Annotated in this window: 120 protein-coding genes, 2 tRNA genes, 3 pseudogenes and 1 riboswitch (2 of these 126 only partly in view); of the genes and pseudogenes, 62 read left to right on the forward strand and 63 right to left on the reverse strand. The window is 70.3% G+C overall.

Going from position 1 to position 110,158, the window contains the following annotated elements; genetic code table 11:
• Positions 1–394: the 3' portion of a hypothetical protein gene (locus tag OG417_RS02025; protein WP_329248838.1), read on the forward strand. Its footprint begins 2 nt before the window's first position; only the last 394 of its 396 coding nucleotides appear in the window; only part of the start codon is in view: it crosses the left edge, with 1 base visible at position 1; the stop codon is at positions 392–394.
• Between the two features lie 148 nt (positions 395–542).
• On the opposite strand, the gene OG417_RS02030 is transcribed toward OG417_RS02025, so the two are convergent.
• The 3 genes from OG417_RS02030 to OG417_RS02040 all read right to left on the reverse strand — a co-directional run bounded on the left by OG417_RS02030 (position 543) and on the right by OG417_RS02040 (position 1,804).
• Positions 543–716 carry a hydrophobic protein gene (locus OG417_RS02030; protein WP_285577350.1) on the reverse strand — a complete coding sequence of 58 codons (174 nt, stop codon included), beginning with the start codon at positions 714–716 and terminating at the stop codon, positions 543–545.
• 94 nt (positions 717–810) lie between these two features.
• Positions 811–1,221, reverse strand: coding sequence for a RidA family protein (locus tag OG417_RS02035; RefSeq protein WP_329248841.1), 411 nt, complete (start codon positions 1,219–1,221; stop codon positions 811–813).
• A gap of 58 nt (positions 1,222–1,279) precedes the next feature.
• Positions 1,280–1,804: an XdhC family protein gene (locus OG417_RS02040; RefSeq protein WP_329248845.1), complete on the reverse strand. Its 525-nt coding sequence runs from the start codon at positions 1,802–1,804 to the stop codon at positions 1,280–1,282.
• Between the two features lie 296 nt (positions 1,805–2,100).
• Here OG417_RS02040 and OG417_RS02045 point away from each other — a divergent pair, with 296 nt between their 5' ends.
• On the forward strand, positions 2,101–2,220 hold the full coding sequence (locus OG417_RS02045; RefSeq protein WP_285577356.1) for a DLW-39 family protein: 120 nt from the start codon (positions 2,101–2,103) through the stop codon (positions 2,218–2,220).
• A 40-nt stretch (positions 2,221–2,260) separates the two neighbouring features.
• Positions 2,261–2,974 (forward strand): HAD family hydrolase, encoded by a 714-nt coding sequence (locus tag OG417_RS02050; protein WP_329248847.1) that lies wholly within the window; start codon positions 2,261–2,263, stop codon positions 2,972–2,974.
• Positions 2,975–3,545: 571 nt separating this feature from the next.
• Here OG417_RS02050 and OG417_RS02055 read toward each other — a convergent pair.
• Positions 3,546–3,785 (reverse strand): helix-turn-helix transcriptional regulator, encoded by a 240-nt coding sequence (locus OG417_RS02055; protein WP_329248848.1) that lies wholly within the window; start codon positions 3,783–3,785, stop codon positions 3,546–3,548.
• 132 nt (positions 3,786–3,917) lie between these two features.
• On the opposite strand from OG417_RS02055, the gene OG417_RS02060 reads away from it, so the two are divergent.
• From OG417_RS02060 to OG417_RS02075, 4 genes are all read left to right on the forward strand, one after another.
• A complete protein-coding gene (locus tag OG417_RS02060; protein ID WP_329248850.1) occupies positions 3,918–4,370 on the forward strand; it encodes a helix-turn-helix transcriptional regulator in 453 nt (150 codons plus the stop codon).
• A gap of 170 nt (positions 4,371–4,540) precedes the next feature.
• Positions 4,541–4,616 (forward strand) — tRNA-Ala (locus tag OG417_RS02065).
• A 211-nt stretch (positions 4,617–4,827) separates the two neighbouring features.
• Entirely contained in the window at positions 4,828–5,424 is a 597-nt protein-coding gene (locus OG417_RS02070) for a Tn3 family transposase (protein WP_329248853.1), read from the forward strand.
• 244 nt (positions 5,425–5,668) lie between these two features.
• Entirely contained in the window at positions 5,669–6,019 is a 351-nt protein-coding gene (locus OG417_RS02075) for a hypothetical protein (RefSeq protein ID WP_329248855.1), read from the forward strand.
• A 79-nt stretch (positions 6,020–6,098) separates the two neighbouring features.
• On the opposite strand, the gene OG417_RS02080 is transcribed toward OG417_RS02075, so the two are convergent.
• Positions 6,099–6,689, reverse strand: a complete 591-nt coding sequence (locus OG417_RS02080) for a TetR/AcrR family transcriptional regulator (protein WP_329248857.1) — start codon at positions 6,687–6,689, stop codon at positions 6,099–6,101.
• A gap of 96 nt (positions 6,690–6,785) precedes the next feature.
• Here OG417_RS02080 and OG417_RS02085 point away from each other — a divergent pair, with 96 nt between their 5' ends.
• The gene (locus OG417_RS02085) at positions 6,786–7,535 is read left to right on the forward strand and encodes an SDR family NAD(P)-dependent oxidoreductase (RefSeq protein WP_329248859.1); all 750 of its coding nucleotides are present in this window, start codon (positions 6,786–6,788) and stop codon (positions 7,533–7,535) included.
• Between the two features lie 163 nt (positions 7,536–7,698).
• Positions 7,699–8,247 (forward strand): annotated as a pseudogene (locus tag OG417_RS02090) (mycothiol transferase).
• A 151-nt stretch (positions 8,248–8,398) separates the two neighbouring features.
• Here OG417_RS02090 and OG417_RS02095 read toward each other — a convergent pair.
• Positions 8,399–8,794 (reverse strand): hypothetical protein, encoded by a 396-nt coding sequence (locus tag OG417_RS02095; RefSeq protein WP_329248860.1) that lies wholly within the window; start codon positions 8,792–8,794, stop codon positions 8,399–8,401.
• A gap of 591 nt (positions 8,795–9,385) precedes the next feature.
• A complete protein-coding gene (locus OG417_RS02100) occupies positions 9,386–10,075 on the reverse strand; it encodes a cytidylate kinase family protein (RefSeq protein ID WP_329248863.1) in 690 nt (229 codons plus the stop codon).
• Positions 10,076–10,144: 69 nt separating this feature from the next.
• On the opposite strand from OG417_RS02100, the gene OG417_RS02105 reads away from it, so the two are divergent.
• Entirely contained in the window at positions 10,145–10,429 is a 285-nt protein-coding gene (locus OG417_RS02105; protein WP_329248865.1) for a hypothetical protein, read from the forward strand.
• Positions 10,430–10,554: 125 nt separating this feature from the next.
• On the opposite strand, the gene OG417_RS02110 is transcribed toward OG417_RS02105, so the two are convergent.
• On the reverse strand, positions 10,555–11,565 hold the full coding sequence (locus OG417_RS02110) for an MBL fold metallo-hydrolase (RefSeq protein WP_329248867.1): 1,011 nt from the start codon (positions 11,563–11,565) through the stop codon (positions 10,555–10,557).
• A 446-nt stretch (positions 11,566–12,011) separates the two neighbouring features.
• Between OG417_RS02110 and OG417_RS02115 the strand changes: the two genes are divergently transcribed.
• Positions 12,012–12,839: a carbon-nitrogen hydrolase family protein gene (locus tag OG417_RS02115; RefSeq protein WP_329248870.1), complete on the forward strand. Its 828-nt coding sequence runs from the start codon at positions 12,012–12,014 to the stop codon at positions 12,837–12,839.
• Positions 12,840–13,324: 485 nt separating this feature from the next.
• Here the strand turns inward: OG417_RS02115 and OG417_RS02120 are convergent, their stop codons facing one another.
• Positions 13,325–14,023 carry an SDR family NAD(P)-dependent oxidoreductase gene (locus OG417_RS02120; RefSeq protein ID WP_329248873.1) on the reverse strand — a complete coding sequence of 233 codons (699 nt, stop codon included), beginning with the start codon at positions 14,021–14,023 and terminating at the stop codon, positions 13,325–13,327.
• A gap of 104 nt (positions 14,024–14,127) precedes the next feature.
• Here OG417_RS02120 and OG417_RS02125 point away from each other — a divergent pair, with 104 nt between their 5' ends.
• Positions 14,128–15,012 (forward strand): helix-turn-helix transcriptional regulator, encoded by an 885-nt coding sequence (locus tag OG417_RS02125; protein WP_329248875.1) that lies wholly within the window; start codon positions 14,128–14,130, stop codon positions 15,010–15,012.
• 323 nt (positions 15,013–15,335) lie between these two features.
• Here the strand turns inward: OG417_RS02125 and OG417_RS02130 are convergent, their stop codons facing one another.
• The gene (locus OG417_RS02130) at positions 15,336–15,842 is read right to left on the reverse strand and encodes a cell division protein SepF (protein WP_329262083.1); all 507 of its coding nucleotides are present in this window, start codon (positions 15,840–15,842) and stop codon (positions 15,336–15,338) included.
• Between the two features lie 134 nt (positions 15,843–15,976).
• Here OG417_RS02130 and OG417_RS02135 point away from each other — a divergent pair, with 134 nt between their 5' ends.
• Positions 15,977–16,219 carry a cold-shock protein gene (locus OG417_RS02135; protein ID WP_329248878.1) on the forward strand — a complete coding sequence of 81 codons (243 nt, stop codon included), beginning with the start codon at positions 15,977–15,979 and terminating at the stop codon, positions 16,217–16,219.
• 52 nt (positions 16,220–16,271) lie between these two features.
• Entirely contained in the window at positions 16,272–16,655 is a 384-nt protein-coding gene (locus OG417_RS02140) for a nuclear transport factor 2 family protein (protein ID WP_329248882.1), read from the forward strand.
• A 42-nt stretch (positions 16,656–16,697) separates the two neighbouring features.
• Here OG417_RS02140 and OG417_RS02145 read toward each other — a convergent pair whose 3' ends face one another.
• The 4 genes from OG417_RS02145 to OG417_RS02160 all read right to left on the reverse strand — a co-directional run bounded on the left by OG417_RS02145 (position 16,698) and on the right by OG417_RS02160 (position 18,888).
• Positions 16,698–17,315: a hypothetical protein gene (locus OG417_RS02145; RefSeq protein WP_329248886.1), complete on the reverse strand. Its 618-nt coding sequence runs from the start codon at positions 17,313–17,315 to the stop codon at positions 16,698–16,700.
• Positions 17,315–17,740, reverse strand: coding sequence for a hypothetical protein (locus OG417_RS02150; protein WP_329248889.1), 426 nt, complete (start codon positions 17,738–17,740; stop codon positions 17,315–17,317). Before OG417_RS02150 ends, OG417_RS02145 begins: the two co-directional genes overlap by 1 nt.
• 32 nt (positions 17,741–17,772) lie before the next feature.
• Positions 17,773–18,183, reverse strand: a complete 411-nt coding sequence (locus tag OG417_RS02155; RefSeq protein ID WP_329248892.1) for a YbaB/EbfC family nucleoid-associated protein — start codon at positions 18,181–18,183, stop codon at positions 17,773–17,775.
• A 204-nt stretch (positions 18,184–18,387) separates the two neighbouring features.
• Entirely contained in the window at positions 18,388–18,888 is a 501-nt protein-coding gene (locus OG417_RS02160; RefSeq protein WP_329248895.1) for an FBP domain-containing protein, read from the reverse strand.
• Between the two features lie 177 nt (positions 18,889–19,065).
• Here OG417_RS02160 and OG417_RS02165 point away from each other — a divergent pair, with 177 nt between their 5' ends.
• Genes OG417_RS02165 through OG417_RS02175 form a run of 3 tightly spaced genes read left to right on the forward strand, consistent with a single transcriptional unit; the run spans position 19,066 to position 20,830 of the window.
• Positions 19,066–19,473 (forward strand): YbaB/EbfC family nucleoid-associated protein, encoded by a 408-nt coding sequence (locus OG417_RS02165; protein ID WP_329248898.1) that lies wholly within the window; start codon positions 19,066–19,068, stop codon positions 19,471–19,473.
• 23 nt (positions 19,474–19,496) lie between these two features.
• Complete coding sequence (locus OG417_RS02170) at positions 19,497–19,826, forward strand: hypothetical protein (RefSeq protein ID WP_329248901.1); 330 nt, start codon at positions 19,497–19,499, stop codon at positions 19,824–19,826.
• Positions 19,823–20,830, forward strand: a complete 1,008-nt coding sequence (locus tag OG417_RS02175; RefSeq protein WP_329248903.1) for a hypothetical protein — start codon at positions 19,823–19,825, stop codon at positions 20,828–20,830. The genes OG417_RS02170 and OG417_RS02175 overlap by 4 nt, the downstream gene beginning before the upstream one ends.
• A 65-nt stretch (positions 20,831–20,895) precedes the next feature.
• Here the strand turns inward: OG417_RS02175 and OG417_RS02180 are convergent.
• From OG417_RS02180 to OG417_RS02195, 4 genes and pseudogenes are all read right to left on the reverse strand, one after another.
• Positions 20,896–21,075: pseudogene (locus OG417_RS02180) on the reverse strand (molybdopterin-dependent oxidoreductase); the annotation flags it as partial.
• Positions 21,076–21,543: 468 nt separating this feature from the next.
• Positions 21,544–22,131, reverse strand: coding sequence for a dihydrofolate reductase family protein (locus tag OG417_RS02185; protein WP_329248908.1), 588 nt, complete (start codon positions 22,129–22,131; stop codon positions 21,544–21,546).
• Positions 22,131–22,628 (reverse strand): SRPBCC family protein, encoded by a 498-nt coding sequence (locus OG417_RS02190; protein WP_329248911.1) that lies wholly within the window; start codon positions 22,626–22,628, stop codon positions 22,131–22,133. Before OG417_RS02190 ends, OG417_RS02185 begins: the two co-directional genes overlap by 1 nt.
• Positions 22,625–22,963 (reverse strand): ArsR/SmtB family transcription factor, encoded by a 339-nt coding sequence (locus OG417_RS02195; protein WP_329248913.1) that lies wholly within the window; start codon positions 22,961–22,963, stop codon positions 22,625–22,627. Before OG417_RS02195 ends, OG417_RS02190 begins: the two co-directional genes overlap by 4 nt.
• 108 nt (positions 22,964–23,071) lie before the next feature.
• On the opposite strand from OG417_RS02195, the gene OG417_RS02200 reads away from it, so the two are divergent.
• Both OG417_RS02200 and OG417_RS02205 read left to right on the forward strand, forming a co-directional pair.
• Positions 23,072–23,740: a GNAT family N-acetyltransferase gene (locus tag OG417_RS02200; protein ID WP_329248915.1), complete on the forward strand. Its 669-nt coding sequence runs from the start codon at positions 23,072–23,074 to the stop codon at positions 23,738–23,740.
• A gap of 58 nt (positions 23,741–23,798) precedes the next feature.
• Complete coding sequence (locus OG417_RS02205) at positions 23,799–24,698, forward strand: proteasome assembly chaperone family protein (protein ID WP_329248918.1); 900 nt, start codon at positions 23,799–23,801, stop codon at positions 24,696–24,698.
• Positions 24,699–24,752: 54 nt separating this feature from the next.
• Here OG417_RS02205 and OG417_RS02210 read toward each other — a convergent pair whose 3' ends face one another.
• The gene (locus OG417_RS02210; RefSeq protein WP_329248921.1) at positions 24,753–25,145 is read right to left on the reverse strand and encodes a hypothetical protein; all 393 of its coding nucleotides are present in this window, start codon (positions 25,143–25,145) and stop codon (positions 24,753–24,755) included.
• A gap of 99 nt (positions 25,146–25,244) precedes the next feature.
• A complete protein-coding gene (locus OG417_RS02215; RefSeq protein ID WP_329248924.1) occupies positions 25,245–25,490 on the reverse strand; it encodes a hypothetical protein in 246 nt (81 codons plus the stop codon).
• Between the two features lie 201 nt (positions 25,491–25,691).
• Here OG417_RS02215 and OG417_RS02220 point away from each other — a divergent pair, with 201 nt between their 5' ends.
• Together OG417_RS02220 and OG417_RS02225 are read left to right on the forward strand one after the other, a co-directional pair.
• Entirely contained in the window at positions 25,692–26,534 is an 843-nt protein-coding gene (locus OG417_RS02220) for a DUF5919 domain-containing protein (protein ID WP_329248926.1), read from the forward strand.
• Entirely contained in the window at positions 26,531–27,355 is an 825-nt protein-coding gene (locus tag OG417_RS02225) for an inositol monophosphatase family protein (RefSeq protein ID WP_329248929.1), read from the forward strand. The genes OG417_RS02220 and OG417_RS02225 overlap by 4 nt, the downstream gene beginning before the upstream one ends.
• 35 nt (positions 27,356–27,390) lie before the next feature.
• Here the strand turns inward: OG417_RS02225 and OG417_RS02230 are convergent, their stop codons facing one another.
• Positions 27,391–28,146: a sulfite exporter TauE/SafE family protein gene (locus OG417_RS02230; protein WP_329248931.1), complete on the reverse strand. Its 756-nt coding sequence runs from the start codon at positions 28,144–28,146 to the stop codon at positions 27,391–27,393.
• A gap of 136 nt (positions 28,147–28,282) precedes the next feature.
• Between OG417_RS02230 and OG417_RS02235 the strand changes: the two genes are divergently transcribed.
• Positions 28,283–31,465, forward strand: a complete 3,183-nt coding sequence (locus tag OG417_RS02235) for an ATP-binding protein (RefSeq protein ID WP_329248934.1) — start codon at positions 28,283–28,285, stop codon at positions 31,463–31,465.
• Here the strand turns inward: OG417_RS02235 and OG417_RS02240 are convergent.
• Both OG417_RS02240 and OG417_RS02245 read right to left on the reverse strand, forming a co-directional pair.
• Positions 31,462–32,256: an ABC transporter permease gene (locus OG417_RS02240; protein WP_329248937.1), complete on the reverse strand. Its 795-nt coding sequence runs from the start codon at positions 32,254–32,256 to the stop codon at positions 31,462–31,464. The genes OG417_RS02235 and OG417_RS02240 overlap by 4 nt on opposite strands.
• Positions 32,253–33,209, reverse strand: a complete 957-nt coding sequence (locus OG417_RS02245; protein ID WP_329248940.1) for an ATP-binding cassette domain-containing protein — start codon at positions 33,207–33,209, stop codon at positions 32,253–32,255. The genes OG417_RS02240 and OG417_RS02245 overlap by 4 nt, the downstream gene beginning before the upstream one ends.
• Before the next feature lie 201 nt (positions 33,210–33,410).
• On the opposite strand from OG417_RS02245, the gene OG417_RS02250 reads away from it, so the two are divergent.
• From OG417_RS02250 to OG417_RS02260, 3 genes are all read left to right on the forward strand, one after another.
• Complete coding sequence (locus OG417_RS02250; protein ID WP_329248942.1) at positions 33,411–34,502, forward strand: sensor histidine kinase; 1,092 nt, start codon at positions 33,411–33,413, stop codon at positions 34,500–34,502.
• Positions 34,503–34,508: 6 nt separating this feature from the next.
• The gene (locus OG417_RS02255) at positions 34,509–35,162 is read left to right on the forward strand and encodes a response regulator transcription factor (RefSeq protein WP_329248946.1); all 654 of its coding nucleotides are present in this window, start codon (positions 34,509–34,511) and stop codon (positions 35,160–35,162) included.
• Between the two features lie 99 nt (positions 35,163–35,261).
• Positions 35,262–36,860 carry a carboxylesterase/lipase family protein gene (locus OG417_RS02260; protein WP_329248949.1) on the forward strand — a complete coding sequence of 533 codons (1,599 nt, stop codon included), beginning with the start codon at positions 35,262–35,264 and terminating at the stop codon, positions 36,858–36,860.
• A 21-nt stretch (positions 36,861–36,881) separates the two neighbouring features.
• Here the strand turns inward: OG417_RS02260 and OG417_RS02265 are convergent, their stop codons facing one another.
• Both OG417_RS02265 and OG417_RS02270 read right to left on the reverse strand, forming a co-directional pair.
• Entirely contained in the window at positions 36,882–37,628 is a 747-nt protein-coding gene (locus tag OG417_RS02265; RefSeq protein WP_329248951.1) for an acyltransferase, read from the reverse strand.
• Between the two features lie 85 nt (positions 37,629–37,713).
• The gene (locus tag OG417_RS02270; RefSeq protein WP_329248953.1) at positions 37,714–38,166 is read right to left on the reverse strand and encodes a hypothetical protein; all 453 of its coding nucleotides are present in this window, start codon (positions 38,164–38,166) and stop codon (positions 37,714–37,716) included.
• A gap of 144 nt (positions 38,167–38,310) precedes the next feature.
• Between OG417_RS02270 and OG417_RS02275 the strand changes: the two genes are divergently transcribed.
• On the forward strand, positions 38,311–38,829 hold the full coding sequence (locus OG417_RS02275) for a peptidylprolyl isomerase (protein ID WP_329248956.1): 519 nt from the start codon (positions 38,311–38,313) through the stop codon (positions 38,827–38,829).
• A gap of 32 nt (positions 38,830–38,861) precedes the next feature.
• The gene (locus OG417_RS02280) at positions 38,862–39,752 is read left to right on the forward strand and encodes a rhomboid family intramembrane serine protease (RefSeq protein WP_329248959.1); all 891 of its coding nucleotides are present in this window, start codon (positions 38,862–38,864) and stop codon (positions 39,750–39,752) included.
• A gap of 391 nt (positions 39,753–40,143) precedes the next feature.
• Here the strand turns inward: OG417_RS02280 and OG417_RS02285 are convergent, their stop codons facing one another.
• Positions 40,144–40,401, reverse strand: coding sequence for a cell division protein CrgA (locus OG417_RS02285; RefSeq protein WP_329248961.1), 258 nt, complete (start codon positions 40,399–40,401; stop codon positions 40,144–40,146).
• Positions 40,402–40,521: 120 nt separating this feature from the next.
• On the opposite strand from OG417_RS02285, the gene OG417_RS02290 reads away from it, so the two are divergent.
• Genes OG417_RS02290 through OG417_RS02305 form a run of 4 tightly spaced genes read left to right on the forward strand, consistent with a single transcriptional unit; the run spans position 40,522 to position 42,667 of the window.
• Positions 40,522–41,280: a DUF881 domain-containing protein gene (locus OG417_RS02290; protein WP_329248963.1), complete on the forward strand. Its 759-nt coding sequence runs from the start codon at positions 40,522–40,524 to the stop codon at positions 41,278–41,280.
• The gene (locus OG417_RS02295; protein ID WP_329248965.1) at positions 41,261–41,905 is read left to right on the forward strand and encodes a class E sortase; all 645 of its coding nucleotides are present in this window, start codon (positions 41,261–41,263) and stop codon (positions 41,903–41,905) included. Before OG417_RS02290 ends, OG417_RS02295 begins: the two co-directional genes overlap by 20 nt.
• Before the next feature lies 1 nt (position 41,906).
• Positions 41,907–42,095, forward strand: coding sequence for a hypothetical protein (locus tag OG417_RS02300; protein WP_329248967.1), 189 nt, complete (start codon positions 41,907–41,909; stop codon positions 42,093–42,095).
• Positions 42,095–42,667, forward strand: coding sequence for an anthranilate synthase component II (locus OG417_RS02305; RefSeq protein WP_329248970.1), 573 nt, complete (start codon positions 42,095–42,097; stop codon positions 42,665–42,667). Before OG417_RS02300 ends, OG417_RS02305 begins: the two co-directional genes overlap by 1 nt.
• 213 nt (positions 42,668–42,880) lie before the next feature.
• On the opposite strand, the gene pknB is transcribed toward OG417_RS02305, so the two are convergent.
• The 7 genes from pknB to OG417_RS02340 form a co-directional block, all read right to left on the reverse strand.
• Entirely contained in the window at positions 42,881–44,671 is a 1,791-nt protein-coding gene (gene pknB, locus OG417_RS02310; RefSeq protein ID WP_329248973.1) for a Stk1 family PASTA domain-containing Ser/Thr kinase, read from the reverse strand.
• A 22-nt stretch (positions 44,672–44,693) separates the two neighbouring features.
• On the reverse strand, positions 44,694–46,040 hold the full coding sequence (locus tag OG417_RS02315; protein WP_329248976.1) for a protein kinase domain-containing protein: 1,347 nt from the start codon (positions 46,038–46,040) through the stop codon (positions 44,694–44,696).
• A gap of 72 nt (positions 46,041–46,112) precedes the next feature.
• Positions 46,113–47,555 (reverse strand): peptidoglycan D,D-transpeptidase FtsI family protein, encoded by a 1,443-nt coding sequence (locus tag OG417_RS02320; RefSeq protein ID WP_329248979.1) that lies wholly within the window; start codon positions 47,553–47,555, stop codon positions 46,113–46,115.
• Positions 47,552–49,048: an FtsW/RodA/SpoVE family cell cycle protein gene (locus OG417_RS02325; RefSeq protein WP_329248981.1), complete on the reverse strand. Its 1,497-nt coding sequence runs from the start codon at positions 49,046–49,048 to the stop codon at positions 47,552–47,554. The genes OG417_RS02320 and OG417_RS02325 overlap by 4 nt, the downstream gene beginning before the upstream one ends.
• Entirely contained in the window at positions 49,045–50,613 is a 1,569-nt protein-coding gene (locus tag OG417_RS02330; RefSeq protein WP_329248983.1) for a PP2C family protein-serine/threonine phosphatase, read from the reverse strand. The genes OG417_RS02325 and OG417_RS02330 overlap by 4 nt, the downstream gene beginning before the upstream one ends.
• The gene (locus tag OG417_RS02335; RefSeq protein ID WP_329248986.1) at positions 50,610–51,092 is read right to left on the reverse strand and encodes an FHA domain-containing protein FhaB/FipA; all 483 of its coding nucleotides are present in this window, start codon (positions 51,090–51,092) and stop codon (positions 50,610–50,612) included. Before OG417_RS02335 ends, OG417_RS02330 begins: the two co-directional genes overlap by 4 nt.
• An 11-nt stretch (positions 51,093–51,103) precedes the next feature.
• Positions 51,104–51,844, reverse strand: coding sequence for an FhaA domain-containing protein (locus OG417_RS02340; RefSeq protein ID WP_285629075.1), 741 nt, complete (start codon positions 51,842–51,844; stop codon positions 51,104–51,106).
• A 107-nt stretch (positions 51,845–51,951) separates the two neighbouring features.
• Between OG417_RS02340 and OG417_RS02345 the strand changes: the two genes are divergently transcribed.
• The 8 genes from OG417_RS02345 to OG417_RS02380 all read left to right on the forward strand — a co-directional run bounded on the left by OG417_RS02345 (position 51,952) and on the right by OG417_RS02380 (position 57,894).
• Positions 51,952–52,034: transfer RNA gene (locus tag OG417_RS02345), tRNA-Leu, on the forward strand.
• Positions 52,035–52,381: 347 nt separating this feature from the next.
• On the forward strand, positions 52,382–52,804 hold the full coding sequence (locus OG417_RS02350) for an Hsp20/alpha crystallin family protein (RefSeq protein ID WP_329248989.1): 423 nt from the start codon (positions 52,382–52,384) through the stop codon (positions 52,802–52,804).
• 196 nt (positions 52,805–53,000) lie between these two features.
• Entirely contained in the window at positions 53,001–54,113 is a 1,113-nt protein-coding gene (locus OG417_RS02355; RefSeq protein ID WP_329248993.1) for a 4Fe-4S dicluster domain-containing protein, read from the forward strand.
• On the forward strand, positions 54,106–54,585 hold the full coding sequence (locus tag OG417_RS02360) for a cyclic nucleotide-binding domain-containing protein (RefSeq protein ID WP_329248995.1): 480 nt from the start codon (positions 54,106–54,108) through the stop codon (positions 54,583–54,585). The genes OG417_RS02355 and OG417_RS02360 overlap by 8 nt, the downstream gene beginning before the upstream one ends.
• Positions 54,586–54,590: 5 nt before the next feature.
• Positions 54,591–55,385 (forward strand): FAD/NAD(P)-binding protein, encoded by a 795-nt coding sequence (locus OG417_RS02365; protein WP_329262086.1) that lies wholly within the window; start codon positions 54,591–54,593, stop codon positions 55,383–55,385.
• Between the two features lie 13 nt (positions 55,386–55,398).
• Complete coding sequence (locus OG417_RS02370) at positions 55,399–56,157, forward strand: oxidoreductase (protein ID WP_329248997.1); 759 nt, start codon at positions 55,399–55,401, stop codon at positions 56,155–56,157.
• A complete protein-coding gene (locus OG417_RS02375) occupies positions 56,144–57,436 on the forward strand; it encodes a Ni/Fe hydrogenase subunit alpha (protein WP_329248999.1) in 1,293 nt (430 codons plus the stop codon). The genes OG417_RS02370 and OG417_RS02375 overlap by 14 nt, the downstream gene beginning before the upstream one ends.
• On the forward strand, positions 57,433–57,894 hold the full coding sequence (locus tag OG417_RS02380) for a hydrogenase maturation protease (RefSeq protein WP_329249002.1): 462 nt from the start codon (positions 57,433–57,435) through the stop codon (positions 57,892–57,894). The genes OG417_RS02375 and OG417_RS02380 overlap by 4 nt, the downstream gene beginning before the upstream one ends.
• On the opposite strand, the gene OG417_RS02385 is transcribed toward OG417_RS02380, so the two are convergent.
• The 8 genes from OG417_RS02385 to OG417_RS02420 all read right to left on the reverse strand — a co-directional run bounded on the left by OG417_RS02385 (position 57,889) and on the right by OG417_RS02420 (position 65,182).
• A complete protein-coding gene (locus OG417_RS02385) occupies positions 57,889–58,506 on the reverse strand; it encodes a V-type ATP synthase subunit D (protein ID WP_329249005.1) in 618 nt (205 codons plus the stop codon). The genes OG417_RS02380 and OG417_RS02385 overlap by 6 nt on opposite strands.
• On the reverse strand, positions 58,503–59,873 hold the full coding sequence (locus tag OG417_RS02390) for a V-type ATP synthase subunit B (RefSeq protein WP_329249008.1): 1,371 nt from the start codon (positions 59,871–59,873) through the stop codon (positions 58,503–58,505). Before OG417_RS02390 ends, OG417_RS02385 begins: the two co-directional genes overlap by 4 nt.
• 14 nt (positions 59,874–59,887) lie before the next feature.
• Positions 59,888–61,546, reverse strand: a complete 1,659-nt coding sequence (locus OG417_RS02395) for a V-type ATP synthase subunit A (protein ID WP_329249011.1) — start codon at positions 61,544–61,546, stop codon at positions 59,888–59,890.
• Positions 61,534–62,073, reverse strand: a complete 540-nt coding sequence (locus OG417_RS02400) for a hypothetical protein (RefSeq protein WP_329249014.1) — start codon at positions 62,071–62,073, stop codon at positions 61,534–61,536. The genes OG417_RS02395 and OG417_RS02400 overlap by 13 nt, the downstream gene beginning before the upstream one ends.
• Position 62,074: 1 nt before the next feature.
• Positions 62,075–62,503 carry an ATP synthase subunit C gene (locus OG417_RS02405; protein WP_329249016.1) on the reverse strand — a complete coding sequence of 143 codons (429 nt, stop codon included), beginning with the start codon at positions 62,501–62,503 and terminating at the stop codon, positions 62,075–62,077.
• Complete coding sequence (locus OG417_RS02410) at positions 62,473–63,819, reverse strand: V-type ATPase 116kDa subunit family protein (protein WP_329249019.1); 1,347 nt, start codon at positions 63,817–63,819, stop codon at positions 62,473–62,475. Before OG417_RS02410 ends, OG417_RS02405 begins: the two co-directional genes overlap by 31 nt.
• Positions 63,803–64,690 carry a hypothetical protein gene (locus OG417_RS02415; protein ID WP_329249022.1) on the reverse strand — a complete coding sequence of 296 codons (888 nt, stop codon included), beginning with the start codon at positions 64,688–64,690 and terminating at the stop codon, positions 63,803–63,805. Before OG417_RS02415 ends, OG417_RS02410 begins: the two co-directional genes overlap by 17 nt.
• Positions 64,691–64,756: 66 nt before the next feature.
• Positions 64,757–65,182: a hypothetical protein gene (locus OG417_RS02420; protein WP_329249023.1), complete on the reverse strand. Its 426-nt coding sequence runs from the start codon at positions 65,180–65,182 to the stop codon at positions 64,757–64,759.
• 206 nt (positions 65,183–65,388) lie between these two features.
• Here OG417_RS02420 and OG417_RS02425 point away from each other — a divergent pair, with 206 nt between their 5' ends.
• Both OG417_RS02425 and OG417_RS02430 read left to right on the forward strand, forming a co-directional pair.
• The gene (locus OG417_RS02425) at positions 65,389–66,864 is read left to right on the forward strand and encodes a bifunctional aminoglycoside phosphotransferase/ATP-binding protein (protein WP_329249026.1); all 1,476 of its coding nucleotides are present in this window, start codon (positions 65,389–65,391) and stop codon (positions 66,862–66,864) included.
• A gap of 77 nt (positions 66,865–66,941) precedes the next feature.
• Positions 66,942–67,583, forward strand: a complete 642-nt coding sequence (locus OG417_RS02430) for a CBS domain-containing protein (RefSeq protein WP_329249029.1) — start codon at positions 66,942–66,944, stop codon at positions 67,581–67,583.
• Positions 67,584–67,711: 128 nt separating this feature from the next.
• Here OG417_RS02430 and OG417_RS02435 read toward each other — a convergent pair whose 3' ends face one another.
• Together OG417_RS02435 and OG417_RS02440 are read right to left on the reverse strand one after the other, a co-directional pair.
• On the reverse strand, positions 67,712–68,359 hold the full coding sequence (locus OG417_RS02435) for a CBS domain-containing protein (protein WP_329249032.1): 648 nt from the start codon (positions 68,357–68,359) through the stop codon (positions 67,712–67,714).
• A 196-nt stretch (positions 68,360–68,555) separates the two neighbouring features.
• Entirely contained in the window at positions 68,556–68,879 is a 324-nt protein-coding gene (locus OG417_RS02440) for a hypothetical protein (RefSeq protein WP_329249035.1), read from the reverse strand.
• Positions 68,880–69,127: 248 nt separating this feature from the next.
• Between OG417_RS02440 and OG417_RS02445 the strand changes: the two genes are divergently transcribed.
• Positions 69,128–69,667 carry a hypothetical protein gene (locus OG417_RS02445; protein ID WP_329249038.1) on the forward strand — a complete coding sequence of 180 codons (540 nt, stop codon included), beginning with the start codon at positions 69,128–69,130 and terminating at the stop codon, positions 69,665–69,667.
• 55 nt (positions 69,668–69,722) lie between these two features.
• Complete coding sequence (locus OG417_RS02450) at positions 69,723–70,058, forward strand: YnfA family protein (RefSeq protein ID WP_329249041.1); 336 nt, start codon at positions 69,723–69,725, stop codon at positions 70,056–70,058.
• Between the two features lie 37 nt (positions 70,059–70,095).
• Here OG417_RS02450 and OG417_RS02455 read toward each other — a convergent pair whose 3' ends face one another.
• Together OG417_RS02455 and OG417_RS02460 are read right to left on the reverse strand one after the other, a co-directional pair.
• Entirely contained in the window at positions 70,096–70,980 is an 885-nt protein-coding gene (locus OG417_RS02455; protein ID WP_329249043.1) for a ClpX C4-type zinc finger protein, read from the reverse strand.
• A gap of 116 nt (positions 70,981–71,096) precedes the next feature.
• Positions 71,097–71,708 carry a TetR/AcrR family transcriptional regulator gene (locus OG417_RS02460; protein WP_329249045.1) on the reverse strand — a complete coding sequence of 204 codons (612 nt, stop codon included), beginning with the start codon at positions 71,706–71,708 and terminating at the stop codon, positions 71,097–71,099.
• Positions 71,709–71,835: 127 nt separating this feature from the next.
• On the opposite strand from OG417_RS02460, the gene OG417_RS02465 reads away from it, so the two are divergent.
• The gene (locus tag OG417_RS02465) at positions 71,836–73,263 is read left to right on the forward strand and encodes an MFS transporter (RefSeq protein WP_329249048.1); all 1,428 of its coding nucleotides are present in this window, start codon (positions 71,836–71,838) and stop codon (positions 73,261–73,263) included.
• A gap of 70 nt (positions 73,264–73,333) precedes the next feature.
• On the opposite strand, the gene OG417_RS02470 is transcribed toward OG417_RS02465, so the two are convergent.
• Positions 73,334–74,326: an Acg family FMN-binding oxidoreductase gene (locus OG417_RS02470; protein ID WP_329249051.1), complete on the reverse strand. Its 993-nt coding sequence runs from the start codon at positions 74,324–74,326 to the stop codon at positions 73,334–73,336.
• A 414-nt stretch (positions 74,327–74,740) separates the two neighbouring features.
• Here OG417_RS02470 and OG417_RS02475 point away from each other — a divergent pair, with 414 nt between their 5' ends.
• Positions 74,741–75,727: a rubrerythrin family protein gene (locus OG417_RS02475; protein ID WP_329249054.1), complete on the forward strand. Its 987-nt coding sequence runs from the start codon at positions 74,741–74,743 to the stop codon at positions 75,725–75,727.
• Positions 75,728–75,733: 6 nt separating this feature from the next.
• Here the strand turns inward: OG417_RS02475 and OG417_RS02480 are convergent, their stop codons facing one another.
• The 5 genes from OG417_RS02480 to OG417_RS02500 all read right to left on the reverse strand — a co-directional run bounded on the left by OG417_RS02480 (position 75,734) and on the right by OG417_RS02500 (position 81,370).
• Positions 75,734–77,977, reverse strand: coding sequence for a heavy metal translocating P-type ATPase (locus OG417_RS02480; protein ID WP_329249057.1), 2,244 nt, complete (start codon positions 77,975–77,977; stop codon positions 75,734–75,736).
• Positions 77,978–78,171: 194 nt separating this feature from the next.
• Positions 78,172–78,978 carry an FAD:protein FMN transferase gene (locus tag OG417_RS02485; protein ID WP_329249061.1) on the reverse strand — a complete coding sequence of 269 codons (807 nt, stop codon included), beginning with the start codon at positions 78,976–78,978 and terminating at the stop codon, positions 78,172–78,174.
• The gene (locus OG417_RS02490) at positions 78,975–79,433 is read right to left on the reverse strand and encodes an FMN-binding protein (RefSeq protein ID WP_329249064.1); all 459 of its coding nucleotides are present in this window, start codon (positions 79,431–79,433) and stop codon (positions 78,975–78,977) included. Before OG417_RS02490 ends, OG417_RS02485 begins: the two co-directional genes overlap by 4 nt.
• A gap of 30 nt (positions 79,434–79,463) precedes the next feature.
• Entirely contained in the window at positions 79,464–80,798 is a 1,335-nt protein-coding gene (locus tag OG417_RS02495) for a ferredoxin reductase family protein (RefSeq protein WP_329249066.1), read from the reverse strand.
• A gap of 74 nt (positions 80,799–80,872) precedes the next feature.
• Entirely contained in the window at positions 80,873–81,370 is a 498-nt protein-coding gene (locus OG417_RS02500; RefSeq protein WP_329249070.1) for a DUF2231 domain-containing protein, read from the reverse strand.
• A 116-nt stretch (positions 81,371–81,486) separates the two neighbouring features.
• Here OG417_RS02500 and OG417_RS02505 point away from each other — a divergent pair, with 116 nt between their 5' ends.
• Positions 81,487–82,155, forward strand: coding sequence for a response regulator transcription factor (locus tag OG417_RS02505; protein ID WP_329249072.1), 669 nt, complete (start codon positions 81,487–81,489; stop codon positions 82,153–82,155).
• Positions 82,152–83,492, forward strand: coding sequence for a sensor histidine kinase (locus OG417_RS02510; RefSeq protein ID WP_329249075.1), 1,341 nt, complete (start codon positions 82,152–82,154; stop codon positions 83,490–83,492). Before OG417_RS02505 ends, OG417_RS02510 begins: the two co-directional genes overlap by 4 nt.
• Before the next feature lie 98 nt (positions 83,493–83,590).
• Here the strand turns inward: OG417_RS02510 and OG417_RS02515 are convergent, their stop codons facing one another.
• Positions 83,591–84,445 (reverse strand): universal stress protein, encoded by an 855-nt coding sequence (locus OG417_RS02515; protein ID WP_329249080.1) that lies wholly within the window; start codon positions 84,443–84,445, stop codon positions 83,591–83,593.
• Between the two features lie 293 nt (positions 84,446–84,738).
• On the opposite strand from OG417_RS02515, the gene gdhA reads away from it, so the two are divergent.
• The 3 genes from gdhA to OG417_RS02530 all read left to right on the forward strand — a co-directional run bounded on the left by gdhA (position 84,739) and on the right by OG417_RS02530 (position 88,027).
• Positions 84,739–86,088 (forward strand): NADP-specific glutamate dehydrogenase, encoded by a 1,350-nt coding sequence (gdhA, locus tag OG417_RS02520; RefSeq protein ID WP_329249083.1) that lies wholly within the window; start codon positions 84,739–84,741, stop codon positions 86,086–86,088.
• A 220-nt stretch (positions 86,089–86,308) separates the two neighbouring features.
• Positions 86,309–87,073: an NYN domain-containing protein gene (locus tag OG417_RS02525; protein WP_329249086.1), complete on the forward strand. Its 765-nt coding sequence runs from the start codon at positions 86,309–86,311 to the stop codon at positions 87,071–87,073.
• A 153-nt stretch (positions 87,074–87,226) separates the two neighbouring features.
• Complete coding sequence (locus tag OG417_RS02530) at positions 87,227–88,027, forward strand: hypothetical protein (RefSeq protein ID WP_329249089.1); 801 nt, start codon at positions 87,227–87,229, stop codon at positions 88,025–88,027.
• Between the two features lie 9 nt (positions 88,028–88,036).
• Here the strand turns inward: OG417_RS02530 and OG417_RS02535 are convergent, their stop codons facing one another.
• The gene (locus OG417_RS02535) at positions 88,037–89,836 is read right to left on the reverse strand and encodes a ferritin-like domain-containing protein (RefSeq protein ID WP_329249093.1); all 1,800 of its coding nucleotides are present in this window, start codon (positions 89,834–89,836) and stop codon (positions 88,037–88,039) included.
• 172 nt (positions 89,837–90,008) lie between these two features.
• Between OG417_RS02535 and OG417_RS02540 the strand changes: the two genes are divergently transcribed.
• The 3 genes from OG417_RS02540 to OG417_RS02550 all read left to right on the forward strand — a co-directional run bounded on the left by OG417_RS02540 (position 90,009) and on the right by OG417_RS02550 (position 92,376).
• Positions 90,009–91,274: a low temperature requirement protein A gene (locus tag OG417_RS02540; protein ID WP_329249096.1), complete on the forward strand. Its 1,266-nt coding sequence runs from the start codon at positions 90,009–90,011 to the stop codon at positions 91,272–91,274.
• A complete protein-coding gene (locus tag OG417_RS02545; RefSeq protein ID WP_329249099.1) occupies positions 91,258–91,755 on the forward strand; it encodes a VOC family protein in 498 nt (165 codons plus the stop codon). The genes OG417_RS02540 and OG417_RS02545 overlap by 17 nt, the downstream gene beginning before the upstream one ends.
• A 120-nt stretch (positions 91,756–91,875) precedes the next feature.
• On the forward strand, positions 91,876–92,376 hold the full coding sequence (locus OG417_RS02550; RefSeq protein ID WP_329249101.1) for a pyridoxamine 5'-phosphate oxidase family protein: 501 nt from the start codon (positions 91,876–91,878) through the stop codon (positions 92,374–92,376).
• 8 nt (positions 92,377–92,384) lie between these two features.
• On the opposite strand, the gene OG417_RS02555 is transcribed toward OG417_RS02550, so the two are convergent.
• Positions 92,385–93,356, reverse strand: a complete 972-nt coding sequence (locus tag OG417_RS02555; RefSeq protein WP_329249105.1) for a CapA family protein — start codon at positions 93,354–93,356, stop codon at positions 92,385–92,387.
• A gap of 140 nt (positions 93,357–93,496) precedes the next feature.
• Here OG417_RS02555 and OG417_RS02560 point away from each other — a divergent pair, with 140 nt between their 5' ends.
• The 4 genes from OG417_RS02560 (at position 93,497) to OG417_RS02575 (ending at position 97,074) form a co-directional block, all read left to right on the forward strand.
• Positions 93,497–93,700: a DUF1918 domain-containing protein gene (locus OG417_RS02560; RefSeq protein WP_329249108.1), complete on the forward strand. Its 204-nt coding sequence runs from the start codon at positions 93,497–93,499 to the stop codon at positions 93,698–93,700.
• A 105-nt stretch (positions 93,701–93,805) separates the two neighbouring features.
• Positions 93,806–94,414, forward strand: coding sequence for a TenA family protein (locus tag OG417_RS02565; protein WP_329249111.1), 609 nt, complete (start codon positions 93,806–93,808; stop codon positions 94,412–94,414).
• A 337-nt stretch (positions 94,415–94,751) separates the two neighbouring features.
• Complete coding sequence (locus OG417_RS02570) at positions 94,752–95,612, forward strand: Fpg/Nei family DNA glycosylase (protein ID WP_329249114.1); 861 nt, start codon at positions 94,752–94,754, stop codon at positions 95,610–95,612.
• A gap of 913 nt (positions 95,613–96,525) precedes the next feature.
• Positions 96,526–97,074, forward strand: coding sequence for a hemerythrin domain-containing protein (locus tag OG417_RS02575; protein WP_329249116.1), 549 nt, complete (start codon positions 96,526–96,528; stop codon positions 97,072–97,074).
• A gap of 339 nt (positions 97,075–97,413) precedes the next feature.
• Here the strand turns inward: OG417_RS02575 and OG417_RS02580 are convergent, their stop codons facing one another.
• A complete protein-coding gene (locus OG417_RS02580; protein WP_329249120.1) occupies positions 97,414–97,932 on the reverse strand; it encodes an SSI family serine proteinase inhibitor in 519 nt (172 codons plus the stop codon).
• An 84-nt stretch (positions 97,933–98,016) separates the two neighbouring features.
• Here OG417_RS02580 and OG417_RS02585 point away from each other — a divergent pair, with 84 nt between their 5' ends.
• Positions 98,017–98,355 carry a rhodanese-like domain-containing protein gene (locus OG417_RS02585; RefSeq protein ID WP_329249123.1) on the forward strand — a complete coding sequence of 113 codons (339 nt, stop codon included), beginning with the start codon at positions 98,017–98,019 and terminating at the stop codon, positions 98,353–98,355.
• Between the two features lie 108 nt (positions 98,356–98,463).
• Here OG417_RS02585 and OG417_RS02590 read toward each other — a convergent pair whose 3' ends face one another.
• Positions 98,464–98,958: a GNAT family N-acetyltransferase gene (locus OG417_RS02590; protein ID WP_329249126.1), complete on the reverse strand. Its 495-nt coding sequence runs from the start codon at positions 98,956–98,958 to the stop codon at positions 98,464–98,466.
• Positions 98,959–99,058: 100 nt separating this feature from the next.
• A riboswitch (TPP riboswitch) is annotated at positions 99,059–99,175 on the forward strand.
• Between OG417_RS02590 and OG417_RS02595 the strand changes: the two genes are divergently transcribed.
• From OG417_RS02595 to OG417_RS02610, 4 genes are all read left to right on the forward strand, one after another.
• The gene (locus OG417_RS02595) at positions 99,168–100,517 is read left to right on the forward strand and encodes a purine-cytosine permease family protein (RefSeq protein ID WP_329249129.1); all 1,350 of its coding nucleotides are present in this window, start codon (positions 99,168–99,170) and stop codon (positions 100,515–100,517) included. It overlaps the preceding riboswitch by 8 nt.
• A gap of 2 nt (positions 100,518–100,519) precedes the next feature.
• Positions 100,520–101,152: a DUF6000 family protein gene (locus OG417_RS02600; protein ID WP_329249132.1), complete on the forward strand. Its 633-nt coding sequence runs from the start codon at positions 100,520–100,522 to the stop codon at positions 101,150–101,152.
• A gap of 80 nt (positions 101,153–101,232) precedes the next feature.
• A complete protein-coding gene (locus tag OG417_RS02605; RefSeq protein WP_442875736.1) occupies positions 101,233–103,065 on the forward strand; it encodes a PAS domain S-box protein in 1,833 nt (610 codons plus the stop codon).
• A gap of 187 nt (positions 103,066–103,252) precedes the next feature.
• Positions 103,253–103,705 carry an ATP-binding protein gene (locus tag OG417_RS02610; RefSeq protein WP_329249141.1) on the forward strand — a complete coding sequence of 151 codons (453 nt, stop codon included), beginning with the start codon at positions 103,253–103,255 and terminating at the stop codon, positions 103,703–103,705.
• A gap of 33 nt (positions 103,706–103,738) precedes the next feature.
• Here OG417_RS02610 and OG417_RS02615 read toward each other — a convergent pair whose 3' ends face one another.
• From OG417_RS02615 to OG417_RS02645, 7 genes and pseudogenes are all read right to left on the reverse strand, one after another.
• Positions 103,739–104,932, reverse strand: coding sequence for an arginine deiminase (locus tag OG417_RS02615; RefSeq protein ID WP_329249146.1), 1,194 nt, complete (start codon positions 104,930–104,932; stop codon positions 103,739–103,741).
• Between the two features lie 77 nt (positions 104,933–105,009).
• Positions 105,010–105,693, reverse strand: coding sequence for a ComEA family DNA-binding protein (locus OG417_RS02620; protein WP_329249149.1), 684 nt, complete (start codon positions 105,691–105,693; stop codon positions 105,010–105,012).
• Between the two features lie 28 nt (positions 105,694–105,721).
• Positions 105,722–107,263, reverse strand: a pseudogene (locus OG417_RS02625) (long-chain-fatty-acid--CoA ligase); the annotation flags it as partial.
• A 40-nt stretch (positions 107,264–107,303) separates the two neighbouring features.
• The gene (locus tag OG417_RS02630; RefSeq protein WP_329249151.1) at positions 107,304–107,816 is read right to left on the reverse strand and encodes a hypothetical protein; all 513 of its coding nucleotides are present in this window, start codon (positions 107,814–107,816) and stop codon (positions 107,304–107,306) included.
• A gap of 32 nt (positions 107,817–107,848) precedes the next feature.
• A complete protein-coding gene (locus OG417_RS02635; RefSeq protein WP_329249154.1) occupies positions 107,849–109,006 on the reverse strand; it encodes a molybdopterin-dependent oxidoreductase in 1,158 nt (385 codons plus the stop codon).
• Positions 109,007–109,038: 32 nt separating this feature from the next.
• The gene (locus OG417_RS02640) at positions 109,039–109,653 is read right to left on the reverse strand and encodes an SAM-dependent methyltransferase (RefSeq protein WP_329249158.1); all 615 of its coding nucleotides are present in this window, start codon (positions 109,651–109,653) and stop codon (positions 109,039–109,041) included.
• A protein-coding gene (locus tag OG417_RS02645) for a TIGR04282 family arsenosugar biosynthesis glycosyltransferase (RefSeq protein WP_329249161.1) crosses the window boundary here: on the reverse strand, positions 109,650–110,158 show its 3' portion. 124 nt of this gene lie beyond the right edge of the window; 509 of the gene's 633 nt are visible here — the last part of the coding sequence; the start codon falls outside the window, past its right edge; its stop codon occupies positions 109,650–109,652. Before OG417_RS02645 ends, OG417_RS02640 begins: the two co-directional genes overlap by 4 nt.

Genomic DNA, 110,158 nt, shown 5'->3' on the forward strand with positions numbered 1-110,158 from the left:
GGTGCGGTGGCCGAGCGTGGTGTCGGTCGTGGCGTGGGCGGCGATGCTCGCCGTGGCGCTGGTCTTCGTCGGGGCGCGAGGGAACGCGGGGACGCACGCGTGGATGACCGCGCTCGTCTTCGTCCTGGTGCTCTGTGGCGCCGCGGCGGCCTGGTACCTGGCCTACCGGGCGCTGCCGGGCGGCGGGCCCCCTGAGCGCGTCGTACGGCTGCTCTACGGCGCCGTCCTGGCCGCGTTCCTCCTCTCGGGCCTCCTCGTCATGTCCGGGGCGGCGCTGTTCGCCCTGTGGCTCGCGTACGCGGTGAGCGTCGCTCAGGTCGGCTGGTACACGGGGCATCTGCGAGGCGAGCGCGTGGGCGATGATTTCCGCGGAAATTCCGAAGCGATAGATTGATGTGACCTTGGAGGCGGTCCCCGTATCCAATGCGACAGGCGGGAATTTAATACCGGGCGATGTCGCATTTACCTTTGGAAAACGGGCGAACGCGCCGCCATCGCTTGGGTCGCGGCGGCGACGCGTTCTCGTGTTGATTTCGCCGGCGCTACCAGCGGTACCAGCGGCTGCGCGGTCCGCCGGCCGTACCCGGTCCGCGGAAGACGAAGCCGAGCAGCCAGAGCACCAGGACGGCGAGGGCGATCCACCACAGGACGTGTACCGCGAAACCCACGCCGCCGAGGATGAGGGCGAGCAGGAGAACCGCAATAACGATACCCATTTGACGTCTCCCTTCCGTACTAATTCATCCCCGCAGGTAGAGAAACAAACCCATGCGTGGTCGAAGGGGGTGATCGTTCCCGCTCGCCGGTTGATTACCGTACGGCCGAATTAGGGCGTAGGGCCACCGCCTCCAGTTCGACGAGTTGATCGGTGTACCCGAGGACGGTCACGCCCAGCAGAGTGCTGGGCACGTCGTGCTCGCCGAACGCCGTACGGATCTCCTCCCAGGCGGCGACGAGGTCCGTACGGCGCGCCGACGCCACGTACACGGTCGTCTTGAGCACATCCCCCAGGCCCGCGCCCGCGGCGGCCAGAGCGGCCCTGAGGTTGGCGACGCACGCACGCGCCTGGGCCCGTACGTCGCCGGGGCCGATCGTCGCCCCGCTCTCGTCCAACGGGCATGCGCCCGCGGCGAAGATCAACGCGCCCGGCGGGGCGACGGCGGCGTAGGCGTACTCGACTCCGCCGTAGAGATCGGCGGTACGGATGAGTTGGACGGTCATGGCCGCAGCGTACGGGCGGCGTGCACGGGCGCGCGGGGTCGCCGAGCGGGAACGGCGGTCAGAACTCGAAGCCTCCGGGGCGTCCGTTGCGGTCCGCGACCAGGCCGGCGAGCGTCGCGAGGGCGATCTCCGGAGGCGTACGCGAGCCGATGTTCAGGCCCACCGGCCGGTGCACACGGGCGATCTCCTCCTCGGGCACGCCGAGGTCGGCGAGCGCCTGGACGTGCGGGCCGGGGTGGCGGGGGTTGCCCATCACGCCGATCCAGCGGACCGGGTGGGCGAGCAGGTCGCGGAGCACGGGGCCGAGCTCCGGGCGGTGGTGGTCGGTGACGACGACGTCGGTGGTGCCGTCGAGACCGTCCGGCGGCGCGGTGACGACGGGGACGTCCTGCGCCGCACCGGCCGCGCGGTCCGCGGCGGGCTCCAGGAGGACGCCGCGGTATCCCAGGTCGGCGCCGTACCGCAGGAGGAACTCGGCGACCGGAGAGGCGAACACGGCGACGAGCGTACGGTCAGCGGTCTCGAACGGTGCCTCGCCATGGGCGACCGCGCACGATGGGTCATGTTCGTGGATCTGGGCCATGCCGCCAGTGTTTCATCGCCTGGGTAGGGCGGAGCGGTTATCCACAGGCTTGTGGACAACCGTGTGGGGAGGCACGGAACGCCCGGCGCGGCCGTGGCCAGGCGGCCGAGAGTTATCCACAGGTGTGGACGAGCGAGTGCTCGTGCCGCCCCTGCCCCTGCGACTCATGTGCCGCCCTACGTTGGACAACGCCGACAATCTCATGATCGATAGCGTGCGGGGGGAAGCCGCCCGGCACACGTGAACGGTTGCTAGGCTGCGAGACGCACTGTCAGTCAGTTTGAAGGGGTCCCACCGTGAAGAAACTCATCGTTCTCGCGCTGGTCGCCCTCGGTGGTTTCGCGGTTTGGCGCCGGCTGCAGCAGGACCGGGCCGAGCTCGACCTGTGGACCGAGGCGACGTCGGCGGACAACTGAGACACGACTTTGATACCGGCGGGGAGCATGGAGGGCGTGCGTGGACCACGGAGCACGGATCACGCTCGCCTGCCTTGACCTCGCCGGTACGAGTGTGGCGGACGGCGGCGTGGTCGAAAAGGCCTTCGCCGAGGCGCTCGCCACACAGGGAGTCGTCCCCGGCACCGGGGCGTACACCGGGTCGATGGCCCGCGTGCGCGAGGCACGTGGGCAGTCGAAGCTAGCCGTTTTCCGGAAGATCTTCTCCGACGAAGATCGCGCCCGGGCGGCCAACCACGCGTTCGAGCATGCGTACGACTCGGTCATCGACCGCATCGGCCTCGCGCCGATCCCCGGTGCCGAGGCGGCCATGGACAAACTCGCCGACGCCGGCGTCCGCGTCTGCCTGATGACCGGCTTCGGCCGCTCCACGCTGGGCCGCGTCATCGACACGCTCGGCTGGTGGAAGCGCGCCGACCTGCTGATCTGCCCGGACGACGCCGGCGGCCGCGGCCGCCCGTACCCGGACATGATCCTCACCGCGGCACTCCGCCTCCAGGTCGAGGACGTCCGTCACATCGCGGTCTGCGGCGACACGGCGAACGACATTCTGAGCGGCCACCGCGCCGGCGCGTCGATCGTCGCCGGCGTCCTCACCGGCGCCCACGACCGCACCCGCCTCGACCAGGCGGGCGCCACTCATGTCCTGGAGAGCGTCACCGACCTCCCGGACGTCATCTTCCGTACGACCGCCGCGATCCCGGCACCGAGGTAGCCCAGGGCAACGGCGTCGCAAGACTTGCCGGCCTGCCGACCGGCGGTTTTCCCCGGATTGCACTGGTCACGTCCCGGGCATGCCGAGTTTTCGCTACGGTCGTGCAGCAGCATCTCCCATCTTCCGGCCGGTTCGGCACCGGCCGACCGGAAAGGATGGCCGGCCGGCCGATCTCGCGCGGGATCGGACGTCCACTCCCGCCGTAGCGCGGGTCGCCTGTGATGGGGAGGCTGCGATGGCCGGTAAACACCGGCGCTCAAAGCCGTACGACTGGTGGCTCTTCTTCCAGCTGACACGACTGCTGGTGGAGTCACTGATCACGTTGTACGGCCAGGGTCCTGGCCCCCGCTCCTGAGGGAACGCGGACCAGGACACCGAGACGGCCCTCGCGTCATGCCTGGCAGCCCGGCGCGGGGGCCTTTTCGTACGGTCGAGCCGTTACGAATGCGACGTTCCAGTCAATTCCGGGTTCGTCGAATCAACGTGAGCCCACGGTACCGTGCGTGCTCCGTGGGCACCACGAAAGCGAAGGATGAGGTCCGGGGGCAGGTACGCGGCTCCGTCGCCGGCCTCAGGTCGATCTGGCTTCGCCCTTGGGAACCTCCCTCAGGCCATCGGTGATGTCTTCGATCTCGCAGCCGAGGACCCGCGCGGCGGCGCGGATGAACTTCGGACCGCCGTTCGCCTTGCCGACTTCGATCAGGTGAACGCTGTTCATCGCATAGCCCACCTGCTGGGCGAACTCGGTGAGCGTGAGCGCCTTCCGCTCGCGCAACTCCCGAATCTTCGCGCCGTCCGTCTTCAGAGGCATGAGGGGAAGCGTAGCAGGACTTCTAGAGATTCTAGAGAAATAAGTGAGGAAGGGGAGCGGCCGGCGGCCTTTTTAGAAGATTTCTAGAGAGTTGCTAGACTCTAGTAGGTTCGTAAGAGACGATGTACAGCGATGAGCGACGACGCCACTTCCCCGGCAGTCGTAGGGCGCCAACTCGCCCGACGCCGTGAGGATCTCGACTACACCCAGGACGACCTGGCCAACCGCATCGGCGTGAGCGGTCGCACCGTCAGCGCGATCGAACGCGGTGTGAACTCCATCCAGCGCAAGAACCGACCGGCGTGGGAGACGGCCCTCGGCCTAGCCTCCGGAACGATCAACCGCGCGTACCGAGACGGCACGCCCATCGAGGTTCGCGAGCGACCGGCCACGGAACCCCGAACGGCTGCTCCCCACGATGACGTGGTGGCCACCTTGCTGGCCCGAGTGGCGCGCTTGGAGACCGCGGTGGACGTGGAGCGGCGCGCCCGAGAGGAGCTGGAGCGGAGGATGATCGATCTCGGCATCATCCCGGCCGCCGCGGCTGAGGAACGGGAGAACGAGCAGCTCCCACGCACCACCTGATCGAAGACCAAGCCGCGCCGGGCACGCGGCAGCCGTGAGGCGCCGCCATCGGGTGCGGACACCGCGCCGGGCCTCCGGGAGGTCGTCGTCACCCCGACCGCCGGTACCGCCATACTGACGGGGTCGGCACGGCACACCGAGTTCCCGGTAGGCTGTAGCACGTTTCGTGAGGGGCCTTAGCTCAGTTGGCAGAGCGCCTGCTTTGCAAGCAGGAAGTCAGGGGTTCAAATCCCCTAGGCTCCACCAGCCAGAACGCCCCCGTTCCGATCATGGACGAGGGCGTTCGGGCCATTAACGGGCCATTAGGCCGGGACGAGCGCATCGTGTATGGCATGTTCGCGATCTGCGAGTACCAGTTCGCGCCGCGGATCGCCGACATCTCCGACACGCAGCTGTGGTGGATCGATACCGCGATGCTGGAGGGCACCTTGACCCGTGGCGGCAAGGCCACCAATGGGTGGGCGCGTTCAACACCCTCGGCCTGCGGCGGGTGTCGCGGCCGGCGATCGTGCAGCACTGGGATGACATGGCGCGGATGGCCGGGTCGCTGTCCACCAACCGGGTGCGCGCCCACGATCTGATCCGCATGATGACCTCCAGTGGCCGCCTCACCGGACTGGGCAACGCGTTCGCCCACTACGGCCGCATCTTCAAGACGCTCCATCTGCTGCAGGTCCTGCACGTGGAGGAGTATCGGCGGATGATGGGTGCCCAGCTCAACATCGGCGAGTCGCGCCACAACCTGGCCCGCCGCGTGTTCTTCGGCAACCTGGGCCGCCTGCAGCGAGGATATGAACGCGGGATGGAGGACCAGCTCGGTGCGCTCGGCCTCGGGCTGAATGCCATCACCTGGTGGAACTCGCTGTACATCGACGCGGCGGTCAAGAAGCTGGAGGCCGGCGGGCTGGGCATCAGCCCCGAGATCCGTGCCCGCTTGTCACCGCTGCTGTTCGAGCACATCAACTTCCACGGGTTCCACCCGTTCCACCGTCCTGACCTGGGCGGAGGGATCCGCGAGCTCCGCGACCCCGCCGACCACGAAGAAGAGGAGTAGCCGTAGTGGGCGAGGTACGCGAGGGCTTAGGCGAGATGGCATCTCCTGTCGAGCTGGGCCAGGGCCTGGCCGCGATCGGACTGTTCGCACAGGCCCGGGGCGAGGCCGATCTGGCCGGCGAGCGCAGGCGGCTGGGCAGTATCGAGCTGCTGCGGCTAGAGATGACCCACTGGCTGGCGGGTGCCGCCGCCATGCAGGTTCTGATGCCCGAGAACGCCGCCGTCGACGCCGGCGTGGAGCCCCGGTGCATATCACGCGGACCGCCGAGCGGCTGCTGTCGGGCGCGGGCTGCGAGGCTGAGGACCTGGCAAAGGTCGCCCTCGCACTGATCGTGGCCAAGCAGCTGGAGGCGCTGCTGATGGTGCTGGTTGCCGACGCGGTCAAGGGCCGCGCCGACATGCCGCTGGTCATCCAGCCCGCGATGCTCGTAGCCAGCCACCTGGCCGCCCTGCTGCGGGCCGGCACCGAGATCGCCGGCGGAACGCCGGCCAGCTCGACCGCCGATCGCGTGCGCGAGGCCGCAGAAGGACTCAAGGGCGCCGCCGAGGTACTGGAGGAACTGGCCGGCAAGGCTAAAGACGCCCGAACGCGTTGAGCTGTCGACCGCTGCCTCCGGACTCGCGGCGCGATGGCCTCCGCCCAACCGGAGCCGGGGAGCGTGCGGGATATACGAGTCAGCCCGTCGGCAACAGGGCCAGAGCGGTCTCGACGATGGCGTGCAGTTTCCTCTCGTCCTGGCCCGCCTTACCGAGCGCCTCGACACCACGTAGCACGGCCAGCAACAGTGCCGCGAGGTTGCGGGAGTCCACCTCGTCGCTGATGTCACCGTTACGCTGGCAGGCTTCGATCTCCGCCGCGAGGAGCTCTTCGAGAGCGTTGACGGTCCGCAGGGAACACGCCGCGACGACCGGGTCGTGTTCGGCCAGCTCGGCCGCGCCCTTGGCGAGCAGGCATCCCCGGTGAACGGTATCGGCCGCCGTGGCGGCGGCGATCGCCCGCAGGTGCGCCGCCAGCCGGGCGAAGGCTTCGTCATCCGGCCCGTCCAGGGCGCGCCGCAGACCCGACACGGCCTGCGCGCAGTACTCGTCGAACACCCGGTGGAACAGCTCACGCTTGCCGCCGAAGGCACCGTACAGGCTGCCCTTGCCCAGGCCCGTCACCTCGGCGATGTTGTCCATGCTGGTGCCCGCGTAGCCGGTGGACCAGAACTGGTCGCGGGCAGCGCGCAGCACGCTGTCCTCGTCGAACTTCCGTGGCCTGGCCATGCCTCTGAGCGTAGCCGATTATTGACTGAGTCGTCCATAACCACGTACGTTATGGACGACTCAGTCAATAATTCGACCCTGAGACGGGAGACAAGCGTGTCTGATGCACTGGCCGGCAAGGTCGCCGTAATCACCGGAGGCAGCAGCGGAATCGGGTTGGCCATCGCCCGGCGGTTCACCGCCGAAGGCGCCCGCGTGTTCATCACCGGCCGCCGGCAGGCGCAGCTCGACGCGGCCATCGCCGACCTCGGGCCGAAGGTCACCGCCGTACGCTGCGACGTCGGAGACCTGGCCGACCTCGACGCCCTCTACGCCGTCGTCGAAGAACAGGCGGGCCGGATCGACGTGCTCGTCGCCAACGCCGGCGGAGGAGTGATCGCCCCGCTCGGGCAGATCACCGAAGAACAGTTCGACACCACGTTCGCCACCAACGTCAAAGGCGTACTGTTCAGCCTCCAGAAGGCACTGCCCCTGCTCTCTCCCGGCGCGTCGGTGATCGTCACCGGCTCGACGACGTCTACTCGGCCCGATCCCGGCCTCGAGGTCTACGGCGCCACCAAAGCCGCCGTGCGCAACCTCGTACGCAGTTGGACGCTCAGCTCCAAGGCCCGGAACTTCCGCGTCAACGTCCTGAGCCCCGGCCCCACCGAGACCCCCGGCCTGCTCGGCCTCGCACCGGACGGCGGGCAGTCGGCCCTGCTGGACCACCTCGCCGACGGCGTGCCGCTGGGCCGGGTCGGCCACCCCGACGAGATCGCCGCCGCGGCGGTCTTCCTGGCGTCCGACGCTGCCAGCTTCGTCAACGGAGCCGAACTGTTCGCCGACGGCGGCTACGCCCAAGTCTGATCCGACCAAGCGCAGCGCAGGAGTCGCGCGCAGCCGATGCCAGCCAGCGGCAGGGGCGGTACGGGGGAGCGCCCAACGGGGGGACGTACGGGCGATCCCCTGCGCCGCCGCGGTCGCGGTCAGAGGCCGGGCGTGACCGCTACCGAATTCACCGCTGATGACGATGTGCGGGCTGATCAGCCATCTGCGGTGGGTCGAGTACCACTGGGTCCAGGTGATGTTCCTGGGCGAGGAGCCCGCGGGATCGCTCACAGAGGCGACCGACGATGACCCCGACCCTGAGATGCGGACGGCGGTCGACATCCCGTTGCCCCGACTTCTCACCGAGTACTAGGAACAGAGTGCCCGCTATCGCCACCTGGTGGCCGACCATGACCTGAACGCAAGGGCGAGGCGGCCCATCAGTGACGGCCGTCACGTGGACCTCCGCTGGGTCGTCCTCCATCTCATCGAGGAGATCTCCCGCCATAACGGCCACCTCGACATCGTGCGTGCGAAGCGCCGTGCAATTAGCGTGCAATTAGCCACGGTGATCAAGGGGCAACAGCGGTCACTCGCGGACACATGCCTGTGCAGGTCAGGCCCGGTATCGGCGATGATCAGCATAATTCGCAAGCAGGAAGTCAGGGGTTCAAATCACCTAGGCTCCACCAGCGAAGACGCCCCCGTTTCGATCATGGAGGGGGCGTTCGGGCCATTAACGGGCCATTAGCCCCGGACGAGAGCACCCGTGGCATCGTCGTCGTCATCGTTGTCCGGCCGTTCGGCCTGTACCAGCGCGTCAAGGCGGCGGCGCAAGCGCCGCCGCTGCCGACCATGCCGGCGCCGCAACAGCTCCATGGAGCTACCGCCACGCCACGCGGTCAGTCGCCAGTGACTCCAAAGAATGCGATCTCGTCAGGCGTGTCTTCACGGTAGAGAACCACGTAGCAGCCGTAACCACGATCCTGGATGACATCCCACTTCGCATCGGCCGCGCGGTCATAGTCCGCACGGGTAGGGCGCTCGGACCCGAACACCTCGCGCGTGACCTCTGGACTCAGTGGGGCGGTCTGAAGAACGTCCGGCTCCTCACCGGCCCGCGAGACACCGTTCATGTCCAGGACCGAGTGAGTCATCAGCTCCTGAATCACAGGATCTTCCCAGAGCTCATCAACCGATTCAGGCCGTGGACGCTCGGGAAAGCCCCACCTCCCGTCATAAGCCCAGTAGTACCTACCCTTACGGAATGCGTCCGCCTGCGCCATGCTCAGCGCCACTGAGGCATCCTCGTGGTATCGCACCACGTAGTCCCATGCGGACCCACCCATAGCGAACCCTCCCAGAAGCACTCATCACCCAGCCCGAGTGAAGCTAGCGGTGACGTGAGACAGTTCGGCCTCCGGCGCCAGAAACAGCCTCCGGCGGGGCGCTCCGGCTCGGGGACGGCCCGCCCGCATGCGTCACATGGCTGTCACTGGTTGAGGTGGAAGCCGGGTCATCCTGCGGATGGAGCTGTCTGCGCGTCGCAGAAGACCCGCCACGACGCTTCGCGGAATGACTCCCGCGCCACGGGCTGCCCCACTCCGATCGCCGAGCAGGTCAGGCCGGCTCTAGACCCGAAATGCGATACCGCCCTCCGGAGTCGGGTGCGCACGCCGCCTTGGGCCATTAGCGGGCCATTAGCCACGGTGATCAAGGGTCAACAGCGGTCACTCGCGCCGGGACGAGAGCGCCGGTCAGGCCATCGTCGTCGTCCGGTCGCTCCGCTTTGACCTGTGCGTCAAGGCTGCGGCGCCGGTCCCTCCGGCCGCGCCGGTCGGGCGACCTACCGTGCGACCGCCGAGCAATGGTCAAATCCTGTGTACCGATCAGTGTGGAGATCTGACCTCCCAGGTTGGCCGTTGGAGTTCGTCGTTGTAGACGATGATGTCGGCGTGATCGGTTGGGCGGGCTGTGGCGAGGTAGAGCTGTTGGGATGGGATGTAGCGGTTGCGCCAGGACCGTTCGACTTCGGCGGCGTCGGCGGTGGATCCGGCCAGGGCGGTGTTGCGGTTCCGAGCGCGTTCCACGGTCTGCTCGAACGGGACGGACACGAAGATGCGCAGGTCCCATCGATCGAGCAGTTCCGGGCGTAGGAGGAAGACGCCGTCGAAGAGCAGTATGGCGTCTGCGGGGGCAGTCGTGACCGGCGGTGACAGTCGGGTGTCGGTACCTCTGTCGTAGACCGCGTGTTGAAATCTTCGGTCTCCGCCCGGGCCCAGCGGATCGAGCACGACCCGGCACAGCGAGGCGTGGTCGTGGGCGTCGAAGTAGCAGCCTTCGGCCGAGTACTGGCCTCGCCGGTAGCGCTGTGCACGGGGGAAGAGGAAGTCGTCGATGGTCGCGCGGATGACGTCGCGGCCCTGCGCGCGCAAGACGATGGCGAGCTCGTCGGCCAGCGTGGTCTTGCCGGCGGCGGGCGGCCCGTCTATGGCGACCCGCAGCGGGTGCGCGGTCGTGACGGACCTGATCGCCTCGGTCAGCCGACCAATGAGCTCGTCGCGGGTGCCTTGGTCCATTGCTGCCTCTCTCACGGTGTCTGTGTGTAGCGCGTGTCAGAGCGGGGGCCCTGGTTACACGGTGAGCTGGTGAGCGCGCTCTGGGAGGGAAAACGGGTGGTCTCGACGCTGAACGAGCTGACCGGCCCACCCGAGGAGAGGTGGGAGGAACTCGGCTTCGACCCTGCCCGTTTGCCGACCGTGCGGGCCGCCGCGCTCGGGCTGCCGGTACGCGAGGCCGAACCGGTCCCCGAGTTCGCCGTTCACACGTACTTGCCGGCTGTAGTGCTCTTCGAGCGGCTCACCGGACACAGGTACGACGGCAACGACCCGTTGCACGATGCGACGTTCAGCGTGCTGTCACCGGTGGGCTGAGCCCGCCACGGACGCCCGTTCGTCGGACCTACCCGTGGACGGGGACGCCTGGCCCGGGGTTCCGATCGTCGGAGGCCAGCCGTACCGGGACCCTGTCGAAGCCCCGGCGCGCTCTATCGCGGGTGTCAGCAGCAGGCGTGGCCCGATTGCGCGGGCGCGGGTGTCCCGCCCGCCGACGCGGTGGCCGCCTCCTGGTCCGAGGCGATGCGGCCGCGCACCATCGTCTCCATGACCTTCATGAAGCGCTGCGTTCTGGCCTCGCCGATGACGAACGGGTTCTTTGATCCGGTGGATCCGCTACGCAGCTCTTCCATGCGTGCCAAGCCGTTGTCGCAGGCGCCGTGGTTGTTCAGTTCGACGTCTATGCCCGCCCGCCGCATCCGAGAGGAGAAGGTGAGCGCGGAGGCGAGGTAGGTCCGCTTGTCCGAGGTCGCGGCGGGCAGGCTGGTTCCGCCCCACAGCATCGCGGTGTGCCGATGTCCGTTCCATCGCACGGGGAAAATCGGCGAGACCGTGCCCGGTGTGTGCCCGGGCGTGAGGTGCAACTCCACGGTCGTGTCGCCGAGCGTCAGCCGCTGCCCGTTGGTGATCACCAGGTCGGGCGCAGGCGCGTTGGCCGGGCGATCGGTGGCAAGGAGGTCCCAATCGTCCTGGCTCATCATGACCCGGGCACCGTACCGGTCGGCGAGGTACTGCGCTCCGCCGAAATGGTCGTAGTGAGCGTGGGTGACCACGACGTACTTGATATTCGCCGGATCCATTCCCACCGCTCGCAGCCCAGAGACGAGGACCTTTTCGGCCTCGTCCGGCGAACTCAGCGCGTCGATCAGGATGACGCCCTGAGGCGTGGTGATCGCGGTCGCCGAAACGAAGCCCGTGCTCACGACCGCGACGTCGTCGAAGATCCTCAAGGGGTCGGGAGCCTTCACGGGTGGCGGTACGGCTCCCGGAGAGAGCGCATTGACGATGTGCTGCAGAACCGGATCCTTTCCGGCCAGCCTCGCCGCGCGATCGTAGTATCGGCGTGCGCTCGTGGCCGTCGCGGCCGACGCCTCACTCGTGCCGCGCGCCAGGGGCAGGACGGCAGCGGCGAAAAGCACCGCACGGCGGGACGGACCGGACTGCTCGAACAGCATTCGGGGCCACCTGCATTTCGGTTGACGCGATCGCGGATCTCAACGACGTCGCCAAGCAGACCAGAACCGATTATGCGCTGTCCAATATGGATATCGGCGATAAGTTCATCATGAATCCGATATGGATGCTGGTGGGAGCATGCCACCGGACGGATATCCCCGAGCAGGCCGTGCAGGTTCGCACCCCGACGCCGATCGGAGGCCGCCCTGCCGTTCGGGCGACGACGGCGCCGCCATACCGGCGCCGGTCGCGGCGGAGGGGGCGGGACCTGTCGTCGGCGGCGGACGAGCCCGTAGGGCCCGCACTGTCGCTGACGCCCCCCTCCGCCTCCGCCCCAAGGCAAGCCGAACAGGCCGGGCCCTACAGGGAGCGCACCCAGTGTCGGTCGCGGGAAGGGCCGCGAACCGTGTTCGACACGACCAGCTTGCGCAGCACAATGAGTCGCGTGACAAGACTTCGAATCGCGCTCGCCAACCTCGAAATCCCCGAGAGTCCAGAAGACTCTGTGGTGCGCGCCGAGCGCGCGGTCAGAGCCGCTGCTGCTGCCGACGCGCGTATCGTGTGCTTCCCGGAAGCGTACGTGCCGGGCTACCCATGGCCGCCGCACTCGCGTAAGGCCGTGCCCGCCAACTTCTTGGAAGCTGCGCACGAGCGCATCGCCCTGGCCGCGCGTGAGAGCCACATCTACGTGGTGCTCGGTACGGAGCGGTACGTTTCCGACAAGCCACGTCTGACCATGCTCGTACTTCGACCCGACGGCGATCGAGCGGGTTATCAGGACAAGGTGCAACTCGACCCGGAAGAAGATTCCACATACGAAGCGGGCAGTGATCGTCGGATATTCGACGTCGACGGCGTCCGCTTCGGAATCGTTATTTGCCACGAGGGCTTTCGCTATCCGGAGACGGTACGCTGGGCAGTTCGCAACGGCGCCCAGTTGGTCTTCCACCCGCATTATAGCGAAGCGGAGCCCGGCGCGTTTCAGCCGACTGACTTCGCCGACCCGAGAAACTCCTTCCACGAGAAGGCGTTTCTATGTCGCGCCGCCGAGAACAATTGCTACGTCGCCGCCGTCAACTGCGCGAGCCCGGGGTCGCCCACGACATCCGCCGTAGTGCGGCCGGACGGCACGCTGCTCAGCCATCAGCCTTACGGAAAGCCGGGGCTGTTGGTCTGCGACATCGATCCCGCCGAAGCCACCCCACTGCTCCCGCAACGCCTGAGAACATGCGAGACCGCCGTAGTGCAGGAGATCCCGAGCCGGTCGACGTAAAGCGACTACTCAGCGGAAAGGTCACTTGGGCGTCGGCGAGGTGGATCCCGCGACGGCGGATTCGTCCAGGGCCAAGAGAAAGGCCGGCCCTGGTTTCGACGGTTGCCATCCATTCTCCAGGCCGAGGGTGATGGCGCTCGCCACGGTCCGAGGGAGAACCGGGGCGCTCGGTAGGCCCAGCCAGTTGCTCGGGTGAGCGCAGGGCAGTGAGACCACGAGCCGTGACCCTGACGGACGCACCTGCTCCACTACGAAAGTCAGCGCAGACCAACCCATGCCCTGGTCGTACGTCGGTCGGCCTCGGACCTTCCACCGGTACTCGACCGAGCCAACGGTGATCTGACGGCTTCCCTTTCTCGCCAGCGTCATGGGGCACCACCGTCCCGTCGGTTCTCGCGAGCAGCGTACGCCCGCCGGGCAATGAGCGCCCCGATCAGCCGGAGTCGATGCTCATGGCCGTCCGATGAGCGCCTGATCTTCCGGGCTCACGACCAGGCGATTTCGCCGGTTCGGTCGACGAAGCGTCCCGAGCCCGCGCCGGGCTTCTCGGTGGCCAGGCCGACGATCGCGTCCGTGCCCTCGGTGACGGTCTGGGGGCCGCTGTGGCCGTTGAGGTCGGTCGCCGTGTAGCCCGGGTCGGCGGCGTTGACGCGGATGTCCGGCAGTGCCTTGGCGTATTGGGTGGTCAGCATCGTGAGCGCCGCCTTCGAGGCGGCATAGAGCGGCGCGATCACCGATGACTCGGCCCGCGACGGGTCGTGGGTGTGTGCGAGCGAGCCCATTCCGCTGCTGACGTTGATGATGACCGGGTCCGGCGATCGGCGCAGCAGCGGCAGGAACGCCGTGGTCGTACGGACCACGCCGGCGATATTGACGTCGAACACGCTGAGGGCGTCGGCGCCGGTCAGGGCGGTGGGGTCGCCGAAGGGGCCGTGGATGCCGGCGTTGTTGACCAGAACATCGATCGAGCCCTCGTGATCGGCGACGTCCGCGGCCGCGGCGGCGACGGACGCCTCGTCGGTCACGTCGATGTGGACGAACCGCGCGCCGAGCGCGGCGGCGGCCCGGGCGCCCTTCTCCGGGTCGCGTGCTCCGACGAGCACGGTGTGGCCGAGTTCGATGAGGCGGCGGGCGGTCTCGTGGCCGAGTCCCTTGTTGGCTCCGGTGATGAAAGTGATCGTCATGTGGTCATTGTTCGGTCGACCTGCGCGGACCGGCCAGGGACGCTTCGACGGTAGGAACAGCAGTACCACCATCGACACCACCGGAGTGCACGAGTATGGGGGTTATGACCACGACACCCGGGGCCGGGCTCGGCGCGATGATCCGTACCTGGCGGGATCGGTTGCCCCCATCGGCCGCGGCGCTGCCGGTCGGCCGGGGGCGCCGGGCGGTCGGGCTGCGCCGGGAGGAGCTCGCCGAGCTGGCCGGTGTGTCGGTCGACTACGTCGTACGTCTGGAGCAGGGACGGGCCACGACGCCCTCGGCGCAGGTGGTCGCGTCCCTCGCGCGCGCCCTGCAGCTGACCGACACCGAACGGGATCATCTCTACCGGCTGGCGCATCTCGTACCGCCGGCGGACGGTGCGGTCTCCGACCACATCCCACCTGGCGTTCACCGCGTGCTCACCCGGCTCGGGGACGCCGCGGTCGCGGTGTTCGCGGCGGACTGGCAGCTGATCTGGTGGAACCGCGGCTGGGCCGCGCTGCTGGGCGATCCCTCGTCGACGCCGCCGCGCCTGCGCAATTTCGCTCGTGGCAGGTTCCCGGTGGACGGGAGTCCCGCTCGCCTCGCACAGTGGCCGGTGACCGAGCGGGACAGGGAGACCACCGATGTCGCCGTCGTGTCCGACCTGCGCCGCGCCACGGGCCGGTTCCCCCAAGACGCTCGCCTGGCAGAGCTGATCCGCGACCTGTGTACGGGCAACCAGCGGTTCGCCGAACTATGGGCGCTCGGTACGGTGGCGGCTCATCGTGAGGACCACAAGACGATCGAGCACCCCTCGGTGGGACCGGTCACGGTGGACTGCGATGTGCTGACCGACGGCGACTCCGAACGCAAGATCGTGATCATGACGACCGCGCCCGGTAGCGCGGACGAGGACAAGCTCCGGCTCGCCGCGGTCGCCGGCCCGCCGGTCCCCCATGCACAGCGCGTGCATACGGACCGGTGAGATCACGTGGGGCGTTCGGCGGTGCACGGGCAAGAGCCGTCGAGGTGCTTGTAGTCGTAGTAGCGGGGATGACCGCAATAGCACACGCTCGTCCCCATGCTTCCGGGGTCAGAGGACTGCTCCGGGCCCGCACCACACGCCGGACAAGGGGAAGGCGCGCCTGTCTCCCACGCCTTCCGCAAGCCGTCCTCGTCCACGTCCGCATCGTAAGGCGACGGTGCCGGAGAGACCGACCGCATGGACTCGTGGCGAGTCCGACGCGGGCACGCCCTCCGTACGGGACGGCTCTGTCGTCGCCGTGAAGTGCCGGCTCGCCCGTACGCTCAGGTGAATTCCGGGGCGGCCTCTTCGGCTCCGTCTCCGGCGGTGCTCGGCCTGGCCAGCCCGGACGGAACCAGCATGAAGACCTTGGGGCTGAGGCGTTCCATGTCTCCGCCGCGTGCGCAGATGAGGCCCGCGGCGAAGTCGACGAGTTGCCTGGCCTCGTCGTCCGTCAAGGCCGTCAGGTCCATCACGACCGGAACGCCCTCGCGGAAGTAGTGCCCGACGTACAGCACCTCGTTGTAGTCGCGCGGCCGCAACCGCTTGATGATGCCCGTCGTGGTGCTCGGTGTGGCCGGCTCCGAGGGAACGAGCATGAAGACCTTGGGGCTGAGGCGTTCCATGTCTCCGCCGCGTGCGCAGATGAGGCCCGCGGCGAAGTCGACGAGTTGCCTGGCCTCGTCGTCCGCCATGGCCGTCAGGTCCATCACGACGAGTACGCCCTTGCAGAAGTAGTGCCCCACATGCCGGACGTCGTTGTAGTCGCGGGGACGTACTCTCTCGACCATCACGTCGTCAGTCTTCCTCAGCCGACCGGAGCATCAAAGAGATCCACGGCAGATGTCCCCGAACGGGCCGGCCAGGAGCCCGGCCTGATCTCCGCGGAACAAGGAAACGGCCGGGCGGGCGTTATCCTGCGAACGTGCCCACCAGCGAGCACCGTACCGGTGAGACAGATGCGCTCGTCCGCGAATGGCGGTCCGAGGAGGGGTGGGGCGTGCTCGATTCCGCCGAGACCCCGGGCGGCTGCTGGGCGCATTTCAGCAACATCGCCGCGTCCGGCTACCGCGAGCTGAACGCCGGGCAGCGTGTCCACCTTGAATGGGAGTCTCCGGGACAGGACGGCTATGACTTCCGGGCCATCCGCGTCGTCCCTCGGCGATGACGGGCGGCAGGCCCCGTCAGTAGCCCCGGCCGGGCCGGACATAATCGCGGTCATGGATTCTGTTTCGGCGCGGAAGTTCGCAGCTGACTGGGAGGCGGCGTGGAACGCCCATGACCTGGACGCCCTGCTGGCCCACTTCGCGGACGAGGTGACGTTCCGGTCGCCGGTCGCGGCGCAGCTCGTCGGTGGCGACGGGGTCATCCGTGGCAAGGAGGCGTTGCGCGCGTACTGGTCGGAGGGGTTGCGACGTATCCCCGACCTGCGGTTCGAGGTCGTGGGCACGTACGTCGGTGTCGACTGCGTGGTCATCAACTACCGCAACCAGAAGGGCGGCCTGGTCAACGAGGTGCTGATCTTCGACGGCCCGCTGGTGGTCGAGGGGTACGGCGCCTACCTCGGCGACGACGCGAACCCCGCCGGCGCCACATCCGACTGACCCGAACCGCGCCGTCGCCGGAGCCACCCCGCAGGGCTCTCCCTATTCGTCGGTCAGCTTGTCGCCCGTCTTCGCGGCATCGGGGGTGAAGCGCTTGACGATGTCGTCGTAGAGCTTGGCCTCCTGTTTGATGGTCGCGATGCTGTTGGCCATGGTCGTGCGGAACTTCACCAGGTTGGTCTGGTCGGCCAGGTCGAAAACGCCGATCATCGCCACCGCGCGTTTGTGGATGGCACCGTCGTCGGACCAGGGCAGCCACGCCCATTTCTGGTTGTCGTCGAGGTACTTCTTCAGCTCCGAGAGGTTCTTGATCGAGGTGTTCTTGTACGCGATGAGGGCCGCGTTCATGGCGAGGAGCGCCACCGACACCCGTTTGAACGACCGGGTGAGGTCGGTGACGTTGCGGGCAGGGACATCGCGCCAGTACTTCGCGAACGCGTCGATCGCAGGTCCCTCGTTCTTCTGGAGCGCCGCCTTGATCGCGTCTTCGGGGTTGAGCCGGTTGAGCTCCTGCTCGACCTCGCGATCGCCCCAGGACTCACCGCTGACCTTGAAGTTGATCTCGTCGTCGGTCGGCCAGCGGAACTTCATCGCGCCGTCCGACGTCCAGCGCTTGACCAGGTCCGCCAGGTCACCTGGCAAGGTGATGGTCTCCGTCATCAGCCACCTCGATTCTGGGTCTTGTCGAGTGCGTTGAAGACGGCGGTGATGTTCTTGTCTTCGACGGCCTTGGCGTTCAGCGCCATCCGGTCCAGGCCATGGCCGCCATAGCCGGCCTGCTGAGAGGTGGCGTCGACCGCCTTTTCGGCGGCCTCGTACACCGTCTTGAACGTGGTGAAGAAGTCCTTCGTCAGGAAGACCTGCCACGACTCCGGCTTGAAGTCGTCGAGGGTCTGGTACGTGAGCGTGTCGGGGTTCGTCAGCAGCAGCAACGACATGCGTTCGTGGGCCGGCCGCGTCGTCGATGCCGGCCACGAACCGTACTGACTCCCACCTGCCGGGTTGTAATGCTCATGGGTGTCGTCGGTAGCGGAGCTTATGCTCTGCGCCGCCTCCGCCAGCGAACTCTCGTCGTATTTCGGCATCTGAATACGGACCTCTCTCGCCGGACCGTCGACTACCGGCTGCTCATCAGGCCGGCTATCAGGCGATTGATCTCTTCCATGCGAAGGGAGTACTCCGCGTTGATCTCTTCCAGCTTCGCGCGCAGCTGGTCCTCCGAGGCCACCGCCGGGTCGTGCTCGCCCAGCCGGCCGAACCAGTCGCGCTGCGCTTCGCGTACCGCCTCACGGGTCAGTTCCTCAAGGGCCTGCGCGCCCTTCCGGAGCGCCCGCGGATTGATCGCCACGGTGTCGACAAGACCGTCGGTGCCGATGGTGACCTTCACGCTCTCGTCCTCCGACGCCCCGTGCCCGGTAGGGGGCGAAGCAGGAGCGACCGGCCCGCCCGGCCAGGCCCTACCGCTCGATTCGGGCGTGGCACCTCGTCTGGGGGGACGACTGCGTGTGTCATCCATGAACGGCACCATCCTCCTCGTACGGGGTGGCTCATTCAGCGTGCGATTCGGCGTGGCTGAAAAACGGTTAGAGGTTAACAGAAATGTCGGTAATCACATGGCATCTCGTGATAACTCCGGCGCACCGATGATTCCCCTCGGACGAGCGGGCGGACCCCGCACGGAATCCGCCCGTTGATCGCTTCGCGGCCGGGCCGACGGCCGTCCGCCCGGAGGTCAGGAGTCCAGCACCCGATCGACGAAGGAGGCGAGATTGACCAGGGTGCGATCGATCTTCGCCTGGAGGGGGAGGTCCTCCTCGAACCGGGCGCCGAGGCCGGTCTCCTTCTTGCCGCGTACGTACAGCGAGCAGGCCAGGTCGGCGCACATGTAGGCGCCCACGGTGTTGCCCTGCCGTCCAGCCGCACCCGCGCGCGGCGCGGCCAGCAGGGACACTCCCGTGCCCGGGTGGGTGGTGACGCACAGCGAGCACACCGTGGTCTTGGTGAAGCTGCGGCGGACACCCTGGGGAGCGCGCAGCGTGACACCGACCAGGCGGCCGCCGTGCTCGACCACGATGTATCCGCGGTCGGGCGCACCGGGGTCGCGCCAGCCCAGGAAGTCGAGGTCGGCCCAGGGCTGGTCGGACAGCGGCTTGGGCAGGTTGATGCGCTTCGTCTCGCTCTTGGAGCAGTTGACGAAGGAAGCGCGGATGTCGGTTTCGTCGAGCGTTTCCATGATGGCCGCAAGCTAACAGCAGGTGAGAGCGCACGTCGCCCGAATATTTGCTGCTCAGCCCCGCTCCGACGCACAGACGCCGGCGCGCGGAGTGGCGTAACGGGAACTTAACGCGCCGGCCCCTCCGGGAGAAACAGGCCGTGAATAACGTGCCGGCAGCGATCACCAGGAGGGCGAATGGACGACGCGGTGGATGCCGGATCGCGGCTTCACGACATGGTCGCGACGATCACCCGCCAGAACACCGCACTGCGCGAGGCGCAGGCACGGATGAGCGAGCTGCGCGGCACCGGCCGGGCCGCCGGCGATCGGGTGACGGTCGAGGTCGACCGGTTCGGCGCGCTCACCGGGCTGCGGATCGACCCGCGGGCGCTGCGCCTCAGCACCGAGGCGCTCGCCGAGGCGATCCTCGACGCGGCGCGGCAGGGCGTACGGGACGTACGGGCGCGGGCCGACGAGATGATGCGGCCACTCGTCACCGGGTCGGCGGGCGCGAACGCCGTCGCCGATGCCGACCTCGGCGGGCACGACCTCGACGACATCCTCGCCGCGCTCCGCGACGTACGGCACGACCTGCGCATGTGACCCGGCAGCCGAGTGGAGAGCCGATGCACATCGACCACACCGAACTCGAACACGCGGCACGGGCCTTCGTGGCCGAGGATCGCGACCTCGCGTCCCTGGTGAACCGCCTCCTCGGGAAGATCGACGATCTGGGAGACATCTACGGCGACGACGACGCCGGCCGAGCGGCCAAGGCGGGGTTCGCCACGGCACGCGAGAAGACCGCCGAGTACTCCGGCGCGCTGTGCGCCGCCTACGGCGCGGTCGGCGTCAACCTCGCCCTCATGAGCACGGACGTGGGCCGGGCGGACTGGGACGGCATCGCCGCCCTGCCCCGGGTCGATCGGACGAGCGTGCCGCGGTTCACCTCATGACGCCGGAGGACGTCCTGCTGTGGGTCGCGGGTGTGCGGATGCCCAAGGCCGACAGCCAGGGAGCGCGGACGATGGCCGGCTACTACCGGAGCATCGCGGACGCCGTCGACCGGAGCGGTACGGCCATGGAGAAGGTCGCCGGCCAGGTGAAGAGCCACAACGACGGTGACGGACCCGCCGCGTTCCAGCGGTACTGGGACGGGCCCGCGCCCACCGGAGCGGTCCCTCCGTCGGCCTGTCCGGCCGCCGTCTCCGGGTACGCGCGCGAGGTCGCCGAGCAGCTCGAGCGGTTCGCCAAGGTCAACGACGAGATACGCGCGGCGCTGTGGGTGCTGGCGATCCAGATGTACGCCAACATCATCTTCACCATCTGCTACGGCTGGCTGACCGGCGCTCTGGAGGCCCGGTTGCTGATGCTGGTCGGGCAGGCCCGCTGGTACGGCAGGATCCGCAACGGCCTCGTCCAGCTGCTCGTCAAGCGGGTGATCTACGCCCTGGCCGACAGCGTCGCGTACGCGGGCGGGCAGCAGGCCCTCCAGCTCGGCATCTACGGCACCAGCCTGGCCGCCGGCGTCGACCACGAGACGCTGACGAAGACGGCCGGCTACGACCCGCTGTCGGTCCGGGCGAACGCCGTGCAGCTCGCCGACGGGTTCGCCGGCAACCTGGCCTACGACGCCGTCGCCGACGCGCTGCCCGGGCTGAACCCCGCGTCGAGGTACCGGCAGACGTTCGGCCGGTACTTCCTGCGCCGGCCGGGCGTCGCGGGCGCGGTCGGCGGCCTGACGACGCGCCTGGCGGCCTCGAACACCTATACGTACGCGAGCAACGTCACCGACTCCTACCTGGAGGGCGACGGCGACGGATGGACGAAGCCGCCCACACTCCGGCAGGAGGCCGCCAAGCTCTTCATACACGTGCCACGGATCTTCGTGAAGTACCCACTGCGCTGGAAGAACCGACCGGACGTCGGAGCCCGGACGGCCGGCCCCGGCACGCCCTGAGCCGTCCGGCCCCCTCAGGAGGTGGTCTCCCAGCCGCGGCGGGGTGGGCGGTTGCCGAGGCCCGTGAAGAACTCCCGCAGGATCACGTGCCCCATGGCGAGCGCGAGCGCCCCGTCGGTGCCGGGCTGGGCGGCCAGCCACTCGTCGGCGAACTTCACGTTGTCGGCGTAGTCGGGCGAGACTGCCACGACCTTCTGGCCCCGGTAGCGCGCCTCGGCCATCCAGTGCGCGTCCGGCGTACGCGTCCGGGCGAATCCGTGCTGCCCGGCTCGCCCGTCCGGGGCTCGGCACGCTCCAACGATCCGCCCATCGCTCGGAATCCTCCGGGCACCTCATGTCGCAGGGCACATGACCGATGCCTGTTCCCGGTCTGCGGCGGTGCATTCATGATCGACCGCCCTGGCCGAACCAACTCTGGCCGACACGATCGGCCGGCGACAGGGACCTTGGTCCTGCTAGAGGCGGGCCCGACTTCCCCCGCTGGGACACAGAGTTCGAAAGCCGAGGTGGTCGCCGGCCCCCGGGCATGTCGTCGCCGGATCGACACGCGAGGCGGATCGATCCGGCGAGATCGGAGAGGGCGAAGCGGCGGGTGGGTCCAGCCCCCCTCTGCTGCGAAACCCGCTCAGCCAGTCGGTTGCACGATCCGCTGACTCGTACGCCCGCTCTCACCTGCGGCTCGGCTTGCCCCCTTCATCCGTTATCTGCCCATTTCAGCGCTCGACTCGATAGCGCAGATGAGTGACCTTGGCCCCGTTGATGATCGTGGGATCGGAGAGCCGGACCTCGTTGACATCGTCGAGGTAGCGGATGCCCTCGCCCAGGAGCACCGGCACGAGATCCATCCAGACCTCGTCCAGCAGCCCTGCCCGCAGGCACTGCTGGGCGAGGTTCGCGCCCGACACGCTGACGATCCCCTCGCCCGCGACCGCGGTGGCCTTCGCGACGGCGCTCTCCAGGTCGCCGACGAAGGTGTACGGCGCCTCGGTACGCGCGGGCCAGTCCTCAGGCGGCGGCCGGTGGCTGACCACGAACGTCGGCACGCCCAGCGGCGGGCGGCCACCCCAGCCACGGGTGTGGTCGAACAGCCGGCGGCCGCACACGAAGGCGCCCCGGCGTTCGATCATCTCCCGCCAGTGCCGCGCGCTCGCCTCGGAGACGCGCAGCGTCAGCGGGTAGCCGGGCGGGCGCACCTCCACGTCACCGGAGTGATGCCAGTCGAAGAGCGGGCCGACCGAATCGTCGGGCCGGGCGACGAAGCCGTCGAGGGACGTGCAGAAGCTGGAGATGACCGTGGCCATCACTCGCCGCCCTGAGAAGCACGCGGTAGGTCCCCGCCGGTCACCTCGTCCAGGCGATCCATCGACTCGACGATGCCGTGCTCCATGCCGCTGGCGAGGGCGGCGTCGCGCGCCTCCACGGAGGGGAAGACGGTGTGGGTGTGCAACCGGGTGCGGCCGCCGAGGTCCTCGTAGGTGGTGCAGTCGACACTGACGACGTCCGGCGCGCCCGCGTACTCGAACGTCTGGACGATCCGCTCTTCCGGGACGACGGTGTGGAACACGCCGCGGAAGGCGTACTCGTTGCCCGCCGCGTCGCGGTGCACGTAGCCGTAGGATCCGCCGGTGCGCGCGTCGTAGGAGTGCAGGTCCATCTCCAGCTCGCGCGGTCCGAGCCAGCGTGCGACCAGCTCCGGGTCGGTGGACGCACGGAACACCTTGGTGCGGCTCGCCTCGAACTCGCGTACGACGTCGATGAACGGCGTGCCCGGGGGCGCGGTGATGGTCGTGGGGTTCATTGGTCCTCCATCTCCTCCAGTACGGCGTCGAGCCGGCGGTGACGCCGTTCGACCTCCAGCCGATAGGTGTCGATCCAGCTCGTGAGCGCCTCCAGCGCCGCCGGGTCGAGGTGGCAGGGACGCCGCTGGCCGTCGCGGCTGCGCGTGATCAGCCCGGCCGCCTCCAGCACCTGGATGTGGCGTGAGATCGCCTGCTTGGTGATGGAGAAGGGCTCGGCCAGCTCGTTCACCGTCGCGTCGCCGCGCGACAGGCGCGCGACCAGAGCACGGCGTACCGGATCGGCCAGTGCGGCGAACGCGCGGTCGAGGCGCCCCTCAGCTTCGTCAACGGTCATCTTTATCAACCAAACTGTTTATCAACGAACAGGTTGACTATAAGCCGTGAGGTCGAGGGTCGTCAAGGCGTGTGAAGCCGCGAGCGAGGAGTGGAGAATTAGGCGACGATGTCCCCAGCGTCATCGTCGGCTCCCGCTCGTTGGATCCTTGAGGACAAGCCGGTACGAGCGTGTTTCGCCCATGACGGGACCGGTGAGGTCCATATCGAGGAGGAGAGACCGCTGGCGAGCATCGCCATTGAGTTGCACGACGTCGACGGCGACGAGGCCGCGCGGCGCATCGACGAATACCACGATCTTTACGCCGAGATCTATGCCGGAGAGCCGTACTCCTGGGGGCCGGAGTACGCCGAGCTGTTCCAGCGGCGTTTCGACACGCACCGGCAGCAGGCCGGGTTCGCGCTGGTGGAGGCCAGGACCACGGGCACCCTCATCGGGCTCGGTTACGGCATCTCGCTGTCACCGGCGATCCCGTGGTGGCAGAACCTCATCACGCCCATCCCGCCCGAGGTCACCGACGAGCCGCCCGGCCGCACCTGGGCGCTGACCGAGCTCATGATCGGCGAGCGGTGGCGGCGGCTGCACCTCGCCGAGGCCGTGCACGACCGCCTGCTCGGCGGCCGTACGGAGGAGCGGGCCACCACGACCGTGCTGCCCGCCGCCACGGCCGCACAGGCCGCCGTGCTCAAGTGGGGCTGGGAGAAGGTCGGCCGGAAGCGCAACCCGCTGCCCGGAGCACCGGTCTTCGACGTGCTGGTGAAGACGCTCGAACGGTAATGGAATTCACCTTGCTCGTCACGCGTTCGTACATGCGTAACCGGGCTAGGGAGGACTCGTGACGGACCAGACGCGGCTGTACACGCTGGCCGAGGAGATTCCCGAGCTGGAACGGCCGGTGCTGCTCTACTTCCTGGACGGTTTCATGGACGCGGGCGCCGCGGGCCGTCTCGCCGCCGACCACCTGCTGAGCTCCATGGATCCCCGGACGGTGGCCACCTTCGACATCGACTCGTTGCTGGACTACCGCTCCCGGCGACCGCCCATGGTCTTCGACACCAATCGCTGGGTCGACTACAAGGCGCCCGAGCTGAGCCTTCGGGCCTGTGAGGACGCGGTCGGCGTGCCGTTCCTCGTGCTGTCCGGGCCCGAGCCCGACCGGTCGTGGGAGGCGTTCAGCGCGGCCGTGGTCGAGCTGGTCCGGCGGCTCGACGTGAGCCTGTCGGTCGGCCTGCACGGCATCCCGATGGCGGTGCCGCACACCCGCGAGACCGAGCTGACGCCGCACGGCAACCGGCCCGACCTGCTCGGCGAGAGCACGTCGTGGATCACGCGGGTCGAGGTGCCGGGCAGCGCCGGCGCGCTGATCGAGTACCGCCTCGACGAGGCGGGACACGACGCGATCGGCTTCACCGCGCACGTGCCGCACTACCTCTCGCAGGCGGAGTACCCCTCCGCCGCGATCGCCCTGCTGAACGGCGTCACCGCCGCCACCGGCCTGGCCTTCCGCACGGCCGAGCTGGAAGAGGCCGCCGCGCGGGCCAGGAAGCAGATCGACGACCAGGTCGCCGCCTCCGAGGAGATCGCCGAAGCGGTCCGGGGGCTGGAGGCGCGGTTCGACGCCGTGGCGGCGGCGAGCGACAACAGCCTCCCGATGGCCGGCCCGAACGCGCGCATGCCGGACGCCGAAGAGATCGCGGCCGAGTTCGAGCGGTTCCTGGCCGAGCAGGAGGAGTAAGAGCCCGCTCCAAGGGCCCGACGCCCGCGGCATCGGGCCCCGTCGATGACCCCGTCAGCCGCCGCAGGCCGCCTTGAGATGGACGCCGGCGGTGGTCAGCGGTGCCGTGTCGGGCATCTGGGGGGTTCCTCCGCTGCCCAGCGCCTTCATCTGCTGGCCGAGGCTGTCCATCGCGGACGCGGCCTCGTTGGCCGCCTTCTCGACGTCGTCGTCGCCGGAGTCCTTGCCCTGCTCGCGCATCTGCTGGGCACCGCTGGAGTACGTCTCGGCAAGGGCGCTCGGATTGTTGATCTGGGTCATGCCCGTCTTGCTGACGTTTCCGATGGTCTGCTGAAGCTTGTCGCAGGCGGACTTCTTCTGCTCGCTGCCGCCGCACGCGGTCGCGGAAAGCGCCAGGGCGGCGGTGACGACGCTGACCACGGTGATCCGCACGCCTGAAGTGCGCACTGAAATCGACTCCTCGCTGTCGGGGGTGGGGCCGGCCGTACGGGTGGCTCGGCCGGACCCTCCCTTCGACACCTCAGGGGTCACATCGGTTCCGTCTTTTCACTCGCGATCTGCCGCGGCACGCCGGACTTCGGTCGCGATCCGCCGTGCCGCCCCCGCCGGGTCGTCCGCCGCGTGCCGGCGGCCGTCGCGAGGGCACCACTTGAAGAAGCCGTCGCGTACGTCGATCGAGATCCACAGGCGGGGGTTGCGGCGGCTCTGACGCACGGACACCGCCGGCTTGGCGTCGCTCATGCCCACGTCGAGCCCCAGCAGCGCGAGCTCCCGGCACAGTGCCGCGAGCAACCGGAGTTGGTCGCTGTGCTCGATGCTGATCGCCCCCGTGCGCTCGCCGGGCCACCAGCATCGCGCCGCCGGGCGTCGCGTGGCGAGCGTGTCGCGGCGGCGTTTTCGACGTCATTGTCTACTCTCCGTCTCGACTTCGTCTCCCTAGGTAATGGAATGCCGTTATCCTGTGCCGCGGATCCGACGAGAAAGGGGCGGACGGTGTCCGGTCGGCCGATCCTGCTCCAAATCCTGCTGCGGCAGCGGCAGTGGCATCGCTACGGGCTCTTCCGCGCCGCCTACGACGAAGCCGCACGCCGGATCGACCCCGACCTCGTGGGCACGGCGCCGAGCCGGGCGCAGCTGCATCGCTGGACCTCCGGCGAGCTGAAACGCCTTCCCTACACCGACCACTGCCGGGTGCTCGAGCACATGTTCCCCGGCTGGACGGCCGATCAGCTGTTCGGTCCGTGCCCGGACGACGTCCTGACCCCGCCGCCCTCCGCGGACGCCCGTGCCGACGGGCCGATGGCCGACGTCGCCGCCGTCTTCCCCACCCGGGCCGACTTCACCGGCGCGGTTCCGCCGTACGCCCTGTTCGACGCCGCCGCCGACATCAGGGCCGTCGGCCTGTCGCTCAACCTCATCTGCCAGCAGTACCCCGACCAGCGCCTGCACGGCCTCATCGAGAAGGGCACGACGCTGCGCTGCCTCTTCCTCGACCCCGACGGCGAGGCCATCCGGGCACGCGAGCGCGAAGAGGGCTACACCGACCATCACCTGATCACGCTCACCAGGCTCAACATCGAGGTGCTCTCCCGGCTGCGCGCGCGGCTGCCGGACGCCGCACGCGACCGGCTGTCCATCGCCGTCTACGACGAGACCATCCGGTTCGGCATCGTGCTGGTCGACGACACGACGTGCGTCGTGCAGCCCTACCTGCCGCAGGCCCGTGGCGTCGACTCGCCGACCTTCCTGCTGCGCAGGTCGTCCGAACAGCCGGGCCTTTACAACACATTTGAGCGGATTTATACCGAGTTATGGGAACGGAGTCGGCCGGTATGACGGCGTCCCCCGGAGCGCTGGTGCCCGTCGCTCTGGAGGCGGTCGCCCTCGCCGGCGACCTCATCCGGTCGCGGCGGCCCGGCACGCTCACCGCCAAGGGCGACCGCGACATGGCGAGCGAGCTGGACTTCGCGGTCGAACGCGCCGTCCGTGCCCGTCTGCGGCTCCGCACGCCCGAGGTGGCCGTCCTCGGCGAGGAGGAGGGAGTCACCGGACGCTACGACGGCGATCTGCTGTGGGCGCTCGACCCGATCGACGGCACCGCCAACTTCGTGCACGGCATGCCGCTGACCGGCGTCTCCCTGGGCCTGCTGCGCGGTGACCGCCCGGTGCTGGGCGTGATCGACCTGCCGTTCCTCGGCGCGCGCTACTGGGCGGTGGAGCACGCCGGCGCCTACGAGGGCGACCGGCGGATCTCCGCGAGCCGTACGGGCGGCCTCCGCGAGGCGATCGTGGCGATCGGCGACTACGCCGTCGGCGCGGGCGCCGAAGAGCAGAACGCCCTGCGCCTCGCGCTCACCGAGCGGCTGGCCGGCCGGGTCCAGCGCGTGCGCATGCTCGGCTCGGCCGCCATCGACCTCGCGTGGGTCGCGGAGGGCAAGCTCGACGCGTGCGTCGCCCTGTCGAACAACCCCTGGGACACCGCGGCCGGCGTCGTCATCGCCCGTGAGGCCGGCGCCGTCGTGATCGACCTGGACGGCTCCGACCACACCGCCGCCTCGACCGCCACGATCGCCGTCGCCCCGCGTGTGGCCGGCGAACTCCTCGACCTCGTCCAGTCCTGGCGGCAGGTGGCCCCGCCGCACGCCCGCGGCGCCTGATCGGGCGGTGGTCATCCCCTGCCGAGACTCACCGGTCAGCGGTAGGCGTCGTAGCCGAGCTTGACCGCGACCGCCAGGCCGCAGACCACCACGACCACCCGCAGCGCCTCGCCCGGGAGCCGGCGTACGAGGGAGGGGCCGAGCCAGCCGCCGGCCAGGAAGCCGGCCGCCAGCGGCAGCACGGCGACCCACCGCACCGGGCCGAAGGCGGCGAAGCCCAGCGCGGCGACCCCGTTGCTCAGCCCGGCCACGACGTTCTTGACCGCGTTGACCCGGATCAGCGGGAGTTCGAGCATCGCGCCGAGCACCGCGAGCATCAAGATGCCGCCGGCCGCGCCGAAGTAGCCGGTGTAGATCGACACGGCGAACACCGCGAACCGCAGCGGCGCGCTGTGCTCGCCCCCCACGGCGGTCGCGACGGCGGTGATGCGCCGCTGCGCGAGCAGCACGAGGCAGGCCGCCGCGACCAGCACCGGCGCGACGTACTCGAACGCGCCGGCCGGTGTGAGGAGCAGCAGCGCCGCCCCGGTGGCGCCGCCGAGCGCGGTCAGCGCGCCGATGCGTACGACCCGGCCGGACTGACCGGCCAGCTCCCGCTGCGAACCGGCCGCGGCCCCGACCGCGGTGAAGAGCAGGGCGACGGTGTTCGTCACGTTCGCGCTCAGCGGCGGGATGCCGAGGGCCAGCAGCGCCGGATAGGAGACGATCGACGCGAGGCTGACCACCGTGCTGACGACTCCGGCGACGATCCCCACACCAAGCAGAATCAGGACATCGGTGACGATCACCATGCAACCCAAGCACAGAGGACATCCGGCCCCGGCCTCGCCCCGTCCGCCGCCCGGCCGGTCCGGCGGTTCGGGCGGCATCGCGGCGGTAAGAGTGGCATGACCCGCCACGGGGCGATTGGTTGCGACAATGGGCGACGTGCGCATCGGCATCCTGGGCCCGCTGGACGTGCGGGACGAGGCCGCGCGGCCCATCGAGGTCAGTGGCCCGCGGCTGCGCGCCCTGCTGATGCGGCTGGCCGTCGACGCCGGGCGCACCGTGCCGGCCGACCGGCTGATCGACGACCTGTGGGGCGACGCGCCTCCGGCCGCCGCCGCCAACGCGCTCCAGGCACTGGTCTCCCGCCTGCGCGGCGTGATCGGCCACGACACCGTCGAGTCACGGCCGGGCGGCTACCGCCTCAGCGTCGCGCCGGACCAGGTGGACGCGGTCGTGTTCGAACGCCTGGTGGCCACCGCCCTCGCGACGGACGATCCGGCCACGCGGGCCGAGGAGCTGCGCCGCGCGCTCGGCCTGTGGCGCGGGCCCGCGCTCGCCGACGTCTCCAGGGCTGCCTTCGCCGCCGCGCCGATCGCCCGGCTGGAAGAACTGCGTGTCGAGGCCGCCGAGGAGCGGTTCGAGGCCGACATCGCGCTCGGCCACGCCGCGCGCCTCGTGCCCGAGCTCGAGGAGCTCACCACGCTCCACCCGCTGCGTGAGCGGCTGCGCGGGCAGCTCATGCGGGCGCTGTACGCCGCGGGCCGCCAGGCCGACGCCCTCACCGTCTATGAGGACGCTCGCCATGCCCTCGCCGACGGCCTCGGCGTGGACCCCTCACCGGAGCTGGCCGCGGTGCACCTGTCGATCCTGCGCGGCGCGCCGGCGGCGCGCCCGGCGGCGCCCCCGCCCACGCGCGAGCCGGAGCGGCGGACCAACCTGCCCGCCCGGCTCACCAGCTTCGTCGGCCGTACCGAGGAGATCGAACGGATCGGCGAGCTGCTCATCACCCACCGGCTCGTCACGCTCACCGGCCCGGGCGGTACCGGCAAGACCCGGCTCGCGGGCGAGGCGGCGGGCCGGATGGCGGCCACGTCGCCCGACGGCGTGTGGTTCGTGCCGCTGGCGCCCGTACGCGGAGCGCTCGACGTGCCGCAGGCCGTGCTCGTCGCCATCGGCATCCCCGAGACGGTCCGTCTGCTGGAGGCCCGGGAGATCACCCACCCGCTCGACCGGCTCGCCGACGCGCTGGCCACCAAGCGGCTGGTCCTCGTGCTGGACAACTGCGAGCACCTGCTCGACGCGGTCGCGACGCTGGCCGATCGGCTGCTGTCCGCCGCGCCGGGCGTACGGATCCTCGCCACCAGCCGCGAGCCGCTCGGCATCACCGGCGAGGCGCTGTGCCCGGTGCCCTCGCTGGCGCTGCCCCCCGAGGACGCCGGTGCGCACGACGCCCAGGCGTACGACGCGGTGCGGCTGTTCATCGACCGGGCCAGCGCGGTACGCCCGGGGTTCGCGCTGGACGCGGCCACGGTCGAGCCGGTCGTCCGCATCTGCCGGGCGCTGGACGGCGCGCCGCTCGCGATCGAGCTGGCCGCCGCGCGGCTGCGCGCGCTCACGCCGGTGCAGGTCGCCGACCGGCTCGTTGACCGGTTCCGGCTGCTCAACGTCGGCAGCCGCACCGCCCTGCCCCGCCACCAGACGCTGCGCGCGGTCGTCGACTGGAGCTGGGACCTGCTCGACGACGCCGAGCGCCGGGTGCTGCGCCGCCTGTCGGTGTTCGACGGCGGTGCGACGGTGGAGAGCGCCGAGGAGGTGCTCGGCGAGGACGTCATCGACCTGATCGCCTCGCTGGTCGACAAGTCGCTGGTCATGGCCACGGGCGAGAGCGACGTGCGCTACCGGCTGCTGGAGACCGTGCGAGCGTACGCGGCCGAGCGGCTGACCGAGGCCGGAGAGGACGAGCGCCTGCGCGACGCCCACGCCGCGTACTTTCTCCGCCTCGCCGAGCGGGCCGAGCCGGAGCTGCGCGGACGCGACCAGCTGCGCTGGCTCGACCGGCTGAACACCGAGCGCGACAACTGCAACAACGCGCTGCGCCACGCGATCGAGACCCGCGACGTGGAGACCGCCGTACGCCTCATCGGGGCGCTGGCGTGGTTCTGGATCCTGTGCGACTACGAGGCCGAGGCCGGGCAGTGGGCGGTCGAGGTCTGGAGCCTCGTCGACGGCGACCCGCCGCCGGGTGCCGAGGACGCGTACACCATCTGCGGCTTCACGGCGGCGCTGGTCCAGGAGATGTCCCGGGAGGGCGGCCCCGATCCGGAGAGCCTGCGCGAGCAGATGGAGAAGATCGTCGCGCTGCGTGCGGAGCCCTCCACGCATCCGATCCTGGCCATGGTCCGTCCCCTCGCCGCGATCTTCTCCGGCGACATCGACCTCGCCCTGCACGAACTCGACCTCATCGGTGACCATCACGATCCGTGGACGAGGGCGGCTCGCCATGTGTTCATCGCGTTCCTGACCGGGAGTGGAGGCGACATCGACCGGTCGGCCCGCGCCGCGGCCGAGGCACAGGCGGGGTTCCGGGAGATCGGTGACCGCTGGGGGCTCGTCAGCGCGCTGTCGGGCATCGCGGAGGTGCGTCTCGTACGCGGCCGGCCCGAGGAGGCGATCCGCGCGCTGGAGGAGGCCTACGGCTACACCGTCTCCGGCATCAGCCCCGACCAGGCCGCGACCCTCCGGATCCAGCTCGGCCGGGCACGCGCCATCGCGGGCGACTTCGCGGGGGCGCGCGTCGACCTGGAGGCCGGCGCGCGGAACGCCGAGCGGATCGCCGAGCACGCCGACGCGGCCCGGGGATGGCTGTTGCTCGGCGAACTCGCCCGGTGGGAGAACGATCTGGAGCGGGCGCGCGAACTCATCGACCGTGCGATCGCCCTCATCGAGAGCAGAGCGGCGCGGCTGGACTTCGGCACCACCGCGGCGATGGTCTTCAGCAAGCGCGGCAGCCTCGCCGAGCAGGAGGGCGACCTCGCCGCCGCGGCGCGATGGCACGACCGGGCGATGCGGGCGATCAACGAGATCGCCCTCATGCCGATCGACCGCCTCATCGGCTCGCTCGTGCAGGGGCTGGCGGCGCTGGCCGCCTGCCGGGGCGAGCACGTGCGCGCCGCCGAACTGCTCGGCGCCGCGCACACCCTCCAGGGCGAACCCGACCCGTGGAACCTGGAGATCGAACGCGCCACGACCGCGGCCCTCGCCGCACTCGGCCGGACGGCCTTCGACGAGGCGTACGCCCGTGGCCGCGAGACCACCCGCGACCAGGCCATCGCCCTTCTTTAGACCTTCCGGCCGTACATCCATACGGCGACGGGGAAGGTCGCGATCACCATCCCGGCCGCCCACGCGAGCGTGTACCAGGCGTGGTCGCCGACCGGTCCGCCGACCATCAGCGCGCGCGTCGCGTCCGCCAGGTGGGTCACCGGGTTGACCTTCACCCATGCCTGAAGCCAGCCGGGCATCGTCCCGGTGTCGGCCAGCAGGACGCTGCTGCCGAAGGTCAGCGGCATCGCCCAGATGAACCCGAGGCCCTGCACGGTCTCCGGTGACGGCGCCACCAGTCCGACCAGCACCGAGACCCAGCAGACCGCGAAGTACAACGCGTAGGCCAGGCCGAACGCCGCGAGCACCGACAGCGGGTTCGTGTGGAAGCGGAACCCGAGCAGCGATCCGAACGCCGTCAGCACCACCATCGACACACAGAACCGGACCGCGTCGCCGATCACCGCGCCGATGAGCGGCGCGGACCGGGCGATCGGCAGGCTGCGGAACCGGTCGAACACCCCCTTGCGGATGTCCTCGCACAACGACGTGCCCAGGCCCATCGAGGCGAACATCCCCATCTGCGCGACCAGGCCGGGCAGCAGCTGCTGCAGGTACGCGTGGGTGCTGCCCGCGACCACACCGCCGAAGACGTATAGGAACAGCAGGAGGAACACCACCGGCATCAGCGTGACGTCGATGAGCTTCTCCGGCGAGTGCTTGAGCTGCGTGACGTTGCGCCAGGCGAGCGTCAGCCCGTTGCCCAGCGTCCGTGACGGGCCGATCCTCTTGCCGGCGGTGATCGCGGTCATTCGTCGTCTCCTTCGGGTTCGGCGTGGTGGCCGGTCAGGCTGAGGAAGACCTCGTCCAGGCTGGGCCGGCGCAATGCCAGGTCGGACGCGACGACGCCGGCCTCGTCGAGGCCGCGCACCACCGCCGTCAGCGCCGCCGGGTCGTCCAGCGGCGCGGTGACCAGGCCGGTGTCCTCATCGGTCTCGGGCCGCGCGCCCGTGACCCGGGCGACGACGCCGACGATCTCCGGCATGCGCGCCCGGTCCCGCGCCCGTACGGCGAGAGTCTGGCCGCCGACCTTCTCCTTCAGCTCCTCGGAGGTGCCGTCGGCGACCACCCGGCCGTGGTCGAAGACCACGATCCGGTCGGCGAGCGCCTCGGCCTCGTCCAGCTGCTGTGTGGTGAGCAGTACGGTGGCGCCGTCGCGCACCAGTTGCCGCACGGTGTCCCAGACGGCGTTGCGCGCCCGCGGGTCCAAGCCGGTGGTCGGCTCGTCCAGGTAGATCACCTGCGGATCGTTGACGAGCCCGGCCGCGAGGTCGAGCCGACGCCGCATGCCGCCGGAGTAGGTCTTGGCGGCCCGGTCGCCCGCCTCGGACAGGCTGAACCGGTCGAGCAGGTCCCGTGCCCGCCGCCGCGACTCGCCACGGCCGTGGCCGACGAGCCGGGCGATCATGATGAGGTTCTCCACGCCGGTCAGCTCCTCGTCGACCGAGGCGTACTGGCCGGTCAGGCTGATCAGCCGACGCACCTGCGCGGCGTCCTTGACGACGTCGAAGCCGCAGACCTCGGCTCTCCCCTCATCCGGCTTGATCAGGGTGGCCAGCGTCCGTACGGCGGTGGTCTTGCCGGCACCGTTCGGCCCCAGCACGCCGAGCACGGTCCCGCGGCGCGCGAGGATGTCGACGCCGGCCAGCGCCTGGGTCTCTCCGAAGCGTTTCTTCAGGCCTTCGGCCCGTATCACGTGTTCCATGCCGAGTCTTCCGCTAGTTCGTCTCGTGCGTGACCCACGGTGCGCCGGGCGGCTGACGCGACGCGGACATCGCGGGCACGGGCGCTGACACGCCGCTGATACGCCTCCGCCTGGAGAGTGAGCGGTGACCGGGCCGCGCGAGGGAGGCGGTGGCCGGAACCCGGCCGTACGCTGGACGGTCCCCGAGCCGGAAGGGCGGCCGTGAAGTCTCTGCGAGTGCCGCGCGTGGACCTCGCGGTCGGTGCCGTCGTCACCGTCGCGATGGTCGTGCCCGCGTTCGTGCCGTACGTGCAGCCGTGGTGGGTGGTGGCGCTCTCCGTCCTGGGGTCGGTGCCGGTGACCTGGCGCCGCACGCTCCTCATCCCCGTGGGCCTGGTGACGGGCGGCGCGGTCACCGTGCTCGCGCTCGCGCACCAGAGCCTCGTGCACCAGCTGCCGTGGCTGATGCCGTACGGGCCGCTGGTGTGGACCTACACGTTCGCCGAACTGGCCAAGCCGGTCTGGCGTGCGGCCGGCAGCGTGGTGCTGGTGGCGGGGGTGGTCTTCTCCCTGGCCCTGCCGCACGAGAGCTTCGACACCTTCGGCTACGTCATCACCTCCTACGTCGCCGCGTACGCCCTGGGCGTGGGCGCCCGGGCCCACCGCGCGCAGCGCGAGGCCATGGACGAACGCGCGCGGAGGCTGGAGGAGGAGCGCGCCGTCGCCGTCGCCGAAGAACGCACGCGGATCGCCCGCGACATGCACGACATCGTCACCCACTCCGTCGGGCTCATGGTGGTGCAGGCCGAGGCAGGACCGCTGGTCGTGCGCTCCGACCCGGCACGAGCCGAAGCGGCCTTCGAGGCGATCGCCGACACCGGGCGGGAGGCGATCGGCCAGCTCCGCCAGATCCTCGGCGCGCTGCGGGGCACGGCCGAACGCGAGCCGCAGCCGGGCCTCGGCGCGGCGCCCGGCCTGCTCGACCGCGCCCGCCGGGCCGGGATCGAGGTCCACCTCCAAGAGCGCGGGACGCGGCGGCCGATCCCGGCGGCCGTCGACGTCGCGGCGTACCGGATCATCCAGGAGTGCCTGACCAACACGCTGCGCCACGCGGCCGCCCGCTCGGTGCGGCTGTGCCTCGCCTGGTCGGACCGGGCCCTGACGATCGAGGTCGCCGACGACGGCGGGGGCACGCCCGACGTACGCGAGGGCCACGGCATCGTCGGCATGCGCGAACGCGCGGGCGCCTGCGGAGGCACACTCGTCATCGACCCGCGCGGTTTCACCGTCACCGCCACCCTGCCGATCGGATAACCGGACATGCGTGTGCTCGTCGCCGACGACCAGGACCTGTTCCGCGGCGGTTTCGCCATGATCTTGAACGCCCACGAGGACATCTCGGTGGTCGGTGAGGCCGCCGACGGCGCCGAGGCGATCGCCAAGGCGGTCGAGCTGGCGCCCGACCTCGTGCTCATGGACATCCGGATGCCGAACGTCGACGGGGTCGCGGCCACGGCCGAGATCTGCCGGCGCACGTCGGCGAAGGTGCTGGTCCTGACCATGTACGACGTCGACGACCACGTCTATGACGCCCTGCGGGCCGGTGCCAGCGGCTTCCTGCTCAAGGACGTCCGGCGCGACGACCTCGTCCGCGCGGTGCGACTCGTCGCCGCGGGCGAGTCGCTGCTCGCGCCGTCGGTCACCCGGCGGCTGATCGAGGACGTCGTCCGCCGCGGCAGCCCGCGTCCCGCTCTCCGGAGACGCCTCGCCGAGCTGACCGACCGCGAGCTCGACACCCTGCGGGGGCTCGCCCGCGGCCGGTCCAACAGCGAGATCGCCGCCGAGCTCGTCGTCAGCGAGCACACCGTGAAGACGCACGTGAGCAACGTGCTGACCAAGCTGCACCTGCGCGACCGGGCGCAGGCCGTGGTGTTCGCCTACGAGTCCGGCCTGGTCGTCGCGGGCACGGACTGACCTCACCCGTACGGGTGGCCCCGGGTTCACCCGTACCGGCGATCCGCCGGAGCGGTCGTCTCGCGTTGGCTCGGTGCGGTCGACACGAGAGGAGACCTCATGTTCCGCCGTATCCGGATCGCCGGGTTCGCGGCCGCGCTCGTCGCGGCGGCGGCCTGCGGCGCGCCGTCCGCCTCGGCGCACCCGCGTCCGGGCTGCACGACCAGGACCTCGCTCGGCCTCGTCGCCGGCACCGCGCGGGCCGGGATCTGCGCCTTCCGCGGCATCCCGTACGCCGCGCCGCCGGTCGGCGACCGCAGGTTCCGCCCGCCCCAGCCCGTACGACCCTGGCACGAGACGCTGACGGCCGACGACGACACGCGCGTGTGCCCGCAGGAGCGCGACGAGATGTCGGAGGACTATCCCGACCAGCGGCAGATCTACGCCGACGAGGACTGCCTCTACCTCAACGTCTGGACGCCGCGCCCCGACCGCGCCAAGCGTCCCGTGATCGTGTTCATCCACGGCGGTGCCGCGCGCTTCGGCACCGCCGACGAACCCCGCTATGACGGGACGAGACTCGCCACGAACGGAGACGCCGTGGTGGTCTCCCTGAACTACCGCCTCGGCGTGTTCGGCTGGACCGAGCTCGGCGGCGTGGACCCGTCCTACCGGGGGTCGGGGAACAACGGGCTGCGCGACCAGATCGCGGCGCTGACCTGGGTGCGGCAGCACATCGCCGACTTCGGCGGCGACCCGTCCCAGGTCACGGCCGTCGGCGAGTCGGAGGGGGCGTTCTCGCTCAGCGCGATGCTCGCCACCGACCACCCCGAACGGCTGGTCCGCCGCGTCATCCTGGAGAGCGGCAACGGGTCGCTGGTGCACTCCGCGGCGATGGAGCGCAAGCTGGCCGCATCGTTCCCGGTCAGGAGCATCGCCCGGCTCAAGGCGATGTCCACCACGGAGCTGATCGACCTGGGGAACAAGGCGGCCGCGTCCCTGCCCGGCTCCGCCGGTGGCGCGCTGTACTTCGGTCCGTACGTCGACGGCACGCTGGTCCGTGGCTCGGTGACCAGGCGCGTGGCGGCCGGCAACGCGCGCGGCGTCGACCTGCTCATCGGCACGAACAAGGACGAGATGAACTTCTTCGGCCAGTACGATCCGCAGGGGCTGGACCGGCTCGCCGCCGAGTACGACGGCTTCTTCCCGCCCGAGCTCGCCGCGCGCCGCCCGCGGATGACCGCGGTCTACCGTAAGGGACGTACGGCGCGGGACGCGGCACTGGCGATGTTCACCGACCAGGGTCTCCGGGTGCCGGCGACCCGGCTCGCGGAGGCGCAGAGCCGGTGGCGGCCGACCTACGTGTACGAGTTCGACTGGCGTCCCCCGAAGGGCGTGGGCGCGGTGCACACGATCGAGCTGCCGTTCGTGTTCGGCACGCTCCGCTTCACCGGGATCGAGGGCGGCGCCGAGGCGCTGAAGACGGGCCGGGCCCGGCTGACCCGCCTGTCGGACCAGATGGTCGACGCCTGGACGTCCTTCGCCCGCACCGGCGACCCGAACGCCCGCCGTACCGTCGCGCGGCCCTCGTGGCCCGCCTACCAGGTGCCCCGGCGCACCACGATGATGTGGAACCTCCGGCCGGGGACCGCCGAGGACCCGCGCGGCGCCGAACGCGCATTGTGGGACGGCTACCCGTTCGACGCCTTCGACCGGTGAGCGCCGGCGGCGGGTCCCCGCTCAGCTCGCGCGTTCGCCGGGCTCGGGGACCTGCGCCGGCTTCCGGTCGCCGGTCAGCTCGGCGATCTGGGCGAGAGTCTCCTCGTCCAGGGGCACCTCCGGCTGCGGGGGGAGCCAGCCGGCCTCCGGGTCGTAGCTGCGGACGACCTTCGCCGGCACACCGGCGATCACGCTGTGGTCGGGGAACTCGCCGCGGACGACGGCGCCTCCGGCCACCACGACGTTCCGGCCCAGGCGGGTGCCCGGCAGGATGATCGCGCCGGTGCCGAGCCAGCAGCCGGAGCCGATGACGACGGCGTCGTTGACCGGCCACTGCCGTCCGATGGGGGTGTCGGGGTCGGTGTAGCCGTGGTTCTGGTCGGTGATGTAGACGTACGGGCCGGTGAAGACGTCGTCGCCGATCTCGATCGACTTGTGCCCGACGATGTGGCTGCCCCGGCCGATGGAGCAGGCCTTCCCGATCGTCACGATCGGGTCCGGCCCGAGGTCGAGGCCGGGCACGAACCCGGCCGAGAGCGTGACGTGCACGCCGATGAGGGTGTGGTCGCCGATGCGGATCCACGGCTCGCCGTAGATCGCGCCGGTGGGGAAGCCGATGCACGCGCCTTCGCCGAGATAGCCGAACCGCCGGCCGGCCGGCGTGCTCGGTGAGATCTCGGCGTGGGCGCGCAGCCACTCCCAGACCCGGTGCAGCACCACCGCGATGACCCTGCGGCTCGCGGCACTGAGCGAGGATCTAAGCGACATGGGACAGACGGTACAGGGCGGTTCCGGAACGTCGAGGGGCCCGGCCAGTGTGTCTGGCCGGGCCCCTCGACGGTGAGGTCCGCGATCAGCTGTTGCTGTGCGCACGGTCGGAGTCGGAGTTGTCCGACGCCGACGAGAGGTGCTCGGGGGAGGTCGTCTCCTCGCCCGGCCGCGACGTCGCGCGGCGTGTCGCGATCGCGCCGGCGGCACCCACGGCACCCCCGACGACGAGGAGAGCCGCGGCGATGCCACGGCGACGCTTCGGAGTACCCGGCTCGACCCGGTCGGCCGTACGGTGCAGGAGCGCGCCGACACGCGGCCCGACCTCCTGCTCGATGTAGTGCCCGGCCTGGTCGATGCGTGGCGCACTCCAATGACGCGCGTTCTTCATCTGCTTCGCGGCCATCTTCTGCCCCTGACGAGTGGTGGGGCCCACCCGCTGCGCCGCCTGACGGGCACCCTCGGCAACCCTCTCCTGAACGTCCTGCAGACGCGCGCTGTCGATGTTCACCTGCGGCATCTTCTTTCGTAGGGACATGCTGCCCTCCGTCATATGCGGTCTCGTCGGACTCTGTTCCCACGACAAGCGATGTCAATCGCCGATCTGACAGGATGCGTTCACGTGGGGGTACAGGCACCTGTGTCCCTGTGAACATCGGATTCGATACGAGAAGGAGTCTTCGTGGCTGAAGACCTCACCGCGACGCTGCGCACGACGATGGGCACCATCGTGCTGCGTCTCTTCCCCGACCGCGCGCCCAAGACGGTGCAGAACTTCGTGGGTCTGGCCGAGGGCACGATCGAGTGGACCGACCCGCGCACGGGCCGGCGCACGAGCGACCCGCTGTACAACGGCACGATCTTCCACCGCGTGATCGACAAGTTCATGCTCCAGGGCGGCGACCCGCTGGGCAACGGCCGGGGCGGCCCGGGCTATGAGTTCGAAGACGAGGTCCACGCGGACCTGCGCTTCGACCGCCCGCACCTGCTCGCGATGGCCAACGCGGGGCCGGGCACCAACGGCTCGCAGTTCTTCATCACCGTCGTGCCGACGCCGCACCTGAACGGCCGGCACACGATCTTCGGTGAGGTGATCGAGGGCGCCGACGTCGTCGACGCGATCGCCAAGACCGAGACCGACCGCAGCGACCGGCCCGTCAAGGACGTCGTTGTGGAATCGGTGACCATCGACCGTCGTTAGACAGGTACCGATAGACGCAGAGGAAGACGACGATGAGCAGCGACACGCCGCACGCTCCTCAGGCTCCGCAGGTTCCGACGTGCTACCGGCACCCGGGCCGGGAGACGTACGTCAGCTGCACGCGCTGCGAACGTCCGATATGCCCGGACTGCATGCGCGACGCCGCTGTAGGCCACCAGTGCCCGGAATGCGTGCGGGACGGCAACCGTACGGTGCGCCAGGCGCGTACGGTCTTCGGCGGGCGTGTCGCCACCCGGCCGACCGTGACCCTGACGCTGATCGCGATCAACATCATCGCCTACGTCGGTGAGCTGACCTCACCGAGCTTCGTCGGCCGGTTCGAGATGCTGGGCGTGTGGAAGCAGTTCGGCCAGGTCGTTCCGGGCTACGGCGTCGCCGAGGGCGAGTGGTACCGCCTGATCACCGCGGCGTTCTTGCACGTCCCGCTTAGCCAGGGCACTTTCGGCATCACCCACATCCTGTTCAACATGTGGGCGCTGTGGGTACTGGGGCCGCAGCTGGAGCAGGTGCTCGGCCGGCTGCGCTTCTCAGTGCTCTACCTGCTGTCGGCACTGGGCGGCAACGTCCTGCTCTTCCTGGTCGACCCGAGTCAGCCCGCACTGGGCGCCTCGGGCGCCATCTTCGGCCTGTTCGCGGCGTTCTTCGTGGTCGGACGCCGCTTGGGGGTGGACACCAGGGGCATCGTCTTCCTCATCGTGATCAACCTGATGCTGACGTTCACCGTCTCGGACATCTCCTGGGAAGGGCACGTCGGCGGGCTGATCACCGGTGCGGTGCTGGCCGCGGCGTTCGCGTACGCACCCCGGGGGCGGCAGCAGGCCGTCCAGGTGGCGGCGTCCGCGATCGTCGCGGCGGTCCTGGTCGTCCTGACCGTCGTCCAGACCACCGCGTTGACCGCCTGACGCACGAACGACGAAGGCCCCGCCGGTTCGGTCGGGGCCTTCTCGGTTTCAGGGTCAGGGAAGGCGGGGCGCGAAGGCAGGCCTCATCCACAGGGTCATCCACAGCATGTGGAAAACCCTTGTTGGGTGGCAGCGGTGCTGCTGGGGAACTTCTGGCTTTCGCTCTGGCGGGGTACACGATCTGCGGGCGCCTCGTTGCGCCGTGCGCCGTCGCCGAATATGGGGGTCAGCGCGCGTGTGTTGTCGAGCATAGCGATGCTTTGTCCTGGCCGCAGGGAGATCGGCGAGATATCCCGCACGATCCGATGCGCCCCCAGGGGCAGCGGCCCGCACGCCGGCCACTACCCCGCTCCGTCTCAGCGGACCTGTGGATAACGCTGTGGAGAACCTGTCAACGCCAGCGCGTTGAGAGGATCACGCCGATGACGATCACCCCGAAGCCGATCAGCAGGTTCCAGTTGCTGAGCGAGGTGATGACCGGAATAGTCGCGCTGACGCTCGCCGTGATGTAGTAGACGGCGATCCAGGCCAGGCCCAGCAGCCAGCAGCCCACCATGGTCGGCACCAGCCACCGCGGGCTGACGGCGACCTTCTGGGAGCGCTGCGGCGGAGTGTAGACGGCCTTCTTGCGTACCTTCGACTTGGGCACGGTGGGTCTCTCCTCGGGGCGGGCATGGCCTGATGCCGACCCGCGCATGGGTCAGTTTGTCGGTTAGCGTAGTCGCTGGTGAGCAGCGTACGACCATAACAGTGGCAGTGGGGGACACCGATGGGAGTAAAACCCCGGTCTAGGGCTCTGACCTGGCGTCATGCCATTCCGGCCCTCACGCTTTTCGCCGGCACTCTCTTCGCCGCCAGCGCCAGCACGGCGCACGGCACCGATCTTCGCGGCGGCGACCGTACGCGCGTCACCGAGCTGATCGCCCAGGAGCAGCGCGGCTACCAGCGGGCCCAGGGCACCTACCGGCGTCTCCACCGGCAGGTCGACCAGCTCGGCCGGGAGGCCGGGCGGCGCGACGCCGGTGTGCGCACCGCGCAGCAGGAGGCCGACCGGCTCGCCGCGCTGTCGGGGTTCACTCCCGTGAGCGGACGGGCCGTCCGCGTGTCGCTGAACGACGCTCCGCACGACCGCCGGGTGCCCGGCGACCCGAGCCCCGACGATCTCGTCGTCCACCAGCAGGACGTACAGGCCGTGGTCAACGCGCTGTGGGCCGGCGGCGCCACGGCCATGCAAATAATGGACCAACGGCTGATCTCCACCAGCGCCGTCCGCTGCGTAGGCAATACGCTCATCCTGCAGGGAGTCGTCTACTCGCCGCCCTTCCGCATCACCGCCACCGGCGTCCCCGAGCGGTTGCGCGCGGCACTCGACGCCTCGCCGGAGATACAGATCTACCGACAGTACGTCGACGAATACGGACTCGGGTACACGGTGAAGACCCTCCAGAAGACGACGTTGCCCGCCTACAGCGGCAACGCGACGCCGAAATACGCCACGGAGACCGACGGTGCGGATACTCATCCGTAGCATCGGCGAGCTGTGCATCACGGCCGGCCTCGTGGTGCTGCTCTTCGTCGCGTACGAGCTGTGGGGCACCGGCGCCTACACCCAGGCGGAGCAGAACAAGCTGGGCGACGAGCTCACCCGCTCGTGGAACGCCGGGGCCGGCGCCGGCAAGGTCACCACCGAGCGCGTACGCCTCGGGCACGGCCTCGCGCTCATCCGCATCCCGCGCCTCGGCAAGAGCTTCCACTACGTCATCGTCGAGGGCGTCTCGGTCGCCGACCTGCGCAAGGGTCCCGGCCACTACCCCGGCACCGCGATGCCGGGCCAGGTCGGCAACTTCGTGGTCTCCGGCCACCGCACGACCTACCTCGCGCCCTTCAACAAGCTCGGTGAGCTGCACGCCGGTGACAAGATCCTCATCGACACCCGCGCCGGCCAGTACGTCTACGAGGTCACCTCGACCAAGGTCGTGCGGCCCAGCGACATCTCCGTGGCCGCGCCGGTGCCCGAGCACCCGAAGGCCAACCCGACCAAGCGGCTCATCACGCTGACCACCTGCAACCCGAAGTACTCCGCGGCCCAGCGGCTCATCATCTTCGGCCGGCTCGTCTCGTCGAAGCCGCGGGTGAAGGAGGCGAGTTCCTGAGATGTACGCCTGGATCTGGCGGCACCTGCCCGGCGACCGGCTCCAGCGGACCGGCCTCGTCCTGGCCGCGCTGGTCGTCGTCGGCGTACTGCTGTGGTACTTCGTCTTTCCCTGGGTCGAGCCGAAACTCCAGTTCGACCACGGCACGGTCGGGGGTGGCGCCTCGGCTCCGGCGAGCCCGGGTCCGTGATGTCCGCCGCACGCCGGGTGCTCGTCGTGGACAACCAGGACAGCTTCGTCCACACGATCGTGTCCTACCTGCGCGAGCTGGGCGCCGACTGCGTCGTACACGACCGGTCCGAGGTGGCGCCCGGCGACGTCGAGGCCTTCGACGGCGTGCTGCTCAGCCCCGGCCCCGGACGCCCGGAGGACACCGGGGTCTGCCTGGACATCGCCGCGGAGGCCCGGCGCCCCGTGCTCGGCGTCTGCCTCGGCCACCAGGTGATCGCCACGGTCAACGGCGGTACGGTACGGCGCGCGCCGGAGCTCGTGCACGGCTACACCAGCGACGTCCACCACGACGGGGCCGGGGTGTTCCGTGGGCTGCCGGATCCGCTGACCGTCACGCGTTACCACTCGCTGGCGCTGGACCCCGCGACCGTGCCGGACGACCTCGTCGTCAGCGCCCGTACGCTCGACGGCGTGATCATGGGGATCCGCCACCGGAGCGCGCCGGTGGAGGGGGTCCAGTTCCACCCCGAGTCGGTGCTCAGCGCGGCCGGTCACGATCTTTTCGCGAATTGGATCGTGCACGCTCTGTGAGACCCGCAGGTCGCCGGTGCGCGATGAAAAGACGGGTAAAAGAATGCTCCCGGCGGGTGTAACACCAAGGATGGTAAGCCTGATTCCACCAATGAGGGCTTCCGCCGTTGCCCCCGAGCGGCGGAGGCCCTCCCTTTATGCCCGGGCACGCATGTCCCCCGACGTGGCAGGACCCCCGCACGCGATGCGTGCGGGGGTCCTGTCGTCGCGCCCCTAGTTGTCGCCGCCGCCCCACGGCGGAGTCGGCATCCCGGACCCCGGCGGACTCGGCTCGTCCTGCTGCGCCCGGCTGACGGTCAGCGTGACCGTGCTGCCGCGGTTGGCCGTCTCGCCCTCGCTCGGCGTCTGCTGCATGACCCGGCCGTCGGCCTGGCCCGCCGGAACGTCGACGTAGTGGATGGAGTAGCGGAAGCCGTGGCTGCGCAGATCGGACTTCGCCTCGTCGACCGACTTGCCGACCTCGTTGGGCACCAGCGTCTTGCCCGGACCGCTGGAGATGTACAGCGTCACCTCGGTGCCCTTCTCCACCTTGGAGCCGGATTCCGGGTCCGACTTCACGACGCTGCCCTTGGGCACCGTGGTGGAGGAGATCGTCTGGGTCGACCCCTCCTTGAGGCCGACGCCCTCCAGCGCGGACTTGGCGTCGTCCTCGCTCATGTTCTTGACCGGCGGAACCGTGACCTTCGGCTTGCCCAGCGAGACGGTGAGGGTGACCTGTGTGGTCACCAGCTTCGCCTTGTCGATCTTCGTCTGCGGCGCGGGGTCGACGTCGAGCACCTGGTTCTTCTCGGCGTTGTCGTCGGTCTTGTGCTTGACGTGGATGTTGCTCGACACGAAGCCCAGCCCGACCAGCTCCTGCTTGGCGCTCGTCTGGTCGCTGCCGACGATGTCGCTCGGCATGGCGATCTGGTTGCTGTTGCCTGAGTTGGTGCCACCGCCACTGAAGATCATGTAGAGCGCGACGATCGCTCCGACGGCGAGCACGCCCACGAGCGCCCACACCGCGACCTTCTTGCCCCTGCCCTCCTCGGGCTCCGGCTCGGCGTAGCGCGCCGGGGGCAGGTCGTACCCCATCGTCGACGAGGGGCCCATCGCCTGCGTGCGCGGGCCGCCCTGCATGACCTGCGTGCCGGCGTTCATCGCCATCGTCGGCGCGGCGACGGGCATGCCCTGCGACGCTCGCTGGATGTCGGCCCGCATCTCCGCCGCGCTCTGGTAGCGGTAGTTCGCGTCCTTCGTGAGCGCCTTCAAGACGATCGCTTCGGCGTACTGCGGGATCGACGGGTCGAGCTGCGACGGCGGGATCGGTTCTTCCCGTACGTGCTGGTAGGCGATGGCCACCGGGGAGTCGCCCTGGAACGGCGGACGGCCGGTCATCAGCTCGTACAGCACGCAGCCCGTGGAGTAGATGTCGCTGCGGGCGTCGACCCGCTCACCGCGGGCCTGCTCCGGCGAGAGGTACTGGGCGGTGCCGATGACCTGTGCGGTGGCGGTCATCGTGGCCGCGGAGTCGGCGAGCGCACGCGCGATGCCGAAGTCCATGACCTTGACCTCGCCGCTGGTGGTCAGCATGACGTTCGCGGGCTTGATGTCGCGGTGCACGATGCCGCCGCGGTGGGAGTAGTCGAGGGCGCGCAGGATGCCGTCGGTCATCTGCAGGGCTCGGTCCGGCGCGATCCGGTGCTCCTCCTGGAGGACGTCGCGCAGGGTGCGGCCCTCGACGTACTCCATCACGATGTACGGCACCGGGTTGCCGTCGAGCATGTCCTCGCCGGTGTCGTACACGGCGATGACGGACGGGTGGTTCAGCGACGCCGCCGACTGGGCCTCGCGGCGGAACCGGGCCTGGAACGTCGGGTCGCGGGCAAGGTCAGACCGAAGTGTCTTGATCGCCACCACGCGGTCGAGGCGAAGGTCGCGAGCTCGGTAGACCTCGGCCATACCGCCACGCCCGATGACGCCATCGAGTTCGTAGCGGCCACCGAGTAGCCGAGGCTGAGTCATATCTGGCACTTTCCCTAGTCGTCTACGCCCTGCCCTCAGAACCTAGCGCGCCCTCGGGACTGCTGGGCGGCGTCGGGTCCGGAGAACTCGGCGACGATGGTGTCACCGGCGGTGTGGGCGTCCGCTTTGGGGGCTTAGGTGTCGGGGTCGGGGTGGTGGACGGTGCCGATGTCGAGGAACTCGGCGATGGGAAGGGGTATGAGTCCGTAGGAGCGGGGGCGGACGGCTCGGGCCGCTGAGACGGGACGACGGTGTCCGGCTCACTGCTGAACTGCCCGGTCGGCGCGGGGCTGTCCGCGGGTGCGACCCGGTTGCCGTCCACGAGTTTAGTGTGGCCGGAACTCTTCCACAGGGCGCTCGCCGCGAACACCCCCGTGGCCACGAGGATCACCGCGCACGCGATCGCCGCGACGAGCAGGTTGGTGCGGCGGCGCCTGGGGGCCTCGCCCGGCACGGCCCGCGTCTCGGCGAGGGACGCGGTCTCCTGCATGGGGACGTGCACGTCGTCGGCCGGTACGAATTCGGTGTCGGCTCCCGCGTCCGCGCCGAGGGCGCCGCCGCCCGACAGCCGCAGCCGGTGCGCCTGCTCGGCCACCTCGTGCGCGCCGGCCGGACGGTCGTCGGGCTCCTTGGCCAACATCGCGCTGACCAGGCCGCGTACGGCCGGGGGCACGTCGGCGGGCAGCGGCGGCGGGTCCTCGCGGACGTGCATGAGGGCCAGCGCGATCGGGGTGTCGGCGGCGAACGGCGGCATGCCCGCCAGGCACTCGTACGCCACGACGCCCAGGGAGTACAGGTCGGACGCCGGGGTGATCCGGCGGCCCGTCGCCTGCTCGGGCGAGACGTACTGCGCGGTCCCCATCACCTGGCCGGTCTGGGTCATCGTGGCCGAGCCGCCGCCCCGGGCGATGCCGAAGTCGGTGATCTTCACGACGCCGTCGCCGGTGACCATGAGGTTCGCCGGCTTGATGTCGCGGTGGATGATGCCGGTGCTGTGGGCGATGTGCAGGGCGCGCGCCGCCTGACCGATGATGTCGAGCGTGGTGTCCGGGCTGAGACGGCCCTCGACGGACAGGATCCGCGACAGCGTCTCGCCGTTGACCAGCTCCATCACCAGATAGGCCAGCTCGTCCTGCTCGCCATAGTCGTACACCTGCGCGATGCCGCTGTGCTGAAGCGACGCGGCGAACCGCGCCTCGGCGCGGAACCGGTCGCGGAAGCTCTCGTCGGAGAAGTACATCTCCTTGAGGAGCTTGACCGCGACCGGGCGGCCGAGCAGCTCGTCGGTGGCCTTCCAGACCTCACCCATGCCGCCGGAGGCGAGGCGTTCATCGAGGCGGTAGCGATGATTGAGGACGAGGGGGGTCATGAGCCCTCCTCCACCCGGCAGAGCGACCGCCGTGGCGCGTCTCTGATTCCCTCGCTGCGCTCGGTCATGGGGTTAGAGCACCGCCTGGACGATTCTCAACGCGGTCGGCGCGGAGTTCTGCGCACCGCTGGACTGCTCGCTGCCCTCGGTGACGACCGCGAAGGCGACCTTCGGGTTGTGCTGCGGAGCGAAGCCGACGAACCAGTCGTCGTAGTAGCCGTTGCCGGTCTCGGCGGTGCCGGTCTTGCCGGCGATGTCCTGCCCGCCGAGCACGGACGCCGCGGTGCCGGTCAGAACGACCTGCCGCATCATCTCCTGCAGCTGGCTCGCGGTGTTCGCGCTGATCGGCTGGCCCAGCACCTGCTCCTGCGCGGTGGCCAGCTCGGACTGGTCCGGTGCGGTGACCCGCTTGACCAGGTAGGGCTTCATCTCCTTGCCGTTGTTGGCGACCGCCTGGGCCACCATGGCCATCTGCAGCGGCGTCGCGGTCACGTCGCCCTGACCGATGCCGGAGCGGGCGAGGTCGTCGCCGCCGATCTTCTTGGCCGGGTAGTTCGCGCTCGCGCTGTCCATGCCCGGCTCGACCTGGACCGGCTTGTCGAAGCCGAACTTTCGGGCCTGCTCGAGGAGCTTGCTCTGGCCGAGGGTGCCGGCCAGGCGGCCGAACGTGGAGTTGCAGGACGCCGCGAAGGACGCGATAAGCGGCGGGGAGCCGTTGCACTTGGTCTCGTCGCCGTCGGAGTTGTGCAGCGTCGTGCCCGACTCGGGCAGCCGGAGCTCGCTGGCGTCGAACGGGGAGTCCTTGGTCATCCCGCCGCTCTCCAACGCCGTCGCCGAATCGATGATCTTGAACGAGGAGCCCGGGGGGAACACCTCGTTCATGGCCTTGTTGAGCATCGGGTTGCCCTTCTGCTCCTGCAGCCGGTTGGACGCCTTGGACGCCTTGGCGCTGTCGTGGGTGGCCAGGTCGTTGGTGTCGTACGACGGGTAGGAGGCCATCGCGAGGATGGCCCCGGTCTTGACGTCGATGGCGACCGCGGCGCCGCGCCTGCCGCTGAGGGTGGCCTGACGGATGCCGTCGTAGGCCGCCTGCTGCGCCTTCGGAACGATCGAGGTCTGCACCGTCGCGCCCGCGGCCTTCTTGCCGACCAGCATGTCGAACCAGTTGCGCACGGTCAGCCGCTTGTCGGTGCCGTCGAGCAGCCCGTTGTAGCCGCCCTCGATGCCGGTGCGGTTGAACGGGCTCATGAAGCCGGTGATCGGGGAGTACAGCTCACCCTGCTTGTAGATGCGCTGGTACTCCTTCTTGTTGATCTTCTTCGAGGAGGCCAGCGTCACGCCGCCCGCCGTGATCGGGCCGCGGTTGTGCTGCCACTGCGCGGTGAACTGCCGGGCGTTCAGCGGGTCGCTCTTGAGCTTGTCCGCCTGCGAGCCCTGGATGTAGTTCACGTTGATCATCAAGATGACGAGCAACGTCAGCGCTGCGATCGCCACCCGGCGAAGAGGCTTGTTCACGCGGTGTTCACCACCTGGGTCATTCCCTCGTCCTGGATGGGCTGCGGTGCCGGCCGCCGTGCGGAGTCACTGATGCGGATCAAGATGGCGATCAGGATCCAGTTGGCGAGGAGCGACGAACCTCCCTGGGCGAGGAACGGCGTGGTGAGACCGGTCAGCGGGATGAGCCGCGTGACGCCGCCGACGATCACGAAGACCTGCAGGGCGAACACGAACGAAACACCGCCGGCGAACAGCTTGGCGAAGTTGTCCTTGGTGGCGATCGCCGCCTTCATACCGCGCTGCACGATCAGCGCGTACGCCAGCAGGATCACCATGAGGCCGGTGAGCCCGAGCTCCTCACCGAAGGACGTGAAGATGAAGTCGCTGTAGGACAGCGGTGTGCGCCACGGCTCACCCTGCCCCAGGCCCGTGCCGAGCACGCCGCCCTGACCCATCGAGAACAGGCCGCGCATGAGCTGACCGCTGTCGGCGATGTACTGGCCGCCGTGGGCGGCGCAGCCCTGGGCCATCTGGTTGTGGATGACACCGTTGATCTTGCAGCCGCCGTCGAAGTACGGCTTGGGGTCCAGCCAGGTGTCGATCCGCTGCGACACGTGCGGGATCATCGGCGCCACCAGGCAGGCGCCGGCGAGCAGCACCGCGCCGATCCCCACCCACTCGAAGCGCTCGGTGGCGATGTAGAGCATGCTCACGAACAGGCCGAAGAACAGGATCGCGGTACCGAAGTCGTTCTCCAGCGCCAGCACACCGAGGCAGATCACCCAGATGACCAGGATCGGGCCGAGGTCACGGGCGCGCGGCAACTTGATCGGCCCGAACTCCTTGCCCACGGTCGACATCGCCTGGCGCTTGTTCACCAGGTAGCCGGCGAAGAACGCCACCAGCGCGAGCTTGGAGAACTCACCCGGCTGGATCGACATCGAGCCGATCCGGATCCAGATCTTCGCGCCCATCGCGCCGCTGATGGAGGAGGGCAGGAAGCCCGGCAGCGCCAGGAAGAACAGGCCGAGCGCGCCGATCGTGTAGATGTAGCGCTGCACGATCTTGATGTCGCGTAGGAAGAGCAGCGTGACGGCGAAGAAGATGATGCCGAGCGCGGTCCACTCGAGCTGGGCGTTGGTCGAGGGGCCGAAGTAGGACACCTTCTTGCCGGCCTCGATGGCGGCCTTCATGTCCGCGCTGGTGTTGAGGTCCAGCCGGTAGATCATGGCCAGGCCGATGCCGTTGAGGAACACCGCGAGCGGCAGCAGCAGCGGATCGGCGTACGGGGCGAAGCGCGCCACCACGATGTAGCTACCGGCGGCGAGGATGCCCAGGCCGATCCCGTAGCCGTACATGCCGGCGGGCAGCGATCCGTCACGCGCCAGCCCGACCTGAGCGAATCCGGCGACCGTGATGATCATCGCGAAGATGAGCATCCCGAGCTGGGCGCTGCGCCGGGGGCGCGTCGCGACTGGTATGCCTGCTTCGTTGGTCGTTATGACGCTCATGAGTGTTTATCCGGCTGCGGGCAACCCTGCAGCGTGGTGGGGTGGCGGGTGCACTGGGACGCCTCGTCGCGCAGCTGCTGGACCTTGTCCTGCGCGTGCGGCAGGTCGGGCAGCGTGATCCCCTTGTGGACCTCCTGCTTGGACTTGGAGGTCAGGGTGTTGGTGTGCACCTTGGGGTCGGAGGTCTCGATCACCTTGTTGGCGCAGCCCTCGCCCTGCTGGCCGCGGCCCTTCCAGATGGCGACCACGCCCTTGCCGTCCTCGGCGACCGAGGTGCGGCAGACCTTGCCGCGCAGGTTGTCGATGGTCTTGCGGGCGCTCGCCAGGCTGCCGAGGTTGTCGATGGTCTTGCGCACCGAGGACTGGGCGTCGGGGGTGAGGTCGGCGACCTTGAGGTCCGAACGCTCCTTCAGGTGGGACAGCTTCTGCCCGAGGACCTTGTCGTTCATGCCCTGGAAAATCACCACTTGGCCGTTGTCGGCGGCGACGTAGTACTGCCCCTGCACGCTGCTCCAGGCGACGTACGACCCGCCCGCCACCAGCAGGACCAGCACGACCGCGATCCCGATCAGCCAGGGCCACCGGCGGCGCGGGCGCATCGAGGTCAGCTGCAGGGCGTCGTCGGCCTGCGGCGGCACCGCCTGTATGTCGGCGACGGTCACCGCCGCGCCGGACTGCTGCGGCTCCCCGCGCAGCGCCGCGGCGCGGTGGGCCGGGGACTCACCGGCCATCGCGCCGCCAGGGGCGCCGCCGCCCGGGTTGTCCGCCTCGCCGCGGGTGCGGGTGGCGTTGTGCGCCGCGCCGGCCACGATCGGCTTCGGCGGCGGCCCGGGTGGCTGCTGCTCCAGCTCCACGACGTCGGCGACGACACAGGTGATGTTGTCCGGCCCGCCGCCGCGGTTGGCCAGGTCGATGAGCTGGCGCACCGCCTGCTCCGGCTCGGCGACCGAGCTCAGCGCGTGGTGGATCGTCTCCGCGGTCACCACCGAGCACAGCCCGTCGGAGCACAGGAGGTAACGGTCGCCGAGCTGCGCCTCACGCAGCGACACGTCGGGCTCGACCTCGCCGCGGCCGTCGAGGGCGCGCAGCAGCAGGGAACGCTGGGGGTGGGAGGCCGCCTCGTCGAGGCTGATCCGGCCCTCGTCGACCAGCGACTGCACGAGCGTATGGTCGTGCGTGATCTGGAACAGCTCGCCGTTGCGGAGGAGGTACGCCCGTGAGTCGCCGATGTGGACGAGGGCCATCTGCCGGCCGTTCCAGAGCATCGCGGTGAGCGTCGTGCCCATGCCCTGCAGGGACGGGTCGCCCTCCACGATGCTGTGCAGCGTCTCGTTCGCGCGGTGGACGGCCTGTTCGAGCACGCCGACGATCTCGTTCGCCGGGATGTCGATGTCGAGTGGCTTCAGGGTCTCGATCGCCGCGGCACTCGCGATCTCGCCGCCGACGTGACCCCCCATCCCGTCGGCAACGGCCAAAAGCCGCGCACCGGCGTACGCGGAGTCCTCGTTGCCCTCCCGGAGGAGGCCGACGTCCGATCGTGCGGCGAAGCGTATTCCGATTGTCATTTGCGCAGCTCTATGACGGTTTTCCCGATACGAATCGGTACGCCGACGGGAACGGGCTCCGGCCGGCTCACCTTGGCGCGCCCGAGGAAGGTGCCGTTGGTGGAACCGAGATCCTCCACGAACCACTGACCGTTCTGTGAGAAGAGCCGAGCGTGCCGTCCCGAAGAGTAGTCGTCCCCAAGAGGCAGCGTGACGTCATTGCCACGACCCATGACGATCTCTGTACCGGCGAGATCCAAGGTCGTGCCCGCCCGCGCACCCTGAGTGATGACCAGCTTCGTCGGCTCCGAGCGCCTCGAACGGGGCGCCGCGGCCTTCGGCGGCCGGGCGGGCTGGGCCTCCTTGCGGGACCGCAGCGCCTTCGCGGCGGCCTTGGACCCCCACAAGTCGGCCCGGATCACGCCCACGGCCGCAATGACGAACAGCCACAGAACGGCCAGGAACGCCACCTTCATGAGGGTCAAAGTCAGTTGGTTCATCGGAGTCGGAGCTACTCCCTGTCGCGACGGAACACGAGGGTTGTACGGCCCAGAGTGACACGCGCGCCATCACGCAACGTCACGCGCCGGATCGGTTGACCGTTGACGAAAGTGCCGTTGGTCGACCCTAGGTCGACCGCGACCACCTCCGGACCCTCGACTCTGATCTCGGCATGGTGCCGGGAAACTCCCGGGTCGACAAGCCGAAGATCACAATCGGTGCCGCGACCCAGCAAAGTCACCGGTGTGGTGAGGTCGTACGTGTGGCTCTCCTGACCCTCGGTGCTGACGAGAAGCCGCGGCCGACCACCGGAGAACCCGCGCGCCGGCGGCGGCATGTCGCTCATCGGCTGGCGGATCTCACCACCCTCCACCGTCGAACCGCGGATGACGCCGGAACGAATACGGAACATGCCGGTGCGTAGATCATCGGCGTTCTCGAATCGCACGCGTACCGGCCCTACGAAGGAGTAACCCTGCTCCTTCGCGTGCTCACGCGCGAGATTGGAGAGTTCCTGGCTCAGACTGTCGGCGTACACCGCGAGCCGCTCACCGTCGGGATGCGAGATCTCGACGACGAAGTCGTTCGGCACCAGCGTGCGACCCTGCGCGACGATGGCGGCGCGCTCGTCCATCTCACGCTGGATGGCGCTGGCGACCTCCACTGGCTGCAGCTCCGACTTGAAAGCCCGAGCGAAGGCACCCTCCACCATGCCTTCGAGTCGACGCTCGAAGCGCTGTAGGACACCCACGTGCACCTCCCTTCTCCACTGCTAGACGATCGTATCCGGGCGTTGGTTCGCATGGAGCAATCAAGTTCCGACCAGTCCGGGAGGGGTGCTAATCTCTGAGTCGCCACGGGCGAGTGGCGGAACGGCAGACGCGCACGGTTCAGGTCCGTGTGTCCGAGAGGATGTGAGGGTTCAAATCCCTCCTCGCCCACGCGAGACTGGGCCATCGTGGTCGCCCCCTTCGGGGGCTTCCCCGGTGGTCCGTGTCATTTTTCCGGGGGGACGACTCCCCGAGCTCCCCGATGTGGGGCTGCCGCCCCCCACGCCCCCCTTCGGGCTGGGGTTGGTGGGTGGGGCAGAGGTTGGTGGGTGGCGACGGGTGCCTCATCCGGTCGGTGGTGCTGTTGGAGACCGGTTCGTACGCAGCTCGCCGTCGTACCGTCCGTGAGCAGCGCGCCTCTGGGACAGAAGTCCTCTCAGCGTCGGGAAGACCGCCTCTACGCCGCGCGCCGGTCATCGGGCGGAATGGGAAGTGGCAGGCGAGCTGAGGAGGAGACGATGAGTGTGCCGGCCCGCAGAGAGACCAGGGGGATGTTCCCTGACCTGTTCGACCTGTTCGAAATGCCGCTCGCGGCCCTGCGGCCGTTGGCCGGCCAGACCGGTCAGGTCATCCGGGTGGAGGACGCCGTCGAGGGCGACCGGTACGTCGTCCGAGCCGAGATGCCCGGCATCGACCCGGAGAAGGATCTGGAGATCAGTGTGTCGCGCGGCGTGTTGACGCTTCGTGCCGAACGCCAGGAGTCGCGGGAGGGGCGGCGCCATTCCGAGTTCCGGTACGGCTCCTATGAGCGGCATGTCCGGCTGCCGGAGAACATCAGGGAAGACGAGATCAAGGCCACCTACGACAAGGGCATCGTGACCATCACGATGCCGTTCGAGGAGCAGAAGGAGACCACCCGGCGCGTGCCCATCGAGCATTGACCGGCCTTCCCGCAGGGCGCGGGCGTCGTTCCGGTCCACGATGACCTTCGCGTCCACGCGCGCACGCCCGGTTCACATACGCATCACTCCCTCCTGTCGCGGCCTGGTCGTGAGTGTCGAACGGCCTCGGGCCACGGGACCTTTGCCCCGTTCGGGACACCGGTCGCGCCGGTCACGCTGATCAGGGGGGATGGCCATGCCGTGGATCCTGGACGGGCTCGCCGATCTGCACCGTGCGCTGCGCGCCGACGGTTACACCGTGATCGGCCCCACCCATCGCGACGGGGCGATCGTCCTGGCCGAGCTCGCGTCCGCTGACGATCTCCCCTACGGCTGGGGCGTCACACTCGAGCCGGGCGGTTACCGGACTCGCCGCCGCGACGATGACGCGGCGTTCGCCCACTCCGCGGGGCCCCAGTCGTGGAAACCGTTCTTGCACCCGCCGCGGGTGAAGCTGTGGGAGGGCCGGCGCACCGGAGACGGCGGCTTCTCGATCCAGGAGGCCGAGGACACGCCGCCGCGGTATGCCTTTCTCGGCGTCCGCCCCTGCGACCTGCGGGCGATCGGTGTGCTGGACCACGTCATGACCGGCGGCGCGCACCCCGACGAGGCGTACGGCGCGCGCCGTACGGGCGCGTTCATCATCGCGGTCAACTGCACCGAGCCCGGCGAGACCTGCTTCTGCGCGTCCATGGGCACCGGTCCGCGCGCCGACGCGGGCTATGATCTCGCGCTCACCGAGGTGATCGGTGAAGGACGGTTCCTCGTCGAGGTCGGTACCAGCGCGGGCACGGCGATGCTGGAGCGGATCCCCCACGAAGAGGCGGACGAAACCACGACGGAGCGGGCACTGGCCGAGGTCGCCGCGGCCGCCGACCGCATGGGACGCCAGATGCCCGAGCCCGAGGGGCTGCGGGACCTGCTGGCCGGCAGCCTGGACGCGGCCCGCTGGGACGACGTCGCCTCCCGCTGCCTGACCTGCGGCAACTGCACGATGGTCTGCCCGACCTGCTTCTGCACGACCGTCGAGGACGTCACCGACCTGACCGGCGAGCACGCCGAACGCTGGCAGCGCTGGGACTCCTGCTTCGACCTGGACTTCTCCCACCTGCCCGGCGGCAGCGTGCGCACCTCGGGCAAGAGCCGCTACCGCCAGTGGCTGACGCACAAGCTGGGCACCTGGCACGACCAGTTCGGCTCCTCCGGCTGTGTCGGATGTGGCCGCTGCATCGTGTGGTGCCCCGTCGGCATCGACCTGACCGAGGAGGTCGCCGCCCTGCGGGAGGAGCGGGAGGAACGACGTGACTGAGCGTCCGTCCGGATCTCTTCTCGCCGCCAACGGATTCTTCCGGGGCATGCCGGCCCACTACCTGGACGGGCTGGCGGCCGTGGCCCGCACCGAGGGCCTACGTGCCGGTCACCGTCTCTTCGACGAGGGCGGTCCGGCGGACCGGTTCTGGCTGATCCGGTCCGGTCGCGTCGTGCTCGATCTCCATGCGCCCGCCCGCGGCGACTTGATCATCGAGTCGCTCGGACCCGGGTCGGTGCTGGGCTGGTCGTGGCTGTTCCCACCCTACGAATGGAGGTTCGGGGCCGTCGCGGCGGAGCCGGTCAACGCCATCGCGTTCGACGCCGCGGCGGTACGGGTCCGGTGCGCCGCCGATCCCGCGCTCGGGTACGAGCTGACCCGCCGGTTCGCCGCGGTCATGCTCGACCGGCTGCAGAACACCCGCATGCGTCTCCTCGACCTGTACGGCGCGCCGGCCGGAGGTGCCTGGTGACCGCGATGGCGCCGACGCCGTACCGGGTGATGTCCCGGCGTGTGGAGACCCACGATGTGGCGACTCTCACTCTCGAACCGTGCGGCGCGGCGATCGCGCCGGTCCGGCCCGGGCAGTTCACCATGCTGTACGCCTTCGGCGTCGGGGAGGCGCCGATCTCGGTGAGCCGCGCCGGGTCCCTCCTCGAACAGACCATCCGCGACGTTGGCGCGGTCAGCCACGCCCTGCACGAGGCCGGGCCTGGACAGATGGTCGGCGTCCGCGGTCCCCTCGGGGTCGGCTGGGGCGTCGAGGAGGTGGCCGGCCGCGACGTCGTCTTCGCCGCGGGCGGGATCGGGCTGGCCCCGTTGCGGTCCGCGCTGCTGTACGCCTTGGAGCACCGTGACTCCTACGGCGACATCGCGCTCCTCATCGGTGCCCGTACGCCGGGGGACCTGCTGTACGCCGCCGAGATCGCGGACTGGCGCAGGCGAGGGGTCCGGGTCGAGGTGACCGTCGATCGGGCGTACTCGGGCTGGGACGGGCACGTCGGCCTGATCACCACGCTCGTCGGCCGGCTTGACGTCGCGCCGGCGAACGCCGTGGCGTTCGTCTGCGGACCGGAGATCATGATGCGCCTCACCGCACGCGAGCTCCTCGCCCGGGGGATCGATGACATTCGGATCTCCCTGGAGCGCAACATGCGCTGTGGAATCGGCTGGTGCGGGCACTGCCAGCTCGGCCCGTGGCTGCTCTGCCGCGACGGACCGGTCGTGTCCTACCGCGACGCCGCGCCGCTGCTGAGTGTCAAGGAACTCTAGAAAGGAGCCGGCGGTGTCTCCGAAGCTCGCCGTGTGGAAGTTCGCCTCGTGCGACGGCTGCCAGCTCAGCCTCCTCGACTGCGAGGACGAGCTGCTGACGCTCGCCGGCGAAGTGGAGATCTCCCACTTCCTGGAGGCCTCCGCCATGACCGCGCCCGGACCGTACGACGTGTCGCTGGTGGAAGGATCGATCTCCACGCCCGCCGACGCCGAACGCATCAAGCACGTCCGGCGCGTGTCCCGGAGACTGGTGACGATCGGAGCGTGCGCCACCGCGGGTGGCATCCAGGCGCTGCGAAACTACGCCGACACCGAGGAGTACCGCTCGGTCGTCTACGCCAAGCCGGAGTACGTCGCCACTCTTGCCGGCTCCACGCCGATCTCCGCGCACGTCCCGGTCGACTTCGAGCTGCGCGGCTGCCCCATCGATCGAAGTCAGCTGCTGGAGGTGATCTCGGCCTACCTCGCCGGCCGCAAGCCCGGTATCCCCTCCCACCCGGTCTGCTTCGAGTGCAAGATGCGTGGCACCGTCTGCGTGATGGTCGCCCACGGCACGCCGTGCCTCGGCCCGGTGACCCACACCGGCTGCGGCGCCATCTGCCCGGCGTACGGGCGCGGCTGCTATGGCTGCTTCGGCCCCGCGACCAGGCCGAACATGGGTTCGTTGAAGACGTGGCTGGGCAATATCGGCATGTCACGCCCAGAGGTGGACCGGGTGTTCTCCACCTTCAACGTCGCCGCGTTCGAGGAGCAGACCGATGACCCACCGTGAGCGCACCTTACGGGTGGGCGCCCTGGCCCGGGTCGAGGGACAGGGCGCGATGTACGTACGGGCTCGCGACGGCCGGGTCGAGGAGGTCCGGCTCGACATCTACGAGCCGCCCCGGTTCTTCGAGGCCTTCCTGCGTGGCCGCGCCCACACCGAACCGCCCGACATCACCGCCCGGATCTGCGGGATCTGCCCGGTCGCGTACCAGATGAGCGCGTGCCGGGCCATCGAGGCCGCCTGCGGCGTCACCGTGAGCGAACCCCTGGAGGCACTGCGGCGCCTGCTGTACTGCGGTGAGTGGATCGAGAGCCACACCCTGCACATCTACCTGCTCCACGCCCCGGACTTCCTCGGCTACCCCGGCGCCGTGGAGATGGCACGGGACCACCGGCAGATCCTCGAACGCGGCCTGACCCTGAAGAAGGCCGGAAACACGATCATGGAGCTGATCGGCGGCCGGCCCATCCATCCGATCAACGTCCGGGTCGGCGGCTTCTACCGCGCGCCCACCCGAGCCGAACTCACCGCGCTGACCGAGCCCCTGCGCCGTGCCCTCGACCACGCCCTCGCCACGGTCGAGTGGGTGGCCGGCTTCGCCATGCCCGAAGACCGGCTCGAGCATGAGTTCCTCGCCCTGACCGCCGACGTCTACCCGATCGAAGGCGGCCTCCCGCGCACCACCGGCGGGCGAACGTTCGAGGTCGCCGACTTCGAAGACCACATCATCGAGGAACAGGTGCCCCACTCGACGGCCCTGCACGCCCGCCTCGCCGGAGGCGGTCGTTACCTGACCGGCCCGCTGGCGCGTTACGCGCTCAACCGAGACCGGCTGTCGCCGCTCGCCCGTGACGCCGCACGCACGGCGGGCCTCGGACAGGTGTGCCGCAATCCGTTCCAGAGCATCGTCGTACGCGCCGTCGAGGTCGTCTACGCGGTCGAGGAGGCGCTACGGCTCATCGAGGCGTACCGGCCGCCGCCCGGACCGTTCGTCGCCGTACCACCGCGCGCGGGCATCGGGCACGGGGCGACGGAGGCTCCGCGAGGCGTGCTGTTCCACCGCTACGAACTCGACCCCGCCGGCGTGATCGGCTCGGCGCGCATCGTCCCGCCGACCTCGCAGAACCAGGCGGCGATCGAAGACGACATGCGCGCCGTGGTCCAGGCGCGCCTCGAACTGGACGACGATGCGCTGACCGCGGTGTGCGAACGGGCGATCCGCAACTACGACCCCTGCATCTCGTGCGCGACGCACTTCCTCGACCTGACCGTGGAGCGCTCGTGATCGTCATCGGAGTCGGCAACGAACTCCGCCGCGACGACGGCGCCGGTCCGGCCGTCGTCGACGAGCTGCGGAGCCGGCCGGTGGAGGGGGCGACCCTTGCGGTCTCCGACGGAGAGCCGAGCCGCCTCCTCGATCTGTGGGCCGGGGCGGACCTCGCCGTCGTGGTCGACGCCGTTCCGTCCACCGACGAGCCCGGCCGTGTCCGCGAACTCGACGCCGTGGGCGGTGCCGTGTCGGACACGAGCAGCCACGCTCTGGGCCTCGGCGTCGCGACACGGCTGGGGGAGGCCCTCGGCCGGATGCCCGCCACGATGCGGATCTACCTCATCGAGGGCACCGATTTCGGCTTCGGACCCGGCCTGAGCCCGCCGGTCGTCCGGGCCGTATCCGAGGTCGCCGACCGCATCACGGCGCTCAGCCGCGAAACTCGTCTCAAGCAGCAAAAACGCCCGCTATGAGTCGTTCTGCCGTTCGATCGACAGCCGGCCGATCCGTAGGAGACGGGCGGCGTCGGCGCGCTCGGCCTCCTCGATCGCCAGGTCGATCTGCCTGAGGGCGGCGGTCAGGCGCGGAATCCAGCGATCTTGAAGCGCGCGGATCCGTTGCCGGATGACGGTGATCTGCTGGGAGACCCGGCGCTCGGCCTCCCGGGCCACCGCGTGATCGACGGCGGCCTGAAGCGCGGTCCATGCGGCCTTCCGCGTCTCGCTGAGCGCGGCCGAGGCGGCCATCGGTGTTGGGTCCTCGGCCGGCGTGCAGGTCGCGTCCACCGGAAAGCGCAGGCCCATGGTCTCCTCCCAGCGCACCGTCACGTGGGCCGGTGGTGCCGGCCGCAGGACCCGGCGTCCGTCTGCCAGGCAGGCGCGGAGCGCCCACATATCGGCTTCCGCGCAGGCCGCCGTCCACGTCTGAGCGGTTCGCTCGGCCACGGATGCGAGCCGGTGGTGCTCTCGCACGAGGACGCGGAGTTCGCGTTGGAGGAGATCGACACCGCGCCGGGCGACCTTCAGACGCCGACGGAGCCACAAGCGGCCGGCCCGGCCCGGTGGGACACGTGCGAGCGTGGTCATCGCGTCCCACCGCGGTGATCGTCGTCCGGAAGACGCGCCTCCAGCTCGGCCGGCTCGATCATGGTCAGTTCGTGCCGTGGGAGCGTGCTCAACGCCTGCCACGCCCGTTCCATGGTCTCCTCGAGCTCGCGGTTCTCGTCCGGCTGCTGGGCCAGAAGGCGGTGGCGGAAGCTCCGTTCGAACTCGATGAAGCACCGGTCGGTCTCGCTGAGCGCGGAGGCTCCGATCAGTTCGGCGAGCTCGCGTGCCTGGCGTGCGCGGGCGAGGGCGGCGAGGATCTGTGCGGCCAGGTCCATGTGGGCGGATGTCACGGCCGCGCGCATCAGCCGGGACAGCGACGCCAGGACGTCGATCGGCGGGCGGACGCCGATCTCGGGGGTCAGCACGATCTGGCCCTCAGTGATATATCCGGTGAGGTCCGGCACCGGATGCGTCATGTCTCCGGCCGGCATGGTGAGGACCGGCAGCACGGTGATCGAGCCAGGCGTGTCGCGGATCCGCCCGCACCGCTCGTACAGAGACGCCAGGTCGCTGTAGAGGTAGCCGGGGTAGGCGCGCCGGGCGGGGATCTCGCCACGTGCCACCGACACCTCGCGCAGCGCCTCGCAGTAGCTGGTCATGTCCGCCAGGACGACGAGGACGTGCCGTCCTCCGGCGAACGCCAGGTTCTCGGCGATGGTGAGGGCCAGCCGCGGGGTGAGGACACGCTCGATGACAGGGTCGTCCGCCAGGTTGAGCAGGAGCGTCAGCTCCCCCGCCGCGGAGCGCTCCTCCAGGGTGTCGCGTACGGTCGCGGCGTCGGCGTGGGTGAGGCCCATGGCGGCGAAGACGACGCAGAACGGCTCGCCGCCGGTGCCGGCCTGGGCGCCGATCTGGGCGGCGAGTTCCAGGTGTGGAAGTCCCGGCGCGGAGAAGATCGCGATCTTCTGCCCCCGTACGAGGGTGGTCAGGGCGTCGATCGCCGAGATGCCGGTGAGCACCGGTTCGGCGGGAGGGCTACGCCGCGTCGGGTTGAGCGGTGCTCCGCCGACCGGTGCTTCGGTGGCGCCGAACACGGGAGGTCCGCCGTCTCTGGGTTGTCCGCGGCCGTCGCAGACCCGGCCGAGCCAGCCGTCGCCGACTGGGATCTTGAGCGGGCTGCCGGTGAAGGCCACCCGTACGCTCTGGCGGGTCATCGCGTCGGTGCCTTCGAAGACCTGCACGACGGCCAGGTCCCGGTTCACCTCCAGGACGAGCCCGCTGCGCTCCTCGCCGGTGTCGAGCCGGACGTGGGCGTACTCGTCCCAGCCCACGCCGGAGGTGCCCCGTACGACGATCAGTGGGCCGCGCAGGTCGGTGATGTCGGTGTACTCCGGCTCGGGCCACATCGATGAGCACCGCCTCAGCCCGGCCCGACGGCATCGGGCACGGCCGGTTGTTCCTTGGCCCGCAGCAGAGAGGAGAAGTCGCGCCCCTCGATCTCCTTGGCCGAGACCCCGCGGGCCGCCATGTCCTCGCATTCGGCGATGGCGGTGAGGATCCCGTCGGTGAGGGCGACGGTGCGCTCGGGTGTGCAGAAGGCGTCGACGGCGCTCAGCGCGCTCTGTTGCAGCACTCCCTCTCGCAGCATCCGGCCGGCCAGGAGCGCCACGCGCTCGTGCGCGGGCAGGGACTCGGCTCCGACGAGTTCGGCGAGCAGGCCGAGCCGGTCGGCTTCGGCGAGTATGGACGCCACCTGCCGGCGGCGCTCGCCCCAGCCCGGGATGCCGTGCCGGGCGTACCAGCCGGCGATGGCGTCCGCGTCCCGGGCGAACGAGGACGCCCATGAGACGGCGGGATAGTGCCGGGAGTAGGCCAGGTCGCGGTCCAGGCTCCACAGGGAGCGGACGAAGCGCTGCGTGAGCGTGGTCACCGGCTCGGTCATGTCGCCGCCCGGTGGGGAGACCGCGCCGATCACGGTCACGGAACCGATCCGGCCGCCGAGTGTGGTGACCCGGGCGGCGCGCTCGTAGAACGCCGCCAGCGCCGACGCGAGGTCCGCGGGATAGCCCTCTTCGGCGGGCAGTTCCCCGTGCCGCGACGCGAACTCCCGGCGGGCCTCCGCCCAGCGGGAGGTGGAGTCGGCGATGACGACGACGTCATAGCCCATGTCGCGGAAGTGTTCGGCCACGGTCATGGCGGTGTGCACACCGGCCTCGCGCGCCATCATCGGCATGTTGGAGGTGTTGGCGATGACGACCGTACGGTCGGCGAGGCGGCCGCCGGTCCGCGGATCGGTCAGCTCGGCGAGTTCGGCCACCACGTCGGCCATCTCGTTGCCGCGTTCGCCGCACCCGACATAGACGACGACGTCGGCGTCGCACCACTTGGCGATCTGCTGGAGGAGCACGGTCTTGCCGGTGCCGAAGCCGCCGGGGACGGCGGCCGCACCACCGCGCGGTACCGGCAGTAGCAGGTCGACGACCCGTTGCCCGGTGACCAGGGGGACGAGTTCCTCCAGACGTTCCCGGTACGGTGCGGGGCGGCGCACCGGCCGCCTGCGGGACAGCGTGATGTCGTGGTCGCCGACGGACGCCACCGCTACGTCCGGCCCATGAAGACCGGGTGGGCGTATCGCGGTGACCCGTCCCGCCACAGGGGTCAGGACGGCATAGGGCACGGCGCCCGCTCCTTCGACGGTGCCGACCGGCTCTCCCTCGCCGAGGTGAACGCCCTGCGGGACGGCCGGGGTGAACCGCCACTCCTTCTGGCGCGGTGCGCTCCGTATGGCCGTCAGCCAGATGCCCGCGTCCGCCAGCGGGCGTAGGAGCCCGTCGAACACGCCGCCCAGCAGGTGGGGCCCGAGGCGTGCGGACAGTGGCTCACCGTACGTCTCGACGGGGTCGCCGGGTGCCAGGCCCCCCGTGTACTCGTACGCCTGGACGGTCGCTCTGTCGCCGCGGATCGCGACGACCTCTCCCGGGATGGCGGCCCTGCCGAGACCGACGAGCGTGAACATGCCCGCCTCCGGCAGGTCGCTCACCTCCACGAGCGGGCCGTTGACCCGGGTCAGGACTCCCACAGTCGCTCCACCTCCGCGCCGAGAAGGTCCACGGCGTGATCGGCGAGGGCGGACACCGAGCAGTCCACACGGCGCCCGGGAGCGACGGCGATGACGCCGCCGCCCGGGGCGGTGGCGATCCGCGCGTCGGCTCCGGCGCGGTCACGGGCCAGTGTTCGCAGCCGGTCCGCGGCCACCGGGTTCTCCGCGTACAGCGACGCCACCGCGGAACGGACTCGGTGCCGCAGTTCCTCGTACGCCTCCCGGCGAGCGGCGAGGACGATCGCCCTCGCCCTCCGCCGTGCTCGTACGCCTTCCGCACGCGCCGAGGCGGTGGCCTCCGACCGGCCGGCGGCGCGCGCCTCGTCGAGGATCTGAGCCGCCTCGGCGTGGGCCCGGCCGAGCAGGGCGTCCGCGGCGGCGCGCGCCTCCGTACGGATCCGCGCGGCGTCTCGCCGCGCCTTCCGCCGCAGTGAGCCCACGACGGGATCGAGGGCGGCCGGAACCGGCGGGCCCTCGCGTCCCTCTCCGTACCGGGGTTCGGCCATGTCACGCCTTCCCGAGGAGCAGGATGCCGACGACCAGTCCGTAGATCGCGATGCCCTCGGACAGGCCGACGATCACCAGCACCCGCCCGAACAGCTCCGGGCGCTCGCTCATGGCGGCCACCGCCGCCGCTCCCGTGTAGGCCACCGCGATCCCGGCGCCGATGGTGGAACCGGCGACGGCGATTCCGGCGCCGAGCAGGGCCGCCCAGTTCCCCGTCGTCCTCGCGCCGGCGTTCACCGCGGCGGTCACGTGCGACGCCGACGACGGCTCCGCGGTCAACGCGATCGCCAGGACGGCGAGGGCGGCCACCGCCAGCGCACCGTCGGCGAGCAGGAGCAGCCGGACCGCACGTTCACCGCGACGGCGCAGGAGCCGCGAGACGACGAGCGCGGCGACGATCAGTGGGAGGCAGGCGAGCCACGTGGCCATGGGGCGACCTCCTCTGTGACGACGGGCAGTCGCCAGGGCCGGAACGGCCGCCCCTGGGACTGGAAGACACGGGAGAACAGCTCGTAGTACTCCAGGCGGAGCGCCTGGATGGCCACCACCAGGCCTTCCAACGCGAAGGCGAGCAGATTCCCGGCGACGAAGACGGCGGCCGCCCCGGCCACGCCGGTCGTTCCCCGCGGCCAGAGGGCACGGGTGCCCTCCCAGACGATCCAGCCCAGTGCCGTGTGCGTGAGCCCGAACGCCGCGAGCCGCGTGAACGAGGCCACGTTCGAACCGAGGCCGAGGACGGTGTCGAACAGTTCGACACAGGCTTCGAAGACGCCGCCTTCGCCGGTGAAGCCGACGAAGATCAGCACCATTCCCAGCGACGCCAGCACCGCGCCCAGGACGACCGGCAGCACCAGGCCCGCGTACCCGCCGGCCACGACGACCGCCAGGCCGACGAGCAGCGCGACACCGGCGATCCCCGACGAGGCGTACAGCGCGGCCCTCCAGCCCGCCTCGCGGACGCGGTTGACGGTGCCGAGCGTCTGCGCACCGGCCAGCAGCACCGCACCCACGAAGACCGCCGCCACCATCAGCGCCACCGGGCGTTCCATCGGCCGCAGCCACAGCGCCGGCAGCACACCGGTCGGGCCGAAGAACTCCCCGTAGAGCGCGCCGAAGACCATTCCGGCCAGGCCCGCGCCCGCGGCGAACGGCCAGGCGCGCCGGAACCGCCTCAGGCGGGGCCAGAACGCCAGTGCGGCCGCGATCAGCAACAGGAGCGCCCCGTGGCCGACGTCCCCGAACATCATTCCGAACATCAGCAGGAACGCCGCCGCGGCGAGAGGCGTCGGATCCACGTCCCGGTACGGGACCGTGCCGTACGTCTCGACGAGCGATTTGAGCGATCCGCGTACGCCGCCGGCCCGCAGCATCGACGGAACCTCCACTCCGCGGGGACGGGGCAGGACGACGACCGCCCCGTCCACACACGCGAGGTCTCCGGACAGGCTCCTGACCCTGTCGGCCGGGGCCCAGCCGGCGATCGCGCTCACCCCGTCGCGGGAGGTCGACGCCCGCGAGCGTGCCCGCAGCGCCTCCTCTCCCGCGAGGAGTTCGGGCCGGCCCGTGGCGGGCGGAGGCAGGGCCGACAGGACCGCCTCCGGCGCGGGGCTCGGCGCCGGGCCGTCGAACTCGACCACTCCGGCTGCGGCCAGCCGTACGAGGACGGCTCTCATCCGATCCGCCGGGACGACCACGGCGATCCGGTCCATCCGCACCGGCCGCAGGGACTCACGCCAGGACCGCATCGAACGCCTCCAGAGGATGACCGCCGCGCGAAGCCAGCTCCAGCGCGGCCCGCACACGGCGGACGTCGACCGCGAGTACCGCGACCGCGCCGAGCACCGGCCCCAGGTCCAGGCGTGCGCCCGACAGCAGCGCGCGCCCGTCGCGCTCCAGCCGGGACCACCAGCGCGTCTCGGCGGCCCACAGGCACGCCGGGGTCTCGGTTCCTCGGAGCGCCCAGGCCGCATGGTCGGGAAGACGGCGGCCGAACTCGGTGAGGTCACCCGCTCCCGCGGTTCGCCTTCCGATGAGGTCGGAGGGAGGTTCCGGCAGCGGTCGCTCTTCGGCGAAGCGTTCGCGGGCGATGAGCAGTGCGAGGGCGCCGGCGGACCAAAACCGGGTGTCCGGCGATATCGCGGCGACGCGGCGGGCCCAGCGCATCCGCATGCCCAGCTGGATGCTCCGCGCGTCGTCCCCGCCGGGGTCACCCCAGGGCGAGGCGGAGAGCGCGCGGCGCAGGTCGGGTGCGTTCCGCAGGTCCGACCACGCGGTGGCCATCGTGCCCAGCTCGAAGAACGGGCCGCCGGACAGCAGCGCGTCGACGTTCGCGATCTCGAACCAGCCCGCCAGCGCGCGCAGGGCGGCGGTGCCGGTGCCGGGCTGCCAGCCGGCGAGCACCCGGATCTGCCAGAGCAGCGTGCCGACGAGCGCGTGCTGGGCCTCGAGGAGGGGCTGACCGGGCCGGACGCCGCGCCGATACGGTGTCGCATCGAGCCGGGCGAGTGCTCCTTCCAAGGTGGGCGAGGACGCGACCTCGCGCGCGACGTCGGGCCCGGCGCACCGCCGGGCGAGAGACCTCGCTCGTGTGGTTCCCGCCACCCAGGCGGCCGTCACGACATCCCGCCGATCCTCACGGCCCGGCTCGGGCTCCGGTGGCGTTCGCGTACGGGCGCCGGCTCCTCACCGCAGCTCCCGGTCGAGGAGCTCCACGGCCCGGCCGACCATCTCGGGCATTCGCTTCGCGGCGAGGCGGCGGATGTGACCGGCCTGCCGCTCGGCGTCGGCGATGATCGCCGCGTTCTCCGCCGCGCTGTGTTCCTGGGCCTCCGCCATGGCCTCGCGCCGCCGGGAGGGAGCAGACACCCGCGCCTCGGCGACGATCGCGTCGGCCTGTTCCCGCGCCCGCGCGGTCTCGCGGCTCGCGTCGCGCCTCGCTGCGTCACCGATTGCCCGGCACTCGGAGTGGACCGGTTCGAGCGCGCGGAAGACGGCCATGAGCTCCTCCTCGGGGCCGGCCGGTCGATCGGCCGGAACGCCGGTGCGCGCGGCGGCGCCGGGAGCGGCCGCCGGGCGCCATCGCCGCAGGAAGTCGCGCAAGGTCGGCATGCCCACATGTTCGCCAGCGTGCGGCCCGGCGGGCAGGGGCGCATGGACGCTGGTCAGAGGACCTTCGACCCGGTTCGGCGATCACGGTCGTTCTGCCCCACCGGCAGGGACGGACGGCCCTGGATGCCGGGGCTCCCAGGAGCCAGATTGGGAGAGCACGGGAGGAGCGAGACCATGCCAGCGATCTCCATCGGAGGACCGGGCCAATGAGTGCCGCCGGGGTCGCGGAGACCCATGCGGGGGTGGTCTTCTTCGTCGGCGACCGCGCGTTCAAGCTGAAGAAGCCGGTGAACCTCGGCTTTCTCGACTTCTCGACGCGGGAGCGACGGGAACGCGCCTGTCACCGTGAGGTCGAGCTCAACCGGCGCTTCTCCCCCGACGTCTATCTCGGTGTCGCCGACGTGGCCCTGGCGTCCGGCCTGCCCTGCGATCACCTCGTCATCATGCGCCGGATGCCCGCCGAACGCCGGCTCTCCCACCTCGTGGAGACGGGCGTTTCGGTGGACGACGCCCTGCGGGCGGTCGCTCGCCTGCTCGCTCGCGTGCACGCGAGTGCCCCGCGGGGGGAGCAGATCTCCGCGGAGGCCACCCGCGATGCCGTACTGCGGCGCTGGACCGACAGTTTCGACCAGGTCCGGCCGTTTCACGGACGGGCGATCGACGCCCGGGAGGCCAACGAGATCGAACGGCGGGCGCTGCGCTTCCTGGACGGGCGAGAGCGCCTGTTCGACGCCAGGCTCGGCGAAGGCCGCGCCGTCGACGGGCACGGCGACCTGATGGCCGATGACATCTTCTGCCTCGACGACGGCCCGCGAGTGCTGGACTGCCTGGACTTCGACGACCGGCTGCGCTGGCTGGACGGCCTGGATGACGCGGCGTTCCTCTGCATGGACCTCGAGCGACTCAACGCGCCGCGGCTCGGCGAGCACTTCCTCGCCTGGTACTCCGAGTACGCCGACGATCCCGCGCCGCCCTCACTACGCCACCACTACATCGCCTACCGGGCGTTCGTCCGGGCCAAGGTGTCCTGCCTCCGCTGGGGCCAGGGCGAGGCCGGGGCGGCGGCCGCGGCCGGGCGGTACGCCGAGATCGCCCTGCGCCATCTGAACGCCGGCGCCGTACGCGTCGTCCTCGTCGGTGGGTTGCCCGGCACCGGCAAGTCGGCGCTCAGCGAGGCCCTCGGCGACCGGCTCGGCTTCACCGTCCTGGGCAGCGACCTGATTCGCAAGGAACTCGCCGACATCTCCCCCGACGTCTCGGCCGCGGCGGCGTTCGGCGCCGGCATCTACACGGCCTCCTGGAACCGGCGGACCTATGCCGAGATGTTGAAGCGCGCCAGGAGGCTTCTCGCCTACGGCGAATCGGTCATCCTCGACGCCTCCTGGACCTCCGCCCAGTTCCGGGCGGACGCCGCCGCGCTGGCCGAGCATGCCGAGCTGACCGCGCTGAACTGCCATACGCACCTCGCTGAGGAGCGTCTGCTCACGCGTACCGGCGGCGTGTCCGACGCCGACCCGGCGATCGCGGCCCGCATGGCCGAGACGGCGGCCCCCTGGCCGGACGCCGTCCCCATCGACACATCCGGGCCCGTCGAAGAATCCGTCGAGCTCGCCCTGCGCGCCATCCGGCCACCCGGGGCCGCTCGCGTCTGGCATCGCCGCCCGCAACTGGCACCCGGCTGAGGCACTGGGGACGACGCGGGCACATCCGGTTGGAGTGAAGGGAGGACCGTATGAGGCGGCGGACGGTGGAGGACGTGATGACGAGATCCGTTGTGAGCGCGTACCCGGACGCCCCGTTCCAGGAGATCGTCCACGTCATGATCGAACGGGGCATCACGGCCCTGCCCGTGGTCGATGAGGACCATCATGTGATGGGGTTCGTCTCCGAGTCCGACCTGCTCGCCAAAGAGGCGTTCGAGCCGAAACCGAGACGGCGCCTGCTGCGCAGAAGCCGCAACAGACAACCGGCGACAGCCGCGGATGTGATGACCGCACCGGCCGTGAGCGTGCGGCCGGAGACGACGGTCGTGCAGGCGGCACAGCTCCTCGACCGGCGCCGGATCAAGCGCCTGCCGGTGGTCGACGACGAGAACCGTCTCGTCGGAATCGTCAGCCGCCGCGACCTGCTCCACGTCTTCGCCCGCACCGACCAGGAGATCCGCGAGGAGATCATCCAGCAGATCTTCGCCCGTCTGCTGCTGACCGACCCCGCCCAGGTCTCGGTCCGTGTCCGGGACGGCGTCGTGACCCTGTCCGGGACACTGCCGCACGAGAACCTCATCTCGATCGCGGTCCGGCTCACGGCCGCGGTCGACGGCGTCGTCAGTGTGATCGACGAGATGGGCCACGCCGAGGAACAACGGGCGAGCGCGACGCGCCCGCCGTCCGGGGAAAGGTGATCGGCATGCTGGTCCGTGAGGTGATGACCACCCCGGTGGTGACCCTCCCGGCGGAACAGACGGCTCTGCGGGACCTGTCGGCCGAGACGATCACCACGGTGAAGGTTCTGGCTCGGCGCCCGCGGAGGTTATGGCTCGGCGCCCGCCATGTCGCGGTTCAGTTCGTCGATCACGCCGACGACCCCATCCGTGGCGGCGGCCAGCCGTACGACGATCGGGATCAGATCTTTTTGCCGCATCGTGCCGCCAAGGGTGACCACGCCGTGACGGACGTAGACCGAGACCTGTGTGGGGTCGGCCAGGGCGAAGACCTCGTGCCGGACCTCGTCGCGGATCTCCTCGTCGGTACGGGTGAAGACGCTCAGCAGGTCGCGGCGGCTGACGATCCCGACGAGACGGTTCTGATCGTCGGTCACGGGCATGCGTTTGATCCGGTGGGCGTCCAGCAGCCGAGCCGCCTCCACGATCGTCGCCTCGGGATGGACAGTGATCGCCGGTGAGCTCATCAGGTCTTCGGCGGTCAACGCCTGAGCCTTCGCCCACGACCGGTCACGGCGTCGGCCGAGCCGGCGCCGCTTCCCGCCGTTCTTGTGTTCCTCCTTGGCGAGCAGATCGGACTCGGAGACGACACCGGCCACGCGATGGCCCTCATCGATCACCGGCATCGCCGTGATACCGCGTTTGATCATGACCTGGACGATGTCCTTGAAGCACGCGCCTCGGTACGCGCTCACGACCGCCTTGGTCATCACGTCCTTCACGGTTCGGCGCCTCATATGGGTTCCCTCCTAGGCACTCAACCGGACGATAGGCGGCCGTCGCGCCGCCGGGCATGAGGCCGAAGTCCTGTCCGGAAGGACCGACAGCGCATCCCGGCCGTGGCCGAAGGTCCCGGCGCCGCCCGATCGGGGCATATCGGTCTCGTGGCCGAGGAACTCACTCTCATAGGGGCCGGGGCCCCGATCGGCGGTGTCAGGCGCCGATGGCGCTGTAGAGCATGCCGAGGGCCTGGTCGAGTTCGGGAGCCCAGTTGCCGGACCACTGGTGGTGGCCGCCGGGGACAGGCTGGTAGGTAAAGCCGATGCCGGCGCGGCGGAGAGCGTCCAGCATCGCCTGGGTCTCCCGGCAGGTGCCCTCCTCGATCAGGTCCGTGCCAGTGCAGGTGGACGGGAAGGTGCCGGAGGGGTCCTTGGGGTCGACGCCGGAGGAGAAGAACAGCCGCACGCCGGCCAGTTTCTGGGTGTTCAGGGCTGGGTCGTGCTGGTTCCACAGGCTTCCTCCCGGCGTCCCCCACACGTCCTCCTCGTTGAGGGTGCAGGGCAGGCCGGGCTGATCGCGGTCTCCCGGCGTGGTAATGCGCGCGTAGTACCGCGTCGACGTCCTGGGTGAGGTAGGTCTCCCAGCGCGGTCCGCTGACCCAGTCGGAGTACTCCGAACACCAGGAGGTGTCGGGCATCACCACGATGGCCTGGTGATTCAGCGATCTGGCGACGATGTCCGTGTTACCGGGGTCGGCCCAGGAGGTGTAGTCGTCGTGTGCGGAGGTGAAGGCCGACCTACGGCCGCGCATCGCCGCTCGGATCGCCGATGCCGAGGCGCGCGCCGCGGAGCTGTCCGCCTTCACCGCCGCCTTGCACCAGGCCCTGGAGCGTTTGGACGCGCTGCCCGATCGGCCCGCCCCGTGCGCTCCCGAGTGCGGGTCCGTCATCTCCGGCTCCCCGGCCGACGCGCCCTTCACGCCCGGGCGCAGGCCTCTCGGCGGCGAGCCCGCCGGCCGCGCGGCTGAGCGGTGGCAGGGCGCTCCGGTGGCCTGTTCATTGGACGGTGACGGTATTGGTGAACGCACCGCCCAGTGGCGGAGACTGATGAGTGATGCCGTGATCCAGGAGGCCGATAACGGGGTCCGGCTCACCGTGCCCGCCGAACGTGCCACCGACGTCACGGCGCTTGCCGTGGCCGAGCAGCAGTGCTGCCCGTTCTTCGACTTCCGGCTGCACCTCGACGGTCCGGTGCTGCACCTGGAGGTACGCGCGCCCGATGAGGGCGCTCCGCTACTCGCCGAGCTGTTCGGCCCGGAAACCTGACCCGCCGCCCCGAGCCCTTGTCCGCGTACACCGTCCAGAAAGGCCGTCGCCGTTCATGCTCGTCGCCCGCTCTGTCGCGCTGTTCATCATCGCCGCGCTGTGCGAGATCGGCGGCGCCTGGCTGGTCTGGCAAGGTGTCCGCGAACACCGCGGCTGGCCGTGGATCGGCGCGGGCGTCATCGCCCTGGGTTTGTACGGCTTCGTCGCCACCTTCCAGCCCGATGCCCACTTCGGGCGCATCCTGGCTGCTTACGGCGGGATATTCGTGGCCGGCTCGATCGCCTGGGGCGTGATCTTCGATGGCTACCGCCCTGACCGCTTCGACATCATCGGCGCCCTCATCTGCCTGTTCGGGATGGCCGTGATCATGTACGCGCCGCGCGGACACTGATCCTGGCCTCCCGGCCCGTTTCCTGGGCCGAGCATGGCTATCCGGCGCGCAGGCCGCGCGGCTCGGCGCGGAGGATCTCGATCGCGGCTTGTGCGCAACTGCCGCAGATCCACACGCCGGGGCCGGCGACGAGAGGACCGAGGTCTTTGCAGCCGCAGAAGGAACAAGCCCGGTTGGTGCCTTTCGCCTTGCCGATACGGCGGTGGCGGCGCTGGACCGGGGCGATCCACTCCTGAAGCTCCTTCCCGATGCGGGCCACCTCGACGTCGAGTTCGCCCAAGACGCGGTAGGCGGCGGAACCTGAGTCCGAGGCCAGGCAGAACAGCAGGTGTTCGGTGCGGAACTGGGACTGGCCACGGCGCGCGGCCAGCCGCCGCGCGCTGGTGAGGGCCTGTTCGGCTTCGCCATCACCGACCACACGCCGCTGCTGCCCGTTCTCATCGGCGATCAGCGCGGGCTCGAACAGGCGGGCGTTGGCCTGGCGGACCTTCTCGCGGGTCACGCCGAGCCTGTCCAGGACGCCGGCGGCGCCGCCGACGTGCAGCAGCCCGAGCAGCAGATGCTGGGTACCGGGCACGCTGTCGTCGGCGTCCGCGGCGGCTTTGGCCGCCTGTAGACACGCCGACAGCCGTGGGGCCATGACCATCGCCTCGGCCGCATCACCGATGACGTCACTGACCTCAAGGCGGTGCGCGAACTTTTGCCGCGCAGCCTGCTTGGAGACCCCCAGCCGCTCGCCGATCAGTGTCCAGGACACGTTCGCCGCACGGGCGGCGCCGACGTAATGCTCGATCAGATCCTCGGCGGCGCCACGCGTCTCTGCGGCCACAACGATCGCGGTCTCCAGCAGGACGAGCGGGTCGTCGCCGGCTGCCCGTTCCTGCACGATCTCGACCAGCATCGCTACGTTCATTTCCTCCATGCGACAACCGTAGATTGTCGAACTTGAAACGACAAGCACTGATTGTCGCCTGTGGCTGGAGCAGAACCGGGTGTCAGCAGCCGGTGACCGGTCGCCCTGGCCCTTCGGGCCGGGGCTCAGCGGTAGAGGCCGCTGATCGCGGTGTGCAGGCGGTCGCGGGCGGCGTCGGCGGGGTAGACGCCGATGAGGACGTAGTAGGCCAGCCCCTCGGCGAGGGCGACCAGCGTCACGGCCTCCTGGTCGGGCTCGACTCCCGGGCGGAGGCGCCCGGCGGCCTGGTCCTGCCGGAGCAGCTCGGCGAGCCGGGTGTGAAGACGGGCGTAGTCGTCGCGCAGCCGGTCGGCGATGGCGTCGTCGGCGAGCGCGGCGGCGGTGAAGGACTGTCGCACCCGCAGGTGGGCGCGTGTGACGGCGTCGTACGGGATGAGCTCGGTGAGCACCACGGTCAGCACCCCGCGCGGGCCGGCGTCGGTGCCGTTGGCAGTGGTCTTGGTGGCGATGCGGGTGCTGGACAGGGCGTTGCCGCGTTCGAACGCGGCCTCGATCAGCTTCTGCTTGGCCGGGAAGTAGTGCTGGACGCGGCCCGGGGACACCCCGGCCTGGGCGGCGACCGCGGTCTGTGACACCGCGGCCAGGCCCCGGTCGGCGACGATCGCCAGCACCGCATCGGCGATCTCGTTGCGCCGCTGCTCGTGCTGGGCGCCCGGGCCGCGGGTTCGGTGTGCCATCGTCCTCCTTCGCCTCGTACGACTTCTCCGATGTGGCTGCATCGGTTTGACCGGGTCCCAAGCGGGCGGCTACCGTCCGAAGCGTAGCAAAGCAATGCGATCGCATCGATTTGCATAGGGGTCGTTCATGGTCCGGGACCACGGCGCGCTGCGACCGGGGAGCGGAGGATCGGCGGCGGGGATCGTGCTGGCGCTGGCGTGTGCGGCGCAGTTCATGGTGGTCCTGGACGTGTCGGTGATCAACGTGGCGTTGCCGTCGATCCAGCACGGTCTGGGATTCGATCCGGCGGGGCTGCAGTGGGTGGCGGGCGCTTACGCGCTGGTGTTCGGCGGGTCCTTGCTGCTGGGCGGGCGGCTGGCCGACCTGTACGGGCACAGGCGCGTGTTCGCGGCAGGACTGGGACTGTTCACGGTCGCGAGCCTGGCCGGGGGCCTGGCGACCACGGCGGGCCTGCTGGTGGCCGGACGGGCGGTGCAGGGGCTGGGCGCCGCGGTGCTGGCCCCGGCCACGCTGACGCTGTTGACCGCGACCTTCGCCGAAGGCGCCCGCCGCACCCGGGCACTGGCCGTCTGGACCGCGGTCAGCCTGGCCGGAGGCGCGGCCGGGAACCTGCTCGGCGGCGCGCTGACCCAGTACCTGACGTGGCGATCGACGCTGCTGATCAACGTGCCGATCGGCGTGATCGCGCTGGGCCTGGCCGCCACCTCCCTGCCCGTCGACCGCGCTCGTACACGGGCGGGAGGCGGCCGCCTGGACGTGGCCGGGGCCATCCTGGCCACCGCGGGCCTGACCGCCGTGACGTACGGGATCACGACGGCGCAGACCCGCGGCTGGGGTGACGTGGTCACCGCCGTGGCGCTGGCGACCGGGCCGGCGGCCCTTGCGGCGTTCATCGTGGTCGAGGCGCGGATGGCGCGACGGCCGCTGGTGCCGCCACGGCTGGTGCGCCGCCGCGCGATCTGGCTGGGCAACGTGGTGATGCTGCTGTCCGGGGCGGTGTTTCAGGTGCCGATGTGGTACTTCCTCACTCTGTACATGCAAGACGTGCTCGGCTTCGGCCCGCTCGCCACGGGGTTCGGTTTTCTCCCGCACACGCTGGTGATGTCGCTGGTCGGGCTGCGAGTGACCCCGTGGCTGATGCGGCGGGTGCCACACCGCGCGCTGATCGTCGCCGGGGCGCTGGTCGCCGCTGCCGGGTTCGCCTGGCAGAGCGGCATCACCGCGGGCAGCACGTACACCTCCGCGGTGCTCGGACCCGCCGTCCTGCTGTCGGTCGGCGGCGGGCTGTTCAACACACCACTGACGGCGACCGTCACCTCCGGTGTCCCGCCCGCCGACGCCGGCGCCGCCTCCGGGCTGATGAACACCGCCAAGCAGGCCGGCGGCGGGCTCGGCCTGGCCGCCCTGATCGCCGTCACCACCACCCCCGCCCACACCCCGCAGGCCCTGGCCACCGCGTACGGCCACGCGTTCGCGATCAGCGCGGGGGCACTGGTCGCGGTCGCGGTTCTCGCCTTCGCGCTCCCGGCCCGCCGCGACGATGCCGCGCCCTAATCTGTTCCCGAACCGGGGAGGCTTGTCCGGCTAGGCGTTACGTGCGTAGGCCACCGGTGCACCGCCCGGTTCACGGCTCGGGTCGGATGAGTTCCTCGGGAGATCGCCGTACGCTCCGGGACTCCCGGTCGGCCAGGCCCAGCCGGATGATCATCTGTGGATGTCCGCCGTCGCAGAAGTGCGTGCGGAGGAAGTCGCGCAGCTCCGGGATCTCCAGCGCCTGGGTGTGGAAGGCGGCGGAGACGTCGCTCCCGGCGGCGTGCAGCAGTACGCGTTGCAGCGCCTGTCCGGCCTGGAGCCACGCGGCGCGCTCGTCGGTCTTCGTGGTCAGCAGGGCGACCACGCCCGGTGCGCCGTGGCGTTCGTCGCTGGTGAGGCCCCAGCCGTGGCCGCGGGCGAAGTCGCGCTGCGCGAAGTGGGGATCGGTGCGTTCGGGGTCGCGCGGGTAGGCGTCCTCGTGTACGCCGTCCCGCCGGCCGCTGCCGGGACGCGGCGCCCAGCGGGCCATCTCGAGGCAGTAGTCCGGCTTCTGGCGCAGCATCTGCTCGGCGACCTCGGTGAGGGCACCGAGCGCGATGCGCGCCCTCGGGTCCGCGACGACGCGGAGGGCGGCGTTCTCGTCGAGGGCACAGGTACGCAGCGCCTGCAACAGCCCGGCCGGCAGGCCTTCGGGACGGAAGCCGCCGCGGTGGGTGCGGCGGCGCCGGATCTGGTCATACATCCGGTTCTCATCCTCGCTGGGGGGCTGAGCCGGTTCCAGCGTGACGTCGGCGATCAGGCCGGGGCGTTCCGGGTCGGAGGCCATCCGTATCCGCGGGGTGAGGCCGAGGCGGCGGGCGGCGAGGCGGAGCGTACAGAGCGCCGCGCCGCAGCTGATCAGCATCTCCCGGCCGTCGGGGTCGGCCACGTTCAGCCGGCGGTCGGGGTCGGCGTGCAGGGTCACCGTGGAGCCTCGCGTGCCGAACCACCAGGGCTGGGTGTTGTGCACCGACGGCGCCCACGCGGCGGCGTCGACGAGAAAGTGCGCGGTGTCCTGTGCGGACGTGGCGTCGGTGATGTTCACGACTCCTCCTGCCGAGGATACGGACGGGCACCCCATTCGCAACCCTCGCCCCGGCCGCGGCCCGGTCGTGAGTGGCGAACGGCCTCGGGCCACGGGACCTTCGCCCCGTCCGGGACAGCGGTCACGCCGGGGGATGCCCATGCCCTACGGCGCGGGCGCCGTCGAACCGGACATCGCCCCCGAGATCACCCGCGTACGGGCACGGCTGCCCGATGACGGCACCCGGTTACCCTCCGTCACAGTATGGGCGTCGTGCGTGATCGGCCGGAAGTCATCTGGTGCCGGGACCTTTCGCCCCCGTTGTTGGGAGATGTGACTTCTATCCCTGGCGTATCACCGAGGTCAGGTTGGGAGGTGACAGCGGAGGGAGACGCCCAGGTCATGAGGCCGGGCGTGGCATTGCGAGGAGGCACCATGACGAGCCTGCCGACGCGGTTCCTGCTGGGCAGTACGGTGGCCGCCGCACTGAGTGTCCCGCTTTACGGGGCCTTCGCCGCGGCCGCAACGGGCAGCGCGAGCGCTGCTGTGGTCACCCGTACGCCGAGCCCGCAGACACGCGCCGATCTGGCGAAGGCCATGCGGGGCGAGGCTTTCGCGAACGCCTCGTACCGGCTGTACGCCGACCAGGCCCGGCGGGAGGGACTGGGGTCGGTGGCCGACCTGTTCGAGCGGACGGCCGCGACCGAGCGGGACGAGCACTTCGCCGAGAGCGCGGCGATGGCCGGTCTGGTCGGGACCGACGCGGCGAACCTGCGGGCCGCCATCTCCGGCGAGCACTACGAGGCCAACACGATGTATCCCAAGTTCGCCCGGCAGGCCACCGAAGACGGTGACGCCAACGCCGCGGACCGCTTCTCCGAGGTGGCTCGCGACGAGGGCCGGCACGAGGCCGCGTTCCGCACCGCCCTGGGCGTCGTCGAGACCGGACGAGGAACCGTCCCGGCGGCACCCGACGTGACCGCTCACCAGGTGCCGGCGGGCCCGGCCAAGGTCCACGCGGATCGGACGAAGACCAACCTCGACACCGCCATGCACGGCGAGGCGGAGGCGTACGCGAAGTACCACCTGTGGGGTGAACACGCCACCGACAAGGGCGATCCGGACGTCGGACGTCTGTTCAAGGGCACCGGCGAGGTGGAGCGCCAGGAGCACTTCGCCGAGCACGCGGAGCTGGCCGGACTGGTCGGCAGCACACGCGACAACCTGAGCAAGGCCATCGCCGGCGAGCGGTACGAATCCACGACGATGTACCCCACCTTCGCCCACCGGGCCGAGAAGGCCGGTGACACCGACGCCGCCCGCATGTTCTCCGGCACCGCCACGGACGAGGGAGAGCACGCTCGCGCCTTCGAACAGGCTCGGGACCGCCTCGACCAGGACACCGCCGCCTCGTCCTCCTGAGCCGGGTCAGAGGGCGTGGACCCCGGAGGAGAGGGAGAAGTACGCCTCTTCCTCTTGGGCGAAATGCAAGGTCAGTACGGCATGGAGGCCGTAGAGGCACGCCTTGAGATCGTCGAGTTGGTCGGGCCGGAGACCGTCGTGTGCGGCGAGGTCGAGGTGATGGCCCAGACGGCGGACGAGACGCTCGATCTCGGCGTGCCCGCGGCTCATCGTGGTCGTCGCCTCCGTACCGCCGAGCGCCCGCGCCACGGCGGGATACAGCCGGGTCTCCTCGGCGCGTTCGTGCGGCAGGAGGGTCTGGACGAGAAACCGGTGCACGTCGCGGAGACGCTCCAGGGCCTCGGGTGTCGCCGAGAGTGAGTCGGCGACCGCCCGGATGTTCGCCAGTGACGGCCGGAGGAAGGCGTGCTCCCGGCCGAAGCGGCGCAACAGCGCGTCCGTCGAGATGTCGAGCGGGACGCGGGTGCCCCGGCCCTCGCGCAGGGCCCGCAGGGCGTTGAGGATCACCGCGGCGTCGATGCCCTCCTGCAACAGCGCGCCGGCCGCGGGCGGGATCAGGCCGATGGCCGCCCCGGCCATCGCCGCCAGCGACAGCAGCATGCCGGCGCCCGCGCTCTGCACGGCGATCCGTCGTGCCCGGCGCGCGACGTCCATCGCGTCGGCCAGCCGGCCGAGCCGGTCGGTGGTGATGACGATGTCGGCGGCCTGCGAGGACGCGGCGGCGCCGCGAGCGCCCATGGCGACGCCGACGTCGGCGGCGGCCAGCGCCGGGCCGTCGTTGATGCCGTCCCCGACCATCGCGCTGACGTCCGGCTCGGCGCGGACCGCCCGTACCTTCTCCCCCGGCGAGCACTCGGCCTGAACCTGGTCGATCCCGAGCACGGTCGCCACACTCTCGGCGACGTCGGCGCGGTCACCCGTCAGCATGACGATCCGCCGGACACCCGAGGAACGCAGCCGCCGGAGCGTTCGGGGTGCGTCGGGACGTACGGTGTCGCGGAGCAGGACCACCCCTCGCGTCCGCCCGTCGACGGTCACCCACACGGTCATGGCGCCGTCCAGCGCCGCGCGGGCCCGTACGCCGGACATCCAGGCGGCCTTCGAGACCGCCTTGCCGACGGCGACGCATCGGCCGTCGACACGGCCCTGGGCGCCGCGACCGGCGATTTCCCGTACCTCATGCGGCCGGGGCAGGCTCAGGCCGCGTTCGTGAGCGGCCCGGACGACGGCTTCGGCGAGCGCGTGTGAGGACATCTGGTCGACGGCGGCGGCCAGCCGCAGCAGCTCGACTGGATCCGCCTCCGCGTCGGTGGCCACGTCGGTGACCTCGGGGCGGCCGGTGGTCAGCGTGCCGGTCTTGTCGAGGATGAGGGTACGGGCGTGCCCGAGGGTCTCCAGGGCCGCGCCGCCTTTGACGACGACACCGTGACGGGCCGTACGCGAGATGCCGGCGACGATGGCGGCCGGCGCGGCCAGCAGCAGCGGGCAGGGCGTCGCGACGACGAGTACGGCGACCGCGCGGACGAGCTGCCCGGACGCCGCCCATGCCCCGCCCGCCACGGCCAGGCTCAACGGGAGGAAGAGCACGGCGAAGCGATCGGCGAGACGGACGACCGGTGCGCTCTCGGCCTGTGCCTCTCGCGCCAGGCGAACGACGCCCGCGTACGTGCTCTCCTCGGCCGTCGCGGTGGCGCGCAGGTCGAACGGATCGCCCGCGTTGAGCGTCCCGCTGCGCACCGCCGCGCCCACGTCGTGTTCCACCGGCAGCGCCTCGCCGGTGAGCGCGGACTCGTCCAGGACCGCGGCGTCGCGCTCCACCACGCCGTCCACCGGCACGACCGAACCCGCGGGCACGAGCAGGCGGTCCCCGCGTACGACGTCCTCCACCGGGACGTCCCGTACGGCACCGTCCTCATAGCGCCGCGCCTCTCGCGGAGTGCGCTCCAGCAGGGCCCGCAGGTCCCGTCGTGCCCGGCGGCTCGCGTAGTCCTCCAGCGACCGCCCCGTCGCCAGCATGACCGCGATCAGCGCGCCGGCGAGATACTCGCGGACGAGCAGGGAGCCCAGGAGCGCGAGCACCGCGATCAGGTCCACGCCGAGTCGCCGCTGGCGGAGGGCGGCCAGAACCCACCACACCGCCGGGACCAGCGCGAAGAGCGTCGCCGCGGCCCACAGAACGTCCGCTGGACCGGTGAGCCCGAGGACACGGCAGAGCCCGCCGGCCGCCAGCGGTCCGGCGGTGCCGGTCATCAGGGCAACGCGACGTGCACCGGATGGGGTCATCCTCGTTCGTCCTCGAGCCGGAGCGACCGTCCTGCCGCCAGATCGGTGGCGGGTCCGTCTGCCGTCCTATGCGTCTCCCCAACCTCGCCGATCGCCAGAGTCGCAGCCAGGGGCTTCGGTCCTGGCACGGCCGCCCGAAGGGCCCAGGCCGGTGCCCCCGGTCATCCGGCCGAAGCGAGCGCCGGAACGTGTTTCGGCATGCCAGGGGTCCACCGGACGCCGGTCCGACGGTCGACGACGAGTGCGTCGTAGGCGGTCCGCTCGGCGAGGGCGCCGAGCCAGTCGAACGCCTGCGCGCCGAGCGCCATCGCCGCGGTCGCGTACCCGTCGGCCCAGGTCAGGCTGGGGCCGATGACGGTTACCTGGCTCAGGTACGAGGCCGGTCGGCCGGCCTTCGGATCCCAGATGTGCGCGCCGCGCTCGGCGGTGCCCGAGGTCGCGACGGCGCCGTCGCGTAGCTCGGCGACGGCGAGAAGGCGGCCCGGCCGGTGCGGGTCGGTGATGCCCACCCGCCACGGCCGGTCGCCGCAGCCGCCACGGACCCGTACGTCGCCGCCCGCTCCGAGCGAGTGTCGCGTCACGCCGTGTGCGGAGAGGGCCGCGCCGGCCTGCTCGGCGGCCCAGCCCTTGACCGCGCCGCATGGGTCGAAGGCCGGCGGATCGCCGACCGCCCAGGCGTCGAACGCGCCTCCGCTCTGGGCCTTCAAGGCCGAGCAGATGTCGAGGACCGCACGAATCCACGCGGCGTCCGGGTGCTCGGCAAGATCAGCGAGGGGCAGCCGGCCGTCCCTGATCCGGCTGACGGGGCTGGCCGCTTTGAAGGGAGAGAAGACATCGTCAGCATGGCGCAGGCACGTGAACGCCGCCTGGGCGGCCGCCGAGAACGTCTCAGGATCGGTGTCCGCGGGGGCGGCGATGGACATGACGGTACCCATGCTCGTGGCGGTCGCGGTGCGCCGGCCGGTCATATACCGGCCTTGTCCAGCGCGGACTGCAAGGACCTGGCGTAACCCCTCGACGTGTAGGTCGCCCCGGACACCACGTCGATGTCCGCGCCGTGTGCGGAGAGCGCCTCGGACCGCAGGACCGGAAGCGAGGACGCGTCGATCTGGGCGCTGCGGCCACCGACGTCCGTATGCCGCAGCACCTTGACGTTCGTGAGCTTGCCGGCCTTGATGACGGCTGCCACCTGCATCGTGCCGTACGGGGTGTCGATCGGGTCTCCGGCGAAGACGCCGCTCCGGCCGGCGGGGCGCTTCATGGACCTCGTACGGGAAGGGGACGCGGTGCCGTGCGGGCTGCGCGTCCCGGCCGTCGCTCCGGAGAGCGCGGACCTTGGCGGGCCGGCCGAGTGTGACTTGAAGGACAGCAGCAGTACCAGGCCGATGGCCGTGGACACCAGCGACATGACGACCTTGATCATGCGGACATCTCCCTCTCGTTCCACGGAGCGCTACAGGTCGAAGGCTTCGACATGGATACGGCTCCTGGGCACACCCGCCTTCCTCAGGTGTCCGGTGGCTCCCTTCACCAGGCCTGGAGGCCCGCACAGGTAGACGTCGCGCTGGGCCACGTCGGGTACGAGTCTGAGGAGCGCCGACGCGTCGAGCGGATCTCGGCTCTTTCTCAGGTGCCCGCCGACGATCGGATGGAGACCGAAGCCCCGATGGCGGGCGATGTCCACCAGTTCCCGCCAGAAGACCAGGTCCTCGTTGCGCGACGCCCGGTACAGCAGGATCACGTCCGGGCCTGATCCGGGGAGGGTCTCGTACAGCGCGCGGATCGGCGTGATCCCCACGCCGCCCGCGATCAGCAGGCTCCGTGACCGCCCGCCGCGGCCCGCGGTGAACGCCCCGTACGGTCCCTCGAACCAGACCCGGGTGCCGGGGCGCACCTGGCGAAGCCGCCCGCTGCCGTCGCCGAGATCTTTCACGGTGATGCGGATCGTCCGGTCGGTGGGTGGTGCCGACAGGGAGTACGGGTGCGACTCCCACCACAGCCCGCGGTCGAGGAACCGCCATCGCAGGAACTGCCCGGCCTCGGCTTTCAAGCGGTTCAGGTCGCGACCGGTCATGTAGACGGACACGACGCCGGGCCCTTCGGTCACGACCTCCGCGACGCGCAGCGAGTGCCTGACCGACCGCCACACGGGCACGAGCAGCCGGAACACCACCAGCGTGGCGAACACACCGATGTGAACGGCGGACCACAGCACCCGGTTGCGCAGCGACCCGGAGAAGTCGGCGCCGTTGGCGAATTCGTGCGCGAATGCCAGAGCCATCGCCAGATAGACGTACAGGTGCGTGAAATGCCAGCTTCCGTAGGCGAGCCTGGGCCGTACGGCACGCGCCGACACCACCCCGACCATGACCAGCAGACCCAGCGCGGCGGTGGACATCAGCACGTCGGGATACGACACCTCGACGGTGACGGTCTCGGCGACCGGACCGGTGCCGTCCTGCAGGCCGTAGCCGACGACGAGCAGAATCGCATGGGCGACCAGCAGGATCACCGTGTACTCGCCGAGCGCCCGGTGGTAGCGGGCGATCACGTCGGAGCCCACCCGCTTGTCCAGCCACGGCATCCGGGACATCAGCGTCACCAGGACCAGCAGCAGGTAGGCGCCGAGCATCCCGGAGACGCGTCCCGCCGCGACCAGGTAGTCACCGATGCCGCGCAGCGAACCCGCGGGCGTGTCCTGCCACCAGACCCCGAACACCGGAACCGCCCCGGCGATCATCACGATGACGAGCACCCGCTTCCACAGGCGTCCGGGTCCGGGAAGCATTCCGCCGCCGGGCACCGCTCGAACGGGGCCCGCAGGGCGCCTCATGGCATTCGTCGTGGGCATCGGCGTACCGGTCAGTGATGCGGTCCGGAAACCTGGCCCGACGTGGTGGCGACGCCGTGCCACGCGGCCCGGGCGCCGCTGTCGCCGATCCGTGCGACCTGAACGCCGCTGGCGACCGCGCCGATCACGGCGACGACCGCTGCTCCACCGGCGACGTACCGGGTCCAGCTCACTCCTCGTGTGGCGCCCAGCCGGCGTGCCGCGACCAGCACGGCCAGCGCCAGCCAGAGCAGGCCCACGAAGGGCAGCAGACCGTCGGCCATCGAGGTGTGCCGCTCCACGAAGGCCGAGGGGTGAACGTGGCGCTCCAGCTGTTCGCCGGTGTGCGTGGCGAGCGGGACCGAGATCAGCGCGAGCGTCGCGAGGAGCAGCGCCGCGGGCGCGTAGCGGTCGCGAGCCGCCGGCCACACCGCGACGACCAGTGCCGACAGGGCGGCGAGCGGCACGAGGACGACGACCGCGTGCACGACCAGCGGGTGCGTGGGCAGACCGAAGATGGTGGAGAACATCGGTGTCCTTCTCGACGGGAGCGGGGCCCTCCACCCTTCCGGGTGACCTGCCAGGACCGGGTTAGGGAAATGTTCGGAACTCGTTCAGATCCCCGGAATGCCCATACGGTGAGACCGTGACCAGCGCTTCCGCACGTGTACTGATCGTGGAGGATGATTCCGGCATCGCCGATTCACTCGTCCGCGGGCTGACACGTGCGGGTTACGCCGCCCGGACCGTGTCCACCGCCGAGGAGGCACGGGCGGCCGATCCCCACGACGTCGTCCTGCTCGACCTGGGTCTGCCCGACGGCGATGGGATCGAGTTGTGCACCGAGCTACGTTCGCGGTCGGACGCGGCGATCCTGGTGATCACCGCGCGCGGAGAAGAGCCCGATCGCGTCGCGGCGCTGGACGCGGGAGCCGACGACTACATCGTCAAGCCGTTCGGATTCGCCGAGTTGACCGCCCGGATCCGTGCCGTACTGCGCCGCAGCCGCATCACCGGCCCCGACGCGCTCACCCACGGCCGATTGAGGATCGACACGCGTACCCGCCAGGTGCACTGCGGCGATCAGGAGATCGCCCTCACACCGACCGAGTTCGACATCCTCGAGTGTCTCGCCACGGATCCAGGCCGGGTGGTGGCGCGGCAGGAGATCATCGAGCGGGTGTGGAACACCCAGTGGTACGGGCCGACCCGCGTGCTCGACGTGCACATCGCGGCACTGCGCCGAAAGCTCGGTGATCCATCGGCGATCCTGACCGTCTACGCTCGTGGCTTCCGGCTCGGTGACCCACGGTGACCAGCCGGATCCTCGCCGCTCTGCTGGCCCTCACCGGCGGCCTCGTGCTCGGCGGGCTCCTCCCGCTGGGCTTCGCGATGGAGAACCAGCACGAACGCGACTACCGCACCGGCACCCTCACCATCGCCCACACGCTCGCGGCGGCCTCTGAAGAACGACTCGCCGACCATGAGGAGTCCGCCGCCCTGCCGCGGACACTGCGCGCACTGCGCGCCGAGAACGACGGCGGTGCGGGCATGGCCGTCACCGTGGTCGACGACGACGGACACACCGTGATCGGTGCCGGCACCGGCCTGTACACCCCGGCACGGGCGACACCCGCACTGGCCGGCCGGACCCGCCTCACCCAGGACGGTGACCGGCTCATCGCCGCCGTACCGGTGAGTGGACACGCCGAAGCCGTGGCGGGCGCGGTACTGCTGTCCCGGCCGCTCGGCCCGCTGAACGACCGCGTCATGCGATTGTGGGGCCGCCTCGCGACGGTCGCGGTCGTCGCGGTGGCCGCGGCCGTCGTACTCGCCGTGTCGCTCGCCCGCTGGGTCGGCCGGCCCCTGCGCGCTCTCGAAACGGCCGCGGAGTCACTCGGCACGGGCGACCTGACCGCGCGCGCCGCCCCGCCCCGCCGGCCCGTCGAGGTCCGGCGGCTCGCCGAACGCTTCAACGTCATGGCCACCCGTCTGGAAGGCCTCGTCCACGACCACCGGACCATGATCGCCGACGTCTCCCACCAGCTCCGTACGCCGCTGGCCGCACTTCGGCTGCGCATGGAACTCCTCGCCACCGAGGCAAGCGACGGCGCGGAGTTCGACGGCGCACTCGACGAACTGGCCCGTCTCTCGCGGATGGTCGACGGGCTGCTCGCCGTCGCACGGGCCGAGAACGTCACCGAGACGCCGGAACACGTCGCCGTATCGCGCATGCTGGACGAACGGGTCGAGGCATGGCGACCCGTCGCCGCGGAGCGCGGCGTGCGTCTTTCCGTCGAGACCAACCGTCCGGTCGCCGCCCAGGCCGTACCCGCTCATCTCGAGCAGGTGATCGACAACCTCATCGACAACGCTCTGACCGCCACTCCACCAGAGGGACACGTACGGCTCGGAGCGCGTCGCTCCGGCCGCCGGACCTGCGTCACCGTCATCGACGACGGCCCCGGGATGAGCGCGGAGGCCATGGCAGTGGCGTTCCGCCGATTCCGCACCGACAGCCCGGCGGGCACCGGCCTCGGCCTGGCGATCGCCCACCGCCTCATCACCGCCGACGGCGGAACCATAGAACTGTCCGAGACACCCGGAGGTGGCCTCACCGCCACCATCGACCTTCCGGCAGGAAGCCGATAGGAGGGTCCAGGCCCGCGAGGTTCCGCTAATCGAGCTGTTCCGCCCGATCTCGCTTCGACCGGGTCGGTCACCGCCAACCGCCCCACACCCTCGGCGGCTCAGCCGGCCTCCGTGCCGGGCGGTACGACCGCCACGGGGCAGCGGGCGTGGTGGAGCAGGCCGTGGCTGACCGAGCCGAGCCGCAGGCCGCTGTGCCCGCGCGCCGTGACGACGACGAGGTCCGCGTCGGCCGAGGCCGTCACGAGCGCCTTGACGGGATGCTCACGGGGAGAGTCCTCCGTCACCGCGATCCCCGGATACCGTTCGCGCCAGGGCGCCACGATTCGATGCGCCTCCCGGTGGGCGGCCTCGGCCAACTCCCCGACGTCGAGGACCGCGTACCGTCCCTCCGGCGGGCACCAGGCGTAGACCACGCGCACCACCGCCTCGCGTACGGCCGCCGCGTCGAACGCGTACCGTAGCGCGGCGGCGGAGTGCCGCGACAGGTCGATGCCGACGACGATCTTCCGTTGCTCGGGGCGGTCGCCGTCGCGTACCACCACGACCGGGGCGTTCGCGTAGCCCGCGGTGCGCAGGCTCACCGAGCCGAGCAGCAGGCTCGCGAAGCCGCCGCGGCCCCGGTGCCCGACGACGACCTCGTAGGCCTCCTCGGCCTGCCCGCGCAGCGCCACGGACGCCGGCTCGGCGAGGAGGGCCGTGGTCACCGCCGGTCGGGGCTCCCGGCCGCGCACGTCACCGACGGCCTGTTCGAGGATCGCTCCGCCGACCTGTTGAAGTATCTCCGTCGTCATGGCGACCGGGTAGAAGGGCGCCTCGGCCCACGGATCCAACGCGTGCACGATCCGCAGCGGGCGGCCACGCCGTACGGCCTCCTCGGCCGCCCACCGCAGCGCGACGCGCGACGGCTCCGACCCATCGACGCCGACGACCACCGGCGACAGTTCCTCGGCCACCAAATCCTCCAGGGAGCGGCTCACGGCAGAGCCGGCACACCCTGAAGGCGTCCCACCCACGCCTTCATGTAACTCCCCGGCTTCGGACATCGTTGTCCAAGCGCCACCGGAAACGACGCGCCATTGGTTCCGCTGCGCCCCATACGTCACAGGCGGCCGATGAGCGGAAGGTCAGGCATGTCTCCCTATGTCATACCTGTCCGTTCTCGTGAGACGGTATCGATGGTGCCGACGGCGCCGATGGACGACACGGCCGAGGACGACAGACGAGAACGACAGAGAGGAACGACGGCGTGCCTGGTCTGGACGAGAAGCTGCACGACATCTACGACGAGGTGCTACGACGCAATCCCGGCGAGACCGAGTTCCACCAGGCGGCGCACGAGGTTCTGACCAGTCTCGGTCCGGTGGTCGCCAAGCATCCCGCGTACGCCGACGCGGCCGTGATCAGCCGTCTGTGCGAGCCCGAACGCCAGATCATCTTCCGGGTCCCCTGGGTCGACGACGCCGGCACCGTGCGGATCAACCGGGGCTTCCGGGTGGAGTTCAACTCCGCGCTCGGCCCGTACAAGGGTGGCCTGCGCTTCCACCCCAGCGTCTACCTGGGCATCATCAAGTTCCTCGGCTTCGAGCAGATCTTCAAGAACGCCCTCACGGGCATGCCGATCGGCGGCGGCAAGGGAGGCTCGGACTTCGACCCCAAGGGCCACTCCGACGGCGAGATCATGCGGTTCTGCCAGGCCTTCATGACCGAGCTCTACCGGCACATCGGCGAGTACACCGATGTGCCCGCGGGTGACATCGGGGTCGGCGGCCGCGAGATCGGGTACCTGTTCGGCCAGTACAAGCGGATCACCAACCGCTACGAGTCCGGCGTCCTGACCGGCAAGGGCCTGACCTGGGGCGGTTCGCAGGTGCGCACCGAGGCCACGGGCTATGGCACCGTCTTCTTCGTCGATGAGATCCTCAAGACCCGCCGCGACTCCTTCGACGGCAAGAAGGTCGTGGTGTCGGGTTCGGGCAACGTCGCCATCTACGCGATCGAAAAGGTCCAGCAGCTCGGCGGCACCGTGATCGCCTGCTCCGACTCCGGCGGCTACGTCGTCGACGAGAAGGGCATCGACGTCGAGCTGCTCAAGGACCTCAAGGAGGTCCGCCGCGCCCGTATCTCCGCGTACGCCGATGCCAGGAGCGACGTGGCCCGGTACGTCGAAGGCGGCTCGGTGTGGGAGGTGCCCTGCGACATCGCCCTGCCCTGCGCCACCCAGAACGAGCTCAACGGCGCGGACGCCGCGACACTGATCCGGAACGGATGCACGATCGTCGCGGAGGGCGCGAACATGCCCTGCACCCCCGAGGCCGTCCAGCTCATGGCCGAATCCGGAGTGGTCTTCGCGCCGGGCAAGGCCGCCAACGCCGGGGGCGTGGCGACCAGCGCACTGGAGATGCAGCAGAACGCCTCCCGGGACTCCTGGAGCTTCGACCACACCGAGGAACGCCTCGCCGACATCATGCGCGGCATCCACGACCGCTGCCTGGAGACGGCCGATGAGTACGGCCGTCCCGGCGACTACGTCGCCGGAGCCAACATCGCCGGCTTCACCCAGGTCGCCGACGCCATGCTCGCCCTCGGCATCATCTGAACGAAACCCGGCACCGAGCGGTCGGTCATCCGGTCCGTCTGCTCGGCTCGAGGAACCGCTGGACGTCCGATCTTCAGATGGCGACACTTGCTCCACTACCGGGCGAAACCAGCGTGTACGAGGGAACGGGTGTTACCGGAGCAGAAGCGAGCGCGGCCGGCCGGCAGGCCGGCCGCCGTGACCGGCTGACCTTCGTGGCCCGCTCGTGAGGAGAAGCACCATGGTCAGGGAGAACGCCGCGAGGCTCGCTGTGCTCATCGACGCGGACAACACGCGGCCCGGCGTCACCGACGGGCTGTTGGCCGAGGTCGCCAAGTACGGAACCGCGCACGTCAAGCGGGCCTACGGCGACTGGACGGGGACGAGCCTGCGGGGCTGGAAGGACCAGCTGCTGGCCCAGTCGATCCAGCCGATCCAGCAGTTCGCCTACACGACCGGCAAGAACGCGACGGACGCGGCCATGGTGATCGACGCCATGGACCTGCTGTACACCGGGCGCTTCGACGGCTTCTGCATCGTCTCCAGCGACAGCGACTTCACCCGTCTCTCCTCGCGGATCCGCGAGTCGGGACTCACGGTTTACGGCTTCGGCGAACGCAAGACCCCCAAGCCGTTCGTCTCGGCATGTGACAAGTTCGTCTACATCGAGAACCTGCCCTACTCCCGCAACATCGCCTCACCCGCCCACGCGCTGCCCGAGCCCACCGCGGCGTCACTGGCGGTGTCTCTCGAGGCGGACACCGAACTGCTGGGCCAGCTCGTCAACGCGGTCGACGCGGCCTCCGACGAGGACGGCTGGGCGAACCTCGCCAACGTCGGCTACATCGTCACCAAGCAGCGCCCGGACTTCGACTCCCGCAACTACGGCTACCCCAAGCTCAGCGAACTCATGGCCGCGATCGGGCAGTTCGCCCTGGACCGCCGCAGCCCCGGCGACGGCAAGCCGGCGGTCGTCTACGCCCGCAACAAGCGCGAGCAGCCCTGAGCGACCGCCGCCTCCGACCCGGCTCTCGCGACCGCGGTCTTTGATTCCCAGGCCGGTACGGGCCTCGACCGGCGAAATTCGCACCGGTTCCGGCGCATCCGGCTTTATGATCTTCGTCGCCGTCGGGGGCGGGAACGATTGACGGGAATCTCAGTGACGCCACCTCCGGACGAGCAGCGGATCGCGTATCGAAGCCACGCCGTTTGGTTCTGGCCGGTGTTCTGGCCGGTCGCCATCGCGCTCAGGTGGTTTCTCGGCTGGGACGCCGGCGGGCCGATGGTCCTGTGGATCCCCGGCGTCGCGCTCCTGGAGGTGAACGCCGTCCTGACCGCCCTGCGCGCCAGGCGCGGCCTGACCCTCACCGCGTACGGGATCACCTGGCACAAGTACGAGATGCGCCTTACGTGGTCCAACGTGACGGCGGTGGAGCAGAGCGGCAGCCGAGGTGCGACGCGGCTGGTCGTACGCGTGGGTGAATCCGGCCAGGCGCTGGAGGACGTGCCGGTCCCGGCCCGCCTGGAGGTCCGCGCGAATCTGTGGCGATTCGGCGCCCCGATCGCGTTGCGTGCCGGACGCCTCGCACGCCCTGCGGCGGAGGTCATCGAGATCGCCGACCGGCTGCGGCGGGAGTACGCGCCGCCCGCGGGGCTCAAGGGGTTCATGACCCGTGACACCCCGCCGGCGGCGGAGCGGGCCCGGCGGTCCGCTCGCTGGTGGATCAGGCCGGCGAGCACCGGCCTCGGGCTGGTGCTGTTCGGAACCGTCATCGTCAACATCGCACCGTCGAAACTGCACGCGCGCCGCTTGCTGGGCACCCGGTTCACCGAACCCTTGCAGGACTTCGACGTTCGACGAGGCCGGGTGCCGGTGACCGGGACGGTGCGGGAACTCGCGAGAAGCTGCGGAAGCGTCAAGGTCTACTACTCCCGGCCGGCGCCCCCGGTCAGCGCGTAGGCCGCGCGCTCACGCCGTCCTTTTCTTCTCCGCTTCGTTCTCGTCGCCGACCGGGCCGGGTTCCTCGCGAAAGTCGATCTCCCGGTGGGTTCCGTCGCACAGCGGCTTGCCGGCCGAGTGCCCGCAGCGGCACAACGTCATCCTGTTGCGGGTCTCCAGCGGCTGCCCGTCCGCGCGTTGGACGGGCACGCCGCCGGTGACCCACAGCGAGCCGGCCAGGCCGTTCTCCTCCTCGATGACCGAGATGGCCTTCGGGAGGTCGGGCTCGATGGACTCGCCTCCGCGTCGCAGGGCGTAGCTGTACGACCCGGAGGGGCAGTGCTCGATCCGTCCCATGACGTCGGAGCGCACGTCGCTGTCGTCGGTGTCGGCGAGCATCGAGGCGATCGGTCTGGTGCGCCCGATGCAGAACGCGGCGTGGACGCAGAGTTCGCCGACGCGCTGAGCCGAGATGCCCACGCCGTCGTGCACGTGCTGCCGTTCCTCGTACGGCCGCACGTCGGCGGACTCGGTGCCGTCGAACCCGACCCGGGCGTGGGTCCCGTCGCAGAACGGCTTCGCGCCCGATCGGCCGCAGCGGCACAGCGCATAAGTGGGCTCGGTGGCCAACGTCTCGCCGGTCTGCCAGGTCAGCGCGGCGTTGTTCTCGGCAGCGACGATCTTGCGTTTGCGCTTCAGCGGAACTCCGCCGTACACGAGGTACGGGCCGTCGGGGAGCACGGCGATCCGCTGCGGGTCGTCGACGCTCCACGGACGCTGCTCGGGCGGGACGTACTCGAAGGTGGGGCCGGCCGTCGTGCCTTCGCCGTCGGGCATCCGCATCAGCGCCTGGGCCTGCGTCTTCAGCTTGTACATGGTGGCGGTGGCGACCGCGAGCAGCCGCGGGCTGCCGTTGAACGCCTCTTCCAGCAGATGCAGAAGGGTGCAGTAGGTCCGGTCGAACTCCTCTTGGGCCGTACGGATCGCGCTGCCCGGAGCGTGGTCGGCGAGTCGCGGGTTGGGCCTCATCGGGAGGACGCCGAGGAGGTCCACAGTGATCGTCTCGCCGGTGGGGCCGGATCGTGGAGTGTCGCCGCGCCGGTAGCGCCGGCCGGCCCTGAGCTCCTGGAAGCGGTAGTAGTGGGCGACCTCGTCCCGGTCGGGATGGTGGACGTCCGGGTCGCCATCCCAGACCGCGCCGCGCGACGTGCCCTCGCCCTCTTCGACGATCTCCTCCAGCGCGGCCAGCGCCGAGGTCAGGTCGGTGACGGCGATCATCCGTCCGCCGGTGTGCCGGAAGTGTCCGGCGTGCACCTGGCGAGCCGGATCGCCGCGGAAGACCTCCCGCTCGCCGAGCCGGTCGCACAGGTGGCGCAGCCCGTCCTCGATCGCCGCGTAGAACTGCCCGATCGTCTCGTAGCGGTCGCCCTCCGCCGGGGCGCCGGGCGGCGCCGGCCGTTCGAGCCGGAGGAACATGTCGAGTGCCTCGTCGCCGAACGGGAGCAGCGAGAGCTCCAGGGAGGCGTCGCCGTGCGGCAGCCGCCGGGGGTGAGGCGGCAACATCCGCGGCGAGTCCAGCCGCGGGTGTCCGCCGACGGCGTTGAGCAGGTTCGCGGCCAAGGTCAGGTGGAGCATCTCTTCGATGAAGACTCCGGCCACCACCTCGACGGCTTCGGAATTGCGCTCCGGGTCGAGCGAGTAGAGCGCGCACAGGTACGGCGGCAGGGTCGCGTGTTCGAGTTCGACCGCCCACTGCAGGTGCTCGCGGAGATCGTCCATCGTGGCGATCCGCGCGGGGGCGGCGTGCCGCCGTGGTGTCGGGTGATTCATCGTGTCTCGCTTCTGCCGTCTTCCCGGGCATCGGTTGCCGCCCGGCCGTCAGCTAAGACCGGGAACCCCGCGGGGCTGTGACAGCCGCCGGCGGGAGATCGGGTGTCACAGGTGTGGCCACTGCCTGGTCTCTTTCAGCAGGACGGACGTCGGGAGTGACGGGAGCGAGACCGTGCCGCCAGCGCAAATCAGGTACCGGATCCGGGTCCGGATGGCCGCGCGTGCGATCGACGAGCCGCACCGTGTCTCCAGCCAGCTGGAGCTGTTGTTCGATCTGACCTTCGTGGTGGCGGTCGCGGCCGTCACCGCGCAGTTCGCGCACCACATCGCCGACGGCCACGCCCTGGCCGGGCTCGTTCCCTTCCTGCAGGTCTTCTTCGCGGTGTGGTGGGCGTGGATGAACTCCACCTGGTTCGCGTCGTCGTACGACACCGACGACGTCCCGTACCGGCTGCTGACCATGCTGCAGATGGCCGGCGTGCTCGTCCTCGCCGCGGGCGTGCCCGCCGCGGCCGACAGTTCCGACTACCGCGCGGTCGCGATCGGCTACCTCGTCATGCGGGCCGCGCTCGTCGCGCAGTGGCTGCGGGCCGGCGCCGAGGACCCGGCCGGCCGTCGTACGGCGCTGCGGTACGCCCTCGGCATCGCCGTCGCTCAGGCGGGCTGGATCGCCTGGCTCGTTCTGGCGGAGACCGGCACCCTGCCGTCGTCGGCCCAGGTGCCGTGTTTCGTCGGCCTGGCCGCCCTGGAACTCGCGGTGCCACGGTGGGCGGAACGGCCCGGCCCCACCAACTGGCACCCGCACCACATCGCCGAGCGCTACGGCCTGTTCACGATCATCCTTTTCGGCGAGAGCGTCCTCGCCGCGTCGAACGGCGTCGGGGCGGCGCTCGACGGCGGTGAGATCAACCGTCCGCTCATCATCATCGCCGCCTCCGGGCTCGTGCTGCTGTTCGCCCTCTGGTGGCTCTACTTCCTCGCCCCGGCCGGCGAAGGGCTCAACGACCGCCGCCACCTCTCGTACCGGTGGGGGTACGGCCATTACGGCATCTTCGTCAGCCTCGCGGCGCTCGGCGCCGGGCTCGAGGTGGCGGTCGGGCAGACCGGGCACGACCTCCGCGCGTCACCCCTGGCGATCTGCTACGCCGTGGCGATCCCGACCGCGCTGTTCGTGACGTTGCTCTGGATGGTCCACACGCCCCTCCTGGCCGAGCCCGTCCTTCGCCCCACCGTGGTGGTGTGCGGCGTCACCGCCATCCTGCTCCTGCCGCCGGCGGCCTCGCGGACCGGAGTGGTCACGGTCGTCGCGGCGATCGCCGCCGTCTGCATCCTGATGACCATGGTCACCATCGCCGCGCGTCACCGCCCGGCCGTCCCGGAACCGGGCGCTCCCCTCCCATCAACGCAAGGAATGACCAACGATGACCTCTCACGGTGACCTTCCCACGCCCGAGTACGGCCTCCTCCTCTCGTACTTCCTGACCGTGCGCGACGTCGCGGTCTCGAGGCGCTTCTACGCCGACGTCTTCGGCGGCGAGGTGGTGATGGAGGAGAACCCGGCGATCGTGAAGGTCGCCAACAGCTGGATCATCATGAACCCCGGCGGCGGGCCCACCCCCGACAAGCCGGACGTCACCTTGGACGTGCCCCGGAGCGGCGAGCGGGTGTCCAGCTTCCTGAACGTGCGCGTGGCCGACATCCACGCCTTCTACCGGCATGCCGTCGCGAAGGGCGCCCGCTTCCTCACCGAGCCCCTCGACCGCAAGTCGGAACTGCGCTGCTACCTACGCGACCCCGACGGCTACCTCATCGAGGTGGGCCAGTCCACCGGCCTCCTCAAGGGAGTCCTGGCCGATCCCCCCGCGGACTCCGCACCGCCTTCCGGGGCGGCTCGGGAGGCGTCCTCCCGAAAGATGTAGCGCGGACCATCGCGTCGGGCCCCCGCCCTCATGTCTGACCTGCTGGTTGGGCCCCTGAGCTGCGGGAAGTCTCTGATCTGGGTTCACCCACTCATCCGGATCGGGGGACAGGGACCGTTGATGGCTGATGACATGACCGGCGCGGAGTCCGGCGGCGCGTCGGAACGCGAGTCCGGGGGCGGGGCACCGGTGCCGGAGGCTCTGGACGAGGCCGAGTGCCTGCGGTTGATCTCGCCGGGCGGCATCGGGCGGCTGGCCTACCTCGGCCGGTACGGCCCCACGATCCTGCCGGTCAACTACCGGCTGCACGAGGGCACCATCGTCTTTCGAACCGCCCACGACAGCCCGACGGATGAGGACCTCCGCACCGGGATAGCGGATGCCGACTACAAGGTCGCGTTCGAGATCGACGAGCTGCGCCCCGAGACGCGGGAGGCCTGGAGCGTTCTCATCCAGGGATCGGTGCGTCATGTGGAGTCCGAGGACGAACGCGCGTCGGTGCGGGAATCGGGCGTCGAACCCTGGGCGGGCGGCGCCAGGGAGCTCTACCTGCGCATCCAGCCCACACGCATCACCGGCCGGCGCATCGGCGGCAAGCCACCGGCCGCCGCGGACCGATAAGGCACCGCTCACCAGGTGGCAGGGCGGACGGCCAGCCGGCCGCCGCGCTCGGTGACCTCCGTGCCGAACCTCGCGCAGGCGGACCTGAACCGGTCGACGATCCACCTACGGTCCTCGTCGCGGGCCGGTTCGGTCCGCGCGTAGTCCAGCGTCAGCGGCAACGCGGTCACTCTCACCTCGCCGAGGTCACTGATCTCGGCTCGCCAGGCCAGACCCAGGTCGTTGCGCAGGTACTCGTCCGTGGCGTAGTCGTCGATGAGGTCGCCCAGGTCGTAGAGGATGTTGCCGTTCACCCCGTGGAAGACGTGGGCGGAGTGGCCGGCCACCAGCGTGGCTCCCGCGTTCACGAAGCCCTCCGCCGCCCGGCGGACGTACGGCAGGGGCTCGGTGGTCATGTTGGGCCCCCAGTGCGGCGTCACCAGGACGACGTCGTATTCGGCCGCCGCGTCCTCGATCCCGCGGGACAGCCACGACGGCACACCCGCGCTCAGCGGGGCGTACGCGACTCCGGGCGCGGTCTCCGACGCGGCGAAGTCGCTCGGGTGGTCGGTCACGCCGATCACGGCCACGCGCGTACCGGCTCTCTCCAGCACGGCCGGAGCCCGCGCCTCCTCGCGGTCACGGCCCGCGCCCACCGCGGCGATGCCGGCCCCGGCCAGATGCCGCAGCGTGTCCTCCAGCGCCTCGTGGCCGTAGTCCAGCGCATGGTTGTTCGCCAGGGTCACGCAGTCGACGCCCAGCCCGGTCAGCACGCCCACGGCCTGCGGCGGGGCGCGGAAGTGGAACGGCTTGCCCGGCGCGGTCCACCGCCGGCCCCGGTCCGAGACGCAGCACTCGAGGTTCAGCACGACGAGGTCGGCCTCGGCGAACGCCGCGCGTACCTCCGGGGCGAACAGGCCCTCCGGCCCGGCGTCCGCGATCACCTCGCCGACGCCACGGCCCAGCATCGTGTCGCCGCCCAGGGCGATCGTCACGGCCATGCGCGTTCCCCCTTCCCAGCATCGCGCGGCCGTACGTCCGGGGCGCCCGACATTCGGCGCGGCTCGGTGGACCTTCGGCCCTATCCCGGCCGGGTCCCGCCGAGCGACGGTGACCACATAGCCGGAGATGGGAGGGGCCAATGCGAGCGCACACGGGCGATGCGTTGCTGGTCCGGGGTCACCACGTCGGGGACCACGATCGTCAGGCCGTGATCATCGAGGTGCACGGGACGGATGGGGCACCGCCGTACCTGGTCCGCTGGGAGGACGGGCACGAGAGCGTGTTCTTCCCCTCCTCGGACGCGTTCGTCGAACGGATGCCGCACCACGAGAAGGCCGACTGAGGCGTGCTCCACCCGTAGAGGCCCGCCGGGGATCGTCGGGAGCACGCCGGCTGAGGGGTGCCCAAGCGGGGGCTGAGGGTGCCTCGTCGTGTGAGACTGCCGGACATGAGTCTGGCTAGGGAACTCGAAACGATCGGCCGACCACTCGTCGAGGAGCAGCTCCGCCACCCGACGGTGGCCGGGATCGCGCGCGGCGACCTCGACCTCGCCGTCTTCCGCGGGTGGCTGGAGCAGGACTACCTCTTCCTCCACGACTACGTACGGGTGTTCGCGCGGCTGGCGTGGCAGGCGCCCGACGGGCATCTCGGCGACCTGGTGGAGCTGGCGCACTCGACCTTCTTCGACGAGCTGTCGCTGCACCGGACCCTCGCCGCGGAGTTCGGCGCGGACCTCGAGGGTGCCGTCAAGGGGCCCGCCTGCGCGGCATACACCGCGTTCCTCCTGGACTCCGCCGCCTCGTACGGCGAAGGGCTCGCGGCTCTCTATCCCTGCATGTGGGGGTACTCCACGCTCGGCCGGATCCTGGCGGAGGACCCACCGGCCGATCCTCGCTACCGCCGTTGGGTGGACGCGTACGCGGACCCGGGCTTCGCGATGCTCGCCGGGCGGGTCGCGGTCATGATCGACGAAGCCGCACCGGACCCCGAACGGGCCCGTACGGCGTTCCTCGAGGGCATGCGCCACGAGCTGGCGTTCTGGGACGTGCCGTCGTGAAATCCGGCTGGCCCGGCCGGGTTTGTCCACAGGGCTGTGGACAAGGTTAGCGTCTCTGATCAGCTTAGGGATCCGTGGTCCCCTGCTGTGTTGTGACTGGTGGATCTGTCCACCGGGGTGGGGTGGCGTGGGCGTGTAGGTGGAAGCCTGCGCCCAGTTCGGTGTTCCGCATGAGGACTCGAAAATACGAGCGAGTGGCCAGGCCCATCAGAACACCGACCGCCTACCGGCGAGACCCCGTCCAGCGCGTCCCGCCTTACTTGAACCACCACAGCAACTCGACACCTCTTATGACCGCTACTTGCGGATCCTTAAGGAAATCCGTGAGCCTTGGGGTATGCCGGAGCTGCCGGAAGTCGAGTCCCTCGCCGCGTTCCTGCGCGAGAACGCTGTCGGCCGGGCGATCGCCCGCGTCGACGTCGTCGCGATCTCGTGCCTGAAGACCTACGACCCGCCGATCACCGCGCTGAGCGGGCTGTCGATCACCGATGTCACCCGGTACGGCAAGTTCCTCGATCTGGACGTGGACGGCCTGCACCTGATCGTCCACCTGTCGCGGGCGGGCTGGCTGCGCTGGAAGGACAAGCTGCCGGCCGCGCCGCCGAGGCCCGGCAAAGGCCCACTCGCCATGCGCGCCCACCTCGACGACGAGTCCGGGTTCGACCTGACCGAGGCCGGCACGCAGAAGCGGCTCGCGGTCTATGTCGTCCGCGACCCGCAGGAGGTGCCCGGCATCAGGACGCTCGGCCCGGACCCACTGCGCGAGGAGTTCGGCGCCGAGACGTTGGCGAAGATCCTCGACGGCCGCCGTACGCAGATCAAGGGCGTGCTCCGCGATCAAAGCGTGATCGCCGGCATCGGCAACGCCTACTCCGACGAGGTACTCCACGCCGCCAAGATGTCGCCGTACAAGCTCGCCGCGAGCCTCACCGAGGAGGAGGTCGCGACACTCTACGAGGCGATCGTCACGACGCTCGGCGATGCCGTTGAGCGTTCGAAGGGCCTCGCGGCCAAGGACCTCAAGGGCGAGAAGAAGTCGGGCCTGCGCGTACACGGCCGGGCAGGCGAGAAGTGCCCGGTCTGCGGCGACACGATCCGGGAGGTCTCGTTCGCCGACCGGGCACTGCAGTACTGCCCAACATGCCAGACCGGCGGCAAACCACTCGCCGACCGCCGAATGTCACGCCTGCTCAAGTAGGCGGCCGCAGTTATCCACAGGCTGTGGAAGCCCCTTGTCCCCGCCGACCAGCACACGAAACGATGAAATTGGGATGGCTCCCCCTGGGAGGGCGGGCTCCACGAGGGGCGGGCGGGCTCCCACGACGAGCGAACTCCGCGAGGCGCGGGCTTCGCGAGGCGCGGGCTCCACGACGGCCGGGCTCCGCGGGGGCAAGGAAACCGAGAGCGCCCGGGCGAGAGTTGATCGAGATGACGATGGTGCCGGTCTTGTCGCGGCGCTAGGGCGGGCTCCGCGGGGCAGGCTCCACGAGGGCGATCGGTCAGTTGTCCACAGGTACCCGAAGGCCTTCTGGGGCCGTGCCGACGGTTATCTGGGGTAGTCGCGCGTCATCGCTGGTCGGTGAAGTAAACGCGCATGGTCACGGCCCCGTTTTCGACGAACGCCGGCGCAATCCCGGCGAGTTCGCTTTAACGAAATGCTGACGGTCCTCGGGGTCCCAGCCGAGGACACCGAGACGCTCGGGTGAATCCAGGCGTAACTCGACCACTGCTGTGCATGGCGTCCGCTCGCCCGAGGTCGCCGGCAAGATCGCCCGACACCTCGGCCGGTTCCGCGGCTGGATGGTGGAAGGCTCCGGCCACGGCCGCGTTCGCGCGGCCACCGCTCGCGCATTTACAACGGCAGGGTCCGGGAATGGCCTCAGATAGAGGGCGGCGAGCCGCAGGTGAGCGCGGGCAGCACGGGGCCGTCCGGGAACACCGGCCAGCCGAGCGGTTTCACAGCAGAGAACGGCTGGTCCCACCCGCTGCTTGCCGCCCCGCATCTGCCGTATCAGCCTGGTTGGGTGCACAGAGGATCGTTTCGGCGCCCGCGAGTGAGCTGCCGCGGTACCCATGCGGAGGCTGATACCCGAGTGAGGTAGGGGACTCCGATGGATTCCGACGACCGTTCGTTGATCAGTGTGCTTACCCGGGATCATCGTCGCATCGCGAACCTGCTCGCACGCCTGGTGAGACGTGACGAAGATCGCCGACAGCTCGTCGACGAGCTGACCGTCGAGGTGATGCGGCATATAGCCGCCGAGGATCTGTACTTGTATCCGGTAGCTCGCGAAGTCTTTCCGGTAGCCCGCGAGGCCATAGTCGACTGCGTGATCGACTTCTCTCACCATAAAGATATTGACGTCCGGGTCGAACAAATTCTGGCGGACCTGGCCGAGGCCGAACCGGACAGCAACTCCTTTGATGCGCTGGTCACCAAGCTCGTCGCGGAGGGGAGTCGGGTGATCCTTCATGAAGAACTGGCCGTGTTCCCCTGGCTGGCCCGGTACGGGGACAGGCAGACGCTTGTGGAACTCGGGGACGTGATCAAGTCGTTCGAGGACGCCGTCGTGGTCGAGAAGGCGTGCGGCGCCGGATTCACGATCCGCTTCGGTGACCGGGTTCTCCACCGCTTGAGCCCAGCCGCTCCCGGCGACTGAACACCGGGCCGGCCGGGCGTAGAAACGGCTGTAGGCCATGGCCCCGGTCGCGGGCGTGAGGCCAGGTTCCACCGCACGCAGCGGCCGAATCGCCGCGCCCGATGTTCCACCGTCTAGACCTTGCCTACTGATCGTAAGGCGAAGGCGCGCTCAAGACCCAGCGCACCTTGCCCAGCCCGGCTCCGTGGGCGGCTCCACGTCGGGCGATCAGCGGCTTGAGAGCGACACCAGATAACGCAGGCTGGACAATGGAAGTGGGGTCGGCCCCTGGGCAGGCGGGCTTCGCAAGGGGAGGCTTCGCGAAGTCAGGCCCTGCCAAGGGGCTCGGCTCGGGGGCGGTCAGTGTGTCGGGGTGTGCGCCAGGGGTCCGAAGAGGGCGGCGAGGTCGTTCCAGCGCTTGATCTCGCAGCCGTTCTTGCGGCCGAACGTCGTGTCGACCTTCTTGCCCTTCCAGATGCCCTTGACCGTGGCGGTCTGCGGGCCGCCGTAGATCTGGGTGCACATCTGGCCCTTCGGCGTCGGGGCGAACGGGTCGCCGCCCTTGGCCGCGGACACCTTTTCCAGGCTCGCGCACGCCTGGGCCGCGTTCGGGGTGTTGCCGCCCGCCGGATCGCAGGTGAGTGTGCGCGTGATCGGGTGGGAGTTCGGTGCCATGCGCACCGTGATGGTGAGTTTGGTCCCGTCCGTGCCGATCTTGCCACCGGGGGGCGGGGTGGGGGTCTGCGAGACGGGCGTCGGTGCCGGTGAACCGGGCGTCGTGCTCTGTGCGGGCGGTGAGGCCTGGTTGCTCGGCTGGCTCGTCGCGGTTCCGTTGTCCTTGCAGCCGGTCAGCGTCAGTGCCGTGACCACGCCCGGCACGACGATGGCCGTCCTTCCCAGTCTCGATAGAGATTGCCTCATGACGATTCGACTCCGGCCGCTCGCACATGGTTCCGTGGACATGTGAAATTCTTCAACGATCCGCTACCCACCGTGGCGGTCGCCGAGGTTCCCGGTGACGGCTACCTGCTCGACGTGCGGGAGAACGACGAGTGGCAGGCCGGGCACGCGCCCGACGCCGTCCACATCCCGCTCAGCGAGTTGAACGCCCGAGCCCGCGAGGTCCCGGAAGACCGCGATATCTACGTTATCTGCAGGTCAGGGGCGCGATCCGCGCAGGCCGTGGCGGCGTTCAACAACGCCGGATGGAAGGCCGCGAACGTCGACGGCGGCATGCACGCCTGGGAGGCGGCGGGGCTCCCGATGGTGAGCGAGTCCGGCGGCGAACCGTACGTCGCCTGAACCCCATAGGTCACCGAAACCCGTACGTCGTGCAAACCCCACAGGTCGTCTGAACCCGCGGACCGTACGTCTCCTCGACCGGCGACGTACGTTGCCCCGGCTCGCGCGTTATCGGTGGGGCGTGAAGCCCAAGGATTCATAGAGGCGACGGGCCCGGCTGTTGTGTTCCGTCACGGCGAGGGACAACAGCGGATGGCCCTGCTCGCCCAGAGCGTGCATCGTCGCTTCGATCAGCGCTCGCCCGAGCCCCCGACCGGCATGTGACGGTGCGGTGAAGACGTACGCCAGCAGCGGCACTTCCTTCCACACCGTCACCAGGGCGGCGGCCACGGGGCGGGCCTCGTCATCCGCGACGAAGGACGCCGTCGGAAGAAAAGGTCCATGGGTCCCGGTGAAGGCCAGCCGGATCTCCTCCGTCACCGAGACGACACTGCCCCCGGTGTCCTCCTCATCGGGTGAGCCCCGGTACGCGTCCCACATCAGCCGCCCGAGAGCAGGTATGTCGGCCTCGACCGGATGCCGGAAGCCGTGAGCCGGCACCTCCCGCGGCAGCCGAACGTCGAGACGGAACCGCTTGGTGGCCGCAGCGGAACGATCGGTCATACCCAGACTCCTCGCGTCCGAGCCGGCGACGTACGCGGCTGTGGCATCGGTCTCCTGCCGGTGGCAAATCCGCTGAACCGGTATACATTGTCACCGGCCAACTTGATAACGCGGGAGCTCGGGCGTCGACCGGGCTGAGAGGGCGGCTTCGCAGGTGCCGCCGACCGCTCGAACCTGACCGGGTAATGCCGGCGTAGGGAGTGTGCTCTGTGAGCACTGCCGTCGACCAACCACACAACGAGGCTCCGTACACGCTCGACCAGCCCGCGCCCAAGGTCCTCAGCTTCTGGGACCAGAGCGCGTTCTGGGCCAACCTGGGCGTCAGCCTGCTCGCCTTCTCCGGCGCGGTCACCGTGCTGGCGCCGGACGCGCAGGGCACGCCGCAGCTGCCGATCATGGCCGGTATCGTCGCCATGATCGTCGGTACCGCGATCGGCGGGATCATGCTCGGCCTGGCCGCGGTGCCGGGCGCGCGGGCCGGCGTACCGGCCATGATGCTGCTGCGGGGCCTGTTCGGCACCCGGCTGTCGTACGTGCCGACGGTGTTCAACATCCTGCAGATGATCGGCTGGGGGACCTTCGAGCTGATCGTGATCGCGGACGCCGCCGAGCAGATCTTCGGCGGTGGGCCCCACTGGCTGTACGTCGTCGTGGCCGGGGTGATCACCACGGTGCTGACCATCTGGCCGCTCGGCTCGGTACGGGTGCTGCGCCGCTACGTGACCACCGCGGTCGTGATCGCCCTGGTCTACTTCTACATCCAGCTCACGCGCCAGCCGCTGCCGAACCTCACGTACGGCTCTTGGAGCCACTTCTGGATCGGCGCGGACGCGGCGCTGGCCGTCTCGATCTCCTGGGTGCCGATGGCCGCCGACTACACGCGGCACTCCAGGTCCGAGCGTGCCGCCTTCGGCGCGGCCAGCGTGGCGTACGGGGTGACGCAGATCGTCGCGTACGTGCTCGGCCTGCTCGCCCTGGCGCTGGTCGCGGAGGACTCCACCAAGGTGTTCGGGCCGTTCCAGCACGTGGCGCTCGGCACGCTGTTCTTCGCGGTGTTCGTCCTGCGCGAGGCCGACCAGTCGTTCGCGGACGTCTACTCGACCGCCATGTCGATCCAGAACCTCGCCCCGCGCCTGGACCGGCGCCTGCTGACGGTCGTGCTGGGAGCGCTCATCACGGTGTTGGCACTCGCGCTGAACATGAACGACTACGCCGGCTTCCTCACGCTGATCGGCTCGGTGTTCGTGCCGATGCTGGGCGTGCTGGCGGTCGACTTCTTCTGCTTCGGCGGCCGTCGCGGCTGGGATGTGTCGGAGGGGGCCCCGGCCCGCTGGTCGATGATCGTCGCCTGGGCGGTCGGCATCGCCACGTACCAGCTGATCAACCCGGGCACCGTCGGCTGGTGGTCCCGCATGTGGACGAACGCCCAGAGCGCGCTGCACTTCACCCCGTCGAGCTGGATGAGCGCCTCCCTGCTGTCGTTCGCCGTCGCCGGCCTGGTCACGGCGGCCATCGGCGCTCTGCGCCGTACGGAACGTCCGGCCACCGAAGACGTCTGACCGTGGGCTTCGTCCGGCCCGACGACCCCGCGGTCGCCGATCTCGTCCGCCGCTACGTGGTGTGGTCGTCCGTGCCGGGTCAACAGCGCTACCTTCGGCTTTTCCACGGCGGCGCGCTGGGGGAGGATCGCGCGTTCCTGCGCGCGCTCGCCGAGGACGCCCGGCGGATCACCGATGAGGAGCTCGGCCGGCTGCTGACCGTGGAGTGGCGGTCTCGCCTCACCGCCGCCTGGCTGATCGGCTTGGACCGCCGCACCATGTTCCGTCGTCTTCTCGGCGAGCTCCTCCTGGAGAGCGAGCTGATGTACGCGGGCGAGGCCTACTGCTTCGCCCTGGCGCGCTTCGGCGGGCACGAGGACGCGGACCTGCTCGCCGCGTACCTGGATCGTTATCTGCCGCGGCGTGACTGCTACTACGACCAGCACTGGGCGATCGGCGCGCTGCTGTACCTCGACGACCGGCTGGGCGGCCACCGCGCCGCCCGCTTCCTGGGGGCGGACGGCCTCTGGGCGCGCTCGGCAACGCGCGACCTGGACCCCGTCGAGTACCGGCGTGTCACCGGCCGGCTGTGTGCGCTGGCGGACGACATTCACGGCGCCGGCGGTGACTCATCCACAAATGCGAAGTCTTCTTGACCTTCGTTTAAGAGCGGTTTCGCAACCGTTCGACCCGTCGGCGGTGGCACTATGGCCCCGTGAACACCTCCGACGCGACGATGCGCGCGGCCGTGGCCTCGGCCGCCGACGCAATGATCGCGCTCGGGCCCGACCTCACCGTACGCCTGTGGAACCCCGCCGCTGAGCGGCTGTTCGGCTGGGCCGCCGACGAGGCGATCGGCCGGCCGCTGCGCACGATTCCGGAGGAGTACACCGCCGAGCACCGGGCCGTGCTCGAGCGCGTACGCGAGGGCGGGCACATCTCCTTCGCCACCCGGCGGCTGCACCGCGACGGGCGCCTGCTCGACGTACGCGCCGTGGTGAGCTGCATGCGGTCCGACGACGACGAGCTGCTCGGCTGGGTCGGCTTCTACCGGGCCGCCGACGAGGACGAGGCGGTCCAGCACCAGGCGGCCGAGCGGATCCGTCTCGTCCGCCGGCTCAACGACGTCGTGGCCGACCTGAACGCCGAGCGGGAGCTGTCGGCCGTCCTCGACCGGGTCGCGGGCAGTGTCATCGAGCTGACCGGCGCCGACGCGGCCGGGTTCGTGCTCATCGAGCAGGCGACCGGCACGCTGCGGCTCGTCAGCATCAGCGGCCTGCCGGAGCGCCTGCGCGGCGTCACCTCCGACCTGCGCACGAGCCTGGTCGGCGAGCTGTTGCGCTCCGGCCGTACGGTCATGCTCGCCACCGCCGACACCCGCAGCCTCGGCGATCTGATCTGGTCGGAGCTGGAGGGCCTGCACACGATCGCGCTCGGCGTCTCCACCGTGCACGGCCGGCCGTACGGCGCCCTCTACGCCCTGTTCTCCGGCCACAAGGCGGGGCACATCGAGCTGGAGCTCCTGGAGCTGTTCGCCGGGCACGCCGGGGTCGTGGTCGGCAACGCGGTCAGCTACTCCGAGGTGGTCAAGCAGCGCAAGCACGAGCGGGCCGTCATCGAGGCCAGTGCCGACGGCATCGCCGTGCTCGACCGCGACGGCATCGTCCGGCAGTGGAACCCCGCCGCACGCGCGATCACCGGCATGGACGCCGACGAGGTGATCGGCCGGCCGCTGCCGTTCGCGCTGCCCGCGCCGGACGCGGAGCCGACGATCCAGGTCGAGTCGGGCGCCTGGCTCAACGTGCTGTACTCCGAGATCGAAGACCACGACGAGATCGTCGTCGACTTCCGCGACGTGACCGAGGCCAAGTCGCTGGAGGCCGCCAAGGACCTGTTCCTGTCGATGACGAGTCACGAGCTGCGCACGCCGATCACCGTCGTGCACGGGTTCGCCCGCACACTCGTCAACCGGTGGGACAAGCTCGGCGACGCCGACCGGCGGCAGGCGGTGGCGATCATCGCCGAGCGCGCCCAGACGCTGGGTCAGCTGGTGGACAACCTGCTCTACTCCCGTGCGGTGCCCGACGGGCTCGACGTGACCAACGAGCCGTTCGACCTCGACCGCCTCCTGCACGGCGCGGTCGAGGGCTTCCGCGGGATGTCGGAGCAGCACACGCTGGAGCTGATGATCGACGAGAAGCTGCCGGAGGCCCTCGGCGACGCGATGGCCACCGACATCATCATCGGGCAGCTCCTGGAGAACGCCGTGAAGTACTCCCCGGGAGGGGGGACGGTCACCGTACGCGCGGACGCCGAGGACGAATTGATCGTTGTCACCGTCGAGGACGACGGTGTCGGCATCCCGGCGGGAGACCGCGAGCGGGTCTTCGAGCGCTTCGTCCAGGGCGAGGCGGGGGACCGCCGCCGGTTCGGCGGACTCGGGCTCGGGCTCTACATCGTGCGCAGACTCGCCCGCGCCCAGCACGGAGAGGTCACCGCGCACGCCCGGCCGGACGCTCCGGGCACGCTCATGCGATTCACCCTCCCCCGTGCCGACCACTCACAGTAGTCGGTCATACTGTACGTTCTGTGGCGATCTACACCATCATTTCGTGCGCGGTCGGGGTCACCGTTGCTCGTTGTGTTGGCAATAGATTCCTGTGGCAGGGTTTCCGACCGCTTTAACTGGGCATTTCGGTCGTACCGGAGTGACGTTACGGGGAGTGTCCGGGAGAAGTTCCGCGCCCCCTGGGGAGGTGAGGGCGTCGAGCGTCGTATTCCTGCCGCATGCGCCGTCGAGTGTTTCGGTGGTACGCAGGCGTCTCGCGGCGGAGCTCCTCGAGTCGGGGGTGTACGAGGACATCGCCGACGACGCAGCCGTGATCGTCAGTGAGCTGATCAGCAACGCCCTGCGGCACGCACGCCCCCTGCCCTCCGGGGACATACGCGTCGCGTGGAGCCGCCAGGGCGACCTCATCCAGCTCGCGGTCAGCGACGGCGGTGCCATGACCGAGCCCCGGCGCGCCCGCGCCACGCTGTCCTCGCTCGGCGGGCGCGGCCTCGGCATCGTCGAATCCCTCGCGGACGGCTGGGGCGTCCACCACGACGACGGCGGCACCACCGTCTGGGCGACCCTGCACTCCCCGCACACGAACAACGGCCGGTCGGCCGCCGATCCCCCGCACGGCCTGCTCAACCAGGCCCACTGACCCCACACCGGACGCCGCCCGCGGGGCGGGCTCTCAGGCCGGGTCGCGCAGCACCGGGCAGGACATGCAGCGCGGGCCGCCTCGTCCGCTGCCCAGCTCGCTGCCCTCGATCCGGATGACCTCGATGCCCGCCGCCTCCAGCCGGGCGTTGGTCTCGACGTTGCGCTCGTACGCCACCGCCAGCCGCGGCCCGACCGCGAGCGTGTTGTTGCCGTCGTCCCACTGCTCGCGCTCGGCGGTGACCGGGTCGAGGCCGGTGTCGATCACGCTGAGCCGGTCGATGCGCATGGCCTGCGCGGCGGCCTCCAGGAACGGGCGGGCGCGAGACACCCGCAGGTCGCCGTTCTCGCTGGTCACGGTGTAGGCGGTCAGGGAGTACGCCACGGCCGGGTACATGACGACCTTGTCGACGTCGACCATCGTGCAGATCGTGTCGAGGTGCATCGTCGCGCGGTCCTGGGCGATCGGCACCGCGAGCACGGTGTGCACCAGCCCGCTGGCGAAGACCTGCCGGGCCAGCCGCTCGACCCCCGCCGGCGTCGTACGCTCCCCGGTGCCGATGGCCAGCACACCCGGGGCCAGGAGCAGCACGTCGCCGCCCTCCAGGTGCTCCAGGGCGGGCTCGTACACGGGCGCGGCGTTCTCGAACCTCGGATGGTGCCGGTAGATCAGCTGGGTGAGCGCGGTCTCGCGCTGCCGCGCCGGCATCGCCAGGCTCGTCACGGCCACCCGGTCGCCGATCCAGACGCTGGAGTCGCGGGTGAACAGCAGGTTCGGCAGCGGGTCGATGACGAAGTCGTGCCGGTCCATGAGCTGGTAGACCAGGCCACGGCCGGTCTTCAGCTCCTCGTGGGCGAGGCCCGCGACGAGCACCTGGGTGAGGGCCTCCGGCGTCAGGTCGCCGAGGAACGCTCCCAGGATCTTGCGGAGCTGGTCGCCGAGCCGGGGGTCGTCGAGCACGCCGGCGATGGCCTCGTCGCGCGCCGGCTGGTACTCCAGCGTGTCCTGGAGGAGTTCGGTCAGGTAGAGGACCTCGACGTCGTGGTCCCGCAGCGCCTGCGCGAAGGCGTCGTGCTCCTGCTGGGCACGGCCGACCCAGGGGATGCCGTCGAAGAGAAGCTGGTCGTTGTTCCGCGGCGTCAGCCGCCTCAACTCAGCGCCTGGACGGTGCAGGAGCACGGTCCTCAGGCGGCCGACCTCGCTGTCGACACGGTAGGCATGAGTCACATTTGCGAGCTTAGTCGCCCTAAGTGAAGCCGTGAGTTTTCGCCCAGTCGGCATCTTTCATGGACTTTCCCACCTGCTCATGGCAGAAAGATGCCGTACTCCTTGATCTCCGGTGTCAGGTCCGGGTGCAGGTCCGCGGTCGCCACGAGCTCCTCGGCGGAGGAGAAACGGCCGACGTGCTCGCGCATCGACACGATCCGTTCGGCGATCTCCGGAGTCACGCCGGACAGCATGGTCAGCGCGGGTGCGGGCACGTGGTTGACGTCGATCAGCCCGCCGTCGTCGTACTGCCGGGGCAGGTCGGGCCGGCCGATGCGCAGCTCGCGGGCGAGCGCGACGTCCTCGGCGGCGTGCTCACGGGCCTGCCGGCGCAGTTCGCGGCGCATGTTGGCGGCGGCGATCGCCTGAGCGTTGGCGTCGCCACGCTGGCGTCGCCGCGGCCGTGCCGGCGGTGGGGCGACCATCGGCGCCGGCCGGCCGTTGAACAGCACGACGCCGTTCGGATCGACCGTGATGCTCACGCGCTTCTCGTTGCCGACCAGGCCGATGATCAGCCAGACCGGCAGCCACGCGCCGCAGGTCAGCACACTGATCAACAGGTGTGCCGCATGGTTGACGTCACCGCCGTTGGCCATGATCGCCTGGTTGTCGACCTGTGACTCGATCCGCCAGCCGCGCGCGACCTGGCGCATGACCGCGTTGCCGAGGATCGCGCGAAGCCGGTCCGGCGGCAGCGGAGATCCAGGCTGAAACGGAACCATGCTCCCCCTTTGCCCTCGTGTACCCGGCTCAGCGCACCGCGCGGGACTCTCCGGCCCAGTACGGCTCGCGGAGCTGCCGCTTGAGGACCTTGCCCGTCGGGTTGCGCGGGATCGTCTCGACCCACTCGACCGAGGTCGGGCACTTGAAGTGCGCCAGCCTCTCGCGGCAGTAGCCGATCAGCTCCTGTTCGGTGATCTCGCCGCCGCGTACGACGATGGCCTTCGGGGTCTCACCCCACTTTTCGTCCGGTACGCCGATCACCGCGCAGTCGGCCACCGCCGGGTGACTCATCAGGGCGTTCTCCACCTCGGCCGGGTAGATGTTCTCCCCGCCCGAGATGATCATGTCCTTGACGCGGTCGTGGATGAACAGGTAGCCGTCCTCGTCGAGGTAGCCGGCGTCGCCCGTGCGCAGCCAGCCGCCGGGCAGCAGCGCCTCGCGCGTGGCCTGTTCGAGCGACCAGTAGCCGCGCATGTTCTGCGCGGTGCGGCAGACGATCTCCCCGACCTGGCCGGTGGGCAGCTCGTCACCGGTGGCCGGATCGAGGATCCGCAGCTCGACGCCGGGGCCCGCCATGCCGGCGCTGCGCAGCCGGGTGCCGTCGGGCACGTGGTCCGCCGGTGGCAGGTACGTGATCGAGCCGGTCGTCTCGGTCAGCCCGTACACCTGCATGAACCCGGTGCCCGGCAGCAGCTCCATCGCGCCGCGCAGCACCTCGTCGCTGATCGGAGAGGCGCCGTACAGCAGGAGCCGGAGACTGGACAGGTCCGCCTCGCGGACCTGCGGGATCTGCTGCATGAACAGCAGCAACGCCGGAACGAGGAACACGTGCGTGACCCGGTGCGCCTCGATCGCCCGGGCGATCGCGACCGGGTCGGGCTCCCGCACGATCACCGCGGGGATGCCGGCGTAGACCACGCCGACCGCGAGGGCGCAGCCCGCGATGTGGTACAGCGGCATCGCGACCATGTTGACGCTCTCGGGCGTCAGATCCCAGAGCTGGTCGACGACCGGCAGCAGCGCGAGGAAGTTGTCGTGCGTGAGCATGACGCCCTTGGGTCGCCCGGTGGTGCCGGAGGAGTACAGCTGGGCGAACACCTCGCCGGTGTCATCCCGCCGCGCCGGCTCATCCGCACCGCCGGTGCTCCAGGTGGCGTAGCTCTCGTAGCGCTCCGTTTCGCCGACCACGATCACGTGCTCGGTGTGCTGGAGATCGTCGGCGATGGCGTCGAGGACGGGGACGAACTCGGGTCCGGCGACGAGGACCTTCGCCCTGGCGTTGTCGACGATGTAGGCGACCTCGGCGGGCGCGAGCCGGTAGTTGACCGGCACCTGGACCCCACCGGCACGCGCCGCGCCGAACAGCAGCTCGACGCAGGCCAAGGAGTTTTTGTCGAGCACGGCGACGCGGTCACCGGGCCCCACGCCGGAAGCGCGCAGCGCCGCCGCGACAGCGTCCACACGCCGATCGAACTCCGCGAAGGTGACCTGCTCGCCCTCGTAGACGTAGGCGATCCGGTCGGGGTGCGTCGCCGCTTGCTCGCGGAGCATGCCGGTGAGAGTCATGGCGGAATCATGCGCGACCCGACATCACGCGACAAGGCTCGCGCTAACTGCTTTTCGCCATTTTGCTGATGAGGGTCACGATCACCGCGCCGATGACCGCGAGGAAGCCGATCCAGATGAGGAACTTCAACGCCGAGATGATCATGCCGATCACCATGAAGACCAGCCAGATCGCCAACAGCACGCCGACAATCGAAAGTATCGCCTTGCCCATGGGGCGAGCGTACGCGTTCAGCGCGGCGACGGCACCGGTTACAAGCCCTATCAAAGTGACAATCGCGACAAGATGCCTCCCGTACGCCTGCGGGAGCACCGACGGATCGTCACTCCGCCGGCCGAATCCGAGCACCGCGGGCAGCGCGACGAGCGTGACCGTACCTGCGACGACGGCCGCGCGGCGCCACACCGCCGGCGCCCGCCTCGTCACGTACGCCGCACCGAGGACCAGCGGCGCGAACACCGCGTCGTGCGCGACCGCGACACCCGCGAACCAGACCGCCCAGCCCACGACCTCGACGTGGCGGCCGATCCCGGCGAGCCCGACGCCGATGAGCACGGCACCGGCGGCGTAGAGCGTCCGGCGCACCATCAGCTCACCTCCAGCTTCGCGACCCACTTCGTCTGCATGACGCCCGGCCGGTCCGGTGCGATCAGGCGGCAGGGGTAGCCGTGGTCGAGGGAGAGCGGCTCGCCGTTCACCTCGAGCGCCAGGAGGGTCAGCGGGTCGTGCCAGTGCGGCGGATCGACCTGGGACGCCCGGTAGAGGCCCCCCTTCTGCAGCGACTCGACGCGTACACGCGCGTCGTCCTCGACGCCGGCCGCGCGCAGGACGTCCCTCAGCCGTACTCCGGCCCAGGTGGCCTCGGCGCTCCACCCCTCGACACAGGCGATCGGCAGTCGTACGACGTGCCGGGGCATCGCGCGCAGGTCGTCCAGGCCGAGCGAGAGCTCCCGCCGTACGGCACCGGTGACCGCGAGCCGCCAGCCGGTGCTCCGGGTGACGCCGGCCGCGAGCGCGGTCTTGTTGACGGGCAGGCGCTGCGGACCGGTGCCGGGGCGCCGGGGGGCGAGGACGGCCAGGTCGCCGAGTGGCGTGAACGTCTCGCCGACGGTCGTCACCGCGACGAGGCCACAGGCTCCCGCGACCGTGGCGAGGAAGCCGCGCCGCGACGGCCCGTACGGCGGCGGAGGCCGGCGCAGCCCCTTGACCTTGGCCCACTCGTCGGCGGCGTGGATGAGGACGGCGCCGAAGACGACATAGGCGGTCCAGTAGTGCGCCACCGTGAAGAAGAACGGGAACGGGTACCAGTAGTCGACGTTGAACAGGCCGGTGACCAGCTGGAACAGCGAACCGCCGACGAGAAGGAAGACGACGCCGCGCCGGGCCGCGTGGGCCACCGAGCGGATCGGCGGCCACTGCCACAGCTTCGGGTACACCGTCCACAGCTTGGCGAGCAGGAGCGGGACGGTGGCCAACCCGCAGATGACGTGCGCACCCTGGGTGAACCGGTAGAGCCCGACCGGCCGCGACGGCCAGACCATCCATGACGGCGGATGCTGCATGAAGTGGCTGACCAGGCCGGTGACGAACGCGACGGTGAAGCTGACGCCGAGACACAGCCCGAGCCAGGCCGCGACCCGTTCGTCGTGGAGACGGCTGGTGAAGACCGTGCCGATCCGGCGGGTGAGGCGTTCGGCGTCCGTGTCGATCCGCCGTGCCAGCCGCCGGGAATCGGCGGCGGCCATGCGGGTGAGACGCGCCGGGGCGACTCGGCGCATCAGGCGTCGGGGATCAGCTCGGCGAAGCATCGCGCCGCCTCCGTCCAGATGGTGGTCACGGTCAGCCCGGCCTCGCCGGCGCAGGGGCCGATCGCTTCCACGTCGAGATGGGCCCAGCGGAACCAGTCCCCGGCCTGCCCTCCGTCGCGCAGCCGCAGCCATTCGGTGCGGGTCGTGTCGCCGAGTTCGACGATGGCGCGGCCGGTCCGGTCGAGGAGCGCCGCGACGCGTCGCAGGAGCACGGGCGGATCGCCGCCGATGCCGATGTTCCCGTCCGCGAGCAGCACGGTCTGCCAGCGCCCCGCGCCGGGGATCCGGTCGAACACGTCGCGGAGCAGCGCCATGCCGCCCGCGGCCCGGGTCATCTCCACGGCGTACGGGGTGACGTCGATGCCCAGGGCGGGCAGCCCGCGTTCGGCGAGGGCGACGGTGAGGCGTCCGGGGCCCGACCCGATGTCCAGCGTCGGTCCCTGGCACCGGTCGAGCAGGGCGTCGTCGCCGGGCCGTCCGTCGCGCCACTGGTCGACCGGGAGCCGCTCCGTACGCCCGTCCTCGTGTTCGATCACGACCTCGCCCAGGCCGGCGAGCGAGCCCTCGTACAGGTGGCCGATCATCGCGCTCCCGCGTGGACGGCGTGTTCGGCGGCGCGTACGGCGGCGGCGAAGCGTGTGCCGGGAGCCTGGGCGGCCACGCGTACCGCGTCGCCGGCGGTGTCGACGTCCCGCAGCGTCCCGAGCGTCGCGACACGGAGCCCGGCCAGGCGTTCGAGCTGGCGGGCGCCGGTGTCGGGACGGGACATCGGGACGCCTCGCAGCCGCCGCGGGTCGGGGTCGCGCAGGCCGAGCAGCCAGAACCCGCCGTCGGCGGCGGGCCCGTACACCGCGTCGCAGTCGCTGAGACGCCTGCCCGCGTCGGCGAGCATCCCGGGTGTCACCTGCGGCGTGTCCATGCCGATCAGTACGGCGGGCCCGCCGACGTCCGCGAAGGCGTTCGCGAGCCGTTCGTCGAGGCCCGCACCGCGCTGGGCGATGACCTCGACCCCGCGCGGCAGCCACGTGCCGGGCCGTCCCTCCAGCGCGACCACGTGACGCGCCGCGGGAGCCGCGACGACGGTGTCGA

This window comes from Actinoallomurus sp. NBC_01490 (genome assembly GCF_036227085.1).
Classification (GTDB): Bacteria; Actinomycetota; Actinomycetes; order Streptosporangiales; family Streptosporangiaceae; genus Actinoallomurus; species Actinoallomurus oryzae.

Coding starts and splice junctions, on each gene's coding strand:
- OG417_RS02030 (WP_285577350.1), bottom strand. CDS start 716: ATGGGTATCGTTATTGCGGTTCTCCTGCTCGCCCTCATCCTCGGCGGC.
- OG417_RS02035 (WP_329248841.1), bottom strand. CDS start 1,221: ATGACCGTCCAACTCATCCGTACCGCCGATCTCTACGGCGGAGTCGAG.
- OG417_RS02040 (WP_329248845.1), bottom strand. CDS start 1,804: ATGGCCCAGATCCACGAACATGACCCATCGTGCGCGGTCGCCCATGGC.
- OG417_RS02055 (WP_329248848.1), bottom strand. CDS start 3,785: ATGCCTCTGAAGACGGACGGCGCGAAGATTCGGGAGTTGCGCGAGCGG.
- OG417_RS02060 (WP_329248850.1), top strand. CDS start 3,918: ATGAGCGACGACGCCACTTCCCCGGCAGTCGTAGGGCGCCAACTCGCC.
- OG417_RS02080 (WP_329248857.1), bottom strand. CDS start 6,689: ATGGCCAGGCCACGGAAGTTCGACGAGGACAGCGTGCTGCGCGCTGCC.
- OG417_RS02100 (WP_329248863.1), bottom strand. CDS start 10,075: ATGGACCAAGGCACCCGCGACGAGCTCATTGGTCGGCTGACCGAGGCG.
- OG417_RS02110 (WP_329248867.1), bottom strand. CDS start 11,565: ATGCTGTTCGAGCAGTCCGGTCCGTCCCGCCGTGCGGTGCTTTTCGCC.
- OG417_RS02120 (WP_329248873.1), bottom strand. CDS start 14,023: ATGACGATCACTTTCATCACCGGAGCCAACAAGGGACTCGGCCACGAG.
- OG417_RS02125 (WP_329248875.1), top strand. CDS start 14,128: ATGACCACGACACCCGGGGCCGGGCTCGGCGCGATGATCCGTACCTGG.
- OG417_RS02130 (WP_329262083.1), bottom strand. CDS start 15,842: ATGGTCGAGAGAGTACGTCCCCGCGACTACAACGACGTCCGGCATGTG.
- OG417_RS02140 (WP_329248882.1), top strand. CDS start 16,272: ATGGATTCTGTTTCGGCGCGGAAGTTCGCAGCTGACTGGGAGGCGGCG.
- OG417_RS02145 (WP_329248886.1), bottom strand. CDS start 17,315: ATGACGGAGACCATCACCTTGCCAGGTGACCTGGCGGACCTGGTCAAG.
- OG417_RS02150 (WP_329248889.1), bottom strand. CDS start 17,740: ATGCCGAAATACGACGAGAGTTCGCTGGCGGAGGCGGCGCAGAGCATA.
- OG417_RS02155 (WP_329248892.1), bottom strand. CDS start 18,183: ATGGTGCCGTTCATGGATGACACACGCAGTCGTCCCCCCAGACGAGGT.
- OG417_RS02160 (WP_329248895.1), bottom strand. CDS start 18,888: ATGGAAACGCTCGACGAAACCGACATCCGCGCTTCCTTCGTCAACTGC.
- OG417_RS02165 (WP_329248898.1), top strand. CDS start 19,066: ATGGACGACGCGGTGGATGCCGGATCGCGGCTTCACGACATGGTCGCG.
- OG417_RS02170 (WP_329248901.1), top strand. CDS start 19,497: ATGCACATCGACCACACCGAACTCGAACACGCGGCACGGGCCTTCGTG.
- OG417_RS02175 (WP_329248903.1), top strand. CDS start 19,823: ATGACGCCGGAGGACGTCCTGCTGTGGGTCGCGGGTGTGCGGATGCCC.
- OG417_RS02185 (WP_329248908.1), bottom strand. CDS start 22,131: ATGGCCACGGTCATCTCCAGCTTCTGCACGTCCCTCGACGGCTTCGTC.
- OG417_RS02190 (WP_329248911.1), bottom strand. CDS start 22,628: ATGAACCCCACGACCATCACCGCGCCCCCGGGCACGCCGTTCATCGAC.
- OG417_RS02195 (WP_329248913.1), bottom strand. CDS start 22,963: ATGACCGTTGACGAAGCTGAGGGGCGCCTCGACCGCGCGTTCGCCGCA.
- OG417_RS02200 (WP_329248915.1), top strand. CDS start 23,072: ATGTCCCCAGCGTCATCGTCGGCTCCCGCTCGTTGGATCCTTGAGGAC.
- OG417_RS02225 (WP_329248929.1), top strand. CDS start 26,531: ATGACGGCGTCCCCCGGAGCGCTGGTGCCCGTCGCTCTGGAGGCGGTC.
- OG417_RS02230 (WP_329248931.1), bottom strand. CDS start 28,146: ATGGTGATCGTCACCGATGTCCTGATTCTGCTTGGTGTGGGGATCGTC.
- OG417_RS02240 (WP_329248937.1), bottom strand. CDS start 32,256: ATGACCGCGATCACCGCCGGCAAGAGGATCGGCCCGTCACGGACGCTG.
- OG417_RS02245 (WP_329248940.1), bottom strand. CDS start 33,209: ATGGAACACGTGATACGGGCCGAAGGCCTGAAGAAACGCTTCGGAGAG.
- OG417_RS02255 (WP_329248946.1), top strand. CDS start 34,509: ATGCGTGTGCTCGTCGCCGACGACCAGGACCTGTTCCGCGGCGGTTTC.
- OG417_RS02260 (WP_329248949.1), top strand. CDS start 35,262: ATGTTCCGCCGTATCCGGATCGCCGGGTTCGCGGCCGCGCTCGTCGCG.
- OG417_RS02265 (WP_329248951.1), bottom strand. CDS start 37,628: ATGTCGCTTAGATCCTCGCTCAGTGCCGCGAGCCGCAGGGTCATCGCG.
- OG417_RS02270 (WP_329248953.1), bottom strand. CDS start 38,166: ATGTCCCTACGAAAGAAGATGCCGCAGGTGAACATCGACAGCGCGCGT.
- OG417_RS02280 (WP_329248959.1), top strand. CDS start 38,862: ATGAGCAGCGACACGCCGCACGCTCCTCAGGCTCCGCAGGTTCCGACG.
- OG417_RS02290 (WP_329248963.1), top strand. CDS start 40,522: ATGGGAGTAAAACCCCGGTCTAGGGCTCTGACCTGGCGTCATGCCATT.
- OG417_RS02300 (WP_329248967.1), top strand. CDS start 41,907: ATGTACGCCTGGATCTGGCGGCACCTGCCCGGCGACCGGCTCCAGCGG.
- OG417_RS02305 (WP_329248970.1), top strand. CDS start 42,095: ATGTCCGCCGCACGCCGGGTGCTCGTCGTGGACAACCAGGACAGCTTC.
- pknB (WP_329248973.1), bottom strand. CDS start 44,671: ATGACTCAGCCTCGGCTACTCGGTGGCCGCTACGAACTCGATGGCGTC.
- OG417_RS02315 (WP_329248976.1), bottom strand. CDS start 46,040: ATGACCCCCCTCGTCCTCAATCATCGCTACCGCCTCGATGAACGCCTC.
- OG417_RS02325 (WP_329248981.1), bottom strand. CDS start 49,048: ATGAGCGTCATAACGACCAACGAAGCAGGCATACCAGTCGCGACGCGC.
- OG417_RS02330 (WP_329248983.1), bottom strand. CDS start 50,613: ATGACAATCGGAATACGCTTCGCCGCACGATCGGACGTCGGCCTCCTC.
- OG417_RS02335 (WP_329248986.1), bottom strand. CDS start 51,092: ATGAACCAACTGACTTTGACCCTCATGAAGGTGGCGTTCCTGGCCGTT.
- OG417_RS02350 (WP_329248989.1), top strand. CDS start 52,382: ATGAGTGTGCCGGCCCGCAGAGAGACCAGGGGGATGTTCCCTGACCTG.
- OG417_RS02355 (WP_329248993.1), top strand. CDS start 53,001: ATGCCGTGGATCCTGGACGGGCTCGCCGATCTGCACCGTGCGCTGCGC.
- OG417_RS02365 (WP_329262086.1), top strand. CDS start 54,591: ATGGCGCCGACGCCGTACCGGGTGATGTCCCGGCGTGTGGAGACCCAC.
- OG417_RS02375 (WP_329248999.1), top strand. CDS start 56,144: ATGACCCACCGTGAGCGCACCTTACGGGTGGGCGCCCTGGCCCGGGTC.
- OG417_RS02385 (WP_329249005.1), bottom strand. CDS start 58,506: ATGACCACGCTCGCACGTGTCCCACCGGGCCGGGCCGGCCGCTTGTGG.
- OG417_RS02390 (WP_329249008.1), bottom strand. CDS start 59,873: ATGTGGCCCGAGCCGGAGTACACCGACATCACCGACCTGCGCGGCCCA.
- OG417_RS02400 (WP_329249014.1), bottom strand. CDS start 62,073: ATGGCCGAACCCCGGTACGGAGAGGGACGCGAGGGCCCGCCGGTTCCG.
- OG417_RS02405 (WP_329249016.1), bottom strand. CDS start 62,503: ATGGCCACGTGGCTCGCCTGCCTCCCACTGATCGTCGCCGCGCTCGTC.
- OG417_RS02410 (WP_329249019.1), bottom strand. CDS start 63,819: ATGCGGTCCTGGCGTGAGTCCCTGCGGCCGGTGCGGATGGACCGGATC.
- OG417_RS02420 (WP_329249023.1), bottom strand. CDS start 65,182: ATGCCGACCTTGCGCGACTTCCTGCGGCGATGGCGCCCGGCGGCCGCT.
- OG417_RS02425 (WP_329249026.1), top strand. CDS start 65,389: ATGAGTGCCGCCGGGGTCGCGGAGACCCATGCGGGGGTGGTCTTCTTC.
- OG417_RS02430 (WP_329249029.1), top strand. CDS start 66,942: ATGACGAGATCCGTTGTGAGCGCGTACCCGGACGCCCCGTTCCAGGAG.
- OG417_RS02435 (WP_329249032.1), bottom strand. CDS start 68,359: ATGAGGCGCCGAACCGTGAAGGACGTGATGACCAAGGCGGTCGTGAGC.
- OG417_RS02450 (WP_329249041.1), top strand. CDS start 69,723: ATGCTCGTCGCCCGCTCTGTCGCGCTGTTCATCATCGCCGCGCTGTGC.
- OG417_RS02455 (WP_329249043.1), bottom strand. CDS start 70,980: ATGGAGGAAATGAACGTAGCGATGCTGGTCGAGATCGTGCAGGAACGG.
- OG417_RS02460 (WP_329249045.1), bottom strand. CDS start 71,708: ATGGCACACCGAACCCGCGGCCCGGGCGCCCAGCACGAGCAGCGGCGC.
- OG417_RS02465 (WP_329249048.1), top strand. CDS start 71,836: ATGGTCCGGGACCACGGCGCGCTGCGACCGGGGAGCGGAGGATCGGCG.
- OG417_RS02475 (WP_329249054.1), top strand. CDS start 74,741: ATGACGAGCCTGCCGACGCGGTTCCTGCTGGGCAGTACGGTGGCCGCC.
- OG417_RS02480 (WP_329249057.1), bottom strand. CDS start 77,977: ATGACCGGCACCGCCGGACCGCTGGCGGCCGGCGGGCTCTGCCGTGTC.
- OG417_RS02485 (WP_329249061.1), bottom strand. CDS start 78,978: ATGACCGGCCGGCGCACCGCGACCGCCACGAGCATGGGTACCGTCATG.
- OG417_RS02490 (WP_329249064.1), bottom strand. CDS start 79,433: ATGATCAAGGTCGTCATGTCGCTGGTGTCCACGGCCATCGGCCTGGTA.
- OG417_RS02495 (WP_329249066.1), bottom strand. CDS start 80,798: ATGCTTCCCGGACCCGGACGCCTGTGGAAGCGGGTGCTCGTCATCGTG.
- OG417_RS02500 (WP_329249070.1), bottom strand. CDS start 81,370: ATGTTCTCCACCATCTTCGGTCTGCCCACGCACCCGCTGGTCGTGCAC.
- OG417_RS02525 (WP_329249086.1), top strand. CDS start 86,309: ATGGTCAGGGAGAACGCCGCGAGGCTCGCTGTGCTCATCGACGCGGAC.
- OG417_RS02535 (WP_329249093.1), bottom strand. CDS start 89,836: ATGAATCACCCGACACCACGGCGGCACGCCGCCCCCGCGCGGATCGCC.
- OG417_RS02545 (WP_329249099.1), top strand. CDS start 91,258: ATGACCTCTCACGGTGACCTTCCCACGCCCGAGTACGGCCTCCTCCTC.
- OG417_RS02550 (WP_329249101.1), top strand. CDS start 91,876: ATGGCTGATGACATGACCGGCGCGGAGTCCGGCGGCGCGTCGGAACGC.
- OG417_RS02555 (WP_329249105.1), bottom strand. CDS start 93,356: ATGGCCGTGACGATCGCCCTGGGCGGCGACACGATGCTGGGCCGTGGC.
- OG417_RS02560 (WP_329249108.1), top strand. CDS start 93,497: ATGCGAGCGCACACGGGCGATGCGTTGCTGGTCCGGGGTCACCACGTC.
- OG417_RS02565 (WP_329249111.1), top strand. CDS start 93,806: ATGAGTCTGGCTAGGGAACTCGAAACGATCGGCCGACCACTCGTCGAG.
- OG417_RS02570 (WP_329249114.1), top strand. CDS start 94,752: ATGCCGGAGCTGCCGGAAGTCGAGTCCCTCGCCGCGTTCCTGCGCGAG.
- OG417_RS02575 (WP_329249116.1), top strand. CDS start 96,526: ATGGATTCCGACGACCGTTCGTTGATCAGTGTGCTTACCCGGGATCAT.
- OG417_RS02590 (WP_329249126.1), bottom strand. CDS start 98,958: ATGACCGATCGTTCCGCTGCGGCCACCAAGCGGTTCCGTCTCGACGTT.
- OG417_RS02605 (WP_442875736.1), top strand. CDS start 101,233: ATGCGCGCGGCCGTGGCCTCGGCCGCCGACGCAATGATCGCGCTCGGG.
- OG417_RS02620 (WP_329249149.1), bottom strand. CDS start 105,693: ATGGTTCCGTTTCAGCCTGGATCTCCGCTGCCGCCGGACCGGCTTCGC.
- OG417_RS02635 (WP_329249154.1), bottom strand. CDS start 109,006: ATGGCCGCCGCCGATTCCCGGCGGCTGGCACGGCGGATCGACACGGAC.
- OG417_RS02640 (WP_329249158.1), bottom strand. CDS start 109,653: ATGATCGGCCACCTGTACGAGGGCTCGCTCGCCGGCCTGGGCGAGGTC.